Origin of the sequence: Desulfovibrio sp. MES5 (assembly GCF_002237645.1) — a bacterium.
Lineage (GTDB): Bacteria > Desulfobacterota > Desulfovibrionia > Desulfovibrionales > Desulfovibrionaceae > Desulfovibrio.
In genome coordinates, this window is the sequence record NZ_MJUZ01000050.1 from 1 (window position 1) to 114,411 (window position 114,411).

Annotated in this window: 91 protein-coding genes, 1 pseudogene and 1 riboswitch; of the genes and pseudogenes, 35 read left to right on the forward strand and 57 right to left on the reverse strand. The window is 55.3% G+C overall.

The annotated features are described in order from the left end of the window. Positions 1–908: 908 nt before the first annotated feature. Positions 909–1,091: riboswitch (cobalamin riboswitch) on the forward strand. 209 nt (positions 1,092–1,300) lie between these two features. The 3 genes from BCS36_RS12645 (at position 1,301) to nrdG (ending at position 4,456) form a co-directional block, all read left to right on the forward strand. Next, positions 1,301–3,556 carry an anaerobic ribonucleoside triphosphate reductase gene (locus BCS36_RS12645; RefSeq protein WP_291303235.1) on the forward strand — a complete coding sequence of 752 codons (2,256 nt, stop codon included), beginning with the start codon at positions 1,301–1,303 and terminating at the stop codon, positions 3,554–3,556. A gap of 206 nt (positions 3,557–3,762) precedes the next feature. Continuing rightward, positions 3,763–3,927 (forward strand): anaerobic ribonucleoside-triphosphate reductase, encoded by a 165-nt coding sequence (gene nrdD / locus BCS36_RS12650; RefSeq protein WP_246388002.1) that lies wholly within the window; start codon positions 3,763–3,765, stop codon positions 3,925–3,927. Further along, positions 3,920–4,456 carry an anaerobic ribonucleoside-triphosphate reductase activating protein gene (gene nrdG / locus BCS36_RS12655; RefSeq protein WP_291303236.1) on the forward strand — a complete coding sequence of 179 codons (537 nt, stop codon included), beginning with the start codon at positions 3,920–3,922 and terminating at the stop codon, positions 4,454–4,456. The genes nrdD and nrdG overlap by 8 nt, the downstream gene beginning before the upstream one ends. Before the next feature lie 219 nt (positions 4,457–4,675). Here nrdG and BCS36_RS12660 read toward each other — a convergent pair whose 3' ends face one another. The 7 genes from BCS36_RS12660 to BCS36_RS12690 form a co-directional block, all read right to left on the reverse strand. After that, positions 4,676–5,509, reverse strand: a complete 834-nt coding sequence (locus tag BCS36_RS12660) for a bacteriohemerythrin (RefSeq protein WP_291303237.1) — start codon at positions 5,507–5,509, stop codon at positions 4,676–4,678. 582 nt (positions 5,510–6,091) lie between these two features. Continuing rightward, a complete protein-coding gene (nifS, locus tag BCS36_RS12665; RefSeq protein WP_291303238.1) occupies positions 6,092–7,246 on the reverse strand; it encodes a cysteine desulfurase NifS in 1,155 nt (384 codons plus the stop codon). A 4-nt stretch (positions 7,247–7,250) separates the two neighbouring features. Beyond that, on the reverse strand, positions 7,251–8,087 hold the full coding sequence (nifU, locus tag BCS36_RS12670; protein ID WP_291303239.1) for a Fe-S cluster assembly protein NifU: 837 nt from the start codon (positions 8,085–8,087) through the stop codon (positions 7,251–7,253). Then, positions 8,071–8,514 carry an Rrf2 family transcriptional regulator gene (locus tag BCS36_RS12675; RefSeq protein WP_291303240.1) on the reverse strand — a complete coding sequence of 148 codons (444 nt, stop codon included), beginning with the start codon at positions 8,512–8,514 and terminating at the stop codon, positions 8,071–8,073. Before BCS36_RS12675 ends, nifU begins: the two co-directional genes overlap by 17 nt. Before the next feature lie 36 nt (positions 8,515–8,550). Continuing rightward, positions 8,551–9,492 (reverse strand): homoserine O-succinyltransferase, encoded by a 942-nt coding sequence (metA, locus tag BCS36_RS12680; protein WP_291303241.1) that lies wholly within the window; start codon positions 9,490–9,492, stop codon positions 8,551–8,553. A gap of 193 nt (positions 9,493–9,685) precedes the next feature. Further along, the gene (locus tag BCS36_RS12685) at positions 9,686–10,417 is read right to left on the reverse strand and encodes an ATP-binding protein (protein ID WP_291303242.1); all 732 of its coding nucleotides are present in this window, start codon (positions 10,415–10,417) and stop codon (positions 9,686–9,688) included. A gap of 3 nt (positions 10,418–10,420) precedes the next feature. Further along, positions 10,421–11,077 (reverse strand): HAD family hydrolase, encoded by a 657-nt coding sequence (locus BCS36_RS12690; RefSeq protein WP_291303243.1) that lies wholly within the window; start codon positions 11,075–11,077, stop codon positions 10,421–10,423. A 292-nt stretch (positions 11,078–11,369) separates the two neighbouring features. Here BCS36_RS12690 and BCS36_RS12695 point away from each other — a divergent pair, with 292 nt between their 5' ends. Next, positions 11,370–12,266: an ornithine carbamoyltransferase gene (locus tag BCS36_RS12695; RefSeq protein WP_291303244.1), complete on the forward strand. Its 897-nt coding sequence runs from the start codon at positions 11,370–11,372 to the stop codon at positions 12,264–12,266. 586 nt (positions 12,267–12,852) lie between these two features. On the opposite strand, the gene BCS36_RS12700 is transcribed toward BCS36_RS12695, so the two are convergent. From BCS36_RS12700 to BCS36_RS12765, 14 genes are all read right to left on the reverse strand, one after another. After that, positions 12,853–13,437 carry a serine/threonine protein kinase gene (locus tag BCS36_RS12700; protein ID WP_291303245.1) on the reverse strand — a complete coding sequence of 195 codons (585 nt, stop codon included), beginning with the start codon at positions 13,435–13,437 and terminating at the stop codon, positions 12,853–12,855. Beyond that, on the reverse strand, positions 13,419–14,201 hold the full coding sequence (gene queC / locus BCS36_RS12705; RefSeq protein WP_291303246.1) for a 7-cyano-7-deazaguanine synthase QueC: 783 nt from the start codon (positions 14,199–14,201) through the stop codon (positions 13,419–13,421). The genes BCS36_RS12700 and queC overlap by 19 nt, the downstream gene beginning before the upstream one ends. Beyond that, the gene (locus tag BCS36_RS12710; protein ID WP_291303247.1) at positions 14,198–15,250 is read right to left on the reverse strand and encodes a thermonuclease family protein; all 1,053 of its coding nucleotides are present in this window, start codon (positions 15,248–15,250) and stop codon (positions 14,198–14,200) included. Before BCS36_RS12710 ends, queC begins: the two co-directional genes overlap by 4 nt. A gap of 125 nt (positions 15,251–15,375) precedes the next feature. After that, a complete protein-coding gene (gene rpoD / locus BCS36_RS12715) occupies positions 15,376–17,145 on the reverse strand; it encodes an RNA polymerase sigma factor RpoD (RefSeq protein WP_179979344.1) in 1,770 nt (589 codons plus the stop codon). Continuing rightward, positions 17,132–18,874 (reverse strand): DNA primase, encoded by a 1,743-nt coding sequence (dnaG, locus tag BCS36_RS12720; RefSeq protein WP_291303248.1) that lies wholly within the window; start codon positions 18,872–18,874, stop codon positions 17,132–17,134. The genes rpoD and dnaG overlap by 14 nt, the downstream gene beginning before the upstream one ends. Before the next feature lie 331 nt (positions 18,875–19,205). Beyond that, positions 19,206–21,659: a Smr/MutS family protein gene (locus tag BCS36_RS12725; RefSeq protein WP_291303249.1), complete on the reverse strand. Its 2,454-nt coding sequence runs from the start codon at positions 21,657–21,659 to the stop codon at positions 19,206–19,208. Positions 21,660–21,934: 275 nt separating this feature from the next. Beyond that, positions 21,935–22,402 carry a GatB/YqeY domain-containing protein gene (locus BCS36_RS12730; RefSeq protein ID WP_291303250.1) on the reverse strand — a complete coding sequence of 156 codons (468 nt, stop codon included), beginning with the start codon at positions 22,400–22,402 and terminating at the stop codon, positions 21,935–21,937. Positions 22,403–22,510: 108 nt separating this feature from the next. Further along, positions 22,511–22,714: a 30S ribosomal protein S21 gene (gene rpsU / locus BCS36_RS12735; RefSeq protein WP_040368982.1), complete on the reverse strand. Its 204-nt coding sequence runs from the start codon at positions 22,712–22,714 to the stop codon at positions 22,511–22,513. Positions 22,715–23,070: 356 nt separating this feature from the next. Next, positions 23,071–23,343, reverse strand: coding sequence for an HU family DNA-binding protein (locus BCS36_RS12740; RefSeq protein WP_179981664.1), 273 nt, complete (start codon positions 23,341–23,343; stop codon positions 23,071–23,073). Positions 23,344–23,463: 120 nt separating this feature from the next. Further along, positions 23,464–24,303 carry a 16S rRNA (adenine(1518)-N(6)/adenine(1519)-N(6))-dimethyltransferase RsmA gene (gene rsmA, locus BCS36_RS12745; protein WP_291303251.1) on the reverse strand — a complete coding sequence of 280 codons (840 nt, stop codon included), beginning with the start codon at positions 24,301–24,303 and terminating at the stop codon, positions 23,464–23,466. A gap of 6 nt (positions 24,304–24,309) precedes the next feature. Next, positions 24,310–26,352 carry an elongation factor G gene (gene fusA, locus BCS36_RS12750; RefSeq protein ID WP_291303252.1) on the reverse strand — a complete coding sequence of 681 codons (2,043 nt, stop codon included), beginning with the start codon at positions 26,350–26,352 and terminating at the stop codon, positions 24,310–24,312. A 21-nt stretch (positions 26,353–26,373) separates the two neighbouring features. Next, entirely contained in the window at positions 26,374–27,324 is a 951-nt protein-coding gene (locus BCS36_RS12755; RefSeq protein WP_291303253.1) for a hypothetical protein, read from the reverse strand. Positions 27,325–27,340: 16 nt separating this feature from the next. Then, entirely contained in the window at positions 27,341–28,738 is a 1,398-nt protein-coding gene (gene argH / locus BCS36_RS12760) for an argininosuccinate lyase (RefSeq protein WP_291303318.1), read from the reverse strand. Between the two features lie 342 nt (positions 28,739–29,080). Further along, a complete protein-coding gene (locus BCS36_RS12765; protein WP_291303254.1) occupies positions 29,081–30,286 on the reverse strand; it encodes an argininosuccinate synthase in 1,206 nt (401 codons plus the stop codon). A gap of 207 nt (positions 30,287–30,493) precedes the next feature. On the opposite strand from BCS36_RS12765, the gene carB reads away from it, so the two are divergent. From carB to BCS36_RS12790, 5 genes are all read left to right on the forward strand, one after another. Then, positions 30,494–33,736, forward strand: a complete 3,243-nt coding sequence (gene carB, locus BCS36_RS12770) for a carbamoyl-phosphate synthase large subunit (protein ID WP_291303255.1) — start codon at positions 30,494–30,496, stop codon at positions 33,734–33,736. Between the two features lie 3 nt (positions 33,737–33,739). Further along, the gene (gene carA / locus BCS36_RS12775) at positions 33,740–34,870 is read left to right on the forward strand and encodes a glutamine-hydrolyzing carbamoyl-phosphate synthase small subunit (RefSeq protein WP_291303256.1); all 1,131 of its coding nucleotides are present in this window, start codon (positions 33,740–33,742) and stop codon (positions 34,868–34,870) included. Between the two features lie 145 nt (positions 34,871–35,015). Beyond that, positions 35,016–35,447 carry a hypothetical protein gene (locus tag BCS36_RS12780; protein ID WP_291303257.1) on the forward strand — a complete coding sequence of 144 codons (432 nt, stop codon included), beginning with the start codon at positions 35,016–35,018 and terminating at the stop codon, positions 35,445–35,447. Between the two features lie 47 nt (positions 35,448–35,494). Next, positions 35,495–35,737, forward strand: a complete 243-nt coding sequence (locus tag BCS36_RS12785) for a glycine zipper domain-containing protein (protein WP_291303258.1) — start codon at positions 35,495–35,497, stop codon at positions 35,735–35,737. Between the two features lie 283 nt (positions 35,738–36,020). Beyond that, on the forward strand, positions 36,021–36,803 hold the full coding sequence (locus BCS36_RS12790; protein ID WP_291303259.1) for a 4Fe-4S binding protein: 783 nt from the start codon (positions 36,021–36,023) through the stop codon (positions 36,801–36,803). A gap of 310 nt (positions 36,804–37,113) precedes the next feature. Here the strand turns inward: BCS36_RS12790 and BCS36_RS12795 are convergent, their stop codons facing one another. From BCS36_RS12795 to pyk, 3 genes are all read right to left on the reverse strand, one after another. Continuing rightward, positions 37,114–38,118 carry an Ldh family oxidoreductase gene (locus BCS36_RS12795; RefSeq protein ID WP_291303260.1) on the reverse strand — a complete coding sequence of 335 codons (1,005 nt, stop codon included), beginning with the start codon at positions 38,116–38,118 and terminating at the stop codon, positions 37,114–37,116. Positions 38,119–38,658: 540 nt separating this feature from the next. Further along, positions 38,659–39,702 (reverse strand): HD domain-containing phosphohydrolase, encoded by a 1,044-nt coding sequence (locus BCS36_RS12800; RefSeq protein WP_291303261.1) that lies wholly within the window; start codon positions 39,700–39,702, stop codon positions 38,659–38,661. 3 nt (positions 39,703–39,705) lie between these two features. Further along, a complete protein-coding gene (pyk, locus tag BCS36_RS12805) occupies positions 39,706–41,124 on the reverse strand; it encodes a pyruvate kinase (RefSeq protein WP_291303262.1) in 1,419 nt (472 codons plus the stop codon). A gap of 427 nt (positions 41,125–41,551) precedes the next feature. Between pyk and BCS36_RS12810 the strand changes: the two genes are divergently transcribed. The 16 genes from BCS36_RS12810 to BCS36_RS12885 all read left to right on the forward strand — a co-directional run bounded on the left by BCS36_RS12810 (position 41,552) and on the right by BCS36_RS12885 (position 59,939). Beyond that, entirely contained in the window at positions 41,552–41,998 is a 447-nt protein-coding gene (locus BCS36_RS12810; RefSeq protein WP_291303263.1) for a division/cell wall cluster transcriptional repressor MraZ, read from the forward strand. 7 nt (positions 41,999–42,005) lie between these two features. Beyond that, on the forward strand, positions 42,006–42,989 hold the full coding sequence (rsmH, locus tag BCS36_RS12815) for a 16S rRNA (cytosine(1402)-N(4))-methyltransferase RsmH (protein ID WP_291303264.1): 984 nt from the start codon (positions 42,006–42,008) through the stop codon (positions 42,987–42,989). Further along, positions 42,986–43,288, forward strand: a complete 303-nt coding sequence (locus tag BCS36_RS12820; protein WP_291303265.1) for a hypothetical protein — start codon at positions 42,986–42,988, stop codon at positions 43,286–43,288. Before rsmH ends, BCS36_RS12820 begins: the two co-directional genes overlap by 4 nt. Before the next feature lie 97 nt (positions 43,289–43,385). Beyond that, entirely contained in the window at positions 43,386–45,524 is a 2,139-nt protein-coding gene (locus BCS36_RS12825) for a penicillin-binding transpeptidase domain-containing protein (protein ID WP_291303266.1), read from the forward strand. A 126-nt stretch (positions 45,525–45,650) separates the two neighbouring features. After that, positions 45,651–47,105 carry a UDP-N-acetylmuramoyl-L-alanyl-D-glutamate--2,6-diaminopimelate ligase gene (locus BCS36_RS12830; RefSeq protein WP_291303267.1) on the forward strand — a complete coding sequence of 485 codons (1,455 nt, stop codon included), beginning with the start codon at positions 45,651–45,653 and terminating at the stop codon, positions 47,103–47,105. Beyond that, positions 47,096–48,562 (forward strand): UDP-N-acetylmuramoyl-tripeptide--D-alanyl-D-alanine ligase, encoded by a 1,467-nt coding sequence (gene murF / locus BCS36_RS12835; RefSeq protein ID WP_291303268.1) that lies wholly within the window; start codon positions 47,096–47,098, stop codon positions 48,560–48,562. Before BCS36_RS12830 ends, murF begins: the two co-directional genes overlap by 10 nt. A gap of 116 nt (positions 48,563–48,678) precedes the next feature. Then, positions 48,679–49,755 (forward strand): phospho-N-acetylmuramoyl-pentapeptide-transferase, encoded by a 1,077-nt coding sequence (gene mraY, locus BCS36_RS12840; protein ID WP_291303269.1) that lies wholly within the window; start codon positions 48,679–48,681, stop codon positions 49,753–49,755. Positions 49,756–49,766: 11 nt separating this feature from the next. Next, entirely contained in the window at positions 49,767–51,071 is a 1,305-nt protein-coding gene (murD, locus tag BCS36_RS12845; protein WP_291303270.1) for a UDP-N-acetylmuramoyl-L-alanine--D-glutamate ligase, read from the forward strand. Further along, positions 51,068–52,249, forward strand: a complete 1,182-nt coding sequence (gene ftsW / locus BCS36_RS12850) for a putative lipid II flippase FtsW (RefSeq protein ID WP_291303271.1) — start codon at positions 51,068–51,070, stop codon at positions 52,247–52,249. The genes murD and ftsW overlap by 4 nt, the downstream gene beginning before the upstream one ends. Further along, a complete protein-coding gene (gene murG, locus BCS36_RS12855; RefSeq protein ID WP_291303272.1) occupies positions 52,228–53,304 on the forward strand; it encodes an undecaprenyldiphospho-muramoylpentapeptide beta-N-acetylglucosaminyltransferase in 1,077 nt (358 codons plus the stop codon). Before ftsW ends, murG begins: the two co-directional genes overlap by 22 nt. 72 nt (positions 53,305–53,376) lie before the next feature. Further along, on the forward strand, positions 53,377–54,750 hold the full coding sequence (murC, locus tag BCS36_RS12860) for a UDP-N-acetylmuramate--L-alanine ligase (RefSeq protein ID WP_291303273.1): 1,374 nt from the start codon (positions 53,377–53,379) through the stop codon (positions 54,748–54,750). Continuing rightward, a complete protein-coding gene (murB, locus tag BCS36_RS12865) occupies positions 54,743–55,633 on the forward strand; it encodes a UDP-N-acetylmuramate dehydrogenase (protein WP_291303274.1) in 891 nt (296 codons plus the stop codon). The genes murC and murB overlap by 8 nt, the downstream gene beginning before the upstream one ends. Before the next feature lie 86 nt (positions 55,634–55,719). Beyond that, on the forward strand, positions 55,720–56,511 hold the full coding sequence (locus BCS36_RS12870; protein WP_291303275.1) for an FtsQ-type POTRA domain-containing protein: 792 nt from the start codon (positions 55,720–55,722) through the stop codon (positions 56,509–56,511). 48 nt (positions 56,512–56,559) lie between these two features. Next, a complete protein-coding gene (gene ftsA / locus BCS36_RS12875; protein WP_179981402.1) occupies positions 56,560–57,795 on the forward strand; it encodes a cell division protein FtsA in 1,236 nt (411 codons plus the stop codon). Positions 57,796–57,848: 53 nt separating this feature from the next. Continuing rightward, a complete protein-coding gene (ftsZ, locus tag BCS36_RS12880; RefSeq protein ID WP_291303276.1) occupies positions 57,849–59,177 on the forward strand; it encodes a cell division protein FtsZ in 1,329 nt (442 codons plus the stop codon). Between the two features lie 519 nt (positions 59,178–59,696). After that, a complete protein-coding gene (locus BCS36_RS12885) occupies positions 59,697–59,939 on the forward strand; it encodes a hypothetical protein (RefSeq protein WP_291303277.1) in 243 nt (80 codons plus the stop codon). A gap of 650 nt (positions 59,940–60,589) precedes the next feature. Here BCS36_RS12885 and BCS36_RS12890 read toward each other — a convergent pair. Continuing rightward, complete coding sequence (locus BCS36_RS12890; protein WP_291303278.1) at positions 60,590–61,783, reverse strand: GGDEF domain-containing protein; 1,194 nt, start codon at positions 61,781–61,783, stop codon at positions 60,590–60,592. A 728-nt stretch (positions 61,784–62,511) separates the two neighbouring features. On the opposite strand from BCS36_RS12890, the gene BCS36_RS12895 reads away from it, so the two are divergent. Together BCS36_RS12895 and BCS36_RS12900 are read left to right on the forward strand one after the other, a co-directional pair. After that, the gene (locus tag BCS36_RS12895; RefSeq protein WP_291303279.1) at positions 62,512–62,955 is read left to right on the forward strand and encodes a LexA family transcriptional regulator; all 444 of its coding nucleotides are present in this window, start codon (positions 62,512–62,514) and stop codon (positions 62,953–62,955) included. After that, positions 62,936–64,231, forward strand: coding sequence for a Y-family DNA polymerase (locus tag BCS36_RS12900; RefSeq protein ID WP_291303280.1), 1,296 nt, complete (start codon positions 62,936–62,938; stop codon positions 64,229–64,231). Before BCS36_RS12895 ends, BCS36_RS12900 begins: the two co-directional genes overlap by 20 nt. Before the next feature lie 431 nt (positions 64,232–64,662). Here the strand turns inward: BCS36_RS12900 and recJ are convergent, their stop codons facing one another. From recJ to BCS36_RS12935, 7 genes are all read right to left on the reverse strand, one after another. Continuing rightward, positions 64,663–66,396: a single-stranded-DNA-specific exonuclease RecJ gene (gene recJ / locus BCS36_RS12905; protein WP_291303281.1), complete on the reverse strand. Its 1,734-nt coding sequence runs from the start codon at positions 66,394–66,396 to the stop codon at positions 64,663–64,665. 26 nt (positions 66,397–66,422) lie between these two features. Continuing rightward, positions 66,423–67,271, reverse strand: a complete 849-nt coding sequence (locus BCS36_RS12910) for a lipopolysaccharide assembly protein LapB (protein WP_291303282.1) — start codon at positions 67,269–67,271, stop codon at positions 66,423–66,425. Between the two features lie 29 nt (positions 67,272–67,300). Next, on the reverse strand, positions 67,301–68,008 hold the full coding sequence (gene pyrF, locus BCS36_RS12915; protein WP_291303283.1) for an orotidine-5'-phosphate decarboxylase: 708 nt from the start codon (positions 68,006–68,008) through the stop codon (positions 67,301–67,303). Positions 68,009–68,101: 93 nt separating this feature from the next. Next, positions 68,102–68,710 carry a guanylate kinase gene (gmk, locus tag BCS36_RS12920; RefSeq protein WP_291303284.1) on the reverse strand — a complete coding sequence of 203 codons (609 nt, stop codon included), beginning with the start codon at positions 68,708–68,710 and terminating at the stop codon, positions 68,102–68,104. Next, a complete protein-coding gene (locus BCS36_RS12925) occupies positions 68,710–68,964 on the reverse strand; it encodes a DUF370 domain-containing protein (RefSeq protein WP_179981411.1) in 255 nt (84 codons plus the stop codon). The genes gmk and BCS36_RS12925 overlap by 1 nt, the downstream gene beginning before the upstream one ends. 3 nt (positions 68,965–68,967) lie before the next feature. Further along, positions 68,968–69,849 (reverse strand): YicC/YloC family endoribonuclease, encoded by an 882-nt coding sequence (locus BCS36_RS12930; protein ID WP_291303285.1) that lies wholly within the window; start codon positions 69,847–69,849, stop codon positions 68,968–68,970. A gap of 142 nt (positions 69,850–69,991) precedes the next feature. Further along, positions 69,992–70,246, reverse strand: coding sequence for an FmdB family zinc ribbon protein (locus BCS36_RS12935; protein WP_291303286.1), 255 nt, complete (start codon positions 70,244–70,246; stop codon positions 69,992–69,994). Positions 70,247–70,563: 317 nt separating this feature from the next. On the opposite strand from BCS36_RS12935, the gene BCS36_RS12940 reads away from it, so the two are divergent. The 3 genes from BCS36_RS12940 (at position 70,564) to BCS36_RS12950 (ending at position 73,959) form a co-directional block, all read left to right on the forward strand. After that, positions 70,564–71,145, forward strand: coding sequence for a DJ-1/PfpI family protein (locus BCS36_RS12940; protein ID WP_291303287.1), 582 nt, complete (start codon positions 70,564–70,566; stop codon positions 71,143–71,145). Positions 71,146–71,432: 287 nt separating this feature from the next. Continuing rightward, the gene (locus BCS36_RS12945) at positions 71,433–72,812 is read left to right on the forward strand and encodes an FAD-linked oxidase C-terminal domain-containing protein (RefSeq protein WP_291303288.1); all 1,380 of its coding nucleotides are present in this window, start codon (positions 71,433–71,435) and stop codon (positions 72,810–72,812) included. A 1-nt stretch (position 72,813) separates the two neighbouring features. Further along, complete coding sequence (locus tag BCS36_RS12950) at positions 72,814–73,959, forward strand: (Fe-S)-binding protein (RefSeq protein ID WP_291303289.1); 1,146 nt, start codon at positions 72,814–72,816, stop codon at positions 73,957–73,959. 141 nt (positions 73,960–74,100) lie between these two features. Here the strand turns inward: BCS36_RS12950 and gcvH are convergent, their stop codons facing one another. The 4 genes from gcvH to BCS36_RS12970 all read right to left on the reverse strand — a co-directional run bounded on the left by gcvH (position 74,101) and on the right by BCS36_RS12970 (position 78,145). Further along, positions 74,101–74,481 (reverse strand): glycine cleavage system protein GcvH, encoded by a 381-nt coding sequence (gcvH, locus tag BCS36_RS12955; protein WP_291303290.1) that lies wholly within the window; start codon positions 74,479–74,481, stop codon positions 74,101–74,103. A 10-nt stretch (positions 74,482–74,491) separates the two neighbouring features. Then, positions 74,492–75,877, reverse strand: a complete 1,386-nt coding sequence (locus BCS36_RS12960; protein ID WP_291303291.1) for an FAD-dependent oxidoreductase — start codon at positions 75,875–75,877, stop codon at positions 74,492–74,494. 12 nt (positions 75,878–75,889) lie between these two features. Continuing rightward, positions 75,890–76,714: a hypothetical protein gene (locus BCS36_RS12965; RefSeq protein WP_291303292.1), complete on the reverse strand. Its 825-nt coding sequence runs from the start codon at positions 76,712–76,714 to the stop codon at positions 75,890–75,892. Between the two features lie 96 nt (positions 76,715–76,810). Then, a complete protein-coding gene (locus tag BCS36_RS12970; RefSeq protein ID WP_291303293.1) occupies positions 76,811–78,145 on the reverse strand; it encodes an MFS transporter in 1,335 nt (444 codons plus the stop codon). Positions 78,146–78,482: 337 nt separating this feature from the next. Here BCS36_RS12970 and BCS36_RS12975 point away from each other — a divergent pair, with 337 nt between their 5' ends. Next, on the forward strand, positions 78,483–80,012 hold the full coding sequence (locus tag BCS36_RS12975) for an outer membrane homotrimeric porin (RefSeq protein ID WP_291303294.1): 1,530 nt from the start codon (positions 78,483–78,485) through the stop codon (positions 80,010–80,012). A 662-nt stretch (positions 80,013–80,674) separates the two neighbouring features. On the opposite strand, the gene BCS36_RS12980 is transcribed toward BCS36_RS12975, so the two are convergent. Then, on the reverse strand, positions 80,675–82,123 hold the full coding sequence (locus BCS36_RS12980) for an aryl-sulfate sulfotransferase (RefSeq protein ID WP_291303295.1): 1,449 nt from the start codon (positions 82,121–82,123) through the stop codon (positions 80,675–80,677). Between the two features lie 333 nt (positions 82,124–82,456). Between BCS36_RS12980 and BCS36_RS12985 the strand changes: the two genes are divergently transcribed. Then, positions 82,457–83,161 carry a Crp/Fnr family transcriptional regulator gene (locus tag BCS36_RS12985; protein ID WP_291303296.1) on the forward strand — a complete coding sequence of 235 codons (705 nt, stop codon included), beginning with the start codon at positions 82,457–82,459 and terminating at the stop codon, positions 83,159–83,161. A gap of 231 nt (positions 83,162–83,392) precedes the next feature. Here BCS36_RS12985 and BCS36_RS12990 read toward each other — a convergent pair whose 3' ends face one another. Then, positions 83,393–83,668: a hypothetical protein gene (locus BCS36_RS12990; protein ID WP_291303297.1), complete on the reverse strand. Its 276-nt coding sequence runs from the start codon at positions 83,666–83,668 to the stop codon at positions 83,393–83,395. 28 nt (positions 83,669–83,696) lie between these two features. Here BCS36_RS12990 and BCS36_RS12995 point away from each other — a divergent pair, with 28 nt between their 5' ends. Next, a complete protein-coding gene (locus tag BCS36_RS12995) occupies positions 83,697–84,800 on the forward strand; it encodes a linear amide C-N hydrolase (protein ID WP_291303298.1) in 1,104 nt (367 codons plus the stop codon). A 253-nt stretch (positions 84,801–85,053) separates the two neighbouring features. Here the strand turns inward: BCS36_RS12995 and BCS36_RS13000 are convergent, their stop codons facing one another. Beyond that, the gene (locus tag BCS36_RS13000; RefSeq protein ID WP_291303299.1) at positions 85,054–85,821 is read right to left on the reverse strand and encodes a DUF2333 family protein; all 768 of its coding nucleotides are present in this window, start codon (positions 85,819–85,821) and stop codon (positions 85,054–85,056) included. A gap of 1,000 nt (positions 85,822–86,821) precedes the next feature. Here BCS36_RS13000 and BCS36_RS13005 point away from each other — a divergent pair. Beyond that, complete coding sequence (locus BCS36_RS13005; protein WP_291303300.1) at positions 86,822–87,745, forward strand: diaminopimelate dehydrogenase; 924 nt, start codon at positions 86,822–86,824, stop codon at positions 87,743–87,745. A 135-nt stretch (positions 87,746–87,880) separates the two neighbouring features. Here BCS36_RS13005 and BCS36_RS13010 read toward each other — a convergent pair whose 3' ends face one another. The 15 genes from BCS36_RS13010 to BCS36_RS13080 form a co-directional block, all read right to left on the reverse strand. After that, positions 87,881–88,849, reverse strand: coding sequence for a nitroreductase family protein (locus BCS36_RS13010; RefSeq protein WP_291303301.1), 969 nt, complete (start codon positions 88,847–88,849; stop codon positions 87,881–87,883). 85 nt (positions 88,850–88,934) lie between these two features. Beyond that, positions 88,935–90,329, reverse strand: coding sequence for an NAD-dependent succinate-semialdehyde dehydrogenase (locus BCS36_RS13015; protein ID WP_291303302.1), 1,395 nt, complete (start codon positions 90,327–90,329; stop codon positions 88,935–88,937). A gap of 63 nt (positions 90,330–90,392) precedes the next feature. Beyond that, positions 90,393–91,550, reverse strand: coding sequence for an iron-containing alcohol dehydrogenase (locus BCS36_RS13020; RefSeq protein ID WP_291303303.1), 1,158 nt, complete (start codon positions 91,548–91,550; stop codon positions 90,393–90,395). A 109-nt stretch (positions 91,551–91,659) separates the two neighbouring features. Continuing rightward, positions 91,660–92,265 carry a TetR/AcrR family transcriptional regulator gene (locus BCS36_RS13025; protein ID WP_291303304.1) on the reverse strand — a complete coding sequence of 202 codons (606 nt, stop codon included), beginning with the start codon at positions 92,263–92,265 and terminating at the stop codon, positions 91,660–91,662. Between the two features lie 420 nt (positions 92,266–92,685). Beyond that, positions 92,686–93,762 carry a 4Fe-4S binding protein gene (locus tag BCS36_RS13030; RefSeq protein WP_291303305.1) on the reverse strand — a complete coding sequence of 359 codons (1,077 nt, stop codon included), beginning with the start codon at positions 93,760–93,762 and terminating at the stop codon, positions 92,686–92,688. 738 nt (positions 93,763–94,500) lie between these two features. Further along, complete coding sequence (drmC, locus tag BCS36_RS13035) at positions 94,501–95,280, reverse strand: DISARM system phospholipase D-like protein DrmC (protein ID WP_291303306.1); 780 nt, start codon at positions 95,278–95,280, stop codon at positions 94,501–94,503. Continuing rightward, complete coding sequence (drmB, locus tag BCS36_RS13040; RefSeq protein ID WP_291303307.1) at positions 95,273–97,120, reverse strand: DUF1998 domain-containing protein; 1,848 nt, start codon at positions 97,118–97,120, stop codon at positions 95,273–95,275. Before drmB ends, drmC begins: the two co-directional genes overlap by 8 nt. Further along, positions 97,117–100,983 carry a DISARM system helicase DrmA gene (gene drmA / locus BCS36_RS13045; protein ID WP_291303308.1) on the reverse strand — a complete coding sequence of 1,289 codons (3,867 nt, stop codon included), beginning with the start codon at positions 100,981–100,983 and terminating at the stop codon, positions 97,117–97,119. Before drmA ends, drmB begins: the two co-directional genes overlap by 4 nt. Before the next feature lie 65 nt (positions 100,984–101,048). Further along, positions 101,049–104,996, reverse strand: a complete 3,948-nt coding sequence (locus tag BCS36_RS13050; protein ID WP_291303309.1) for a type IIL restriction-modification enzyme MmeI — start codon at positions 104,994–104,996, stop codon at positions 101,049–101,051. Positions 104,997–105,002: 6 nt separating this feature from the next. Next, positions 105,003–108,173 carry a DISARM system SNF2-like helicase DrmD gene (gene drmD, locus BCS36_RS13055; RefSeq protein ID WP_291303310.1) on the reverse strand — a complete coding sequence of 1,057 codons (3,171 nt, stop codon included), beginning with the start codon at positions 108,171–108,173 and terminating at the stop codon, positions 105,003–105,005. Positions 108,174–108,199: 26 nt separating this feature from the next. Beyond that, entirely contained in the window at positions 108,200–109,258 is a 1,059-nt protein-coding gene (locus BCS36_RS13060) for a DNA cytosine methyltransferase (RefSeq protein ID WP_291303311.1), read from the reverse strand. 33 nt (positions 109,259–109,291) lie between these two features. Next, positions 109,292–109,504, reverse strand: coding sequence for a helix-turn-helix domain-containing protein (locus BCS36_RS13065; protein ID WP_291303312.1), 213 nt, complete (start codon positions 109,502–109,504; stop codon positions 109,292–109,294). A 127-nt stretch (positions 109,505–109,631) separates the two neighbouring features. Beyond that, entirely contained in the window at positions 109,632–109,952 is a 321-nt protein-coding gene (locus BCS36_RS13070; protein ID WP_291303319.1) for a thermonuclease family protein, read from the reverse strand. Continuing rightward, positions 109,877–110,035, reverse strand: coding sequence for a hypothetical protein (locus BCS36_RS13075; RefSeq protein WP_291303313.1), 159 nt, complete (start codon positions 110,033–110,035; stop codon positions 109,877–109,879). The genes BCS36_RS13070 and BCS36_RS13075 overlap by 76 nt, the downstream gene beginning before the upstream one ends. Then, entirely contained in the window at positions 110,032–110,205 is a 174-nt protein-coding gene (locus BCS36_RS13080; RefSeq protein WP_291303314.1) for a hypothetical protein, read from the reverse strand. The genes BCS36_RS13075 and BCS36_RS13080 overlap by 4 nt, the downstream gene beginning before the upstream one ends. Positions 110,206–110,261: 56 nt before the next feature. On the opposite strand from BCS36_RS13080, the pseudogene BCS36_RS13085 reads away from it, so the two are divergent. Then, a pseudogene (locus tag BCS36_RS13085) lies at positions 110,262–110,942 on the forward strand (IS1595 family transposase). A 132-nt stretch (positions 110,943–111,074) separates the two neighbouring features. On the opposite strand, the gene BCS36_RS13090 reads toward BCS36_RS13085, so the two are convergent. The 3 genes from BCS36_RS13090 to BCS36_RS13100 form a co-directional block, all read right to left on the reverse strand. Then, positions 111,075–111,452: a hypothetical protein gene (locus tag BCS36_RS13090; RefSeq protein ID WP_291303315.1), complete on the reverse strand. Its 378-nt coding sequence runs from the start codon at positions 111,450–111,452 to the stop codon at positions 111,075–111,077. After that, positions 111,427–113,403: a MobA/MobL family protein gene (locus BCS36_RS13095; RefSeq protein ID WP_291303316.1), complete on the reverse strand. Its 1,977-nt coding sequence runs from the start codon at positions 113,401–113,403 to the stop codon at positions 111,427–111,429. Before BCS36_RS13095 ends, BCS36_RS13090 begins: the two co-directional genes overlap by 26 nt. Before the next feature lie 308 nt (positions 113,404–113,711). Further along, positions 113,712–114,411 (reverse strand): hypothetical protein (locus tag BCS36_RS13100; RefSeq protein WP_291303317.1); only part of this gene is annotated, 700 nt, incomplete at its 5' end.

The following is a 114,411-nucleotide window of genomic DNA, read 5'->3' on the forward strand; positions in this document are numbered from 1 at the left end:
GGGAGGGACCCTTTTGCAAAAGGGTCCCTCCCCCACGCCCCCACCCCCTAAAACTCTTATTGTATGTTAGTAGGGCGAACCGGATTTTCTGATCTGAAAGGGGCAGAGGCAGCGTCTTTCTGGCATCACAGCTGACTTTATGAAGCTCGCTGTGGTATGAGATGTTCGCTGTCCGAGCAGAGGCGCGCGCCATGACCAGGGCATGCCCCTGTTTGCTTCAGAGCCACGGCCCTTTTTTGCGCAAAACGGGGGAGGGACGCCCGGACATGGGTTTTGGAGAGATACATGGGCCTTCTCATGCAAGGGCGGGCATGAGGCCACGTCCGGGGGGGCTCACCGGGGCTGGTCGTGGCAGGCATAAGGGCGTTCTCCTTCAGGGGGACGAGTGCCCTGCGGGCACGGAGCGGGAGAGGAGGGCAGGCCTCCTGGTACATCGGGAATGTCCTTGTTTGCATGGCCAGAGCATGATCTTTTTTATCTTTTAATTATATTCACTAAGCTGAATTTATTTAATATTTAGCTTCAAGATGTCGCTTCTTGGTAATATTTCTTAAAAAAATATGCCCCGGTAAAAATGGCAAATGGTGCGGTTTTCCAGAGGCCGATTCTGCAAAGCCGCAGTTGCCAAGGGTTTGATCAGTCTTGAAATCATCAGGGCAGTGCGCTAGATTGTAGCTCGCACCAAGGGAGTCATCAGCCAAATATATAAGGCTGCGGAACTTTCAATGGCGGTTCCGGCAGTGTAGTTTTCGGGCAGGGTATAGCTCGCGCCCAGTACTTTTTTGCGGCCTTTTTTTGGACTTGAGAGAACGCTTTGTAATAAAATTTATCATTAAAAACTGAACTGTTCCCACGAGACTAGGAAGTCTTTTTTGCTTACCCCGATTGACATGATGCAGTTCTTTTGAGATTTTCTAGACATTGAAAGCGCCCTATGGGCTTAATAGAGAATCCCGTGAAAAACGGGAGCGGACCCGCCGCCGTAAGCCGCACAAACGCCGCCTTTCTTCATGCGCCACTGGGGCAATGCCCTGGGAAGGCCGAAAGGCGGTCGGCAAGCCGGAAGACCTGCTTTCAACAATACTCAACGGCTGTCGGATATACCCCTCATACAGCCAGATACGGATTGTCGGCACGGGGCCTTTGCCGGCCAATCCTTTGCGGGAGCGACCTGTTCCCGGCTACAGGCTTGCCCCTGGGTTTACTTACCGCCCCATACGTTACCGGTGTCCCCTTCGTTTGTTTTGCGAACGAACTTTTTCACAGTTGTTTTTCACAGCTCTTATGGGAGTCTTTCTCCATGCCCGCCAGCATCACCAAGCGCGATGGCACGGCAGTGCCTTTTGATTCAGTCAAGATTCTCAACGCCATTACCAAGGCCAACCAGGCCGTTGGCGGTGAGGATATGTCCCCTACAGACCTTTTGTTTGTCACTGAAAAAGTGTGCAAAAAACTGGATGCCCGAGGCCTCAAGCACGTTGAGGAAATTCAGGATCTTGTTGAAGAAACGCTGATCCAGTACGACTACGCCAAGACCGCCAAGGCCTACATCCTGTACCGCGCCGAGCATACGAAAATCCGCAACGCGGAATCGTATCTCATGGATATCTATAAAAAACTTACGTATTCCCCGGCCATTCACGAAGACATCAAACGTGAAAACGCCAATATTGACGGCGATACCGCCATGGGCACCATGCTCAAGTACGGGTCCGAAGGTTCCAAGTACTTCATCGACAACTATATTCTGCCCAAGGATGCCTCGGCCGCGCATATCAATGGCGACATCCATATTCATGACAAAGATTTCTACATGCTCACGGAAACGTGCTGCCAGATAGATCTTATCCCGCTGTTTAAAAACGGTTTTTCCACAGGACACGGGTATTTGCGCGAACCCAACGCCATTGAAAGCTATTCGGCCCTGGCCTGCATAGCCATTCAGGCCAACCAGAATGAAATGCACGGCGGTCAGAGTGTGCCGCATTTCGACTTCGCCATGGCAGAAGGCGTCATCAAGACGTATCGGCAGGAATACAAAAGGGCCTTCATCTCTTTTGTGCGCATTGCCATGCGTATGGAAGCCCAGGAAGCTGCGGATTTTACTGAAAAATTGCTGGCCAGCGTTGACCTCTGCCCGCGCCTTGGCAATATGGAAGAATTTGGCCGCAAGCTTACTCAGGCTGCTTCTGCGGAACAGAAGGCCATGGTGGGCGATGCTCATGCCTATGCCGCCGATGAAGCCCTGAAATATACCGAGCGCCGCACCTATCAGGCCATGGAAGCTCTTATCCATAACCTGAACACAATGAACTCGCGTGCAGGGGCTCAGGTGCCCTTCAGTTCCATCAACTATGGCACTGACATCTCCGCCGAAGGGCGCATGGTGAGCAAGAATCTGCTCAAGGCCACCAAGGCTGGGCTCGGCAACGGGGAGACATCCATCTTTCCCGTGCAGATTTTCAAGGTAAAGTCCGGGGTCAATTACAACAAAGAAGATCCCAACTACGACCTTTTTCAATTGGCCATTGATGTTTCAGCCATGCGGCTGTTCCCGAATTTCAGTTTTCTGGATGCTCCGTTCAACCTGCAGTACTACACGCCGGGCGACTACAACACCGAAGTGGCCTATATGGGCTGCCGCACGCGGGTTCTCGGCAACGTGTATGACAAGGACAGGCAAGTGACCTGCGGACGCGGCAACCTGAGCTTTACCTCGATCAATCTTCCCCGGTTGGGCCTTGAGGCCAACGGCGACGTCAAAAAATTCTTTGCCCTGCTGGACGACAGAATTGATCTTGTTTTTCGCCAGCTTATGCACAGACTCAAAATTCAGAGCTCCAAAAAGGTGCGCAACTATCCCTTCCTCATGGGCGAGGGAATCTGGCTTGATTCCGAAAAGCTGGACTGGGACGACAGTATTGAAGAAGTCCTGAAGCACGGCACGCTCAGCATGGGTTTCATCGGCGTGGCTGAAGCCCTCATATCCCTGCTTGGCAAGCACCATGGCGAAAGTGAAGAATCCCAGAAGCTCGGCCTTGAGATCGTCGGCCATATGCGCAAGCGCTGCGATGAAGAGTCGGAAAAGGTCGGCCTGAACTTCTCGCTCATCGCCACCCCGGCGGAAAGCCTCAGCGGCCGCTTTGTCTCTCTGGATAAGGCCAAGTTCGGCAGCATTCCCGGCATTACGGACAAGGATTACTATACCAATTCCTTCCATGTGCCCGTGTACTGCCATATCAAGGCATTCAGAAAAATCGAGATTGAGGCCCCGTACCATGCGCTGACCAACGCGGGGCATATTACCTATGTGGAGCTTGATGGCGATACCTGCAAGAATCCAGAAGCCTTTGAAAGCATTATCCGCTTCATGCACGATCAGGGTGTAGGTTATGGATCGGTCAACCATCCGCTTGATCGTGACCCTCTGTGCGGATATGTGGGCGTCATCAATGACTGCTGCCCACGGTGCGGCCGCAAGGAAGGCGAGGGCGTCAGCCCCGAGCTTCTTGACGAGCTGCGCAAAAAGTATCCCCATATTCCCAAATGGAGCTAGGGCTATTCGCCCTGAAAGCTCCGGCGACTGCGCGTGTGAGCGTCCGCTACTGGAATTCCTTTGCCGGAGCGCGGTGGAAAAATTTTGAGAGCGCATGCTCTCAAAGCTGAAAAGTTCATGTTGTTTGCTGTTATGGCGGCCGCCCCGGCGGCCCGCCTGAACCTCATACTTATTATTTATTACGTGCAAGGAGAAAGTCTATGTTGATGAAATCGCGTTTGTTTGACGAAGTGAAGCCCGCGCAGAAGCTTGTGGGTCAGGGCATGACTTTTGAACGCACCCGCCGCATCACCGGCTATCTTGTGGGTACGCTGGACCGTTTTAACAATGCCAAACGGGCTGAGGAACGTGACAGGGTCAAGCATGCCTAATGATGCGTCTTTGCAGCCCATGCGCCTGTCCGGCATTGTGGAGGAATCCATAGTTGACGGGCCGGGGTTGCGATACGTTCTGTTTACCCAGGGTTGTCCGCACCGCTGCAAGGGGTGCCACAATCCGCAGACACACAGCTTTGAGGGCGGCTTTCTTTTTACAGTAGAAGAGGCGCTCAGGCAGTTTGACGAAAATCCCCTGCTAGCGGGGGTGACCCTTTCCGGAGGCGAACCATTTGCCCAGGCGGCCCCCTTGTGCTCAGTGGCACAGGGGGTGCGCGGCAAGGGCAAGACCGTGATTACCTACACGGGGTATACCTTTGAGGAATTGTGGCGGCGCGCTCAGGATGACGCCTGGACCGCACGCCTGCTGGATCTAACAGACCTCTTGATTGACGGCCCTTATATGGAAGAGCTGCGCGATCTGGAGCTGCTTTTCAGAGGAAGCGGCAATCAGCGTCTTTTGAGCAAAAAAGACCGTGAAAACATTGCGGCGGAGCTTGAAAGGTCGGAAGATCCTCCGCAGTAGCATAGTTTTTCGGTTTCATGTTTTGACCATGAATAAAGCCCGCCAATGGCGGGCTTTATTCATGGTTTTTTATGAGCAGTTTACCAATGAAATGCGTTAACTGCCTTACAAGGATTTTTCTGAAATACTTGCCGCGAAATTCGAGTTGGCCTTTTGCCTGGCATACGCGAGCATTTCAAGTGCTGAATGATCCAGATGAACCGGCAGGCGCGCCAATGTTCAGTTCTTGTCCTCTGTTGCGCTGTTGTCCCTTTTCAGCGTGATGCCGTGATGCTGCGCCACGTAAGGTGCAAAGGACACATCCATGCCCTGAATATGCTCAATGAGCCATGTTTTTAAAAATTCCAGCAGGGCTTGGTCCACATCAGCCTTGCCTTGCAGCAATGCTTCACGAAAGAGCACAAGTTTATTTTTAAATGCCTGATGCTCCTCAATATGTTCCTTGCTGCAAGGATAGTCGGAGTAGGCAAAGAAAATTTCTTCAGTAGTAAAGTGGGTAAAGGCGTAGCCAGCCAGTGAATCGAGAATTTCCAGAAGAAGGGCGGAATCACGGCCTTGCCGAAGGCCATTATGCAGCCTGTTTACGTATGAAAGCAGCAGCTTGTGTTGGCCGTCAATAACGGGCACCCCGGTGGAATAGCTGGGCGTCCATTGAAAGAACTCTTCTTCCTGCGCAGTTTTCGTCTGAATGGAGGCGGCAGGCGTATCACCAAGAAAGGCGTTCATCTGGGCCAGGTAGTTTTCGCAATATTCCAGCTCTGCCGCCACCTTGTCCAGCCATTGGGTGGTGAGCCCACCAAAAAAAGCCGTTTCCGCAAGTCCCGGGCAAATACCGGCAAGCTTGCGTTCCTGTTCTGCCTGATCGGCCGCCAGCACGCGCAGTTTGCGCGCGGCCTCGTGCAGGCTGTCCTTGGTCATGGCCTGACCTGACATGGCGAGGGTGTATTTTTCATGGCATTCGGCGGCATCCTGCCGCATTTTGTCCAGGTCACGCCGGGCGGACGCGAGCTCACGGGTATGAGCTTCGCCGTGTGCGGCCATAAGTTCGGCCATGTGGCATAAGGACCCACAATCAGAGGCATGCGGAAGGTGAAGCGTGCCGGGTTTCCTGAGGCTGCTGCAAATGTTTTTAAAAGGTTTGAGCAGGTCTCGGTAAAGAAGAAAAAGCCCGCCAAAGCCGCAGACAAGCCCAGCCATACCCGCGACAAATGACAGTGGCGGGGAGAGGAGCAGCCCCAGTACGCTGATGGCTGGCGAAGCAGCTAAAAGAATAAAGAAAGCGGGCATGCTCTATCCTTGAGTCATAGCGGTTTTTGGCTGCGGACGAACTTCCAGAAGGCCTTTCTGGCAATGGTTCAAAAAGCAGCCAGCCCCTAGCATAGCGGCCGGAATGCCCTGTTGTTCCAGGCTTGGGCTTTGGGACTGCCCGCCGTGACCGATGAAACCTCACTGGCCACGGCGGGGAGTGGAAAGAAACCGGCCGGACGAATCCGGCGGGTACAGTCTTGGCAGGTTACCATTGAGATTGTGCATTCTCAACGGTTTTGGCTCGCCTGTTACGGCGCTTGCCCGAGCCAACAAGTACGGCGGGCATCTTGCAATATAATCTACAGAGCAATTTCAGTGTAACGCGCTCTAGTTCTTGAATGGTGAAATGGCTCTGAGAGTTTCAATGACCTGCGGGAAATGCTCAATCACAAAATTAACATCGTCTTCAGTGGTGTAGCGCGACAGGGAGAGACGGATTGAGCCGTGCGCGTAGTTGAAGGGAACGCCCATGGCGCGAAGCACATGTGAAGGTTCCAGACTGCCGGACGTGCAGGCAGATCCGGAACTGGCACAGATGCCCAGCCTGTCGAGCATGAGCAGGATGGCCTCGCCCTCAACATTCTTGAAGGAAATGTTGGAGGTGTTGGGCAGGCGGTTTTCCACATCGCCATTGACCATGCAGTCGGGGATGCGCTCAAGAAGGCCTGCTTCCAGTTTGTCGCGCAGCATGGCCACCTGCACGCGCTCTTCCTGCATATGGTCCAGCGCCAGTTGCGCGGCAACGCCCATGCCCACGATGTAGGGCACGTTTTCCGTGCCGGCCCGGCGTCCCCTTTCCTGATGCCCGCCGCGCAGGAAGGGGCGGAAGCGCACGCCCTTGCGGATGTACAGGGCGCCTATGCCCTTGGGCGCGTGCAGCTTGTGCCCGGAAAGCGAGAGCATGTCTGCGGGCAGATGACTGAGGTCAATGGGGGTCTTGCCCACAGCCTGCACCGCGTCGGTATGAAAAAGTACGCCCTTTTCGCGGGCCATCTCGGCCATGCGCTGGATGGGGTAGATATTGCCCACTTCGTTGTTGGCAAACATGATGGACACAAGCGCCGTGTCTTCAGACAGGGCCTGTGCGTACTCGTTCATATCAAGTCTGCCCTTGTTGTCAACGGCAAGATAGGTGACGTGATAGCCGTGACGCTCCCAGTGCTGCATGACGTTGAGCACGGCAGGATGTTCCACGCGGGTGGTGATGAGGTGGCGTTTTTCAGGCTGGGTTTGAATGGCCGTCCAGATGGCGGAGTTGTCGCTTTCAGAGCCGCAGGAGGTGAACAGGATTTCGTCCGCGCTGGCTCCCAGAAGGTTGGCCAGGCTTTCCCGGGCGGCGTCCACGGCGTCGGCTACCTGCCCGCCAAAGGTGTGCATGCTGGAGGGATTGCCATAGAGGTCAGTAAGGTAGGGCAGCATGGCGTCCCGAACTTCGGGCGCCACCGCCGTAGTGGCATTGTTGTCCAGATAGATGGTTCTCATGGCCTTATGCCTCCTCAACCACTAGGTCGGGTTCCACATTTTCACGCAAAAGGCGCTGCACCAGGTCGCGGATGGTCACATCGCTGGAGCGGCATTGAGCGCAGCGTCCGCGCAGCGAGACCACCACGCGCATGCCGTCCACGTCCACCAGTTCAATGTCGCCGCCGTCGGCCGCAAGCAGAGGCTTGATTTCTTCTTCAATGGTCTTGAGCACCAGTTGCATGCGCTGCACATTGGTCATCCGCGGCTTGGGCTTCAATTCCACCAGGGGCTTCTGCTTGAGTTCGGCCGCGAGAATCTCGCCGATTTCATCCAGGCATTCGCCGCATGCGCCGCCAGCCTTGGTGTAGTTTGTAACCTCTTCAACGGTCTTGAGCCCGTTTTCGCGGATGGCGCGGATGATCTGGGCATCGGTCACGCCGAAACACTTACAGACAAGCTTGCCTTCTTCATGGGCGTGCGGCACAGGGGGTTCGCCCTTCCACTGCCGGATGGCGGCCTCCAGCGCTTCCTGCCCCATGACGGAGCAGTGCATCTTTTGCTTGGGCAACCCGCCAAGAGCATTGGCAATATCCTTATTGCTGATCTTGAGCGCATCTTCCACAGACATGCCCTTGATCATGTCAGTAAGTACGGAACTGGAGGCAATGGCGCTGGCGCAACCAAAGGTTTCAAAGGTTGCGTCCTCGATTATGCCCTGATCGTTGATCTTGAGATAGAGCTTGAGAGCGTCGCCGCAGGCCAGACTACCTACTTCGCCGATGGCGTTGGCCCCTTCCAGCGGGCCCACGTTGTGGGGGCGCAGAAAATGGTCATGTACGGCTTCAGTGTAATTCCACATAATTACCTCCCGACGCGGAGTGTTTCTCTGTGTCTATGATTTCTTGCAGCGTTCGCTGTTGCAAAAAGCTGCGGATGTGTGCGTCCAGGTCACTCCAGAAGCTGCGCGTGGAGCAGTGTTTTTCCCGTTGGCAGGGACGTCCCTTGCCCAGGCAGCGCACTGGAGATATTTCGCCTTCAAGGTGCTGAAAAACTTCTTCCATATTAATGTCAGCCGGAGCTTTGGCCAGGGCGTAGCCGCCGCCGGAACCGCGTACCGCCCGCAGTATGCCCATGGGGCGTAATGCCCGTACAATCTGCTCCAGGTAGCCCGAAGAAATGTTCTCCTCGCGGGCTACTTGCCCCAGTTGCAAAAGGTTGCCCTGGGGTTGGGCTGCCAGCCGCAAAAGAAAGCGCAGTCCGTAACGGGTTCTGGTAGAAAATCGCATAGGCTCCTCGTCTCCGGCAAGCGGGCGGTTTAGGTATCACATGAACCGCGATTCGCGGTTCTGGGCAATAGCTGTAAGGCTGAACGGAGTTTCCTGATACACGTAATAGTTGAGCCAGTTACAATAAAAAAGGTGCGCGTGAGCCCGCCAGTTCATGTGCGGCATGGCAGAAGCGTCGTCATTGGGGTAGTAGTGCTGCGGCACACCGGGGTTGAGGCCCCTGTCAACATCGCGGCGATACTCGGCGTCAAGTGTTCCACGATCATACTCCAGATGTCCGGTCATGAAAACTTGCGAGTGGTCCGTGCGTTCCGCAAGGGTGACTCCCGCTTCATCCGACTGGGCCAAAAGGCGCAGGCGTGGTTCTTCAAGGATGTTCTGCGCCCGCACTTCGGTATTGCGTGAATGCGGCGCGGTAAAGGTATCGTCAAATCCCCTGAAAAGACGGCAGCCCGGATGCAGTATGTCGTGGTTATAAATGCCTGAAAGTTTGCGCGGCAGATTGAACTTGGGGATGCCGTAAAAATGGTACAAGGCAGCCTGAGCCGCCCAGCAGATGTACAGGGTCGAATACACGTGGCTGGAGGCATAGTTCATGATGTCAAGCAGCTCATGCCAGTAGTCCACATCCTCAAAAGGCAGGTGTTCCACTGGCGCGCCGGTCACAATCATGCCGTCAAAGCTGCCATGTCGTATTTCGCTGAACGTTTTGTAAAAACGTTCGAGATGCTGGGCCGGGGTGTTCTTGGATTCGTGGGCCTCTGTGCGCAACAGTGTAATATTGACCTGAAGAGGCGAGTTGCTCAAAAGCCGCAGCATCTGCGTTTCTGTAGCAATCTTGGTGGGCATCAGATTGACGATGGCTATTTCCAGCGGGCGGATGTCCTGCGCCACGGCGCGGTCTTCGGTCATGACGAAGATGTTTTCGTTTTCGAGATCTGCGCAGGCGGGTAAATCCGCGGGAATCTTGATGGGCATGGCCTCTTCCTTGACCCTGAAGTTAATACGAAGGCAGTGATTTTCTTGCCGAGCCGTGTTCATGCCTAGCGTCGGGTCCCCGCTTTTTTGCTCTTGCGGGGACCCTGGCTAAAACATAGCGATTTGATATGTTTTGTCAAGACGCTATAAAGGCTATTTGTTTGTACAGACAGTAAGAGGGTCACTGTTCATGTTACACCGCAATTATATGGCACTCCACAGGAATATCGCTTTGCGCATCCTTCATGGCTTGCTGCACCAATCGCTCAAGCCCGCCACAGCAAGGTACGCTCATGCGCAACACCGTGAGCCTGGCTATCTGCCCAGACTTTATAATGGCCGTGAGTTTTTCCAGCAAGGCCGCGTTGTCTTCGAGTTTTGGGCAAGCAATGATGGGAATGCGGCCCGCTATCCAGTCCTTGTGCAGGCTAGGCAGGGCAAAACCGGCGCAGTGGGCGGCCAGCAGCACATGCGCGCCCTTGAGAAAGGCGGCAGTGGGCGGCACAAGGCGCAACTGTATGGGCCACGAGGGCAGGTCTGTGGCAAGGCCGGGATTGGCGGCCACAGCAGCGGGGCTTAACGGTTTGAGGGCCCGCGCCATACTTCCGGGGCAACCGCCGGTTTTATGCGGCATGTCGTGTGAAAGCCCGTGCTGGCCATGCCCGGCAGGCTTGCCTGCCAGCCCGTCGCGTTCAGCCTTGGCGGCAAGGGCCTCTTCTTCATCAAAATCTTCCGCCTCACGCTCAATAAGCTGTAAAGCGCCCTCGGGACAGTTCAGGCAGGCGCCCAGACCATCGCAGTAAGAGTCTTTTATAAGTTTGGCCTTGCCGTCAACAATAGCCAGCGCGCCCTCGGCGCAGTCAAGTATACACTGACCGCACCCGGTGCACTTTTCTTCATCAATCTGAATAATAAGACGTTTCATGCGTTATTCCTCTTCCGCCAGTGTCGGCAGTTGGGAAGGACTGTCAATAATATGATCGGCCCCGGCACGGCGCAGTTCTTCTGCGCCACGGAATCCCCAGGCCACGCCTACAGAAACCACGCTCGCGTTATGTGCGGTCAGCACATCCACATCGCTGTCGCCCACATACAGAGTTTGTGGGACAGAAATACGCATTGATTCCATCATGTCCAGAAGGGCACGGGGATGCGGTTTCAGGGGCGCGTCCTTTCGGGCGCCGCGAACCAAGGCAAAAGGAATGTCAGAAAAGTAGTGCTGTACGATTTCCAGAGTATGTTCTTCAGGCTTATTGGAAAGAACCGCCAGAGGGTGCCCGGCGGCCAGCAGCGTTTCCAAAGCTGCAATAACGCCGTCGTAGGGGCGGCTGTGCTCGCACATATGCTGTCCATAGTATTGGCGGGCTTCTTCTACCATCTGCGCCATGGCCTGTTCGTCAAGGCTGGCGTCTGCGGGCAGGGTGCTGCGCACAAGGTTGCCAAAGCCGTTTCCCACAAACTGTCTGTAGCTTGACAGTGGGTGAGGGGGGTAGCCATGTTTTTCAAGTATGGTGTTGCAGGCGGTACCTATGTCAGCAAGAGAATCGAGCAGGGTTCCGTCAAGGTCAAAGAAAAAGGCTTTCATCAAAACTCCCGTTGGTCCTTGGTAACAGTAGAAGCCCCACAATGGCGTTGTAAAAACATTGTAGCGGAAAAGCAGTACAAATCACAAGTCTGCACCCGTGCAAAAAAGCATCAAGGTGAATTTTAGACACAGGATTAACTGTTGGTCCCATATTGCCGGGCTGTTTTTTGTACAAAGGCTTTGCGTATTGTGTCAAATGGTTGCGCCGTGCTTCTGGACAGAGGCACGGCGCCTTGTTAGAGTCTTAGCACCAGGCTGAATTAACGTATGTGACCCTCGTCACGGAGGATTTATGGCACGACATATTTTAACTCTCAAGAATCTGGGCGAGAAGGCATCCTGGCTCCTTGTGCAACAGGCCATGGGCATGCCGGACGCAAAAACCCGTACCAATTTTATGAATGAACGTGTGGCAATGCTCATATTTGCCGACTATTCCCTGCCGGAGCGGCTTTGCGTTTCGGCTGCGGTGCGGCAAATGGGCGGGGCTGTGGTATATGAAGGCAACCGTACTGTCTGGCGGAGAGAACTGGCTGCCTTTCGTGAACAGCTTATGCCGATCTTCAGTTATTATGTGGATTGTCTCTACACGTATGGCTTGTCTGTAAGCTCCTGGAATCCGGACCGGCTTGCCTTGCGGTTTCCGATCATCAATGCGGGCAGCCCCGACGCGCACCCAGCGCACGCCCTAGCTGATATCGCCTGCATACTCCGCAATTCCAAAGACCTTCGCAATGTCACCTGCGCCTGGATAGGCTGCCTCAATGGCACCCTGCATTCCCTGGTGACGGCCACGGAGTGGTTCCACTTCAACTTGCGCATAGCCCTGCCGCCGCATGTGGACTCAACCTCCCTCAAAGAAGAAGCGGCGCGACTGGGAAGCAACATCGAATTTGTGGATACGCCCGAGGAAGCTGTTACAGGCGCAAATTATATCTCGGTCGGCTGCCGGGGCGGTCTTACCGCTGAAGAATATGATGACTGGAGCGTAAGCGAGGAACTGTTGGCCAAGGCAAAGCCCCACGCCAAGGTCATGCTTGGCGCAGCGCCAGCCGATGCCATCATGGTGAGCAGCAACATCATGCGTAACGGCAAAACGTCCATGCTGGCGCAACAGTCCGAATACCGGCTGCGCATGCACAAACGCATGCTGCACTGGGCATTTCTGGATAATGACGACGATGTCTAAAACTTGTGGACAAGCTGTTTTTCAGCGTGTGCATTCATGCAATTCAGATCATGCCAATTACGGCGCACAATCCCGCTCATAAGCAGCGGCGTCGTCGTGGCCTGCAAGACCCTGTGGGCAACGACTCAAGCCGCGTTTGACGCCTTGCCGGCGGGTTTTTGCTCGCGTGGCCGCCTGAATTTTTTGCGGCAGTTTTACTTCGAAAGGTTTTGCGGGGGAGGGACCTTATGCAAAAGGTCCCTCCCCCCACGCCCCACCCTAAAACCTTTATTGTATTCTATGGCGCTGCAAAGTGTTTTCGGGGCTGGAGCGAGGGTTCCGAAACGGAGTCTTAAGGCACTATATTTTTTAATGTTGTCATTCTGCCCAAATACGGTTTTTGGCAGAATTCACGTCACGTTACGGCGCGCCGCATTTTCGTGCAGCGGTAGAGCGTGTTGCCTTTGAAAAAGGTCATCACGCCAAAAAGTTATCTGCACAAAATGTTGGGAATCTGCATTTGCAATGTCGCAACGTTGCAATGCTGCAAGGCAAAAAAAGAACCGCCCGTTGGTACGGGCGGTTCTTTTTTTATGTGGCGAACGTGTCAGTCCGCCAGAATCTCGTATTGTTCCAGCTTGTCCCACACGGCGCTGATGAGCATGGCCATGATGGCCGCCAGGCGCGCCATGGACTGATTGTCCAGAGGCGTGGCCTCGCCGCGAATCCGGGCCGATTCCACAGCAAGGCGCTGGCAGAAAAGTTCAGGGCATTGTGACTGCTGCCCCTGGGCCAGCAACGGCATGTATTGGGCGAAGGGGCCATCCACAAAGGCTTCCAGCTCCGTGCCCGCGTCCTTTGTGTGTTTGCCGGACTCTTCAGGGTGGTCTGCGCTCTGGCCGGGCTGCTCAGCCTGATTTTGGCCAGCATGGTGCAAAAGGTTGCCTGTCTGGCGCAGGTAGCCCATAAGCACACTGTTGGGGGCGTACTGCATGAGGCCCGCCGTGACCACCGCATGAGTAAAGGCGCGCCACTCTGAACAAAAGCAGATAGCCCCCTGGCCATCAAGATAGCTGGACGGCAACTGGGCGCTGTGTGCAAGGCGAACCATGCCTTCCACATCCGTATTGATGGCAAAAAGAATGCAGGCCGCTTCAATGCCCTGCGCGGCATTCAACTGTTTTTTGGACATGTTTTTTCACTTTCGGTCTGGCGGGCGGCTACGTACTCGGCATGCCCCGCTGCCCGCAATCGGCAGGCCGGGCACTGGCCGCAGCCATAGCCCCAGGTGTGACGGTCGCCGCGCTGGCCCGCGTAGCATGTATGGCTTTCCTCAACAATCAGGTCCACCAGGGCGGAACCGCCCAGGTTGGACGCCAGGGTCCAGGCGTCTTTTTTGCTGCGCCACATGAGCGGCGTGTGCAAAACGTAGCTCGCGCCCATACCCGTGTTCAGGGCCACCTGCATGGCCTTGATGCTGTCATCGCGGCAATCGGGGTATCCGGAATAATCGCTCTGGCACACGCCGAGCACCATATGGCGTATGCCCAGGCCATAGGCCCAGGCGGCCGCGTGCAGAATAAAAATAAGGTTCCGGCCCGGCACAAAGGTGTTGGGCAGGCCGTCAGGGCCTTGCTCTTCAATGGGCGCTGATGACGTGAGAGCCGTATTGGCCAGCTGGCGAAAAAGGTCAATATCCAGCAGGCAATCGGGGCCTAGGCGCTGCTCCCATTGAGGTTTCAGCGCGGCCATCCCCTGTCGCAGGTTCTGGCGGCAGGCCAATTCCACGGAATGGCGCTGCCCGTAATCAAAGCCAAGGGTGCGGACCTTGCCGAAACGCTCCAAAGCCCAGGCCAGACAGGTGGCGGAATCCTGGCCGCCGGAAAAGATGACCAGAGCCGTCTGATCCGCCAGCGGCCCGTGGGCGGCGTCATTCTGCTCAAGCCATCCACTCATGGCGTCACCGGCCAGAAGGGGCAAACCCGCGCAGGGGCGTAACCAGCCATGAAGGCGTCCATCAGGTTGCCGAAATAGACACGGTTTCTTGGACGGATGCTCTGGGCTTCGGCACAGTCTGAGGGGAAGAAGCGCAGGGACTCCTTGTTGCCAAGATAGGTGTTTTTGGCCACAGGCTGCGAAAGCAAAAAGCCCCACATGCCGCGCCGTTCGGCAATGGCCTCATGCTGCAGGGTGCGCAGGCGTTCCTGCAATTGCGGGCTCAGGTCGCGGTGCGGATAAAAATAGGCCGCGCCGTTGCGCACCATGATTTCATTGAGGGATCTGCCGTCAGGCAGCATAACTTCGGCCAGGATGCGGCCATACAGGTCGCGGTGCTTGACGCCCGCCTGAAGGAGCTTCACCTGCTGGCCCTGGGCCAGCGCTGCAAGCTGGACCCTGGCTTCGCGCGCAAAAAGCTGACCCCTGCGGTCGCCCCGGGCCAGTTCTGGCGCGTCAATGCCCGCCAGACGCACGACGCGCCTGTCCGTGAGCTTGAGGGTGTCGCCGTCAAAACAGGTCGCCACAAAGCCAAGAGGCTGGGGCAGAGGAGGGGCCTCCGGGGCCGTGTTGGGGGCTACCTGAGGCGCAGGAGCTGCTTGAGTCGTGGGGGATGCCTGAGGCGTGGAGGCCGGGCTTGGGGCCGCCTGAGGAGTAGGGGCCGCTTCGCTGGCGGCGGGGACGGTGCTGTCCGGCACAGCAGCGGCAGCCGGTTCAGCGGGGGAAACTTCAGCTTCAGCGGTGTCCGTGAGTATTGCTGTGGCGTCACGGGGGCTGTCAGCCTTGCTCGGGATTGCGCTGGCAGCAGCGTCCGCGTTGTCCGGATTTGCGGCTGCGGGTGTGGGGGCGGCGGTCTGCTGTTGCGTCTGGGCCCAGGAACAGACAGCAGGTGAAAGGCTCAACAGGGGCAGGAGAGCCAGCAGACAAACAAGGCCAAAAAACCTGGGCGCACTGTACAGCCGCCCGAACCTGCGCAAAGCTGACACAATCACTATGGTATCCTGCTGCATATGTGAAAAAGTAGCGGAGCCATGCCGCCCTTTCAAAATTTTGAGTCCCGTAAAACCGGTTTCAGCTCTGGGCGGCCATAAAGCCGGGGCGGTCTGGCAGTATATGCCAGGCCGCCCCGCATGAATCAGTTTTCGTAGTACGAGCGCAGGGGCTGGCTGCGAACCGGGTGACGCAATTTGCGCAGAGCCTTGGCTTCGATCTGCCGGATGCGTTCACGGGTAACGTTAAAGAGCTTGCCCACTTCTTCAAGGGTATGGTCGCTCTTTTCAGCAATGCCGAAGCGTTTACGCAGCACCTGTTCCTCACGCGGGGTGAGGTCGGCCAGTACAGCGGCCAGCTGCTCGGACAGCTTGGTGTTGATGACTTCTTCAGCCGGGGCCACAGCCTTTTTGTCCTCAATGAAGTCGCCGAGGCTCGAATCTTCTTCATCGCCAATGGGCGTTTCGAGCGATATGGGTTCCTTGGCGATCTTGAGCACCTTTTTGACCTTTTCCACCGGATATTCCATACGCTCGGCAATTTCTTCCGGGGTGGGGTCGCGGCCCAGTTCCTGCACAAGGTAGCGCGACGTGCGAATGAGCTTGTTGATGGTCTCAATCATGTGCACGGGTATGCGTATGGTGCGGGCCTGGTCGGCGATGGCGCGGGTGATGGCCTGACGTATCCACCACGTGGCGTAGGTGGAGAACTTGTAGCCGCGCTGGTATTCAAACTTGTCCACAGCCTTCATGAGGCCGATGTTGCCTTCCTGGATGAGGTCAAGGAACTGAAGCCCACGGTTGGTGTACTTTTTGGCAATGGACACCACGAGGCGCAGGTTGGAGCGGATAAGCTCCTGCTTGGCGCGCATGGCGGCGGTGTTGCCGCGTTTGATGCGCCACAGCACTTCTTCAAGATCCGTCACGTTGTGGCAGCATTTTTCCTGAAGGCGGCTGAGAATTTCGATCTTGCCGATGATCATTTCCTTGAAGGAAAAAAGCTCGTCCACGCTGAGCTTGAGGTCGCGCGCAGCGTCAACGGGGTTCACCTCGCGCTTTTCAAGGCCGTCAAACATGGCCTGGATTTCTGCCTGGGTGCGGCCTGTGGAAAGAATGTAGGCCGAAAGGTCGCGCTGGCAGTTGTGCATCTGGCGCACGTAGTCTTCAACCGTTTCAATGATGCGGTCGATGAGGGTTTTTTCCAGCTTGATGTCGCGCAGGCGCGTGACGATTTCTTCCTTGAAGCAGATGATTTCTTTCTGCACGGCAGTGACGCGGCGGTCCATGCAGGCGCATGTATCCAGCTTTTTGTAAATTTTGCGTTTTTTCTTGAAGGTCTGCTTGATTTCGTCAAGCAGCAGAATAACGCGCGAGCGCTGGTTCATTTCGTCTTCGCTGGGGTCGTCCTCCTCAATGGTTTTGACCACATCTTTAAGTTTGATGCGGTTTTGGCGCAGGTCTTCGCCAACATTGATGAGTTCTTCAACCGCCACTGGAACTTCAACCAGGGCATAGAGCACGTCCTGCTCGCCCATTTCGATTTTTTTGGCGATAACCACTTCGCCGTCACGGTCCAGCAGGGGAACGGCGCCCATTTCGCGCAAGTACATGCGCACGGGGTCGGTGCTGCGCGACGAATAGTCGGCGGACTCTTCGTCTTCGGACAGATCCAGCGAACTGTCGGTAATTTCTTCATCCGATTCGGTGGCGGCAGCAGAAATCTTTTTGCCGTCCTTTTCCGAATCCACAATAACGATTTCCAGCTGTTCAAAGATGCCGATAATTTCTTCAAATTGCTCGGGCGTGCTCATTTCAACGGGCAGAGCCTTGTTGACCTCTTCAAAAGTCAAAAAGCCCGCGCCCTTGCCTTTCGCAATAAGCGATTGAATTTGCTGGATATCTTTAAGATTGCTCATGCCCTTTCTCCAAGGTTTCCTTAAGTGCGCGAAGATAGTCCAAATCAGCCTCAAAGTCACCTGTGCCGGTATTGGCTCTCAAGGCCGCGGATAGAGATGATTTTTGCGCTGAGGCGTAGTAATTGTTCAGATAATGCCGCAGTGATTCCAGTTCCCTGTCGCCGTTGTCACGCGGGGCGGCCTCCGGGCCGCAACATTTGCACCAGAAATTTTTTTCTCTCTGGTCCAGTTGATGAAAAACCGCTTCCGAGCCGTGCGTTTCGATCTTGTCCCACAGCTGGCGGGCCACGGGGGATTGCAGAACGAGGTCAGCCCCCATTTCCTGCATGTCCGTCAGCCGATGCGGGTAGCGCACGGCGTACATCATGACTTCACGATCGCGTATGTTCTGTCGCGCGCGCCCGGCTGAAGTCCCGCCAGTTTCGGCGCGCGTTTTGTCGGCCCGTGAACCGCGCGACTGGACAAGCCCCTCGCGCAGGTCGGTCTCTGAAAGTTGAAGATGATTGGCCAGCCGTGAAACGTAGGGGCTGACCAGTTCGGGAATCTCCACCTGACGCAGAAAATTTCGCGCCCATTCCACGGTTTCGCGCGGGGCAAGCGCCTTGAGCACATCGACGCAAAACCTGAGGCCGTCCGGGGCCTGGGCCTGCAGTTCCTCAAACGCTTCCGGGCCTGCGCCGCGCAGCAGGCTGTCGATGTCTTCTCCATCAGGCATCAATACAACCGAGCAGGACAGGCCGCGCGTAAGCAGCATTTCACACGAACGCAAGGCCGCCTTGCGCCCGGCGCGGTCGCCGTCAAAAAGCAGGGTCATCTGCGAAACAAAGCCAGAAAGCCGTTTGATCTGCTCCGGCGTCAGTGCCGTGCCAAGTACGCCCACGGCATTGTCGTAGCCGAACTGGTGCAGGGTCAGCACGTCCATATACCCTTCGGTCAGCAGCACCCGCCCCTTGGTGACCAGGCCCTTGCGGGCCTGCGCCAAACCGTAAAGATGCTCGCCTTTTTTATAAATGGGCGTGTCGGCGCTGTTTATGTACTTTGCTTCATCCTCGTCGCCGATGATGCGGCCGCCGAAGGCTATAATCTGGTTGGACAGGCTCTTGATGGGAAAAATGAGCCGTCCCCTGAAGCGGTCATAGGCCCGCCCGTTGCCGGACTGCCCCAGCAGCCCGGATTCAATCGCCATACGCCCGTCAAAACCCGCGCGCCGCAGGGCATCCGCCAGGGACTGCCATTCTCTCTTGGCCCAGCCAAGGCCAAAGCGCTGCACTATTTCCTGGCTCAGGCCGCGCTTGTCTATGTAGGCCCGGCATTCTTCGCCGTCAGGGCCGTTGAGGGTGGCGGCAAAGTGCCCGGCAGCCAGCTCATACATGCGCAGCATTTGCTGCCGCGAGGAGCGGCGTTCGCGTTCTTCGCCCTGCTGGCGGGCGCTATTGGGGCCGCGTTCAATGGTTATGCCGGCCTCAGCGGCCAGCTGTTCAAGTGTTTCCTTAAAATCAAGGCCATTAATGCGGCTGTAAAAATCAAAGATGTCGCCCGAGGCGTGGCACCCGAAACAGTAAAACAATCCCTGGTCTTCGTTGACGGAAAAGGAAGGCTTGGTTTCCTGGTGAAAGGGGCAGGGCGCTACCCAACGTGGGCCGTTGCGCCTGAGCTCCACATAGCGGCGCACAATGTCCACAATATTCATGCGCTCCTTGATGGCGCGTATGGCGTCCTTGGACTGCATTGCAGATTCTTTTCCTTGGCGAGAGAGCAGTGTGCGCGTGTTTCGGCACTGTTGTCGTCAGCGGCGACAGCCTGTTACGCAAAAATCCTGTTCTCTGGCAGTAACAAAACGTGTTTCGTCAGAATGCTGCCCGGCTGCTTCCAACGCAAGCTTTTGCACCCATACTCTGTTCAGCGCGCCATTATCCGAGCGTTTTTGCCTTGAAATGCACGGGCGGCTGCGTGAGCCGACGCCCCGCCCTGAAAGCGTAAACGCCCCATGTTTATGTGGCCAAGCGCCATAACGGGCGCGTCATAAACGTCGCAAATGCCACTTCTAACGGTATTCCGCACTAGCGCAGGGTTACAATGGTCATGCCGTCGCCCCCCTGATCTTCGGGGGCGAGATTGAAATTCTCCACTGCCGGAAAGGCCCGCAAAAACTCGTGAACCTGTCGGCGCAAGGCTCCCGTGCCGCGCCCGTGCACAACTTCCACTTCCCTGAAGCCCGCCAGCAGCGCCTTATCCATGAAGCGCTCCAGTTCCGCAAGCGCTACATCGGCACGAAGGCCCCGCATGTCAAGACGTAGAGACGCTCCATCAGCCGCTCCGGCAGGTCGGGCTGATCCGCCGCTTTCAGAAGCAACGGGCTGGCGCGGCGCGCTGTCCAGAATGGAAGAGGGCTTGCCGGAAGGACTTTGAACAGCCTGACGCCCCGGTATGCGCAGGGCTTTCATGTCGGCCCATAGGTTCACGCCGTTCATGTCCAGACGCACGCGGTTGCGGCGTTCGTCCACATCGGTGACTACGCCGCGCTTGTTGAAAATGGTGTGCAACACTTGCTGGCCCACAACAAAATGCTCCGGGCTGGGCAATACAGACTGGCTTTGCGTGACTTCGCTTTCCGTTGCCAGCGACGCCCGCAACCGGGACATCTCTTTCAGGGCCTGCTTGTGCGTCGCGCGGCCTTCTTTCCAGGCGCGCATAAGCTCGGTGGCCTTGGCGCGCACCTCGTCATGCAGGCGCAGGCGCTCTTTTTCCATCTTTTCGCGCTCAAGCTTTGTGGCCGTGCGCGCCTTGTCCTGCTCCTGACGGAGGAGAACAAGCTCTTCTTCACGCTGGGCGGCAAGATCATTCAGGCGGCCAAGCAAGGTTGTGGCGTCCTGGCCGTCTTGCAGCAAATAGTGCTCAGCCCTGCGCACGATACTCTCCGGCAGGCCGTGTTCGCGCGCCACATCCAGAGCCTGGCTGGCTCCAACCTGGTCATAAGCCAGTTTGAACAAAGGCTTTTTACTCTGAGGATCAAAGAGCATTGAAGCCGCCCTGGCTCCTTCTCTGGTGAGGGCGTAGCTCTTGAGCGCGGGAAAATGTGTGGCCGCCAGAACAAAGGTATGTTTGTCCAGCAATTCGTCAAGTACCGCCTGGGCCAAAGCTGCGCCCTGGGCCGGATCCGTTCCTGCGCCAAACTCGTCCAGCAGCACAATGCCGCTGTCGTCAAGATGCTTCCAGGCTTTGGCCAGGTGTTCTATCTGGGCCGTAAAGGTGGACACATTGTCTGCAAGACTCTGTTCGTCGCCGATGAAGGCGTCCATGCGGCTGAACCACGGCAAATGTGAACCAGCCCCCACAGGCACGGGCAGTCCGCTCAGCGTCATGGCAGCAATAAGGCCGAGGGTTTTCAGGCAGACGGTCTTGCCGCCCGCGTTGCCGCCGGTAATGACCAGGGCGCGCTCGCCGGGGCGCAGAATGATGTCCAGCGGACGCACGGAAGCCGCAGCCGAGGCTGCGCCTTTTGAACCCTGTCCAGCGGCGCTGTTGTTGGCCGCTTTTGCCCTGTTGAGCATAAGCAGGGGATGCCGGGCCTCAAGCAGCTGTATGCCCTCGGCCACGGGGGTAAGAGGCAGGCAGCGCCCGTCCAGCAATGCGGCCAGACGGCGTTTGGCCTGCAACAGGTCAAGATGGGCAAGAAGTTCCAGCGCCGCCTGAGCTCCCGGCAGTTCGGCTTCCAGCAGGCTGCGCAGGTAGAGCAGCACCTTGCGCTCTTCTTCGCGCTCCTCGCGCTTGAGTTCCTGAAGGCGGTTATTGATCTCCACCAGGAACATCGGCTCGAAATAGCAGGTTTCGCCGGTCTGCGACCAGTCGTGGATGATGCCCTGCATGCGGCCCTTGAAGTTGGCCTTGAGGGGCAGCACGTAGCGGTCTGACGAAAGGGTCATGAACTCGTCCTGCAGGTAGGCCAGCATGTTGTACTGCAGGGCAAAATCCTTGACCTTGCGCATGCAGTTCTGGTGCAGGCGACGCAGTTCGCCGCGCAAACGATAGAGTTCGGGCGAGCTTTCGTCCTTCAGAAGGCCATCGTCAGAAATGCAGCGCAAAAGGGCGGCTGTAAGCTGCACCGGCAAGGGAGCGCCGTCGGCCATGGCAAGGAGGTGCGGCCACTGTCGCGGCGCATCGGGCACGGCAATGGAGGCGTGGGCGTCGCGCGCCAGGCGCAGCACTTCCCGCAGCGCCCAGAAGGCGTCCACGTCGGGCTGAAATGCGTGGGCACGCGAAGTTTGCGCCGCATGCAGAAAGCCCGATACGTCGGGAAAGGCGTTAAGCGTAAAGACCGCGCCGCCAGAGGCAGGACGCGAGGACCAGTCCGCGGCTTCCTCATAAACGCGTGCGGCAAGGTTCACATCCTCTGCCGTGTCCAGCGGGGTCAGGTTCAGGGCACGTTCACGTCCGACGCCTGAAATGCACAGCGAAGAGAGATGGCTGGTAATATGATTGAATTCAAGGGCCAGAAGCGTGCGGGTGTGGATCATGCTGATGCCTCAAAAGCGATGGTGCGGCGAACCGCAGAAAAAAGGGCGCACGAAATGTCAGGCATTGCAGCCCGGATAGTCTGGAGGGCGCTTCTTCGCCAGGCACACAGTCTTTCCATTTGCGAGGCAACTCCCGGCTGGACGGTATATCTGGCCATGGCGATTGACGCTGGAATGCTGCGGCATGCCCACCTGCGGGAATGCGGCTTGAAAATGGAGCGCGACCGCGTACGCCGAAGGATGTCGCAAAAATATCCTTCGGCAGCGCGGACTGGTCAGGACTGCAGGCGTTTTTTGACGGTCTCGGACAGAACCTTGCCGTCCACCTGGCCTTTGTGCCCGGCCATGATGGCGGAAATAACCCGGCCCATATCCTTGGGGGACGTTGCGCCAAGTTCGGCCACCGTGGACTCGATGAGAGCCTGCAGTTCTTCCTGGCTGAGGGCCTTGGGCAGGTATTCTTTGAGAATGACCAGCTCAGCCGCCTCTTTGTCCGCCAGGTCGGGGCGCTGCGCCGCAGTGTACTGTTCAATGGAGTCCTGGCGCTGCTTGCCTTCCTTGACGATGACGTCAAGCATTTCTTCATCGGAAAGGCTGCCGCCGGGCCGCCGCATGTCCACCAGGCGGTTTTTGACCGCCGTCTTCAGCAGGCGCAGCACAGTGAGCCGCACGCTGTCTTTAGCTTTGTAGGCCTGAATGTAGTCTTTTTCGATCTGCTCAAAAAGCGTGGTGGTGACGGTCATAACAGTAGTGGGGGTGGAGTGTGGAGTAATGCAGAAAATGCGGGAAACCCCAAGGGGCTTCCCGCATGACTGGCCGGATGAAGGCCCCGGGCGCATATGCGCAGCCGGTTAAGCCATGTTCATCTTCCTGATTTTTTTCATCAGCCGCTTCCGGGCGGCGGCCTTTTTCTTTTTGCGCATAACGCTGGGCTTTTCGTAGTGCTGGCGTTTTTTCATTTCTGAAAGAACACCGGCCTTTTCTACCTGCTTCTTAAAGCGACGCAGCGCGATGTCAAAGTTATAATCGTCTTCGTTAAGAAAAACTCCGGGCAAGAAAATCACCCCCTTCGGCGGCAGGGCTGGCTCTTGGCAGCCCCAAAAATAACCGTCAACGGTCTTACCCGTACACGGACAGCGACAGAGTCGCCAAATGAGTGGGTTATATAGCTCGCATACTATAAAAGGGCAAGCCTTTTTTCACTGAAACAGGATGGGCAGAAGGCGGGCTGCGCCAATGCAGCGCAGCGGCGAGGAGCTAAAAACCCAAGACAACATGCATGTCTTCGGCTCCCAGTCGCCTCCGGCATACATGTTATCTGAGTTTTTTCGGTTTTGCCCGGCATCGGCAAAAGCCGTGGCGGGCCTGTGCGGTTTTGGCCGCTATGCCCTGAGGCATAGCGGCAGGAAGATCAGTTCAAAGAGTCTTTGAGCATCTTGCCGGGGCGAAATTTGAGAATTTTGCACGCTGGAATGGTAAGCGTATCACCGGTACGGGGGTTGCGGCCCTGCCGGGCTTTGCGATGTTCTACCGCAAAGGTGCCAAAGCCAGTAAGAGTGAGTTTGGATTCCTTGACAAGAGCGTCTTCAACGGAAGCGAGAAAAGCATTGAGGGCCCGCTCAGCAGCGGCCTTGGTCAGATTGGCCTTGGCAGCGATTTTTTCAACCAGATCAGCCTTAGTCATCAGCATGTCCTCCTGAAAAGTTCCCCGGCATTGTTTTCAAGCGGCCTTTTGCAGGGCCACTTGCCTGAAATACGCTAATGTCGCACAACGCAGCAAGATTATGGATAGACTGAAAACTTTTTATGCCATGTTGTCAAGCTGTGACGCCCAAAAAGCGGAAATACGCTGAAAATCGTGATGAGAAAGCACTTCTGGACGTAAATTTGGCGCAATTTGGGTACTTTCGAATGCTTTTTCAAGACCATGTTGAGCCGCTCGGCGAAATATGCCGCCGAGTTGCTTGCGTCTTTGCTGAAAACAGATGCGCAACAGTCGGGACAAGAGCGCGGGATGCGCAGGGCGCTCGCAGAGGGGCAGGGGGGTGAAGCTCAAGACCGCCGAGTCCACCTTTGGTGGAGGACTGAAGGCCCCCGGGCCCACCACAAATTCCATACGCGGGCGCGAATAGCTCTGCACCCAGACAGAAAGCGCCCCGTAATGACCGGTGTCCGGCTGCGCCGCAAGACGCTGGCCCACTTCTTTCTGCACCATAAACGCCGCCATCTGCCAGCCTTCAGACAGGGATACGATGTCCCATATAAGCGGGGAGGCCACATTGTAGGGCAGGTTGCCTATGACCTTCCACGGCTCCTGCACGCTGATGCGCCGCCAGTCAAACCGCAGGGCATCGGCAAGCACCGCCTGCGTGTTCGCGCCGCCAAGGCGCTGGCGCTCGGCGGCCCAGTGGCGGTCTTTTTCGATCAGTAGCAGCCGGGCATGCGGGGCAGCCTCAATGGCGCGGGTCAGCGCACCGGGGCCAGGGCCGATTTCAACGATGCGGTCCTGGGCGCACGGGGCGATAAGGGCCGCAATGCGGTGGCAGATATCTTCACGGCGCAGAAAATGCTGGCCAAGGCTTTTCTTGGCGCGGGGGGCATGCCCCTTGCCGCCGGTTTCTGTAGTGTGGTGGGTCACGGGCATACGGCCTCAGGGCAGATCAAAGCGGTCAAAGGTCAATACCAGCCCGGCCCGGCCCTGTGTGGCTGAGCGAAGGGAGGTGGAAAAGCCGAACAGGCGACGCAGCGGGGCGGTGCCGCTCAGAATTTTGCGTGTTCCGTTATCTTCAAGATTTTCAACCTTGCCGCCGCAGGTGTTGAACATGCTGATTGACGAGCCCAGAAAATCTTCAGGAACAACTATCTCCACGCGCATGACAGGCTCCATCACAACAGGTGAAGCTGCGGCCAAAGCCTCGCGCAGGGCCTGGCCTGCCGCCATGCGACAGCCGGGCAGGGTGGTCAGGCCTTCGCGCCGTTCTACGCTGGTGAGGACAACTTCCACATCTTCTACGGGGTAGCCTGTGAGTTCGCCGCTCTGCATGGCGTCGCGCACGCCTTCAAGCGCCGCGTCAAGATATATCTGGGGCAGCAGTTTGCGGGCCTCGGCAGGGTCGGCAGGCAGAAAATCGCCCACAGTCACGAGGTTGCCGCTGCCGCGCGGGCGGGGCGACACACGAAGCGCAACCGCTCCCTGGTGATGCTCTTTGCCCAATTCGCGGTCAAAAACCACACTGGCGTCGGCGGACTTGCGTATGGTTTCGCGCAAAACCACCTGGGGGTTTCCAGCACGGGGGCTGATGCCGTATTCACGCCGCATGCGCTCCAGCAGCACATCCAGGTGCAGTTCGCCCATGCCGGAAACCATGCGCGCGCCCGTATCGTCATCCAATTGCGCCCTGAGCGTCGGGTCTTCCTCAACATAGCGGGCGAGCGCTTCGTCAAGAATCTTGCCCTCATCGGCATTGCGCGGCTCAAGGGCAAGCGTGATGACCGGCGCGTTGGCCTCAATGCTTTCGAGCGTTAAAGGCCGCTCGCGCGCGGTATAGGTTTCTCCCGTATGGGCAGACCGTAACCCAACGGCGACCACGATTTCACCCGCTCCAGCTTCTTCAAGCTGCTCGCGCCTGTCTGCGTGGGGCCGATAAAGGCGGCCCAGGCGGTCGTCCTTGTTCAGCGTGGCATTGCGTAAATTGTCCCCTTCATGAACACGCCCAGCATACATGCGTATAAAGGAGTGCTTGCGGTTTTCTTCAAGCAGGACTTTGAAAACCAGGGCAACGGCCGGGGCGTCGGGATCAGGGGTGACGATAATCTCTTCTCCCTGAGGATCCACACCCACAGGCGCGGGCACGTCCAGAGGCGAGGGCAGCCATCGGCAAACGGCGTCCAGCACGGGCTGCACGCCCGCGTTGCGCAGGGCTGAGCCGCAGAGAACAGGAGTGATGCGACGCGCCAGGGTGGCCCGCCGAAGAGCCGCATGGATGTCATTGATGCTGAATGCGCCTTCAAGGTAGGGCTCAAGAAAGTCTTCATCAGCTTCGGCCAGTTTTTCCAGCAGCAGTTCACGCCAGGGGTCTGCCAGAGCGGCCTGTTCCGCCGTGAAGGGCGCGCGGCCTATGGTCTGGCCCTGATCGTTTTCATCAAACGTCAGGCATTCTTCATGAATAAGGTCAAGAACAGCGCTGAAATCCTCGCCCTGTCCAAGGGGGGCAGTAACGGCCACGGCGTTGGCCTGAAGCCGCTGGCGCATGGCTTCAAGAACTGATTCAAAGTTCGCCCCAAGCCTGTCCATCTTGTTGATGAAGGCTATCTTGGGCACGCCGAAGTCTTCCGATTGCCGCCACACGGTTTCAGACTGCGGCTCCACGCCGCCCACGGCGCAAAAAACGCCCACGGCTCCGTCCAGCACGCGCAGGGAGCGCTCGACTTCAATGGTGAAGTCCACGTGGCCGGGAGTATCTATAAGATTGATGGTGTGGTCGTTCCACTGGCAGGTGGTGCAGGCCGACATGATGGTAATGCCGCGCTCCTGTTCTTCGGGCATGTAATCCATAGTGGCGGCGCCGTCGTGTACTTCGCCCATCCGGTGAATCTTGCGGCTGTAGAAAAGCATGCGCTCGGACAGTGTGGTCTTGCCAGCGTCAATATGGGCAATGATGCCGATGTTGCGGATGCGGTTGATGTGGGGCATGACGGCTCCAGAGCACAGGGTTTATGGCAGCATGCCAAAGGTCAGGCAACGCACGCGGAAAAAATCCGGCGTCAGGCCGGGGTGCAGCCAAAAGCCCTCGCAGCCCGGCGTCAGGGTCAGGCCTGGGGCACTGGCGGAAAAGGCTTTGCCATGTAGCAAATCTGCCTGCTCCTGGTCGCCGGAAGCCAGATAAAGGGCGTCCGGCAGTTGCGCATCCCGCGCAAACGGCATGTCCGTGCCGCGCGGGCCGCCACTGGGCATCTGGGCCGTGATGCTTGTGGCCATGCCCAGGGCTTCTGCCTGGGCAAAATACAATGCCTCAAGATCAATGCGGCTGCCATCGTCCGCAAGGCTCTTACCGTCGTCGGAATTATCGGCTTCCACCAGGCCAAGTTTTGGTGGACGATATTCCTGCCAGCAGGGCAGGCCCATGCTCTGGGCCAGTTCCACGGTGGGGGCCAGTTCGCCCGCGTGCAGCAGCACCAGCCGCCCTGGTCCCGGGCGGCTTTCTTCAAGCAGTTTGTGAAGCCCGGGGGCATTCAGCACAAAGACGTCTTCAATACCGCTGAGTTCCAGACTGACCATGGCTGCGCGGTGGGGCTGGCCGCCCACACAGACGGCCCCTATCAGTGGAACCCCGGCCAAAATGGCCGGAATGCAGGCGGCCGCCAGCCTGGCGGCCGCCGCGTAGGCAGGGGTAAAGGCAATTATGGCCCACGGGGCGGCATGGCTTTCGCTACGCCGCCAGAAACCCAGATGCCCGTCACTGCGCATGTCCCGCAATTGGCCGGGATCAGAGCCAAAGTGCATATGGGCCAGGGCAAGCCCTGTCTTGATGGCCGCCCGCCATTGCGGTGGGGTGCCCTCATAGGCCTGGGCCGCAAGGCTGTCATTGAGGCGCGCTTCTTCAACCCACTGGGGCCAGGAAGCGCCTTGTGCGACTTCAGGATTCTGGTCCGTGAAAAAAGGCATGGCGGTCTGTCCCGGTTTATATGTTGCCGTCCATGCCGGCAAGCCAAGTCCTGAGTTGGGCCACCTGCGCGGCAACGGACTGCGGGCCCGTGCCGCCGGGGGTTTCGCGCCGACGAACGGCGGCCGCATAGTCCAGTATGGCGTACACGTCTTCCTCTATACGTGGCTCAAGCGCCTGCATTTCAGCCAGGGTGAGGTCTTCAAGCCCCTTGCCCTGGCTTTCGGCCGCTGCCACGCACTGCCCGGTGACGTGATGGGCCTCGCGGAAGGGCAGGCCCTTGCCAACCAGATAGTCGGCCAATTCCGTGGCGTTAAGAAAACCGGCCTTGCAGGCTTCGCGCATGCGGTCAGTGCGAAATCTCAGTTCTTCCATCATGCCCGCCATGAGGCGCAGTGAGGCTTCCACCGTGTTGTCGGCGTCAAGAAAGCCTTCCTTGTCTTCCTGCATATCGCGGTTGTAGGCCAGAGGCAGGCCTTTCATGATGGTGAGCAGGCCCATGAGCGAACCGTAGACGCGCCCTGTCTTGCCGCGCATAAGTTCGGCCACGTCGGGGTTCTTTTTTTGCGGCATGATAGAGGAGCCGGTGGCGTAGCTGTCTGGCAGGCGTACAAAGCCAAAGGCCGGGTTGGCCCACAGGATAATTTCTTCACACAGGCGTGAAAGGTGCATCATGATGGCGGACCCGCAGAAAAGCGCTTCAAGCACAAAGTCCCTGTCGGAAACCGCGTCCATAGAGTTGTTGTAAATTCCGGAAAATCCTACGTCTTCCGCCACACTCAGCGGATCAAGAGGATAGGTCGTGCCCGCCAGGGCAGCCGCGCCCAGAGGGGATATGCGAACCCGGTCAAGGCAGTTGTTCAGGCGCATGACATCACGCCTGAACATCCACGCATAGGCCAGCAGGTAGTGCGCAAGACTTACGGGCTGTGCGGGCTGCAGGTGGGTACAGCCGGGCAGGATGTCGGAAGTGTGCTCCGTGGCGCGCTGCACCAGCACGGAGCACAGGCCTGCGGCGCGCTGTCGCCATATTTCAAGCCTGTCCGCCACAAAGAGGCGAAAGCTTAATCCTACCTGATCATTGCGGCTGCGGCCAGTGTGCAGTTTTTTGCCCACGTTGCCCATAATTTCTGTAAGGCGCGCCTCAATGTTCATGTGCACGTCTTCCAGTTCCGGTTTCCAGATAAAGTTGCCGGAGTGGATTTCTTCGCGCACGCGGTCAAGCCCTTCAACCAGTAACTGGGCTTCACCGGGCGGGATAATGCCCTGACGACCCAGCATGCGCGCATGGGCTTGCGAGGCGCGGATATCCTGAGCATACAGCGCCCTGTCGTAAGATTGGGAGTCCGTATACTGGGCCACGGCTTCTTTGGGGCCTTCGGCAAAACGCCCGCCCCAGCTCTGGTTGGTTTTCATGGCAGTGTCCATTGCTTTTTAAAGTAATGATTCGGGGGCAGGGGCGCTTCATAAAAAACGCCTCTGCCCCCGAAGTTCCAGTACGCTTGAGCGGTACAGAGTGGAGCCGTGCTCCACTGCGGGAGGCTTTGCCGAACAGGCTGGTCCGGGGGACCGCCGCCTGCCCGGCGGAGGCTTTTGCAGGCCAGCCGGGGCTAGAGCATTGTACCTTTGAAAAAATTGCATGCTCTGGTGCTGCACGAGCGCGCAGCGCGCCGTAACCTGGCGTGAATTCTGCCGAAAAATAACATTTTCCGGCAGAATGACAAATTGAAATGCAAAGCCTTTCGGCGATAATCTGGTCTAGTCCTTCAGCTTGCTTTTAACAGCCGAGTGCAGGCGCAGGCGCAGGCTGTTGAGGCGGATGAAGCCCGCAGCATCCTTGTGGTCATAGTCGCCGCCCTCAAAGGTGGCCAGGTCTTCGGAAAAAAGCGAGTTGGGAGAAGTGCGGGCCAAGGGCCAGACGCCGCCTTTATACAGCTTGGCGCGCACAGTGCCGGTGACGGTTTCCTGCGACTTGTCCATAAATGCCTGCATGGCTTCGCGTTCGGGCGAGTACCAGAAGCCGTTGTACACGCACTGGGAATAGCGCACGGCCAGCATGTCGCGAATGCCGAGCAGCTCGCGGTCAAGGCAGATGCCCTCAAGGTCGCGGTGCAGCTTGAAGAGCAGGGTGCCAGCGGGATTTTCATACACGCCGCGGCACTTCATGCCGACAAAACGGTTTTCCACCATGTCATCGCGGCCAATGCCGTTGCGCCCGGCGATTTCGGCCAGGGTGCTGATGATGGCGGCGGGCGAAAGGGCCTTGCCGTTGACGGCAACGGGGTTGCCGCGCTCAAAGTCCACGCTGACGATTTCCGGCGTGTCCGGGGCAAGTTCCACGGGCACGCAACGCTCGTGGCAGGATTCGTGCGGCTCGCTGCCGGGGTCTTCAAGCTCGCTGCCTTCAAAGCTTGTGTGCAGCATGTTGGCGTCCATGCTGTAGCGCTTCGCGGCGCTGGAAATGGGGATGCCGTGCTTTTCGGCAAAAGCGGTGAGCGCTGTGCGGGACATGAGTTCCCATTCGCGCCAGGGCGCGATAACCTTGATCTCGGGGGCCAGAGCGGCGGCGGCGAGTTCAAAGCGCACCTGATCGTTGCCCTTGCCGGTGGCGCCGTGCGAAATGGCGTCAGCGCCTTCCTTGCGGGCTATATCCACCAGGGCCTTGGCAATGAGGGGCCGGGCAATGGAAGTGCCGAGCAGGTAGCGGCCTTCGTAGATGGCCGCGCCACGCATCATGGGAAATACGAAGTCTTTGGCCATCTCTTCGCGCAGGTCAAGCACATATGCCTTGGAGGCACCGGTTTTGAGCGCTTTTTCTTCCACACCCGAAAGGTCTTCAGGCTGGCCGAGGTTGGCGGTGACGGCTATGACCTCACACTTGTACGTCTCGATAAGCCATTTCAGGATGACGGATGTATCAAGCCCGCCGGAGTAGGCGAGAACAACTTTTTTGATGTCTTGCATTATCAATGCCCCCTTGTGTATTCAGGACCAGAAGTATTGCGTAAATCTGGATGGTGCGCAAGGGCTTAATGGCGAGAACCCAGTTTGCCTGGTCAGAGAAAATGTTGACCTTATCCAGAAGTGCATGTATTATTCTTTAGTTTGAGCAAACGGTGGCCCTCAGAGCCGCCCCTTTCGTACCGATCTCCAAAGCCGCAGGAATGTCCAATGCCTAAGCGTACGGATTTACACAAGATTCTTGTCATTGGCGCGGGACCCATCATCATAGGCCAGGGCTGCGAGTTTGACTACTCCGGCTCACAGGCCGTCAAAGCCCTCAAAGAAGAAGGCTACGAAGTGGTGCTGGTCAACTCCAATCCCGCCACCATCATGACCGACCCACAACTGGCGGACGCCACGTATGTGGAACCCATCGAACTCGACACCCTGACTGCCATTATCCGCAAGGAACGCCCGGATGCGCTGTTGCCGACCCTTGGCGGGCAGACGGCATTGAACGCCGCTCTTGGGCTTGCCAAGGGCGGCGTTTTGGCGGAGTACGGCGTTGAACTCATAGGCGCACGGGCCGAGGTTATCGAGAAAGCCGAAAGCCGCGAGCTTTTCCGTGAAGCCATGGAGCGCATCGGCCTCAAGATGCCCGCCAGCGGCATTGCCCGCAACCTTGACGAAGTGCGCCAGCTTGGCAACGTGCTGCCCTTCCCGCTGATTGTGCGCCCGGCCTTTACTCTTGGCGGTACTGGCGGCGGCGTGGCCTACAATCTTGCCGACCTTGAAGAGGTGGCAAGCAACGGTCTGGCCGCGAGCCCCACTACCGAGGTCATGATAGAGCAGAGCGTGCTCGGCTGGAAAGAAATTGAAATGGAAGTGATGCGCGACACCAAGGATAACTGCGTCATCATCTGCTCCATTGAAAACCTTGATCCCATGGGCGTGCACACGGGCGACTCCATAACCGTGGCTCCGGTGCAGACGCTTACGGACTCCGAATACCAGCAGATCCGTGATTACTCCATTGCCATCATGCGCGAAATCGGCGTTGAAACCGGCGGCAGTAACGTGCAGTTCGGCATCAATCCCGCCAATGGCGAAGTTGTGGTTATTGAAATGAATCCGCGCGTGTCGCGTTCTTCAGCGCTGGCCTCCAAGGCGACGGGTTTTCCCATTGCCAAGATTGCGGCCAAACTGGCGGTTGGCTACACGCTGGACGAGCTGCGCAACGATATCACGCGTGAGACCGTCGCCAGCTTTGAGCCTGCCATCGACTATTGCGTGGTGAAAATTCCGCGCTTTACCTTTGAAAAGTTCCCCGGAGCCAAGGACGAGCTGACCACCTCCATGAAGAGCGTGGGCGAAGCCATGAGCATTGGCCGCACCTTTAAAGAAGCCCTGCAAAAGGGTTTGCGGTCAATGGAAATCGGGGCTACGGGCCTTGGTTTTAACTTCAACGCCGAGCTGCCCGCCCGCGAAGACATCCTCGAATCTCTGCAGCGCCCCAATTCACGCCGCATTTTTGCGCTGCGTCAGGCCTTGCTCGCAGGCATCACGGAAGAAGAAATCTTTGCCGTGTCCGCCATTGATCCCTGGTTTGTGCGCCAGTTGCAGGACATTGTGGAGATGGAGCAGCGCATCCGCAACTTTGGCATGGCCAATGACATGACCGCCAGCAACGCCGACCTTACGGTGATTCTGCGCGAAGCCAAGGAATACGGCTTTTCCGACAGGCAGCTTGCCGAAATGTGGAAGCGCCCCGAAGCGGACATTCGCCGCTTGCGTCAGGAAATGAACATCCAGCCGACATACTATCTGGTCGACACCTGCGCTGGCGAGTTTGAAGCCTATACTCCCTATTTTTACTCGACCTATGAAAAAGGCGAAGAGCTCAAGGTTGAAAACCGCCGCAAGGTGCTTATCCTTGGTGGTGGCCCCAACCGCATCGGTCAGGGCATCGAGTTTGACTACTGCTGCTGCCACGCCTCCTTCGCCCTGCGCGATGCCGGAGTCATGGCCATCATGGCCAACTCCAACCCTGAAACTGTCTCTACGGACTACGACACTTCAGACCGTCTTTACTTTGAACCGCTGACGTTCGAAGACGTCATGAACATTGTGGAAAAAGAAAAGCCCGAAGGCGTCATCGTGCAGTTCGGCGGACAGACTCCGCTGAACCTGGCCGTGCCGCTCATGCGCGCCGGAGTGCCGATTCTCGGAACCAGCCCCGATGCCATTGACCGTGCTGAAGACCGTGAGCGCTTCCAGGCGCTCATCCAGAAGCTGGGCCTGCTGCAACCGCCCAACGGCACGGCCATGAGCCTTGAAGACGCCCTGGAAGTGGCCGAGCGCATCACCTATCCCGTGGTTGTGCGGCCAAGCTACGTGCTCGGCGGCCGCGCCATGGCCGTGGTGTATGACGCCTCGGAACTGACAGCGTATTTTCACGCCCAGGTGCCCGAAAAGCCGGAGCATCCCATCCTTGTCGACAAATTCCTCGAACATGCGGTGGAAGTGGACGTGGACGCCCTGTCCGACGGCAAGGACGTGTATGTGGCAGGCATTATGGAGCATATCGAAGAAGCTGGCATCCACTCCGGCGATTCGGCCTGCGTGCTGCCTTCCTATTCGCTGTCCTACGACCATGTGGCGCTTATCGCTTCCCAGGCCGAGGCGCTGGCCCGCGAACTCAAGGTTGTGGGCCTCATGAATATCCAGTTCGCCATCAAGGGCGACGATATCTATATCCTTGAAGTCAACCCGCGCGCCTCGCGTACTGCGCCTTTCGTGTCCAAGGCCACAGGGGTTCCCCTGCCGTATCTGGCCACACAGGTCATGTTGGGCAAGACCCTGGACGAACTGGACCCCTGGAGCATGCGCAAGGGCGGCTTTACCTGCGTGAAGGAAGCGGTCATGCCCTTCCAGCGCTTCCCCGGAGTGGACGTGATACTCGGCCCTGAAATGCACTCCACCGGCGAAGTTATGGGCATGGGTTCCAACTTTGGCGAAGCCTTCCTTAAAAGTCAGCTCGGTGCAGGTCAGGTGTTGCCGCAGGGGGGTAAACTTTTCCTCTCCGTCAATGACCGCGACAAGCCTTTCCTGCCAGAGGTTGCTGAAAAGTTTGCCAATTTGGGCTTTGATCTGCTGGCCACCAAGGGCACTGCGGCCGTACTGCGCGACCACGGGCTCAAGGTTGAAGAAGTGCGCAAGGTCTATGAAGGACGTCCCAACATTGTGGACCTGCTCATCAATCACGAGGTGGCCCTGGTCGTGAATACGGCTTCGGGCAAGCATACGGCCAAGGACTCCAAGGCCATCCGCCATGCGGCCCTGAACTACAAGGTGCCGTACTGCACCACCATTGCTGCGGCCCGCGCCACTGCCACAGCCATAGGCTCGCGGCGGGACGAAATCCATGTGGAAAGTTTGCAGGAATACTATGCGCGGGACGCGCAGGGGTAAGCTATGAAAGCATTACTGGTGCTGGAAGATGGATTTACGCTGGAAGGCAAGTCCTTTACCGGCGAATTTGAAACCGGCGGCGAGGTTATCTTCACCACCGGCATGACCGGATATCAGGAGGTTCTTACAGATCCCTCCTACTACGGGCAGATGGTCTGCATGACCTATCCCCTCATAGGCAACTACGGCACCAGCCGTGAAGATATGGAATCCGCAGGCGTGCATTGCTCGGCCCTGCTGGTCAAGGAGTGCTGCAAAAAGCCCTCCAACTGGCGCTCCACAATGTCTTTGCCTGCCTTTCTGAAGCGCTACGAAACGCCTGGCATGGAAGGGCTTGATACTCGTGCCCTGACCCTGCATTTGCGCATCAACGGGGCCATGCGCGGCATCATTTCCACAAAGGAAATGGACCCGCGCGTGCTTCAGGAACGCGCCAGGGCTCTGCCCCCCATGAAGGGGCGCAACCTTGCGCCCTTTGTGGCGGCCCAGAAGCCCTATGCCTGGTATGACAACGCTGTGCAGGAGGCTCCTTTGGCCGAAGACGGCAGCTATGCCTGGCGTGGAACGGGGCTGCCCCTGCTGGTTTATGACTATGGCATCAAGTGGAATATCTTGCGTCGCCTCTGTGAAGCGGGTTTTGAGCCCCTGGCAGTGCCGCCCAGTTTCAGCGCAGCTCAGGCCAAGGCCAGCGGCGCGAGGGGGGCGTTTTTGTCCAACGGCCCCGGCGACCCGGCCACGTTGACCAATGAAATAGCCCTGGTACGTGAGCTTATCGGTTTGTTCCCGGTTACAGGCATCTGCCTTGGCCACCAGCTTATCGGGCATGCGCTCGGCGGCACTACCGACAAGCTCAAGTTCGGCCATCACGGCTGCAACCATCCGGTCAAGGACCTGACCACGGGCCGTATCGAAATTTCTTCGCAGAACCACGGGTTCCACGTTGTTCTTGACGGCGTGGAGGATGTGGAGGCTACCCACATCAACCTTAACGACAACACGCTCGAAGGCTTGCGCCACAAGACGCTGCCTGTCATGAGCCTGCAGTATCACCCTGAAGCCGCCGCCGGACCTCATGACGGCGAATATCTGTTTAACCGGTTCCGACAGGTCATCGGCGAATCCGTCGGAGCCTGATAAGGCGGAAAAGACTTGATATGGAAGTCTTCTTGTGGCTAGACTAGGAGCAAGCACTGATAGCGATTAGCGCTTTTGATCTATTGGTATGAGTGTTCCTCCGGCGGCTAATACCGTCTGTTCTGTAAACTGCAAGGAGCTTCGAGTGAAAAAGTCAGTTTTGAGCCTTGGGCTGGTTCTGGCTCTGGTTCTGGCCTGCGCTCCCGTTCGTGCGGCTGAAACAGCCGCCAGCGCTGTGCCTCATAATAATCCCGTTGAACAGCTTACAGGCGTCGTGTGGCAAAAAACGACAGAAACCGATAAGGCTGCTTTTCTGCTTGGGGTGGAATCGGCCATTACAGTGGAATACTTCGTTAACAGCAAGATAACGGAAAAAGCTGCCAAAACGGGCAAAAAACCGACGAGTACCCTGTCGCCCTTTGAAAAGGGTTGGATGAAGGCATTTAATAACGTCAACCGCGCAGAAATCATCAAGCAGGTGGATGCTTGGTATGCTGCCAACCCCGACAAGCTTGACCGCCCGGTTATGGGTGTTATCTGGTATGAACTGATCACCCCGCGTCTTGCCGCGAAATAGGGCCAATGCCTTTTGAAGCGATGACAGGACTTTTCAGGAGAATTGCCATGAAAAAAGTTTTAATTATAGGTCTGCTGGCCGCGATGCTTGCCAGTGGCGTTGGTTGCACCAATATGAACAAGACCCAGCAGGGTGTTGCCAGCGGCGCGGCTCTTGGCGCTCTTGGCGGCGCAGGTATTGCCGCCATTTCAGGCGGCGCGGCCGGATGGGGCGCTCTTGCCGGCGCTGGCGTAGGCGCTCTGGCTGGCGGTATTGTGGGTCATGAACAGAGCAAGGGCAACAGCTGGTAAAACAGTAGCGTCCTGAGCTTTTCGCAACACTTTAAAAGGGCCGGAGAGTATATTCCGGCCCTTTTGCCATGGGCGGGCCAGAACGGACTGCCCGTGTGAACATGTTTCCGCTTGCCCTTGAGAATATATATTCCAAAGGCAGAAGACGCCCGCTCGGGTATTTACATGCGCAAAGGCACTGGTGCCGGTCTTCACGGCGGGCGCTTGCTTATGCAGCCGCCAGAGCAGGATATGAACATGAATTACCCCATATTCGCTGTCATGCAACCCAAGAGAGGCTCACATGAGCGGTATACTGCACGCTGTTTTTTTCAGCCCCACGCACAGCAGCAAAAAACTTGCTCTGGCCGTGGCTTGGCCCTTGGCGCAAGCCCTTGGCAAGGAACTTTGCGAGCATGACCTGACATACCCGCCAGGGCGTGCAAAAAAATTGCGCTGTGGCCCGGATGATGTGCTGCTTCTGGCTTTCCCGGTGTATGGCGGGCGTGTGCCCCGGCTGCTTGACGGCTTTTTGTCTGCACTTGACGGCGGGAGAGCGCGGGCCGCAGTTCTGGCCGTATACGGCAACCGCCACTACGACGACGCCCTGCTGGAAGCTGTAGATACACTGCAAAAACACAACTGCGATGTTGTCGCAGCGTCGGCCTTTATCGCGGAACACTGCCTGACGTCAGCCATCGGCGCGGGCAGACCCGACGCGCGGGATATGGAACTCGCCGGGGAATTCGCCCGTCATACGGCCCAGGCCATACTTTCAGGCCATGCCGGCCCGGTGGCCGTTCCGGGCAAACATCCGTACAAGGAACTGCCGCCTGCTGCGGACATCCGTCCGAAAACTTCAGAGGCATGTACCCAATGCATGCTCTGCGCAAGCCAGTGCCCTGTGCAGGTCATCAGTGAAGACGATGCCACTGTCGTGGCTCAGGGCTGCATACGTTGTTGCGCCTGCGTGAAGGTATGCCCGGAGCAGGCCAAATTTTTCGACCAGGAGCCCGTGTTGAAGATCATCGCCATGCTGGAAGAAAAATGCAGGGACAGGAGAGAACCGGAAATTTTTACGATGTAGCCCAGGTTGTTGAAATGCTTTGTGGGGGAGGGACCCTTTTGCAAAAGGGTCCCTCCCCCACGCCCCCCCACCTAAAACTCTTAATGTATTTTAGTATGGTACAAAGAGTTTTCTGAACTGAAGAGGGGGCAAGAGACAGAGCCTTTCCGTCATCACAGCATCGCAATGTTTATATGCTCTGGATCAGAATAACTTTGGAATGCTTCACATTTCACAGTGATAAATCTGTCGGGTATACGACTTTCGGAAGAACCAACGCCGTGTGGCGGCGCGTTTGCGGTCGCCAAAAAGGTTTCGCGTTGCGATTGCCTTATTTTTTGCAGAGGCCATAAAGCTGTTCAAGCAGCGGATCTGGCAAATCAATTATTTCTTTTGCCCGCGCGGCCGCCTCCAGCGACAGCCTCCTGTCGCCGGGCAGGCGCACGCCATCCTGTTCGGCGATAATACGCAGCAGGGCGTCAATGCGATCAGTAAAGCCGTCTCCCGCCGTGGCCACCGGATCCATTACCAAAAAGCTTTGCCCGATGCGCGGGGAAGGCCCTTCGGGCGCAAACAGCGAGCTTGCTTCGACCGCCAAAGCTGCACCCGGCAAAACAGCAGCCATGATTTCCACCATCAACGCCAGCGCATAGCCCTTGGGGCCGCCAAAAGGCAGCAGCGAGCCAGCAAAAGCCTTGGCCGCATCGCGTGTGGGTTTGCCCTCGGCGTCTACAGCCACGCCTTCAGGGAGGAGTTCTCCTTTCTCGGCCGCTTGCAAAACCTTGCCGCGCGCCATGACCCCCATGGATATGTCAATAACCAGAGGCGGCGCATTTTTCCTGGGGCATCCCATGGCCATAGGATTGGTGCCAAAAACGGCTTTGCTGCCCCCATAAGGCGCGAGAGCGGCGGGGCTGTTGGCAAACGCCATGGCCAGAAGCCCCTGTTCCGCAAGATCTCCGACAGGAAGGCCCAGCACTCCCGCGTGGTGTGAATTCTTTATTGCCAGCAGCGCCACGCCGTTTTCTCTGGCTGCCTGGGCCGTCAGGGGCAGGCTGTCAGCCATGGCCCGAAAGGCAAAGCCGCACCGGGCATCCGTAAGCACTGCGCCCGGTCTTGGACGCGACATCTGCGGCTTTGCAAAACCGTCTATCTTGCCTACGACTGCCTGGCCTGCATAATAGGGAATCCGTGAAAAGCCGTGCGAGGGAATCCCTTGCATCTCCGCCCGGAGCAGGGCGTCAATGGTCACGGCAGCGTTTTCAGGACTGACCTTGTGCCTCATGAGGGCACGCTGGCCCAGGTCGCGTGCTTCATCCAATGAAATGGAGCCCATATTTCCACCTGTAAAAGTTGGGTCGTTATCGCCATATGGGTAAAGGCATCTTTGCCTCATTTGCATCAGAACAAATTATCTTCGGAGCGTTTTCCAGTGTTACAGCGCCCGTGTTGCCGCTTGCCAGCGCAGAGACCCTGTGCCTCCACGGCGAACGCTTGTTCGTGGAGCCGTCAGAGCAGTTTCAAAAGGAAATGGCCTTCAAGCCAAGCAGGCAGATATCAGTTAATGTTATGAACAGGAAGCCCGTAGGACACGGATCGTACAACAGGGCTTTGGGCAGAAACGTGAAAGACCGCGCCTTGAGCGCGGTCTTCTGTCATGCTGCCCTGCAAGGTGACGGGATGGAGCAGATAAGCTTTGCGGTAGGTGACGCATGGAAGCCGCTGTTTCTAACATCGCTCCCAATCAGAAACCCCTTAACGCTATACGCAGACATAACAAGAATTTTGGGGGGTGGGGGCGTGGGGGAGAGACCCTTTTGCAAAAGGGTCTCTCCCCCACAAATTATTCCCCACAAAGCATTTCAAAGATAATGCTCTAAAGCTGGGTGTCCACGCCCTGATCCATATCCACCATCTGGCCAATATTGCCGGAAGCAAAACCCGAGAGGAGCAGGTTTGAAAGCTCCCCGTCGTACCGGGCGTCGCCAGCCAGCTCTTTGGCGGCTGTTAGAGGCTCTTTGGCTTCGCTGTAAGGCCTGTGACTGATCATGGCTGAAAAGGAATCCGCAATGGCTGTGATGCGTCCCACCCGGCTGATCTGATTCCCCTTCAGATGCTGGGGGTATCCAGAGCCGTCCATGCGTTCATGGTGTTCATAGCAGGCCCGCACCAGCTCTTCAAAACTTACATCCATTTTGTGCATGAGTTTGATGCCCACAAGCGGGTGAGGTAAAATTTTTTCCCGCTCTTCGGGCTTGAGCGGCCCGGGCTTGTTGATCAGAAAGGCAGGAACCTTACTCATACCCACATCATGCAGCAAAAGGGCGAGCGCCATGCGGTCAAGGTCTTTGCGTCTGTATTCTCCGCCAATCTGCATCCACAGCCAGAGCCCGACGCTCATGGTGTTTATGGCATGGCGGGCAGGCTGATGCTTGTGGAACAGCCTCCGCATGAACGTGTTGATACGGTGCTTGTCTGTCCACAGGTATTCCGTGATTACCATGACGTCACGGTACAGAGGCTCAAAAAGGGCCTTTATGGGCTGGCTGTCGAATTCGGTATAACGAAGAAACAGTGCACGGATGCAGATATCAGCGATTTCGGCTTCTTTGAGATTTTTGTCCTGCAAAACAAGGTCGAGCTGTTTGACGATGTGGCGCGAATAGATGTGGTGGTCTGAGCGCGCCACAAAAAGATCGCCCTTGTCGCAAAGACGGGCCACCTCTTCAACCTGTTCGTTGGTCAGGCGCGTTTCTTTTTTGCAATACGGCGCCAGCACCATGATGTCTTCACGAAAGCTGAAAAGGTCCACCGGGGGGCGGTATTTGGGAAAGCTCGAAAGAATTTCGCCGCTTATCTGATAATACTCCTCATTGATGTTCTGGGGAACCTCTTTTGCTGTCCGTGCGCTTTCGGCCATGGTCTACTTCCAGTAGATTTTGACGAGGTTGGTACCCCTTGGGGTGGAGGAGGATCCCTTGACCTGACCGGCGGTGATGACAACGCAGTCATCCGGTTCAAAATCATCGCTGTTATGGATGAAGTGCTCTGCACGGATAAGATGGCTCTCTTCATCCTGCGGCCGGGCCACAAAGGCGGGCTTGACGCCCCAGACAAAGTTCAGGGCCTTGACTGTCACCGGGTCGGGCGTGAGGGCGTAAATCTGCTGCGGAGGACGCCTGGCAGAGACCTGCCGGGCAGAACTGCCGGAAAGACTGTGCGAAACAATGGCCTTGGCCTTGGCCTTGTCTGCCAGCAGGCAGGCAGAATAGGCCAGAAACTCGGGAATTCCCTTGTCGGCATCAGGCTCTTCAAGTCTGTGGTTGATCAGAAGCAGCTTTTCGGCCTCGTCGGTTATGCGCCGCATGTAGCGAACTGTTTCAACAGGAAAGTTCCCCATGGCGGTTTCTTCCGAGAGCATCACGCAGTCGGCTCCGTCCAGCACGGCGTTGGCCACGTCAGTGGTTTCAGCGCGGGTAGGGGCGGGGCTGTTCACCATGGAAAGCAGCATTTGCGTGGCCACGATAACGGGCTTGGACGCCTTGTTGCAGGCGCTGATGATGCGTTTTTGCAGGGCGGGCAGCAGGGGCAGCGGGCATTCAACGCCAAGGTCGCCGCGCGCCACCATGACTACGTCCGTTTCAGCCAGAATTTCGGCCAGATTGTCCACGGCGCTCTGGCGTTCCAGCTTGACCACAACGGGCAGCTTCTGCCCGGCGGCGGCTATGAGCTCCTTGGCTTCGCGCACATCGTCAGCCGTCTGTACATACGAAATGGCTACCGCATCCACGCCAAGCTTGAGGCCGTCCGCAAGGTCTTTTTTGTCCTTGTCGGTCAGGGCGCGTACCTTGGTGGCCTTGCCGGGCAGTGCCAGACCCTTGCGGGACGTGACGATGCCAGCGTTGTCGGCTTCAAGCAGCACAAGGCCGTCAGGGCGACGCTCTTGCACGATGAACTGAAGTCCGCCGTCGGCCAGCACAAGGCGGTCGCCGGGGTCAAGGCTTTCCAGAATGACCTGATGGTCAAAGGGCAGGTAGGGCATTTCATCCGTACGGCTGGCGCTTGGGCCCAGCAGAAGGCGCATGCCCTTGTCTACATCAATTGTCCCTTCAGGCACTGTACCAAGGCGGATTTTCGGGCCGGAAAGGTCTTGCATGATGGTGATGGGACGCCCGAGGGTACGCTCCACCTCACGTATATTTTGTATGATGGTGACGAAATCCGCTGCCGAACCGTGCGAGAAGTTGAGGCGAAAAACACTGACGCCAGCTTCAGCGAGCTCATGCAATTTTTCTTTACTGTTTGAAGCGGGGCCTATGGTTGCGACAATTTTTGTTCTCATGGTGTGTCCTTACTTTAAATGCCAGAAGGTGCTGGTTCGGCGCATGGGCGCAGAATGAAGAATATTATAAAACCAGCACCATAAATCATCCTGATTTTACCACATATTGTCAAGGCATCCAGTCTTCCGCGCTAATGGAGTGCGTGATGGAGTGCATGATGGGGCGCCTGCCCGGCACAGCGGTGTATGAAAGATTATTTTTTTAAAAATTCGTCCGCTGGAACCTCATGCCCATTTTGCGTGGGAAAAACCACTTTTTACCACCGAACCCTCCGGGTTGAAAAAGCTTTTTTCCTGCCCCTGATAATCCCAAAAATTGGCTCCAGACATAAATAATACACTTTTATCCCAGTTAGCTTGACACCCCCATTGCCTTGGGGCATAAGTGGGAAAAAGTGGTAATTATAAGTAATAAAGTGGTAAAAAAGTGCAAAAGCTCTTCACAAAAAGCCTCTCCCGCAGCCTCGACCCCAAGGGTCGTCTTATGCTGCCGCCGGAATACCGGGACGGGCTTTGCGCTGAAGGGGGAACGGGCGCTTTCTGGCTTACCGCTTACTATGGCCGTCTTGTGGCCTATCTGCCTGAAGACTGGGAAAAAATCACAGAACAGCTGAGCAGTATTCCCATGCCTTCTCCCCGCCTTTCGCACTTTAAAACCAAGGTTATGGGTCTCGCGCAGGAAATGCTGCCCGACGCTCAGGGCCGGGTGCGCATTCCGCAATCCCTCATGCGTGAAGCTGGCCTTCAGAAGGACGTCATGCTGGTGGGTATGCTCAGTAAGTTTGAAATTTGGGATCAGACCCGCTTTGACGCCCTGGAGCTTGAAGACGTCTCTGACGAGCTTGCAGCCAGCGGTGTGACAATCAGCCTCTAGGTTTATCATGATGCAGACCATGCACGATAATGCGGAACAGGCGCCTCATGTTCCTGTCCTGCCTGTGGAAACGCTGGCCGCGCTCGAACCGCGCGCCGGGGGGCGTTATCTTGACGGCACCCTGGGAATGGGCGGACATGCCAGCGCCGTGCTGTCGTCAGCCCCTGACATAGAATTGTGCGGCCTTGACCGCGATGAAGACGCCCTGAATTTTGCAACGCAGCGCTTGGCCGCCTTTGGCCCCAGGGCGCATTTGTTCCATTGCCGGTACAGCGACTTTGCCGCCGCTCTGGGCGAGCTCGGCTGGAGCAAGGTGGATGGGGCCCTGCTGGATATCGGCGTTTCCTCTTTTCAGCTGGATGAAGCCGGGCGCGGATTCAGTTTTTACGGCGATGGGCCGCTGGATATGCGTATGGACCAGGGGTCGGGTCAGCCGTCGGCCTGGCATTGGGTAAACCGCGAAAGCTTCGACAAACTCAAAGATTGCATTGCGACCCTTGGCGAAGAGCCGCAGGCGGGGCGTATCGCCCGCGCCATTGTGGATGCCAGGCAAAAAGACCCCATAGACACCACGGCGCAGCTGGCCGCCCTTGTGGAAAGGGCCTATCCCGCAGCCTGGCGGGCCAAGGCCCGCCGCCATCCGGCCACGCGCACCTTTCAGGCTTTGCGCATGGCCGTCAATGACGAACTTGGCGAACTGCAACGCTTTCTTGATCAGATTTTGGCCTATTTGCCGATCGGTGGGCGTCTGGCCATCATTACGTTCCACTCGCTTGAAGACCGCATGGTGAAGCAGGCCATGCGCCATTGGGCAGAGGGCTGCCGCTGTGCAAGGCATATCCCGCGCTGCGTGTGCGGGCACCAGCCTGAAGTGCGCATTCTGCATAAAAAACCCGTCCAGGCCGGGCCGGACGAACTGGCCGTCAATCCCCGCGCCAGCAGCGCCAAGCTGCGGGCCGTGGAAAAAATAGCCGAGGCGTCAGGCTCGTGAAGCGTAACGTCTCGGCAAAGCCTGTTGGGGGCAGAGGGTGGCTGTTGTTTCTTGTGCTTGGTCTGCTGGCCTGTATGGTCATGGGGCTGGTGCTTGTCTGGAGCAACATTGAGCGTATGGACACCACCTATTTTATCAATATCGCGCAGAACACCATGCGTGAACGCCGCGCGCTGCGCGCCAAGCTTGAAGTTGAACGGGAACGCCTGCTTTCGCCCTATGAGCTTCGCCGCAGGGCAGAAGAGTTTTCAATGCGCGAACCCAAACCCGGCCAGATCCGCCGCATGGACGCGCAATAGCCGCATACGCCGGACCCGCGACCGTAACCGGAATGTCCGTCAGGACAGCCCGAACCACACCGTTTTGTGATAACCCGAAAGTCATTTGGGATAAGCCATGTTCAAATTCTCTTCCCGCAAGGGCAATAGGCACACGGATGCCCCAAGAACAGAAAAAAAAGCCCGTCCCGCCAATCGCGCACGGGTCAATGTTTCTGAGGGCAAGGCGCGTTTTGCCTGGGCGGAAAAGGTAGATTGGGGCCGCGTACGCATCAGGCTTGTCGTGGTCATTTTTTGTCTGCTGTGGACTGGCCTGTGGGGCCGCGCCTGGTATCTTCAGATGATTGAGGGGCCACGTCTGGCCGAACGCGCACGGCGGCAGCATATGGCCTCTGAACTGGTCACCGGACGCCGTGGCATGATCCTCGACCGCAACGGACAGGTTCTTGCCCGCAGTATCGAAGCGCGTTCCGTGTATGCGCGTCCGCAAGAAATTGAAGACTTTCAGGTCATGGCCAATACTCTTGGCCCCATCCTGGGTATTGAGCCGAAAAAGCTTTATGACGATCTTTCGCAGACCAAACGCCGCTTTGTCTGGATAAAGCGCAAGGTGGACGACTACACCGCCGAGGCGGTGCACAAGACCAATCTTGCAGGCATCGGTCTGTCAAAAGAATACGACCGCGTGTACCCCTTCAAGCACATGGCCGGACAGGTGCTTGGCTTTGTCGGTCTGGACGACAAAGGGCTTGAAGGCATCGAGCGCTCTATGGAGTCCCGCCTGGGCTGCATCCCCACCAGGCAGATCGTGCAGCGTGACGCCATGGGCCGCCGTTTTTACCTGCATGAAGAAGGGCAGAGCGAGCCGCGCGGTCAGGACCTTACCCTGACCATTGATGTGCAGATGCAGTTTATAGTCGAAGAAGCCGTTGCCCGTGCAGTAAAAGAGTATGACGCGCGCTGGGGCGGAGCCATCGTGGTGGACGTGCCCTCTGGCGAAATAATGGCCTGGGCGCAGTATCCTTTCTTTAATCCCAACACCTACAAGGACGCCAGTCCGCTTGTCTACCGCAATCGCATGGCGGCTGACGCGCTGGAGCCTGGCTCCACGTTCAAGCCCTTTGTCATGGCCACAGCCATTCAGGAAAAAAAGATCACTGCCAATACAACCATTGATTGCGAAAGCGGCAGGTGGGAAACAAAGAATTTCACTATCCGCGACACGTCGCGGCAGGGCGTGCTGCCCGCCAGCAAGGTGCTGCGCTATTCGTCAAACATTGGTATGGCGAAAATCGGGCTCATGATCGGCGTGCCCACGTTCCACAAATATTTGCAGGCGCTTGGCTTTGGCCAGCGCACCAGCGTGCCCGTGGCCGACAGCCGGGGCATTTTGCGCATCCCGCGTGACTGGAGCGAAGTGGACATCATGTCCACGTCCTTTGGGCAGAGTATCTCGGTCACGGGCCTGCAAATGGCTCAGGCCTACCTTACCCTGCTGAATAATGGCGTGTACAAGCAGCTGACGCTTACGCGCGACGAAAATAATGTGGAAGAAGCGCACACGAGGGTCTTTTCGCAATCCACCGCGCGTGAAGTCATGCGCATGATGCGCGACGTGGTGGAAGAAAACGACGGCACAGGCAAGCGCGCCCGCATTGAAGGCATTGAAGTGGCGGGCAAGACCGGCACGGCGCAGAAGGCCGACCATCGCGCCGGAACTTACGGCAGCAAGCGCCTCGCTTCCTTTGTCGGCTTCTTCCCTGCGGACAAGCCCAAATACCTTATCCTTGTCATGGTGGACGAACCCACGCGCAACCAGTACGGCGGCGTGGTGGCGGCCCCCGTGTTCAAGGAAATAGCCAGCCGGACCCTGACCTTTACGGGCATCATGAGCGATTCCAAGGTCGCCAAGACCGAAGAAAGCCCCACAGCCGCTCCTGTTTCGGGACGCAGGCGCGGGCTCAAGCTGGCCAGCCTCGATGTTCCCTACGTGGCCGACGCCATCAAAAAGGAAGATGCGCCCGCTCAGGATCAGGGCATGCGATTGCCCGGCCATCTGGCCAAGGCTGGCAGCCGTGTGCCTGATGTTATGGGCAAGTCTGTGCGCAACGCTGTGGAGCTGTTTGCCAGGGCCGGGGTAGTGCCTGAACTCAAGGGATCGGGCAGCCGTGTTGTCAAGCAGACGCCAGCCCCTGGTTCGGTCTGGCCCGATGAAGACAACAAGGTGGAATACATCCTGTGGCTTTCGGAAAGATAGCAAACCAGCTGTAATAAATTTCGGCGGGTATGGCATTGTACGCGCAGTTGTGGAGCTGATTGGTCGCCTGCCCGCTGAAACTTTGGCCGATTAAAAATAGAATTCGGCAACTCAAAGAGGTTACTTATGAATCGGGAATTTGCGGCCCTTTTGGATGAGTGCGGGCGCGGCGGCATTGAAGTGCGCGCTGATTCACGTCAGGTCGGTTCTGGCGATATCTTTGTGGCCGTGCCCGGCGTCAAGGAAGACGGGGCCCGCTTTATTCCCGCCGCAGTGGAGGCTGGAGCCAAAGTTGTTGTCTGCGCGGCCAGAAGCGAAGAGGCCGCAGCGGCGGCCAGCGCCGGTTGCAGGGTCGTCTATCACGCTGATCCGCGTGAAGCCCTCTGGCGTCTGGCGCAAGCCCGCTGGCATACTGACACCTTGCCCATCCGCATCGTTGGTGTTACAGGCACCAACGGTAAAACGACCTGCACCTATCTGCTGGAGCGTCTTTTTGCCCAGGCCGGGCACAAGCTCGGCGTGATGGGTACAGTGAGTTACCGCTGGCCGGGGCACAATGAGGCCGCCCCCCTGACCACCCCTGACGCTTTGAGCGTACACGCCATGCTGGCGGCCATGGCCAAAGACGGCGTAGATGTGGCGGTTATGGAAGTATCCTCGCATGCCATCGATCAGCAGCGCGTGTGCGGCGTGCCATTTTCCGGCGCGGCGTTCACCAATCTGACCCAGGATCACCTTGACTATCATCAGGGGATGGAAAGCTACTTCCAGGCCAAGGCGCGGCTTTTTCTTGAATTGCCCCGCGCTGACAAAGCCATGGCCGTGAACGCCGACGATGCCTGGGGCCGACGCCTGCTGGAACTGTGCCCTACGGCCCTTTCCTTCGGGCTGCAAAAAGGAGCGCCCAACAGGCGGCACCTGTGGGGTGAACTGCTGTCTTCCACGACAGAAGGCTGCCATTTGCGTATGAGTCTTGAGGATATGCGCTGGGATCTGCGGTCTCCGCTGGTGGGCGCGTTTAATGCGTCCAATCTGCTTGCCGTTCAGGCTGTGGCGCTGGAAATGGGTATTGACCCCGAAGCCTTCAAGGCTCTGGAAAGCTTTACCGGAGTGAGCGGCAGGCTGGAACGAGTGGATAACCCCCAGGGCCTCAGCGTCTTTGTGGACTACGCCCATACCCCCGATGCGCTTGAGAACGTGCTCAAGGCATTGCGCGAAGCCGGGTTCAAACGCATTGTCACCGTCTTTGGCTGTGGAGGAAACCGCGACCGCACCAAGCGCCCCATAATGGGAGAAGCCGTGGCCCGCTGGTCGGATGTGGCCGTGCTGACCTCGGACAATCCCCGCTTTGAAGATCCGGAGGCCATCCTCAAGGATGTGCTGCCCGGCCTTGCCACGGCCAAGGAAGTGGTGGTCGAGGTTGACCGCCGCGAGGCCACGTCCAAAGCCCTTTCGATGCTTGGCAAAAATGACGCTCTGCTTATTGCCGGCAAGGGGCATGAGGACTATCAGATCATCCAGGGCGTAAAGCACCACTACAGCGATCAGGAGGTGGTGCGGGAGATACTTCGGTGCGCCTGACAATACAAGAAGTGGCGTCCTGCCTGGGCTTGCCCCGGTTTTCAGGACCCGAGGAGCATATTGTCCTGACTTCTGTCGCCACTGACAGCAGGGCGGTTGTGCCGGGTTCCCTCTTTGTATGTGTTTCGGGCTGCCGGGTGGACGGACACGATTTTGCCGCCAAAGCGGTCGAGCAGGGGGCCGGAGCCGTATTGGCCTCGTGCCCTTTGCCCCATGTAGCGGCGCCTGTTTTTGTCGTGCCTGACACGGTAAAGGCGCTGGGCTGTCTGGCCGCGTTGTGGCGCGACCGCACAAAGGCCCGCGTTGTGGGCGTGACTGGCACTGCGGGCAAGACAACCGTCAAGGAAACCTTGGCCCGCATACTGTCCCTCGCGGGAAAAACCGCGCGCAATGCCATGAACAACAATAACCAGATTGGCATGCCCCGGTCCGTTCTGAATACGGACGGTGATGAAGATTTCTGGGTTATGGAAGCAGGCATCAGCCAGCCCGGGGATATGGACGACCTGGGCGCGGTGCTGCGGCCTGACCTTGCGCTCGTCCTCAATGCGGGCGCGGCCCATACCGAGGGCCTGGGCGAAAAGGGCGTGGCCTGGCACAAGGCCCGGCTGCTCAGTTATCTTGCCAAAGGCGGCAAGGGGCTGGTCAGTGCGGACTATCCCGATCTGGCGCGTGAGGCGCGCGCAACCGGCGCAGACATCCGCTTTTTCAGCGCCGCCGGGCAGGATGCCGCGTTTCGCGCGTCCTATCTGGGGGCAGCCCCGGTCGCGGTTGGCGAGGGTGCTGTTAGCGAGGATGGGACTGGCAAGGATGTGTCCTTGGCCGCATCGCGCGGCAAATACCACCTCTGGCTTGACGGTACGGAGCTCGACGTTATCGCTCCCTTCAGAGGGGAGTATGGGGCTGAAAATGTGGCGGCTGTGGCTGCTGCCGCGCATATGCTTGGCGTTGACGCCAGCATCATCGCGCAGGGACTGGCTGATGCCAAGATGCCGGCGCAGCGGTTCAATCAGGTTCAGGCCGGGTCATGGCTGCTCATTGACGATACGTACAATGCCAACCCTCTTTCCATGCGGCGCATGCTTGAAGCCGCCGCAGAGCAGGCGGGTTCCCGCCCCTTTGTGGCCGTGCTGGGCGCCATGCTGGAACTTGGCGAGCAGGCCGCCTTGGAGCATGAGGAACTGGGCAGGCACCTGGCGAGGCTGAACCCCGCCGCCGTTATATGGAAAGGCTCCCATGCGGAAGACGTGCGCAAGGGGCTCGACATGGCCGGCTATGCTGGCATCTGGCAGCCCGTGGCTGATGCCGATGATTTTGCGAAAGTGTGGCGCGCCGTGCAGAGCCAGGGGCTTGAAGCCAGCGCCAGTACCAGCGGCGGCGTGGCTTTGTTCAAGGGCTCACGCAGCAACAAGCTTGAAACGCTCATGGCTGTTCTGACCAACGGCTGCGAGCAGTAGTTTTTTCTGGCGGCGTAAGGTTCGCCAGACCGACAAGGATGGCGGATTGCAACAGGGGCCGTCCCTGCCGCTGACAGTAACGGTCGTAGTGTGGCCAAACGAACGGATTCACATGCATGTTTTATAATTTCCTTTCTCCCCTCGCCTCTGAATGGACATTTTTTAATGTCTTTCGCTACATTACCTTCCGTTCTATGGCCGCGCTCATGACGGCGTTGCTTGTTTCCATCATTCTTGGTCCGCGGTTTATCGGCTGGCTCCGCCACCTGAAGTGCGGCCAGTATATTCATGAAGATGTGGCCGCGCACGCCTGCAAGGCGGGAACACCCACCATGGGCGGCCTGCTTATGCTGTTCAGCCTGACCGTGAGCCTGCTTTTGTGGGCTGACCTGACAAATATCTATATCTGGCAGGCGTTCTTTGTGTTCGCCGGTTTTGGGGCCGTGGGATTTTGGGACGACATGACCAAACTGCGCCACCACAAAAACCGGGGCATTTCCGGCAAGGCCAAAATGGCCGGGCAGCTTGGCATTGCCAGCGTGGCCATGCTGCTGCTTTTTGTGAACCCCGATTACAGCAGCAAGCTCACCATTCCTTTTTTTAAGGAAGTGACCTTTGACCTTGGCTGGTTTTACCTGCCTTTTGGGGTTTTTGTCATGGTGGCCGCCTCAAATGCCGTCAATCTTACCGACGGGCTGGACGGCCTCGCCATCGGGCCTGCCATTGTCGCCTGCATCGTTTTTTCCATCTTTATCTATATTACGGGTAATGCCCGATTTGCAGGTTATCTGCTGGTTCCCTATATGCCCGGCGTTGGTGAAGTGACCATTTTTTGCGCCGCGCTTGTGGGAGCCGGGCTGGGTTTTCTCTGGTTTAATGCCTATCCCGCTCAGGTGTTCATGGGGGATGTGGGCTCGCTTTCCATCGGCGGCGTGCTCGGCTATCTGGCGCTGCTGTGCAAGCAGGAACTTGTGCTCGCCGTTGTGGGCGGCCTTTTTGTGGCCGAGACCCTGTCAGTCATTGTGCAGGTAGGGTATTTTCGCTGGACTGGCGGCAAGCGCTTTTTTCGTATGGCGCCCCTGCACCATCACTTTGAACTCAAGGGCGTTCCTGAATCCAAGATCATTATCCGCTTCTGGATAACATCAATACTGCTGGGCCTCATGGCGCTCTCAGTCCTGAAGCTGCGTTGAGGAGAACTGCTATGGCATTGGAAAAAATGCGCGGTAGACGCATCAGCGTTGGCGAAACGGCTGTGGTGATCGGCGCGGGACGTTCCGGCCTTGCGGCTGCACGTCTTTTGAACCGTGAGGGCGCTCGCGTACGCCTTTTGGACAGCAATGCCCAGGCCTTTTCCGGTCGTGAAGACCTGGCCCGCGAGCTGGGGCAGCTGGGCATTGTTATTGATCTGGGGCCGCACAGTGCTGCGCAGTTTGAAAACGCCGCCTTTGTAGTGCCGAGCCCCGGCATGCCCGTGGCCCGCCTTGACGGTCTGGTGGACGTGGAACACACGGAAATTCTGGCCGAAATGGAACTGGCCTGGCGCTATCTGGACAATGAACCCGTTCTGGCCATTACCGGCACCAGCGGCAAGACAACGACAGCCTCGCTTGCGGCGGCCATGCTGCATGAGCAGGGATATTCCGTTTTTCTTGGCGGCAACATAGGCACGCCTTTGTCCGAGTACATATTGTCGGGCCGCAGGGCTGACGTTCTGGTGCTGGAAATTTCGAGCTTCCAGTTGCAGACCTGCACTACTTTTTGCCCGAGGGTGGGCATATTGCTCAATATTACGCCCAATCACCTGGATTATCACAAAGATATGGAAGAATACACGGAAGCCAAGTTCCGTCTGTTCCGCTGTCAGGATGAGGGCGATCTGGCCGTGCTTGGCGAGAACCTGAAGGATCAGGCCGCCCGGCACAATCTCAAGGCCCGCCAGGTGTACGTCAAGGCTACGGAGCGTTTTGCCGGGAGCAGCCTCATGGGCCTGCACAACCGCATCAATGAAGAAGCCGCCTGGCAGGCATGCCGTTTCTTCGGCGTCAGTGAAGAAAACGCGGCACGAGCCGTGGCCCGTTTTGCGCCGTTACCGCACCGCCTTGAACGTGTGCGTGAACTTAATGGCGTTCTTTATGTCAACGATTCCAAATGCACTACGGTTTCTTCGATGAAGGTAGCCCTTGAAGCGTTTGACCGCCCGGTACGTCTTTTGTGCGGCGGCAAATTCAAGGGGGGCGATCTGGAAGCGCTGGCGGATCTGGTAAAAGCGCGCGTCGTCGAGATAGCGTTGTTTGGCGCCAGTCGGGAATATTTTGAAAAAGCCTGGCAGGGCATTGTGCCCATGACCTGGCATGCGACGCTTGAACCGGCCATAAAGCATCTTGCGGCCGGGGCACAGGCGGGCGACGTGATTCTTATGGCTCCGGCAACCTCAAGTTTTGACCTTTACGCCAACTATGAAGAGCGCGGCAAGGATTTCAAACGGATAGTGGGCAGGTTGGCATGAAAAACGTCTTTAAAGCCAAGGCAAAGCCCGGCAAAGCGCACAGCGCCATGGCCCGGGCAACCGAAAGAGGGCCCTTTGCGCCCTTTGACTGGTGGCTGTTCACCATCATGCTTATCATTCTGGCTATCGGCCTTGTCATGGTGCTTTCGGCCAGTGGCATTGTGGCGGAGCAGGTAAACGGCGACAAATACTTTTTCTTCAAGCGTCAGGTGCTTTTTGCGCTGCTGGGCGGCGCCGTGTTATGGGGTGCGGCCCTGATGCCACGCGAGTGGCTCTACAAATTGCAGTACCCCGCGCTGTTTCTGGCTCTTTTGCTGCTGCTTGTGACGCTTTCGCCCCTGGCCCCTGCCATCAACGGCGCAAAACGTTGGATTCCTCTGGGCCCCGTGAACATCCAGCCGATGGAATTCGTCAAGGTGGCTCTAGCCCTTTACCTCGCGTATTTCATGAGTTCCAAGCAGGACATCATCAAAACCTTCAGTCGTGGCGTCATACCGCCTTTCGCAGTGACGGCGCTGTTCTGTTTTCTCCTGCTGTTGCAGCCGGACTTCGGCAGCGCCGTCGTTTTGGCCAGCATCCTGTTCTTTATGTGCGTGGCCGGGGGAACCAGATTTGTCTATCTCTTTTTCTCCATAGCCCTGGCCTGCGCGGGCGCCATGGCCCTGGCCATTTCGTCTCCCTATCGTCTTCGTCGTCTGCTGGCTTTTCTTGATCCGTTCGAGGATGCCCACAATACGGGTTACCAGCTCGTGCAGTCTCTGCTGGCCATCGGTTCGGGCAGTTTTTTTGGCGTTGGCGTCGGCGCAAGCAAGCAGAAGATGTTCTATCTGCCTGAAGCGCACAACGACTTCATTATGGCTGTTCTGGCTGAAGAAATGGGTTTTGTGGGCATGAGCGTGGTCATGATACTCTTTGGCCTTTTGTTCTGGCGCTGCTACAAGATCATACAGGGGCAGCGCAATCTGCGTGACCGCTTCACCGCCTTTGGCATTACCACCATTCTCGCCATGGGCGCGGTCATGAACCTCGCCGTGGTTATGGGGGTTGCGCCGCCCAAGGGCGTGCCCATGCCGCTCATGAGTTACGGCGGCAGTAACCTGCTGGCTACCATGCTCTGCGTGGGTCTGCTTATGAACTTTTCACGGACGGCGGACACATGGACATCAACATCCTCCTGACCACGGGCGGCACTGGCGGTCATATTTTTCCGGCTCTGGCGGTGGCTGAAGAAGTGCGGCGGCGGCATCCCCAGGCCAAACTGCTTTTCGTGGGCTCCCTGTATGGGCCGGAAACGCGTCTGGTTCGCATGGCGGGCATACCCTTTGAAGGGCTGCCTGTGCGCGGCGTTCTGGGACGCGGCCTGCGCTCGGTGGAAGCCGGTTTTCGTATGACCTGGTCAGTTGGTAAGGCTCTGGGCATTGTGCAGCGCTTTAATCCAGACGTTGTGGCCGGGTTCGGCAGTTATGCGGCCTTTGCCCCCATGCTTGCCGCACGTCTGCTTGGCGTGCCAACCATGCTGCATGAACAGAACGCCATAGCCGGGGCCAGCAACCGTGTGCTGGCAAAGCTGGCGCGGCGCATCTGCCTTTCACTGCCGGATACCGAGGGCTTTGATCCCGCCAAGTGTGTGCTTACGGGCAATCCCGTGCGCGCCGGAGTGAATGAAGCCGGGCGGCTGCCGCGAGCCAGAGGGGCCAGGCGTCTACTGGTTATGGGCGGCTCGCAGGGGGCGCACTCTCTCAACATGTTTATAATCGAGCATCTTACCGCTTTGCGCGAAGCCGGGGTGGACATTCGCCACCAGACCGGCAGCGCGGATGAAACCTTTGTGCGGGCTGCCTATACGGCGGCAGGCTATGATCCTTCCTGCGTGTCGGCCTTTATTGACGACATGGCGGCGGCCTACGCCTGGGCCGATGTGGCCTTGTGCCGCTCCGGGGCCACGACTGTGGCGGAACTGTGCGCCGCAGGCCTGCCTTCTGTGCTGGTGCCTTTTCCATACGCCATACACGACCACCAGACCCGCAATGCCGAAGTGCTGGCCAAAACAGGAGCAGCCATTCTGGTGCCGGAATCGCGCATGATTGAAGACGGGCTGGAGCAGACCCTTATCCGCCTGCTGAATGACGGCGGCGAGCGCACGCGCATGTCTTCGGCAGCCCTGGCATCAGCCTGGCCTGATGCTGCCGCGCGCGTGGCTACCGTTCTGGAAGAAATAGCTCGTCCCCGGTAACTGCCGGAGAGGGATAGGTTTTATAAAAGACTGTTTTCGTTGTATTATCTAGACTTTCTTTAAAGGTGCCACATGAACAGCAAGATTCGTCACATACATATGGTGGGCATCGGCGGTGCAGGCATGAGCGGTATTGCCGAGGTTCTGCTTAATCTCAAGTACGAAATATCCGGTTCGGATATGAGCGACTCCGCCGTGGTGCGCCACCTGCGCAAGCTTGGCGCGCGTATAGCCATCGGCCATGCCGCTGAAAACGTGGGGGATGTGCAGGTATTGGTCAAATCCACAGCCATCAGTGATGATAATCCCGAACTGGTTGAAGCGCGCAAGCGCAATATCGCCATCATTCCCCGTGCTGAAATGCTGGCCGAGCTTATGCGCCTGCGGCAGGGCATAGCCATTGCAGGCACCCACGGCAAAACAACGACCACTTCGCTCACAGCCTCCATTTTTGACACAGCCGGGCTTGATCCCACCGTCATTATTGGCGGTCGGCTCAATGTCTATGGCGCGAACGCGCATCTCGGCCACGGTGAATACCTCATTGCCGAAGCCGATGAGTCTGACGGCTCCTTTCTCTGCTTGTTGCCAATCATCAATGTTGTCACCAATGTGGATGAAGATCATCTGGACCACTATAAAAACCGCGAGGCCATTGACAGCGCCTTTGTGCAGTTCATGAACAATGTGCCCTTTTACGGGCTGAATATTGTTTGTGGCGATGACCCCGGCGTTCTGGCCCTGTTGCCCAGGGTCAAGCGCCCTGTGCTCACGTACGGATTCGCCGAGGACAACGCGCTTCGGGCCATCCCGCTGGAAAGCGGGCGCATCAATCGCTTTGAGGTCTTGCTGCACGACAAGCCCTTGGGCGAGGTCAGTCTGCCGCAACCGGGACGCCATAATATTCTTAATGCTCTTGCCTCCATTGGCGCTGCCATGGAGGTGGGCATTCCTTTTGCCAAATGCGCGGAAGGCCTGGCGGGATTCAAGGGAGTGGGGCGGCGGTTCGAGTTCAAGGGCGAAAAAGAGGGCATTACCGTGGTGGACGATTACGGGCACCACCCGGCGGAAATTGCCGCGACCCTGGCCACCGCACGACAGGTCTTTGCGGGCAGGCGTATTGTGGCGGCATTTCAGCCCCACAGGTTCAGCCGCACCGAGGCCCATTTTGGCGAGTTTTGCAAAGTTTTTGATGCCGTTGACCAACTGCTGCTGACCGAAATCTACGCAGCCTCTGAAAAGCCCATTCCCGGCGTTTCCGGGCAAAGTCTGGCGCAGGGCATACGGCAGGTTTCCGATACCCCTGTGGAGTATTTTCAGAATCTGGATCAACTCATGCTGGCCTTGCCCAAGATTTTGCGCAAAGGGGATGTTCTGCTCACATTGGGGGCAGGCAGCATCACCAGGCTGGGCCCGGCCTGGCTGGAAGGACGAGATCATGCGTGAAATAGCTTCGCCGCTGCTGTCCCAGCGTACGACGCTGCGTCTGGGCGGTACAGCTATAGCAGAGCTGATTCTTGAAAACCCGGCAGACGTGGCGGGGTTGCCGGATCGTCTGCGCGCTCTTGGCGGCGCTCCCGTAATTATGGGCGCGGGCAGCAACATTCTGGCTCAGGACGGCGATTTGCCGCTGGTGCTGGTGCGCCCGAACTTTACGCGGGGGCCTGAAGTGGTCGGAGAAAGCGCGGGCAAGGTCTTTGTGCGGGCTGGCGCTGCTGTGCCCCTGCCAAGACTTTTGCGGTTTTGCGCAACGCACGGTCTTGCCGGGCTTGAAGGCCTGGTCGGCATACCCGGTACTGTTGGCGGCGCAGTGGCCATGAATGCGGGGTCTTTTGGCGTTGAAACGTGCAGAAAGATTGAAAATATTCACATAGCTAGCAATGGTGAAGTGCGTGTTGTTGTTGCGCAAGCACTGCAATACTCGTATCGCAGCCTGTGCATTGATGATAAAAAGAATGATTTTATCGTCTTGGAAGCCACATTTGGCTTGACCAGAACTGCAAGGGATGGCATCTCTAATTGCATGCGTCACAACTTTTTTGAGAAAAAGTCTAAACAACCTGTGACGGCCTGGAGCGCTGGCTGCGTATTCAAAAACCCCTCCCCGGAAATGCCTGCTGGCAAACTTCTGGATCAAGCGGGATTCAAAGGTAAAAAAATGGGCGGCATGGCTTTTTCAACCCTGCACGCCAACTTCATGATCAATGAGGGCAAGGGCAGCGCGACTGCGGCTCTGGCTCTTATGCAGGAGGCCAAAGAGGCTGTGCTGGAAAGGTTCGGCATTGCGCTGGAACCGGAAGTCAGGATAATCCCATGCCTCTTTCCCTGAAAAAAAACGCCCGTAAGGCCCGTAACTCGTATACAAGAACAAGCAATGTATCGGGCAGAAAGGGGCAGAGAACCGCAAAGCTGCGCATGCCAGCGTTTTTGGCAGCATGCTTTGGCAGGATCAGGGCCCTCAGTGGCCTGAAAAGTCTTGCAGCCATTGCGGTGTTGTTAGTGGGCATGGGGCTGGTGCTCGCCGGGGTGTGTTTTACATCCCTGTGGCTTTACAACAAGGCCATCACCAGTGACTTTTTTACAACCCGGCACATAGATGTGGCAGGTAATGTCCGCCTCTCCCGCGATATGGTTTTGCAATATGGCGGCCTTCAGGAAGGCGACAACAGCCTGGCCGTAAGCATAGCCAAAGTGGAACACAACCTGAGGCAGACCCCCTGGGTGGAAGAGGTCTCGGTAAAGCGCCTTCTGCCTGACAGGTTTGTGATAAAGTTGAAGGAGCGCATGCCCTCCTTCTGGGTGCACAAGGACGGCGTCCTTTATTACGCCAATGAACGCGGGGTGGTCATCGCCCCGGTAGAAAGCAAAAATTTTCTGTCGCTTCCCACCTTGCGGGTAGAATCGGGGGCTGAAGACGCCATCCCCTTTCTGGCCCGCCTGATGAAGGACATACAGAGCGGGGTGCTGCCTGTCGAGGCTGGAGCCATAGCTTCCATCACCCTGAGCCCCGGACGGGGCATTGAAGTGTATCTTGAAGACAGGGAAATGCGCCTCTCCATCGCTACCGATGATTGGGAGGGCAACCTGGCCCGGCTGGGAGTCACCCTTGGAGATCTGGCCCGAAGACACGAACTGCGTAATGTGCGCGAGGTGCGGGCCGTAAATGGCAACGTATGGGTTTTGCTTAATCAGGCTGTATCAAACTGATATGGAATGGTTGTTGCGCGTGAAGAACAGGCGTCTTAGGAGAATGGCATGAATAAGTCCGAGCTCATCGTTGGTCTCGACATCGGCACCACAAAGATTTGCGCTGTGGTGGGTGAACTTACGGAGTCGGGCCTTGTTGATGTGGTGGGCATCGGCACCAGCGTTTCCACCGGCCTGCGTAAGGGCGTGGTGGTCAATATCGAGCAGACCGTACAGTCCATCCGCAAGGCGGTTGAAGACGCCGAACTGATGGCAGGCTGCGAAATCCACTCTGTCTATGTGGGGATTGCAGGCAGCCATATAATGGGCATCAACAGCCACGGCGTTATTGCCGTCAAGGGCGGCGAAGTGGCCCAGCGCGACGTAGAGCGCGCCCTGGACGCCGCGCGCGCCGTGGCCATTCCCGCTGACCGCGAGGTCATCCATATTCTGCCGCAGGAATATATCGTCGATAACCAGCGCGGCATTGCCGACCCTCTCGGCATGGCTGGCGTGCGGCTTGAGGTGAAGGTGCACATTGTCACCGGAGCCGTGTCTTCGGCGCAGAACATCGTGCGCTCCTGCCACCGCAGTCAGCTTGAAGTTTCTGATATCGCCCTTGAATCGCTGGCTTCGGCCAAGGCCGTGCTCACAGAAGAAGAGCGCGAAATTGGCGTGGCCCTTGTGGACCTTGGCGGCGGCACCACTGATATTGCCGTTTTTGCCAATGACGCCATAAAGCACACGGCGGTGCTTGCCCTAGGCGGTCAGAACCTTTCCAACGACATTGCCTTTGGTTTGCGTACCCCCATCGCCTCGGCCGAAAAAATCAAGCTCAAATACGGTTGCGCCCTGGCTGATCTGGTGCGCCACGACGAATTTATCGAGGTGCCCAGCGTGGGCGGCCGCGAGCCGCGCCGCCTTTCGCGTCAGGTACTTGCTGAAATCTGCGAGCCGCGTATGGAAGAAATCCTCTTCCTTGTGGATCAAACCCTTGTACGCTCCGGCTACAAGGACATGATCGGCGCTGGCGTCGTGCTTACTGGCGGCACCGCCCTGATGGAAGGCTGCCAGGAACTGGGTGAGCAAATTTTCAATCTGCCTACGCGTATTGGATACCCCCGGAACGTGGGCGGCCTCAAAGACGTTGTAAACAGCCCCAAGTTTTCTACAGCTGTGGGTCTGCTGCGCTATGGGGCTGAAAAAGAACTTTCCGGACAAAAGAAGTTTACCACCAGAAGTGAGAGCGGCGTCTTTGATGGCGTTTTGGCTCGCATGAAAAAGTGGTTTGCTGATATTTCGTAAACAAAGCAACCTCAAGCGGGCACTTTGAGGATAGTTTAAACAGGAGAGGAACCATGTCTCAATCAATCGTCGATGATATCGACACCTCGTTGGCAAGTAACGCTAAAATCAAGGTCATCGGGGTTGGCGGCGGCGGCGGCAACGCGGTACAGAATATGATTGCCTCTGGCTTGCGCGGCGTGCAGTTTGTCTGCGCCAATACGGATGTGCAGGCTCTGGCCAAAAACGGCGCGTCCGTAAAAGTGCAGATGGGCGAAAAGCTCACCAAGGGCCTTGGCGCTGGGGCCAATCCTTCGGTGGGTCGTGAAGCCGCTGTGGAAAGCGTCAACGCTATCCGCGAAGCCATCGGCGATGCAGATATGGTGTTTGTTACCGCTGGCATGGGCGGCGGCACCGGAACTGGCGCAGCTCCTGTTGTGGCGCAGGCTGCAAAGGAAATGGGCGCGCTTACCGTGGGCGTGGTGACCAAGCCTTTCAGTTTTGAAGGCGCAAAGCGCAAGCGTGCTGCCGAGGCCGGCCTTGAAGAGTTCAAGCAGCATGTGGACTGCCTTATCACCATTCCCAATGACCGTCTGCTTGCCTTTGCTCCCAAAAAAGCTCCCTTTGCGGAAATGCTGCAGAAAGCCAATGACGTGCTGTACTATGCCGTGAAGGGCATTTCTGACGTGATTGTGGGTGACGGCCTCATCAATCTTGACTTTGCCGACGTGCGCACCACCATGGGTGAAGCTGGCCTGGCCCTTATGGGCACTGGCATTGCCTCGGGTGAAAACCGCGCTCGTGAGGCTGCCCAGCGCGCCATTATGAGCCCGCTGCTGGAAGACGTCTCTCTGGAAAGCGCCAAGGCCGTTCTTTACAACATCACTGCGCCTGACGACATCACCGCTGAAGAAATTGCCGAGATCGGCGACATCATCGGCGACGCAACTCCTGAGGATTCCAACATCATCTTTGGTGTTGTTTTTGATGACAATATTGGTGATGAAATTCGCCTGACCGTCATTGCCACGGGTATTGAAGCTCCTCAGGCTATCCAGAGTGCCCAGCCCCAGGCTGCCGCCACTGTGACCAACTTCCGCAAGCCTGGCCCCGATGCTGTTATGGCCGAACCGCGCCGCATGGGTCGCATGGTTCCGCAGTCCGGCATGGTGCAGGGCAATATGGATGAGCATGAAATGGGCGAAAGCCGCCTGCCGCGCACCTCGCGCCGCTCTGAAGTGGAGCGCTGGTACGATGAAAACAGCAGCCGTCCGCCGTATCTGCTCAAGCGTGAAACCATGAGCCAGGGCCGCCATCGTACGCACAACCCCGGCCAGGAAGATTTCACCTACGATGAGGACGATTTCGAAATTCCGACCTTTATTCGCACCCAGGCCGATTAGGCTCAGGCCGGGAAGCGTATAGAAAAATTTTCAGGGCTTGCCTCTTCGGCCCTGAAATGCCCGCCGGGAGGCCCATTGGGGGCCTCCCAGTGCGGGGCGTTATGCTCCGCTGATGTCCGTGAATCCAAAGGATTCGCGGCTTTTTTGTTTTTAAGAAAGCCGCTGGATTCCGTGTGGTTCCAATCACGTGGGTAGCCACGCCGCGTGCGCCAGCCCCGCCTGGGTCGCGGAATAAAGAATGGCAGCGCGGCGACAGCACGCTGTTCTCGAGGCTGCTGCCGAAACCGAAGAGGTTTGAAGACCTGAGGCTGCCCAATTTGTCTTGCTCTAGAGTTTTTTGGCTTTGAAAAAGTTTACATGTCCAACGCTGCACAAGAGTGTTGCACACCACAACTATGATGTGGCGGCAAAAGAGCGCCGCGCAGAGATTCCACAACGTAAAAGTTTATTTTAAAGAATATTATATATGCAATATATTGTTATTGTTCTGCTGTATTGCCAAAATATGCCAATAGACAAATGCCCTTTGACGGCGGCATTTTCATTAGCTACTGTTTGCTTATGGAAAAAGAAAATTCTCTAATTGTCATTCGTCCCTGCATCAAGTGCGGCAAACTTTCAACAACAATTGAAACTTCGCGCCCGCTTGGCCGTACCCGTGACCTTTATCGCATCGTTTGTGAGTGTGGCAATGGCCCCTTACGCTGGTCGCTCAGCGAGCCTGCGGCCATCCGGTTGTGGAATTCTCATGACGCCTCTTGAAGCGGGTTCTGGCGCTTTTGAGGCTGTGGCGGCCGAGCTTTCCGTAAACCTTGCTGTCTTTCACTGTCGCCATTGTGCTGTCATTTCATCGTACAGCGTGCGCATGGTCAGTAGAGCAGGCTGTTGTTTGCGATTGTACCCCAGCGGTTAGGTTAGCCTGCCAGGGCGGATAAGCGCGCGATAGGTCGCGCCTGCATTGGCCTTCACGGCAGGTGGCAGTTCACACGGATGACAGTGTTCCCCAAGGGGACCACACAAGCCTGCTCCTGGCAATGGGGGCGGGCTTTCTACTGCCTGTCTCGGAAAGAAGCTCCTGAACTCGGAGTTTAACTGGCGCGAGCGGCGCGCAGGATCACGCCGTGTAGCGGCGGCCGCATTGTATCGCAGGCAAGCAGACTGGCTGTGAATCCGCAGTGACAGTGGTCAGACCTGTTTGTCCTGGGGTTACGTAGCGCGCCGTTTGCCGCCAGCAGAGAATGCTTGCGCATCTACGGGGGGTAGGGCAGATGGCTGCGCTGATTTTCAGCATGGCAGCGTACGGTTCGGATTGCGGCGAAACGTTGGCTGGACTTTGTGTGCAGCGTATGGATCTTCTATATGCAATACTGCAACGGAAAGGAGACAAGAGGGCAAGAAAGCAAAAAGTCGTGCTACATTTGTCCACGTAGTATCTGTTGGGATTTGAATTTTTCCTTGTACAGGTACATGTTTGCATCGGCACGGTTGAGAGCGGAATGCACAGTGTCATCCACACTTGGGTCAAAAACGGCCATGCCATAGGAAAAAGTCAATTGAAAACCCTTGATGGTTATCTTTTCTGCCATGGAACAAAGTTTGAGCATCTGTTGTTCAAGCGACTCGATGGTAATATCGCGTAATAGTGTGGTGAACTCGTCACCACCAATGCGGTATGTTTTGCCCAAATCCATAAATTGATTGCGCAGCAGGTGGGCAAGCACGCGGATGTGAGCGTCCCCGGCTGCGTGCCCGGAACGGTCATTAATGGTCTTGAGTCTGTTCAGGTCACAAACGAGTATCACCAGTCCCTCTGCATCGCCAGCAGACATGTGGCGAAGATCCAATTCAAATGCGTTTCTGTTGTATACGCCGGTCAGCAGGTCTGTATAGGCCAGTTTGCGATATAGTGGAGCGGAGATTTTCTTCAGCAGCCATGCGGTCACAGCAGTTACCAATATGGCCACGCCAAAGGAAAATGCGAGACATATCAGCGCGGTGCGCCGTGTATTATTTACAAAAGACTGCACGTCAAACTCGATCACCAGTGCGCCTATGGTGTTGCCATCCTGTTTGATAGGCTCGCAGGCGGGTATGATTATCCCCCATGACGTGTCCATAGCCTTTTCGCCGCGCATCGACTGCCCATCAAGACAACGCGCCACAATGGGGATAATTTCTCCTTCAATGGGCGCGCCAATGGGGCGAAAATCTTCCGAGTCGGGCGAGAGGCCGTCAACAACGTATATGGGTTCGCCCCCGGCATCTCGTTTTACTGTATACAGATAACGCACATTGGTGGTTTTACGAAGGCCTTCAAGAACTATCTGGGTTCTTTTGTATATCTCGGAATCAGCGTCGCCTGGGGTATTAAGATGGGTGATGCTCTGTGGGGGAATGCGGCTTAACAGCATGGAAAATATGGCATCGGACCGACCTAAAAGCCTGTCGTCAAGATCGTAAAACAAAGAACGGTAAAAAATGAAAACAGTAACCAGGGCTGTGAGGAACGTAGAGCCTATAACAAGCAGTAAAATTTTCCTTTCAGTCCCGGGTATCGGCTTTTCTGCGATTAACTTGTGTATGTTAGTTGCATTTTCTGTCGGCATGTGAGTGGTCCCTACGATGTGACATATTGGGATAGTCAGCGACTATAGTATGGGCTGTTCTGGTTTTAATATTTATTGTTGAGTATTGGTGTGTTTGTAATAATGCGCAACGCTATTTTCGTGAAATAATGAATTTATATGGCAATAAATACATTGTGCAGATTTTGTTGTATGCTGTTGTTTTGTATGTCAGTGTAAACAGTATGGTTATATTAATGGTTATTGTTTGTAAACATCATGGATGCAGAACGGATTTGCCATGTGTACTGCCTGCATTTTATTCATTAGGCATGTTATTTATTAGCATTTTTATAATATAAGTCTACCCTGCGCTTTTGGTAGGGCAAATCATCCAGGAAAACTCTTTGGTCTGCCTGCCCGTAAAACAGATTTTTAAAGGCGAAATGCTCTGGATTTTTTCATTATTCCATACAGGGCAGCCCCAAGGGCATCCCCCGGTTTGGCAGTGTACGCCCGCTGCTTCCATCATAACGAGCCGTGCCGACTGTTTGCAGGGCAAACGCAGTGACGGGGTTGGTGCAGTTCGTGGGACGTGCGTTTTTCAAGGGCAGTCTTCATCTGCGTTGTCGCAGGCAGGTGTCCCCCCATTCGTTCGCGCGTTGCCGACAGGCTGTGCCTTTCTGGCAGTCAAACTTGAAGAACTGGCCATCGGCTGACCCGTTGTGGTTGCTCTTGCCCTTGCCCGGTCGGCACGCTATTTTGCGTGCATGAAGATTTCACCTGCGCATCTGGAAATTCTTGGCGTGGCCGACAGCCCCACAGAAAGGGAAGGTCTGCCCCTGTACCTTTCACCGGTAGAAGCCGGATTTCCCTCGCCTGCTGACGACTTTCTTGATCGCCGTCTTGATCTGCACAAATTTCTGGTTCGCAATGAGAGCGCCACGTTTTTTTTGCGGGCACATGGTGAATCCATGATCAATGCGGGCATCCACGATGGCGACCTTCTGGTGGTGGACCGTTCGGAATCCGCCGGTCACAATCGTATTGTCATCGCTGCGGTGGACGGCGAATTGACCGTCAAGCGGCTCATCCGACGCCGTAACAAGGTGCTGCTTGCGCCGGAAAATCCAGACTATCCTGAAATTGACATAACAGAGCATGAGTATGTTCATATATGGGGAGTGGTGACCTATGTCGTCCACAAACTGTAGCCAGCCCTTATGGGCGCTTGTGGACTGCAACAATTTCTATGCCTCATGCGAAAAATTGTTCCGTCCCGATCTGGCGGCCAGGCCGGTAGTGGTTCTTTCCAACAACGACGGCTGTATAGTTGCGCGTTCTGCTGAGGCCAAGGCTCTGGGTATTCCCATGGGCGAGCCGGAGTTCAAGGCCCGGCCGCTGCTCCAGCGACATAATGTGGAAGTTTTTTCCTCCAATTATGCCTTGTACGGGGATATTTCAGCCCGTGTCATGGCCACGCTTGAGCAGCTTTGCCCCCATGTAGAGCAGTATTCCATTGATGAAGCTTTTGTGCATCTTGAGGGGCCCATGGCCGCCAATGCCAGCGACATTGCCGAACAACTGCGGCAGACAGTGCGCCAATGGACGGGCATGACGGTGTCTGTGGGGGTTGCGCCCACGCGGACGCTGGCGAAGGTTGCCAACCATCTGGCAAAAAAATCTTCTGGCGTCTATGTATGGAATTCTGCTTTGCCCGAGGCTGAAGCAGTATTGCGCGCATTTCCCGTGTGCGAGGTGTGGGGCATCGGCTGGAGGCAGAGTAAAAAGCTGCTTGAAATTGGCGTGACATCGGCATGGGGGTTACGGGAGGCCAATGATGTGTGGCTGCGTAAGTTTTTAACCATTTCAGGTTGGAAAACGGCCATGGAACTGCGGGGGATCCCGTGCATCAACGAGGCAGACGGCCCGGTCCCACGCCGCACCCTGGTGTCGTCCCGTTCATTTGGCAAAAAGGTTTATGATCTGGCTTCTCTGGAGCAGGCCGTAGGAACCTTTACGGTTCGGGCCGCTGAGCGTTTGCGCCGTCAGGAACTTGTGGCAGGCGGCATTGCCGTGCATATACGTACCTCCCGGCATGGCAGCCGACCGTCCTTCGATGTAACCGCGCAGCAGCCCTTTTTTCCGCCCACGGCGGATACGGTCACCATGCTGCAGGCCGCCAGAAAAACACTGGGCGCCATGTACAAAAAAGGGCCCGCCTATGCCAAGGCCGGCATCATGCTCTACGATCTGTGCCCCGTGGATTGCCAGCAGGGCAACCTGTTCGCTGATATGACGCCGGGCAAGGATGCGCGTAGTGACGCCCTGATGTCGGCTTTGGACACTATTAACGGCAAATTCGGGAGGGGATCTGTCCGGTTTGGCGCTGAAGGGCCCAAAGAGGCCAAATGGCATTTGCGGTGCAAGAACTGCTCACCGTGCGTGACGACCAACTGGGAAGAACTGGCAACAGCTTTTTGCCGTTAGCAAAAGCGATTACAGCCAGGATGTTTTGCTAGGCTAACGTCGTTTGCAAATGCTTTGTGGGGGAGGGACCCTTTTGCAAAAGGGTCCCTCCCCACGCCCCCACCCCCTAAAACTCCTATCGTATTTTGCTATATAACTAGGGCTGCGTGCAGACGTCCGCTGAGCAGGCCCAACTCGCGGCTTATCCGTGTGGTTAAATGCTGTAACGGGCGTGGCGTAAGCGTTGAGAATCTACATTCTCAGCGTTTATTTTCTCTGACATGTGCATGTTGAAGCTACAGGGGGCGGCATTATTGTGCCGATTATTGCGTGATGTCGCAGGCATGCCCTGATCCCTGACGTGCACTGCCGTCCTGCTGCAAAGAAAGAAAAGCCGCCCTTGCGGCAGGCGGCAATAGGTATGGAAGCGCTAGCGGTTGATCGCAGAGCTGTTAGGCTGGTTGCCAGTCCTTGATGCCCACGTCCACCGATGTGATGCCGTTGTACGTATCAAGGCGGGGGGTATAGGCCACGCGAATGCGCTTGCCCGTGATGCCCGGCGGCAGGGCCTGCCCCATGCGCCATGCCTTGGCCGTGAGTATAAGGCCGCTGTGTTCGTCCTGAAGACGCAGGCGCACATGTTCGCCGCCTCGGCCCAGGGGGGAGCGATCCTTGACCAGCAAGGGCGGTGAGGCGAAGACAGGTTCGGCATTGCCGGGGCCAAAGGGCTGCAGCATTTCAAGCTCTTTAAGAAAGCTCTGGTTGCTGGCCTGGGAAAAATCCAGCTGACATTCCAGCGTCAGGCTTGGGCTCAGCGGGCTCGTGCCAAGACTTTGCGCCACCACAGCCTCAAACGCGTTACGGAAGCGGCCCAGGTTTTCCGGCAACAGGCGCACGCCCGCCGCCAGCCTGTGCCCGCCATATCCCAGGAGCGTTTCGGCAGTCTGGTTCAGCCCGGCATGCAGATCAAATTCTCGCACCGAGCGCCCTGAACCCTTGAGGCTGCCCTGATCGTGACAGAGTATGATGGTTGGCCTGTAAAATTCTTCCACAATGCGCGAGGCCACAATGCCCACAATGCCGGGATGCCAGTCCTGACCATACAGCACAAGGCTGGCCAACGGTTCGCGGGAAAGCATGTCCAGCGCCTGAACTCGGGCTTCATTATGTATTTCGCTTTCCGCGTTCTTGCGTTCCGTATTGAGCCCGTCAAGCTGTTGGGCCAGCGGCAGGGCTGAAGAAAAATCTTTTTGCCTCAAAAGGTGCAGGGCCAGTTCGCCGCTGCCGATGCGACCGGCGGCGTTTATGCGGGGCACCAGCTGAAAGCTGACCTGCCCGCTGGTAAGCCTGGTTTTGGCATCCATGCCGCTGGCAACCTTAAGGGCGGCAATGCCTGGCCGTGCGGCTGTGGCCAGATGCGCGAGGCCCGCGTGTACAAGAATGCGGTTTTCGCCCGTCAGCGGCATAACGTCGGCAAGAGTTCCCAGCGCCACAAGGTCAAGGCAGTGATCCATTTTGTGGCGTCGACCCGTGTGCTGGGCAAGAGCCGCGTTGACGGCCCCCATGAGGTAGAAGGCCACGCCCACTCCGGCCAGGTGCGGGCAGGGCAGAGTGTCGGCAGGGCAGAGTCGGGGGTTGCAGATGGCGTGGGCCTGGGGCAGTTGTTCCTGGGGCAGGTGGTGGTCGGAGACCACTACCGTCATGCCCAGTTGACGGGCGCGCTGTACGGCTTCGCCATCGGCAATGCCGCAATCCACGGTGAGCAGTATGCCGCAGCCCTGTTCCGCCAGAGCTTCCACCTGGGCGACATTGAGGCCGTAGCCTTCGCTGCGGCGATCAGGAATATGCCAGCATGCTTCCAGGCCATGACTTTCCAGCACATCCAGCACCAGGGTTGCGGCAGTGATGCCGTCAACGTCATAGTCTCCCCATACCACAAGTTTCTTGCCCGCCAGCAGCTCCTGCGCCAGCAGTTGGGCAGCCTCGGGAATCTGGGGCCATTTGTGAGGCGGCGTCAGAGAGCCTGGCCGTGCGTCAAGAAAGGCATTGATGGTGTTCTTGTGGGTAAACCCGCGCCGCCAAAGGATTTCCAGCAGCAAGGGCGAGATGGAAAGGTCTTCAGCCCACGCTGGAGGCGGGGAATCAGGGACGCCTTCAGGAAGCGTACGGAAAAGCCAGTTTTTCACAGAACCTCGGAGGCCGCGGGCCGGTTTCAGGATGCGGTGTTCGCGCTCTTGGCCGCAGCCTGCAAGGCGGAACGGACGCTGTCTATCCTGTCGGCGGGAACAAGTTTATTTTGTATGAGCCATGCAAGAAATTTGAGCGAGGTGTCATGCCGTGGAGAAATTTCAAGCGCCTTGAGCAGATGATCCACGCATCCGTTGATGTCCTTGGTCTCCAGCAGCACCCGCGCCATGTTCATATAGAGGTTTTCGTCATTTTGGGTAAGTTCGAGCGCGCGCCTGTAATATTCCAGCGACTGTTCCAGCATCTTGTTCTTGCGCAGGCTGATGCCAAACTCGTTGAAAAGGTGCTTGTGTTCAGACTCAAAAGCGCCGTCCAGCTTTACAAGGCGCTCAAAAATGTCCTGCGCCCTGTCGGCATCTCCACGCTCAAGATATGTAAGGCCAATGCCGAAATTGGCGCGTACGTTGTCCTCATCTATTTTGAGGGCGCGGGAATATTCGAATTCGGCTGCAAAATTTTCGCCTTTTTCCCTGCGCTCATCACCTTGTTCAATAGCGCGCTGCATTTCCTGCATTTTAGGATAGACCGAGTTGAGGTAAAACTCCGGTTCGGGCGCAAACTTGGCGATGAGTTCGTCCATGGTGATTTTGCGCTTGGGGCCGCTTGGCACGTAGTTGGTGTTGAGCGGCTGGCACTCAATGACATTGCCGTGCTGCTCAATGAACCAGAAGCTTTTTTGTACAGTTTTGCGGGTCGTGGTGCCAGTGCCGACCCGGCGGACCTCCTGCGTGGAGAACACGCCGCGCACATCGGTTTTATGCCCCGCCGCATGGCCCGCACCCGATGAGGGTGACGCCTGTGTATTTTTTGTCATTTCCTGGCCAGACATCTGAATCCCCGTTGCTATGCGGCAGACGTCATGTCTGCCAGAATCTGTTCCGCTGCCGCACGCGGGTCTGAAGCGGCGATGATGGGCCTGCCCACCACCAGATAGTTGGCCCCCGCCGCCACGGCCTGAGCCGGAGTCATAGTGCGGCGCTGGTCGTCCGCCACCGAGCCGGACGGCCGGATGCCAGGGCACAGGCAGCTGAAGCCGGGGCAGGCCGCCTTGATGCCGGCAACTTCGTGCCCGGAGCAGACCACGCCGTCCAGTCCCCAAGACTGTGCGCCCCTGGCAAGAGCGAGGGCGAAGTCAGACGTGTTTTCGCGTATGCCCGGCATTTCACCCTGAGCAAAGCTTGTCAGCACCGTGACGCCAAAGAGCAGCGGTTTTTTGCCTGAGAGGCTTGCGGCGGCCTCGCAGGCGGCGCGGCACATGCGCTCGCCGCCCTGACAGTGCAGAGTGAGCATGTCCACGCCTACCCCTGAGGCGGATTTGACGGCCTGGGCCACCGTGTTGGGGATGTCATAAAATTTAAGATCCAGAAAAACCTTGTAGCCCATGGCGACCAGCTCTTCCAGAAAGGCAGGCCCGGCATAGGTGAACATCTCCATGCCTATCTTGCACCAGGGGACGGTGCCCTTGAGCGTGCGGGCGATGGCGAGGGCATCGGCTTTGCGGGGCACATCCAGGGCGACCACCAGTTGCGGACTGGAAAGTGTGTTTGTCATCAGCGCATTTCCAATGATTTCTCTTTACATAAAGGCCCGTGCGCACGCCAGTGCCACGGGTTCATCACTACTGCAACCGCCGCCGTATCCGGATCAGCGGTTCAGCAGACAGTCCGGCAGATCGGGGTTGCGGCAAGGGGCAAGGCCTGCGGCCACAAAGACGGCGCGCAGGGCGTCGTATGCCGCGTCCAGTTCGTCGTTGACCACCATGGCATCATACCAGCGGGATTCACAAATTTCTTGCCGTGCATTGGTCAGGCGCCGCTCGATAGTAGCCTCGTCATCCAGCCCCCGGTTGCGCAGGCGGCGTTCCAGTTCTTCCATGCTTGGGGGAAGAATGAATACAAACACCGCCTCAGCCAGGGAGAGCTTCATCTGGGCCGCGCCCTGCACATCAATGTCAAAAAGCACGTCCTGCCCGTTTTGCAGGCTGTTTTTCACAGGCGCGAGGGGCGTGCCGTAAAGGTTGCCATGCACCTCGGCCCATTCGGCAAAATAGCCCTGTGCGCGGCGCTGCTCGAATTCTTCACGGCTGAGAAATATATAGTCCTTGCCATCCACTTCACCCTGTCGCGGTTGACGTGTGGTGCACGAAACAGAATAGCCGAATTGGGGGAATTCCTGCATGAGGCGTTGGACCAATGTCGTCTTTCCGGCCCCTGAGGGCGCGCTTATAACCAGGGCAATGCCTTTTCGGGGCATCAGATTCCTTCCTCTTGCGCAAAACGTTGACTGATAGTTTCAGGCTGTATGGACGACAGAATGACGTGATTGGAATCCGTCACCAGGATTGAGCGTGTTTTGCGCCCCTGCGTTGCGTCAATAAGACGCCCCTGAGTTCGTGCGTCTTCACGCAAGCGCTTCATGGGCGAAGACGCCGGACTGACGATGCTCACAACCCGGCCAGCCAGCACGTAGTTGCCAAAGCCAATATTGATTAACCGTTCACGAGACATGGCTTATTCCAGGTTTTGAACCTGCTCGCGGCATTTTTCCAACTCATTTTTAAAGTCCACCACTAGGCGCGAAAGCTGCACGTCCGGCAATTTGTTGCCGCAGGTGTTTATTTCGCGGAAGCATTCCTGGAGCGTAAAGTCCAGGCGTCGCCCCGCATCACCGCTAGACTGCAAAAGATCGTGCAGGCGTTCCAGGTGGGTAGTAAGGCGGGTAAGCTCTTCACTTACATCCAGACGGTCGGCAAGAACCACAATTTCTTGCAGAAAACGGCTTTCTTCAAGTTCCTGGCCGTTTTGTGCCAGAGCCTCGCTGAGGCGCTCGTGCAGGATGGCGGCGCGTTCTTCCTTGATGGCCGGTGCGCGTTCGGCAATAAGCCCCGTCCATTCTTCCATGCGCAGGATACGCGAATGCATGTCTGTGGCGAGGGCGCGCCCTTCAGTGGCGCGGGCCTCGTTCCAGTCTTCCAGGGCGAGCGCCAGGCCTTCTTCAAGGCTGGTGGTCAGCTCTTCATCCATTTCTTCGCCGTTGTCGCCCCACAAAGCAGATATCTGCATGAGGGCGTTGTAGTCAGGCGTAAAATCTTCGTTTCGGGCCTGGGCAAGCGCATGCAGGCTGTCCAGAATGGCGTTGGCCTGGTTGGCGTCAAAGCGCATGGCAGGGGCGTCGCCGGGGGCGTATTGCAGTATGAGGCTGATATCCACCCGACCGCGCGAGGCAAAGCGCCGGACAACCTTTTCAAGGCGTGGTTCAAGACTGCGCACAGCAAGGGGAAGACGCCACTTGAGGTCAAGATGGCGGCTGTTGACGCTTTTAATTTCCCATTGCTGGATCGTGTGGGTATTTTCAACAAGGCAGCGGCCAAAGCCGGTCATGCTGCGTAGCATAGGTTCCTTCCCTGGTAAGAGTATCTCTGCGAGTGTAGAGCAAGCCCCTTATGAATGCAAGAAAGCCCTTGTCGCAGGGAGCGCAAGGGCTGAAATATTTGAGGTAATCGGCTGGAATCGTCAGCCATATTCCCATATCCCGTCAGGACTGGCCGCCCCCGCTTGTTCCGCAGCCGCCGGAAGGGCAGCCGCCTGCGGCGCAAGGGGGTTTGGTCTTGCTCATGGGGCGCACCGGGCCGGGCTTGAAGGGAAAAGCGCCGGTCTTGAGCGGGCTTGGAACACTCATTTGCCGTTGGGTGGCTGCACCGCACTTGGGGCAGGCCGGGGCTTCATCGCCAAAGACCAGCTCTTCAAATACATTGCCGCAACCAATGCAGGTAAAGTCAAACATGGGCATACTGAATCTCCTGAAATGCGCTGACTATGCAGGATTTATGGCGGTTTGTCCGCATCTGTGCAGTTCTGCCGCTGATGCTGGGCACGCTGTCTGGAAATTGGGCCAGCCGAGCTGTCGGGCCGACTGTGCCGACCGTGCGAATTGGGCCAATTGGGCCAATAGAGCCAACAGGGCTATGCGCGCCTGGGGGCTTGCCCACAGGCTATCTCTGCTTATATAAATACATATACGCGTAAAGCAAGGGCGGCATCATGCCGCCCGGCAAGCGCAAACCGGCCCCTGGCTGTTGATCGGCCCGGAGCCGCAGGAGGAAAATTATGAAAAAAATTCTGGTACTGGCCGGTGATTATGTTGAAGACTATGAAGTAATGGTGCCTTTCCAGATGCTGCTTATGCTTGGCTATGACGTGCATGCCGTCTGCCCCGGCAAAAAGCCCGGTGATGTCGTGCGGACCGCCATACATGATTTTGAGGGTGATCAGACATATTCTGAAAAACGCGGCCATAATTTTTCCATCAACTATGACTTTGACAAGGTAAATACCGCCGATTACGTGGGACTGGTCATTCCTGGCGGGCGCGCCCCCGAATATCTGCGTCTAAACCCGCGTATTCTTGAAATTGTGCGCGAGTTTGACGCTGCCAAAAAGCCCATTGCCGCAGTTTGCCACGGCCCGCAGATACTGGTTTCTGCCGGGGTGCTGAAAAACCGCACCTGCACGGCGTATCCCGCCGTGAAGCCTGATGTCGTTGACGCTGGCGCCAAGTGGGGCGAATTAAACGAAACCCTTACCAATGCGGTTGTGGATGGTCATATTGTCACCGCTCCGGCCTGGCCTGCCCATCCCGCCTGGATTGCGGCCTTTGCCAAGCTGCTTGGCGCCAAGATCAGCATTTAACTGCATAATCTGACTGCACAAGCCTGATCATAATCTTTGCGATTGACGGCCCATAAAGCAAGCGCCCCGTGAATCCATCACCGGGCGCTTGCTGGTCTGTAACAGGCGGTCATAAAACTGCTCATGAAGGTTTTTGCGGGGGAGTGTTGGCCCGCTGTCGCGTCCTTGCCATTGGCCGCCCGCAACGGCGCTTTGTCAAACAGCCTTGCGGCAAGGCGAAAACAAAAGTGAAGCGCTGCTGTTCCGACGCATCACCACCACTTGAAATCTGGAAATCTGGAGACGTCATGTCTGGGGAATATATCACTGCGCTCACTCCTGAGCACAAGAAATTTCTTGTGGATCTGTTCGGGGACGGGGTCGCTTTTGATCCGGAAGTGCTGCGGGTTTACGCCTCTGACGCCAGCCTGAAGGTTGGCGCTGTCCTGGCCATGGTGCGCCCTGTAGGCGTTGAGCAGGTGTGCGAATTCATGCGCTGGGCCGAAGCTGAAAATGTTGCGGTTCACCCCCGTGGTCGTGGAACCAGCCTGTCTGGCGGGTGCGTGCCCACGGTTCCCGGCATTGTCGTCTCCATGCTCGGGATGGACAGAATTCTGGACATTTCCGCCGAAGATTTTGTGGCTGTCATTGAGCCTGGCGTCAACACGGCCCGATTTCAGGCGGAATGCGAAAAGCTGGGGCTGTTTTATCCGCCGGATCCCGCCAGCGGCAAAGCCACCAGCGTGGGCGGCAATGTGGCCACCTGCGCGGGCGGCCTGCGCGCCGTGAAGTACGGCGTCACCAGAGACTACGTAATCGGCGTTGAAGCCGTGCTGCCGGGGGGCAAACTGCTCAAGTTCGGCGGGCGTTCGCACAAGGATGTTATCGGCCTTGATATGGGCCGCCTGTTTGTGGGCAGCGAAGGAACGCTTGGCATAATCACCAAGCTCATTTTGAAGCTTATTCCCAAGCCCGAAGCCTCGGCCTCGGTGCTTGTGGGCTACCCCTCGCTGGATGCGGCCCTTGCCTCCATGAGCAAGGTGTTTGCCGCTGGCATTCTGCCTTGCGCCGTTGAGTTCATGAATGAGACGGTGCTGGAAATCCTTGGCAAAACCGGCGACGTGCCCTGGCCGCAAGCGGTCAAATCCCTGCTGCTTTTTCAGGTTGATGGAAGCAGGGGTACTGTCCCTTTAGAAAACGCCCGTCTTTCACAGCAGTTGAACGACGCGCTGTGGCGCATGGAGGGCGTGGGCAAGGAAGAAGAGGACAACATATGGGCCTACCGCCGCAGGGTATCGGCAGCATCCTATGTGCTTGGGCCGGACCGCATCGGCGGCGACATGGCTGTGCCCCGGGGTTCTCTTCTCAAGGCAGTGCGGCGGTTTGAAGAAATCGCGGCTTCCAACGGAAAGCGGCTCATTGCCTTTGGTCATGCAGGTGACGGCAATATTCATGCGAATCTGCACTATGACGCCTCGGACCCTGATGATACGCGTCGCACAGAGAAAACCCATCATGAACTGGATGCGGCCGCGCTTGAGTTCGGCGGCAGTCTTTCCGGCGAACACGGGGCGGGATTTCTCAAAGACGTGAGTAAGCAGCTTGGCAAGGAGGAACACTCCCTGATGCGTGGCGTCCGTCGGATTTTTGATCCCAGGGGGATACTCAACCCCGGCAAGGGCTATTGAGATGAAAAGAGGTTGCACCCAATGCGGTGAATGCCTGAACGTCTGTCCGGTCTACGACCTATTCAGGCGTGAAGAATACGCGCCAAAGGGCAAGCGTTTGCTCATGGAGCCGCTGGACGCCGAATACGGCAGCGGGGCAGGGGAGGCGCTTTCCTGGCGCACCATACGGGAACTTTCGCGCTTGTGTGCGGGCTGCGGCCGCTGCCAGCGTGCCTGTGCGCGCAAGCTTTCCACCGCCGATCTTCTGGCGGACGCCCGCGCGCGAAACCCTCACTGGTCGCAAGCCCTCTGGGAACTCTGGATACAAAGGCTCGGCCCCCTCTGGCCCATGGCGGGCAAAATTGCCATGCTCGCTCCTGACGCCATCATCCCCGGCAGTCTGCATTCTTTGCTCGGAACCGCCCGGGCGCTGGTCGCCCTGCCGCCCTGTGATCCCTGGATGTTGCTGCAGCCCGAAGAGAGCGTTCATGGAACGCCCGTGGTTCTGTTCAGCGGCTGTACCGCCAACAATGTCAGGTCACGCTGGACGGAAAAGGCGGAAACGCTGCTGCGGGCCTGGGGCTATGACGTTCTTGATGCGTCAGGCTTCACGTGTTGCGGTGGAACCCTGCACCATGCCGGGCAGTACAAAGCGCAGAAAAGCGCGCGCGATCAGAATGTAGAAGTCTGGCGCTCGCTTGGTCGTCCGCTGGTGGCCAGTTTTTGCGCCTCGTGCAAGCACAGCCTTGAGGAATACGCCGCAACTTTGCCCGAAGATGAAGGCAGGGAATGGAAGGAAAAATGCCAGGGGCTGTCTGCCCTGCTGATCAGACCGCGAGTCCGGGCCACAGGGCATGCCCCGGCGGCGGTGGCTTATCACCAGCCCTGCCACTGGAATGCGGCAGATCCTGACCAGCCCCTGCTCAAGCTCGGTCTGCCTGACCTGAAGAAGGGCGCTGGCCTGTGCTGCGGCATGGGGGGCATCCTCAAGATGAGCAACCCTGGCCTTTCAATGGACATGGCCCGAAGGTGCTTTGAGGGCTTTGCTCCTGAAGCGCGAGTGGTCATTACCGGATGCAGCGGCTGCGTCATGCAGCTTGCCTCTGCCGCTCCCGAAGGGGTGGAAGTGCGCCATTGGCTGGATATTGTGGATGCAAAAAACGCGTAAACGGGCATGAACAGGTTGAATCGCGCGGGCCGCGCGTGCTGCGTCAGTTCGGGCTAGGCCTGCGTAAAGCAGGCTGAGAGTGGAACAGGCGGTAAGCCCCGGCCCGGTTTTTTGCCGGGGCTTACCGCTGTGAAACTGTTTTTACGCCTTGACCATGGCAGCGTAGTCGCTGCCGCTTATGCAGGCGCTTTCATCGTAAGAAGAAGCGGTGACGCGCACCAGCCAGCCCTGACCGTAGGCATCGTCGTTCAGCAGCTCCGGCGTATCGGCAAGCGCGCTGTTGGCTTCTGCCACGGTGCCAGAGATCGGCATGATGGCATCGCTGGTAACCTTGACGGATTCAATGGAAGCGCAGGATTGCCCCTGTTCAAAATGGGCTCCTTTTTCAGGCAGATCCACAAATATTACGCTGCCAAGCTGCTCCTGGGCATAGTCCGTGATGCCGATGAGCCATGAACCGTCGTCCTGCTTTTGCGCCCACAAATGGTCAGCGTGGTACAGTCTGTCTTCAGGAAAGTGCATAGTCTTCTCCTTATGCGCCAGTAGCGGAAGATTTTGGCGCCCGTATGGCCGCTGGGATAATTTCATCCAGAGTGGGGTGAGCGAACATGATTTCGTCCAGCCTGGATTCTGTATACGCATCCTTTATGAGCAACTGGGCCACCGTCACCAGATGCGACACTCCGTGCCCGACAGCGGCGATGCCAGCTATGTGGCCTTCATGCCATACCACTTTGACAAATCCTGCGGTTCCGCCGCTCGCCTGTGCTATGGGGTTCGCCGTCAGGGGAGCCTGAGAAGTTTCCACCGTTTTGCCCTGACGGAGCAGCGCGTCCGCGGTCAGGCCAACACGCATGATTTCCGTGCCGCCGTAAACGCAGGAGGGGACAGGCCCTGGCTCATAATCGCTCTGGGTTTCGCCCAGAATATGTCTGGTCACATAGGCGGCCTGATGTTCCGCCGCATGCGCCAGAAGGGTAAGGCCGTTGATGTCGCCTATGGCGTACAGGTCAGGGCCGCTTTGCAGCTTGGCGTCCACCTGCACATAGCCACGCGCCGTGAGGCTGCCGCCTGCACTCTCCACACCGAGGCCAGCGCTGTTGGGCTTGCGCCCTACGGCCACCAGCGCCTTGGTTGCCGTGATGACTGTGCCATCCTCAAGTTCCAGCCGCGCCTTGCCGTCAGCAGAGCTCAGGCTCTTGGCCTTGGCGCCTTCATGGCAGATAATGCCCTTCTTGGTCAGAGCACGAAGCATTTCTTTTGCTATGTCTGCGTCTTCCGTAGGCGCTATGTGCGCGGCGGCTTCCACTATGGTCACCGTACTGCCCATGGATGAAAAAAAGTCCGCCATTTCAAGACCAATGGCTCCCGCGCCCACGACGATCAGACTTTCGGGGATCGCGGCGATGCGTAAAAGATCGGTGCTGTCCAGAACATTCTGGTGGTCGGGCGTAAGACCCGGAAATGCCGCAGATGAGGTCCCGCAGGCGAGAATTATCTTTGTTCCGGCCAGTGAAACAGGCCCCTGGGCAGTGGCGACCTGCACCTGCGTCTGCCCTTCTTTTTGCCCTGTGCAAACGCCACGACCTTCAAAAAGATCTATGCCAAGAGCGGCCAGACTTTTTGCAAGAGTCTGGCTTGTGCCCTTGGTAAAGCGCGTGACGCGGTTTTGCAGGGCTGTAAAGTCCACCTGTATGCTGCCTTTGGCAATGCGCACACGTTCCTGGGCATGCAAAAGACCTTGCGGTGCCGTGGCCCCAAGCAGCATTTTTGTGGGGATGCAGCCAGCGTTAAGGCAGGTGCCGCCCCAGTGGCTGTCCTCAATCAGCGCGACCTTTTTGCCCGCCTGAGCCAGGATGCGGGCCGCAGTGGTTCCCCCCGGGCCGCCTCCTATTACGATGACATCATATGTCTGCACGAAATCATCCTCCTATTTTGCAACGTCAGCTTTGAACAGCAGCTGGCGTGAAGCGGAGCGGTATACAAGCAGGGTTTGTTCCGGCAGAGGCTCCAACCCATGCATATCCCAGGCCATATCCGGCGTTACTGCGGCAATGACGTAGGGCAGGGTGGGCGTATTGCTGGCCTCAAAGACCATCTTGGCGGCGGCGACGGCCTCGGCCCTGTCCGGCCATGCCCACGTTCCGTCCTCGCCCGGCTGCGGCACCGCGAAAAAGCGTATGATTCCATCGGGCGTAGAACGCACAAGCTCGATGGTTTCCGCAAGCGCTTCCTTGGACGGCGCGCCGCCAAAAATGCGTTCCATTGCGGCGCTTCCGCCCACGACGTTAAGAATGACGTGCACGTCCTTGATGGCCAGGAGTTTCCGCAGCAGATCGGGCTTGCGTCCGTCCACCTGCAGCCATACCTGAAGACCGCCCTTTGCCAGCCGGTCAACAAGGGTGAGCATATTTTCTTCTTGCCCGTCGGGGCATTGGGACGGGTAGATTCCCGCGATCTTGCCGTGAAGCATGTCGCTTCTGGTCACGCAGCTCTCAAGAACGCGTCCGGAAAGCAGGTAGGCCAGTATTTCGCCAGAGCCCTGCTTGATAACCTCTCCGTCATCAAAAAGCGGAAACTCCACACCTTCGGGGTTGCGGTAAATGGCCTTGCGGTTGGTGCGGTAAAAGGTGTTGAAGGTCTGCGCATCGGCCTTGAAATCAACGGTGCCATAGTCCAGCCCGCGTTCGGCAAGAAAACTTTTGACAATCTTGCAGCGTATACAGTCAGGCGCTGTGTAAAGGGTGATGCTCATGGCGCTCTCCTTGAAATTACGTAAGCCGGGCAGGCAGACAGTCTTGGCCTATCTGTCCCGCCCGGCAAGCAGAAAAAAGGTTTGTGGCCGGTATGGTCAGGCGATGTCTTCCAGAGACTTGCCGCCGGTGGGCGCGCCCCACAGGGCAAGCACAATGGCGGGCACTACGCAGAGTGCGCTGAATATATAGAATACGCCGTCAAAGCTGTATGCAGCGTACACTACAGGAATGAGAGGTTGTGAAAAAGCTACCGCAAGACGGCCTATGGAAGAATGAAAGCCGGTAGCCGTGTTGCGCAGGTGCGTGGGGTAGGATTCTGCCGTGTACGAAAAAATGGTGAATGCCAGGCCCATGGCAAAGGCCGTAAGCAGCGCGCCCACGCCAACAACGACCCAGTAGGAACTGACATTGCCGAATATGGGCGCCAGCACCGACATGACAACCAGCATGATGACCAGGGGTATCTTACGCCCGCCCATATCGGTAAAGGCGCTGGAAGCGAAAAGGCCCAGAGGCACGCCGATTGAAATGAGCGTGGTGGCCATCAGGCATTCTTCAAGGGTAAAGCCGTGCGCTTTGAGCAGCGTGGCCGTCCAGTTTGTAACCACAAAGGTGGCGGGGTTGGTGCAGAGCACCAGCACAAGAATGACCAGCGTGCGTTTAACGTATTTCTGGCTGATCATGCCCAGCAGCACTTCACGCAGTGGCGGTTTGTGGGTGGAGCCTTTGCTGGCAGCCTCTGAAAGATCAATATTCATGTGCGTCAGGTCAAGCATGACCTCTTCCGCTTCCTTGATGCGGCCACGGCTCACCAGCCAGCGGGGGGATTCGTCCAGGTACTTCCAGGCAATAAACAGGGCAATGTAACCCATGCCGCCAAGATAGAAAATGTAGCGCCACGCTTCTTCATGCAGAGGGATGATGGCCCTGCAGAGCATGCCGATGACGGGCACGGCGCAAAAACCAACCCCTGCCACAAGGTTTTGCCATTTTCCCCGGCTTTCAGCCGGGGCCATTTCAGCGATATAGGCTTGTGAACAAACCATGAGGCAAAAGACGCCAAATCCTGTCAGTGCGCGCGAGGCCACAAAGACATGGAAGTCGTCCGTCAGGCCGTTGATGATGGACGCTGTGGAAAACAGGGTAATGGCAATAAGAAATGTTTTACGACGGCCAATAAGGTCGGATATGAATCCGCCTACAAAACCGCCGCATGTCATGGCCGCGAAATACCAGAAGGTGACCGTGCCGATATCGCGCATGGTCAGCCCCCAGTGTTGCATCAGGGCCGGGGCTATGAAACCGAAGTTCCAGTTGTCCATCTGTTCGCAAAAATACGCCACCATAATAATGAAAAAGACGGCTTTATGGCGACCAGTGACTTGTAGTCCGTCGAAGTAGTTATTGCTGATTCTCTCTTGGCCTGGCATGGATTTTTCCTTTTGGCGCTAGGAGTTGAGCGTGATTGTTTTTACTGTGTTGAAACTGCCGACTTCAACGGGAGCAGGAGGTTGTACTTTTAATAACGGGACGAGCGTTTTTTGTTGTAGACTGCGCTACGTTTTTACAAGTTTTTTCAGATATCACGGCGTACCAGAAGGTTATGCTTATTCAAGTCAGATCGTTAGACATATTTTATGTGAAAAAAAGAGTTATTTGAAAAAAGTGTCGCTGAGACTACAAATTCGCGCAAAAGAACACGTCATTGTCCTGTGCAGGAAGCGGGAGGTGCAGGAGGTCGCACCTATTTTCACAGGAGGAGTTACGATGACTTTGGGCAAAAAGTTGTTTTGCTTGCTTTTTTGCGGCGTATCCATACTGCTTCCCATTCGGGGTAACGCCGTGGACTTTAAGGTAAAGGGAGCCTTTGACGTCAGTTTTCAAACATCCAATGTCATGCCACTGGGAGTGGGCAGTAATGACACGTTTCAGGCATTGCAGCGCCTGCGTACGCAGTTTGACGCTGTTGCCAGCGAGAATCTTTCAGGCAGCCTGCTTATCACTGTCGGCACAAACGGCCAGTCCTGGGGCTCGGCCAAGGACGGAGCGGCTCTGGGGAGTGACGGCAACAATATAATAGGCGTTCGTGCCGCCTACATTGACTGGGTTGTGCCCAAAACTGAAGCCAAGGTTCGCATGGGCATTCAGCCCCTTATGCTGCCTGGTTTCGTCACTGACTGGAGCGCCGTATATGGGCAGCTCACAGCGGGAGTCACTGTCAGCACTCCTATATATGCGAATAACGGGGTAAGCACGGGGGCCACTTTTTTCTGGGGACGTCCGTATAATGACAACTCCCAGAACACGCAAAACGGCCGTCTTGAAGCAAACTACCTGGACAATCTGGATGTTTTCGCCCTCGTTCTGCCAATCAAGGCCGAGGGGCTGAAGATTTCACCCTGGGGCATGTACGCCCTTATTGGGGAAAACAGCCTTCGTGGCATAAACGACAACACTTCACAGCGTGAACCTGCCATCTATGCTCCGCGCGGCGGACTTATGCCCATACTTGGCAGCGGCATGAACTATTACCAGACGTTTGAGAAAAATTACCGCAATGCCAACAATACCTGGGGTAACGGCTGGTGGGGCGGTATGACGATCAACCTGACCCAGTGGGAGCCGTGGGATATTGCCGTTGAAGGCACGTATGGCCGCGTGGATATGGGTGAACTCAAGGATTACACCCAGTTTGATCCCAAGGGACGGGGCAAAACCTTTCAGCTGGTGCGTCAGGGCTGGTATGCGGCCATGCGTGCGGACTACAAGTTCAGCTGGGGTACGCCCGGAGTGCTGGCCTGGTATGGCGGCGGCGATGATGACAACCCTTATAACGGTTCAGAGCGCCTGCCTGTTTTCAACACGCCGTGGCCCGTAACGCCGTTGGGCTTTGGCGGAGGCTTTTTTGACCTGGATACCTGGAAGGTGCTTGGGCACAACCCCAGCGGCATGATGGGCGTTGTAGGCAGCATTAAGGACGTGAGCTTCATTGATGACCTGAAGCACACGCTCAAGTTTGCCTATTTTCACGGCACCAACAGCTCGGAAATGCCAAAGAAAGCCAACATGACCTCGTATCCTACGCGCGCGGACGGGCCGATGGCCTACCTCACCACTACTGACCATGCGTGGGAAACAAGCCTCTCCAGTACCTACACTGTCTCTGAAAACCTTCAGATCAACCTTGAAGGCGCCTATGTCAAACTGTATCTCGATCCTGACACGTGGCACGGTGTAGAAGATTCACAGTACGAGGACAACTGGCGGGTATCCTTGACTTTCCGCTATACGTTCTAATTTCTATTCAGCCTTGATACAACGGCCCTGAGCGGAAAACTGCCGCTCAGGGCCGTTATGCGTTTTTAGTCGCGCTATCAACTCCGTATACCTGTCACATGCAGTTCGCACAGAGGTTGGCGTTCGGGGGGGGGCGGGGCATTAATGCTTTGGAATGCCCGGCAACAGGAGGGAAAGGGCAGCCATGAAGGTCTGGACGCCACCGCAGCGAGCCTGCAGTGACCTGCGGACAAAGCCGCCATAGTTTGTTGGTTGCAAAAGCTGGCCGCCATGGCTGGACCAGCCGTAAATTTTGCGAGTGCACATTTCAGTGGTGATCTGATGAGCCCTCATGCCAAGCATACAATATGCCACAGGATAAAGTCCACACCCTGCGCGGCTGAATTAGAGCAACCTGAAATGCTTCACATTTCACTTTGTCATTCTGCTGAAAAATGTGCTCTTCGACGGAATTCATGCTGCATTGCGCCGCGCTGCGCTCTCGTGCAGCATTGGAGCTTTTGACTTATTTGAAAGGAAAAATGCTCTAAACCATACGGTGAAATAGGGCAGCATCAGGTTACAAAATTTTATCTAATATTTCTGGTATGCTAAAAAAAATGAGACCCCGGCGGCAGATCCGGGGTCTCATGGCATTCGGAGGAGGGGTTTATGGAATCAGGCTATTCGGTTGCGGCCACGCAGTGACCAGCGCCGCTGTAGTAACCGATGGTGCCATCCACCTTGACGGTGGACATGGCGCCAAAGGGGGCAGCCCCAGGAACGCGGAATTCCTTAACCGTCAAAGGTTCAATGGCTTTTTCTTCGGGAACTTCGGCCTGCGGCACCCACGAATAGGGCAGGCGGTACGCGCGGTACACCCAGTTCATGGGCAGGCTGATGTGTCCCTTGTAAGGGCAAATATATTCCCACACGAGTTCATGTTCAGCGGTCACTTCAAACACGCGACCGTCAGAGCCTTCGCAGATGAGCGTGTTGCCATTGGGCAGACGCTGTGCGGAGCTGATGAAGGGGCTGTAGAAACGGTAGGCGTCGAGGGGGACAAGGAAGCCCGCTTCATGCGGCGTATACTGCCACACGATTTTCATGGCCACGGGGTCAATTTCAAGCACACGCGAGTAGTCGCGCTGCGCGGCCTTGACGCCATGGGGCGCGCCAGGGTTGGGGTTGCCGTATCCGCCCCATCCGCCGTTGTCATACACAAGAATGTTGCCTTCGCCCGGCAGACCGCGGGGGATCATGTGAGCGTGATGTTGGCCGATAATCCAGCCAATGGCTTTTTCTTCAGGCGTACGGTCATAGTCCGGGCCGAGCTGCCACACGATCTTTCCTGTCTTTTTGTCCAGAATCAAGATAATGTTGGTTTCACGACCGTCAATGATGATGTTGTCCGGATGGAAACGGGCGTCGCCTGCGTCGAACCACTTGTTGGGTCCCAGCGTGGACATGGAGTTGACGTGCATCCAATCGCCCACACCCGGCGCGTTTTCCATGATGGTTCCGCCACGGAAGTTGGGGTCGCGGCACATGGCGTTGCGGGCGGCCTCGCCAAAGCCCATTTCTTCCGCATGGTCGGCGCAGTTCCATTCCCAAACGATGTCGCCGTCCCAGGTTACTTCATAAATGACGTCATCCACCAGCATCTTGTCGCTGATATAGGGATTGACGGTATTTTTGTGGCAAAGGACAAGCGTATTGCCTGAGTCAATTTTGGGTTCCTGCCCAGGAGCGTAGTACCCCGTGGAGCTGCCTTCCCGCTGGAAATCATGATGCTGACGGGCCATCCAGCGGCCTTCCATGCCTGGGTCTTCGATGAACTCGGCCCTGTCGAACTTCCAAACAATGTTGCCGTCCCAGTCTACCTGGACAAGGTCAAGCTGGTCTTGCAGCCCATGCTTGGGGTGGCGGGTGCCTGTGCTGCCCATGAGCATTCCACCCGGGAACATTTTATTGGGGAAGCCATGCAGATCCTTCCACATGCGGATTTCGTGCCCGTTCATGCCGATCAGCAGTGCGCCGTTGTCGGGAGCCTGCAGAATGGTAAAGCCGCTCCATGCCTTTTCCGGTTTGTAAACTGTGACCCCAGTGGGATAAATAGTCGGGTGACCCATGAAGACCTCCAAACGTGCGGGTTATTTTTTGCACAATAGGGTTGATTGTCAGTAGTTCTCTCAACCTATCCGTACGATAACCGCATGATAGCTCTGGCTGACAGTGAAAATTGTAGTTCATGCAACATTATTCACAAAAAAAGGGCGCTAGGATTATTTCATCAATTAGCACCTGCCTCAGGCCACTGCCGTTGTGGCCCTTTTCAGTATACCCCGGCAACGGTATATTCTTTCCCATTAACATTCTGTGTGATGGAAGCAGTGCTGCTTTTTTTGTTATGGATTCAATCCTGGACTATTCAGTTGGTCTAACCTCTTGATCGGGAGGGACTAATGTCTTTCATCGAATTGATCAACCACAATGACTGCTGGGGGAAGGTTGTCAAAGATAAGGCCCGTAAATGGGAAAAAGGCTGGAGGTTTAGCGATGACGCGCCAACAATGTACTATGTTCTCAGCGGCAGAGTACGCCTGATGGCCCTGGATGCCTGCGGCAATGAAAAAACCCTGTGGTATCTCAGCAAGGGGTGCTGTTTTAATGAAACCATAATGTTTGGCGCAGGCTCCGTCGAGTCCCATTCTTCAACGCGACGAATAAGATTTTACCACGAGTGCACAAAAAATTGCTATTTGCACGTATTCTCGCAACGGGACGTAGAGGAACTGGGTAAGAAAAATCCCGAGCTATTACTTAATCTTTGCCAAAGCTATGCAAAAAAGGTCGGTTTGCTGGCCGAGTCTCTTGTGTCGCTCAGCCTTGAATCGCCCTTGACCAGAGTATGCAAGTATATGGCTTCACGCATTGTGCCGGGATCATCGCCACTTCGCGCCCGGCGCGATATTTCTTACCGTGAAATGGCAGATCTGTTGGGCATGCACCGCACTTCAATCCATAAGGTCATGCGGCAGTGGCAGGCCGAAGGCGTATGGGATTTTGAAAGAAACAGTTCTGAAGTGATTATTTTGCAGCCAGATATTTTTTTTGAAGAAGCGAGCATGTGTCAGGAGGATACGCCGCAGCGTCACGAAGGCAGATAGCTTATGGAAAATAAAGACGTCATGACCTTGTATGTCAATACATTGCTCATTCCTTCCTGGTCGCAACGCCGGAGGGTTTTTCATAGGTAATAGAGGACGCGATGCGCGAGACTGGCACAACCAGCTGTGCAGCCATCTGTTATTTTCTTCGAGCGGGTGTACGTATGCGCGTATTCCCGCTCTTACTTTGTCGTTCGCATACTGCGTGCCGCCTGGACGCGGCTTAAAGTATCAAGGCGTATCGCCGATGACGGCTAAAGCATCGCCTCTGGCAATCCCGCCTGCCTGGGGTTGCCAAGTGTTCGCTCCCTGCTGTCTGCCACATTTTGTCTGGCCGAAGGGCGTGCCGTAGAACAGGATATTACGTTTGACGATAAAGGTTTTTATTTTTAGTTTTGAGGCAGTTTGTTGCAGCAATCGTTTTGTGCACTGACCCTGTGCCTTTTTTATAGTGCGGCGACGTTTGACTTGCAGCTGAGACTGCCGATGTCGTCCTGCTTTATTCAATCACCAACACCTGCTCACAGGAGCGCCTATGATCCATAATATAAAGGTATTAAGGTGGGTTTCGTCCGCGATCAGCTTGCTTCTGGTCGCGGCAGTTGCGTGCGAACCGGTGCTGGCCTGCACCAGGACGCTGTACGTTTCTGCCGACGGCAATACCGTCATCACAGGCCGGAATATGGACTGGAAGGAAGACATGGGCACCAACCTGTGGGCTTTTCCGGCAGGGATGAATAAAGATGGAGCAGCGGGGAGCCGATCTGTACGCTGGGTGTCTAAGTACGGAAGTATCACTGCCGCCGGGTATGACGCGGGCACGACGGATGGAATGAATGAAAAGGGGCTTGTAACCAGCATCCTGTATCTGGCGGAGTCAGACTATGGGCAGGTTGATCCCGAAAAACCTGTCATTTCCATAGCGACCTGGGCTCAGTATGTTCTGGACAACTTTGCTACCGTTGCGGAAACAGTAGACGCGCTCAAGAATGAACCCTTTCGGATAGCGGCCCCCAAACTGCCCAATGGGGCCGCAAGCACCATGCATCTGGCAATTTCGGATGTTACAGGCGACTCGGCCATTTTTGAGTATATCAAGGGCAAACTGGTCATACACCACGGTAAGGGCTATACCGTGATGACCAACTCGCCGAGCTATGATCAGCAGCTTGCCTTGAACGCTTATTGGAAGGAGATAGGAGGGCTGGTTTTTTTGCCGGGAACCAACCGTGCGGCTGACCGTTTTGCCCGTGCCTCATTTTTTCTTGATGCCATCCCCAAGGCTATGGACAAAAACTACATTGATGCTGTTCCCGGAAAAATCTTCAATAATCAGGCCATTGCCAGCATGCTCAGCTTGCAGCGCGCGGTCAGCGTACCGCTTGGCATTACCACCCCTGGCCAGCCCAACATTTCTTCGACCATCTGGCGCTCCATCGCCGACCAGAAAAATTTGACCTATTATTTTGACTCTGCCACCAGCCCCAATACCTTCTGGGTTTCTATGGACAAGCTGGATCTGAAGCCAGGAGCTCCCGTAAAGAAGCTGACCCTCCAGAACGGGGCAATCTTCTCCGGGGAAGCTTCGGGGTACTTCAAGGAAACAGCGCCTTTTGCCTTTCTTCCCGCCGGGCAATAATGACGGCGTCCTTTCTGCTACAGCTCAATCCTGAATTGACGCATGCGGACATGCCGAACGAGAGTTCCCTAAATGCAGAATCCAGCCATCAAAGATGGCTGGATTCTGTTGAAAACATAAATAACGCGCAGTGCATCATCTGATTTGCACTGTCATGCTCTACTGTCACGTTAGCGACGTGTCCTATGGCAGAAAGTAAAAGCTGCGGAGAATCTTTGTGCAAAATTCTCCGCAGCTTTTTTGCGTCACAATATTACATGCGAATGCTGTTGCGGATATCTTCCAGGCGAGCTTTGGCAAACAGAAGGTACGATAAAACCAGCTCGCCGGAGTTGAAGGAAGATGTAATGTACAGAGGGTCGTAGTCACAGATGCGGGTCAAGTAAGACATGGCGGAGGCCATGTTTTCTTCGTTGTTTTTGGCCCGTATTTCGGGGTACAGCGTATACAGGGTGTGGATAAAGTCGCGCAGAACCAGCACAATGCCCTGCACTTCATAAATACGGTTATCCAACGTATAGAACGACATATCCTGTGCGTTCTGCAACAGTCCCAAAGCATAGCCCAGCATGTTTTCGCCGGTTACGGCGACAAAAGAAGCATACAGGTCATCCGAGCGGCAGTTGAACACGCCAGTGCCATTGTCCAGCGATTTTTTGTAATCCTCCAGCAATTTGAAGCCCTTTTTGTAGGAACCTTCGGCGGAAGGGAGCATGAAGCTGCGCGGATCAATGGCAAAACTGTTGATGCGCGCCTTGTACAAAAACTCGCTCTCGCGGTCACTGCTGCCCAGCTTGGCTATCTGGCTGGAGTAGAGGTCAAGGAGAAACCGGGTCGCGTGGTATACGCCATACTGGCGGTAGGCGCGATTGTCCATTACGAATCGGTTAAAAATGATGTCGTTTAGGCTCCAGCCAAAGGTGGAATTCAGTTCGCGACGCATCTGGTAGGTGATGGAATCCAGCAGGATTTTTCCTTTCTCGATTTCCGGCAGTTTGTCCGCCTCGGCGGGTATGGGCATCGGATCCGGAAATGTTGTGGCGTCAATGGCTGAATAGGCGCGTTGCAAACCCCAGCACAGAAACAAGATGCCTAATAAAATAGACGCTTGAACAGCCAGAGTTTTTACGACAACCTGAAATTTTAATATCGGCGGCAATGATGGCAGTTTCATAATGCTAATCCTCTAAAACGGTCTTTGTAGGCTCTAAATTTAACCAGCTAATCATTTTGTCAATGTACAGGTGAATCGGCAAATGGGGAAGGCCAGATTTTTGCCACTCTCGGATATTATTATAGTATAATTTATCAACTGAACAATTATAGTTCATTATTATATAGCTAAAAACATGGTTACATGTTATTCTTGTTACGATGTTTGTTTGCATGTATAAGGCGGTAATAATTTTTGACTTGCAATAAATTTATGCCGTAAAAAAACATATTACAAGTACATATTATGTGATGCTAGTTTCTTGCGGCAATGCCATATTGGGCAGATACTTCCGTGCCTGTGCCAGTGATTCCCTATCTGGCTGCGCAGTGTTTGATGTCTGCCAGCCAGACTGTACGTATGCGTATTTCGGCAATCCGCGTTGCAGCTATTGTCAAAATTGTTTGAAATACTACGCAGTGGCTGGACTTCTGCTATTCGCCGCATGCAAAATCCAGTAAACCGACAAGGTCTCGCTGAGGTGAAAAAGCAATGGACACGCACCCGGTTTTGGCCGACAATTCTTGAGGTCTGCTGTCATGTTGACGACACGTATTTAAAGCCTTTTCGCACGATTCTCGCTTTGGAGAGGCCCGTTTTCCGTCCCGGACGACAGATATGAAAAGATAGCCCATAAGGGAACTTACGCCAGTAGGTTCCCTTTCTCGTCTGAACGTCAATGGGCATGGCTGCATTGCCCCGTAGTCAGTTACGGCATGGCAATCTGTTTCGATCGCGCGCCTGAACCTGAGATTTATCGGGGTGTGCACCATATGCCACAAGAAAGCAAACATCATGGGAGGAACACATGGATCCAATTAAAGTTGCTGTGCATGGCCTGGGCAATATAGGTAAGGGCGTCATAGACTGCCTGCTCAGCGCCCGGGATTTTGACTGCCTGGGCGTGGTGCGGCGTGCCTCTTCGCTGGGTACTCAGGCCTTTTCGCTGCGGGGGCTGCCGGACTATGCCTCCATTGACGCGCTTATGGCGGTCAAGGGCAAGCCCGATGTTACCGTTATTTGCGGCCCTTCACGCAATGTTCCGGCGGATGTCCGCCATTACCTGGAAAAGGGCATCAATACCGTGGACAGTTTTGATATCCATTCAGAAATTCCTCAGCTGGTTGCAGATCTGGATCAGGCAGCCAAGGCGTCCGGCCGGACGTGCATAACCGCAGCAGGGTGGGACCCAGGGACGGACTCGGTTCTGCGCGCGCTTTTTGAAGCAATGACCCCAGTGGGAACGACCTTTACCAACTTCGGGCGCGGCCGCTCCATGGGGCATTCCGTAGCGGCGCGGTCTATTGCCGGGGTAGAAAATGCCTGCTCCATCACGATTCCTGTCGGCGGCGGCAAACATTCACGGCTGGTATACGTCCTTCCCGCTGCCGGGGCTTCTTTTGCGGACATCAAGCAAAGAATCGCCGCTGACCCCTATTTCAGCAGCGACCCCCTGGATGTTCGCGAAGTGGGCAGCCAGGAAGAACTGGATTCTGTGGCCGACAATTCTCACGGCGTGCTTATGGAGCGCATTGGCGCTTCTGGGAGTACTTCCAACCAGCGTTTGAGTTTTGACATGCGCATAGACAACCCCGCCCTGACGGCGCAAGTGCTGGTATCCTGCGCCAGGGCCACCACGCGCCTTGCTCCCGGTTGCCATACGCTGATTGATGTGCCACCGGTGGCCTTGCTTCCTGGTGACCGTATGAAGCATATTGCCAGACTGGTTTAGAGCATTTTACCTTTGAGTGAAGTATTTCAAAGTTAATCTGATCCAGCGGGGCTTGGGGATTGTAACCAAGCGCTAAAAACAAGAGCGGCAAGATGTGTTATATCTTGCCGCTCTTTTCATTATTGAGCCGCAACATCACCGAATGGTGAGGTTTATTTTCTTTCTGGGGGGCAGGGCATGTGGCAGCAGTTTGGGGATGCCGAAAAACTGCGCACCCACAATCACCTCATGGCCTTCTACACCGAGAAATTTTTCAAGGGGGGCGTACCTAGCGCCTATAAAGGTCAAGTATCCCGCCCAGCAGCAGCCAACGCCATGGGTCAGGGCATGCATTTCAAAATGGGTAAGGGCCACAGCTCCGTCTTCCCTTCCCCAAGGCCAGTCTTTGGGGGCCACGGCAATCATCAACTGGGGCGCGTTCCGAAAATAGACATCCGTGCCTGAGCGCCATGCCGCGACAGTGGAGCGAAGATGAACATCATCAGGGGCCAGGGCTTCCATTCCCTGGGCTACAAGATCACCAGCCTTTTTGAGATGTTCACGGGAGTTGATCAATATCCATCGTAATGGCTGCGTATTTGCTGCGCTGGGCGCATAGCGCACTCCTTCCATAATCGCATCAACTGTGGATTGGGGGACGGGTTCTTTGCGATATTGGCGTATAGAGCGTCGGCTCAGCAAAAAAGCCGTGAGCTGCTCCTCAGGTGGTTTTTTCGAGAAATCCGGAGTAGGCGTATCCGCAGCGATCCCCTCTAACGAACAGGCCCCATGCGGGCAGAAGGCAATACACTGACCGCAGGAAATGCACCTCGCAGCCCCTTCTGGAGTGTTTTTTGGGAATTTGTCATCGTTCAGGCACAACGCGGCAACAGGGCAAACGCTTGCGCAAATGCCATCCTTTTTACAGCGGTTGGTGTCTACTAGAAAAGCGGGCATGTCATTTTCCTTTAAATAATGTGGTGTTTTTATTGGCGTTATACAAAATATCCTGCATGTTTTTTCAGTCATAGAGCTGATGATCAAAGGGCGAAAGATGTACGCATGCGGAAAACCCAAAGGCAAAAGGCCACGCTCCATGTCCCCTTGCTGGCCGATATAGAACACTCTGGTTTTCGGATTCGCTCTGTCGGCAGATATGGGGACTGTCTACAGGAAGCTTATTGGAGACAGCCGTTACGGGCGTTAGGGCCTATAAAAATGCCGCATCTATATCAACGATGCAAATCAGCTTTTGGTTGACGAACTCCTTGATGCCAAGGTCCGTCAGTTCCCGCCCATAACCGGAGCGGCGGATGCCTCCGAAAGGCAGATCCGCTTTCGGAGCTGTTGGATGGTTGACAAACACCTTGCCGGTGGAAATGCGCCCGGCAACTTCAGCGCCATGCAGAGGGTCGGCCGTAAACACCGAACCACCCAACCCGTATGGCGAATCATTGGCGATTTGAATCGCTTCCTCTTCGTTTTTTGCACGAAAAATCATGGTGACCGGGCCGAAAAACTCCCAATAATAGGCCGGATTATCCGGAGTCAGATTGCTGAGAATGGTCGGCTGCAGAAAAGCGCCGCGCGACGGAACCTTGGGCCCCACCTCGGTGGCGGTTGCGCGGTGAGCCACGGCCTCACGGATCTTGGCCCGGATGTCATCAGCCGCCGCTTGCGAGGACAATGGCGCCAGCGTCGTGGACGGATCAAGTGGATCGCCCGCTTTCAGCCGCGCCACGCCTTCAATGTAACGGTTTAGAAAGGCATCGTACACCTCATCCAGCACAATCATCCGCTTGGAAGAAACGCATACCTGGCCAGCGTTCCAGTGACGCCCGAATACGGCCCAGTCCACAGTTTTGTCGAGTTCCGCATCAGCAAGCACCACAAAGGCGTCAGAGCCGCCAAGCTCCATTGTGGTTTTTTTCAAGGCTTTGCCAGCCTGAGCCGCGATTACCGCCCCGGCCCCTTCAGAGCCGGTCAGAGCCACACCGTGGACTCGCGGGTCGTTGATAATCTTTTCAACTTGCTGCCGCGTGGCGAAAAGATTCTGGAAAGCCCCGGCGGGCAGGCCAGCGTCGCGCATCAATTGATCAAAGGCGGCGGCGCATTGCGGCACATTCGAGGCATGCTTCAGCAGCATGGTGTTCCCTGCGGCCAGTTGCGGAGCTAGAATGCGAGTGACCTGGTAGAAGGGGAAGTTCCAGGGTTCAATGGCCAGAATGATGCCGAGCGGTTCGTACACCATTGTGGCCTTGCCTTCTGAAGGGTGCGCGACGCTCAACGCTTCCGGCACTAACAGCGTTTCTATATGATTCGCGTAATATTCAAAGATACCGGCGGATATTTCCACTTCGGCCCGCGCTTCAGCGGTGATTTTTCCCATTTCCAGCGTCAGCAGGTGGGCATAATCGGTGGCCCGCTCGCGCAGCAGATCCGCCGCACGTTGCAAAGTGACCTTGCGTGTGGAAAAGGGGGTGTCTTTCCATAATAGAAAGGCATTGTGGGCGTCATCGAGCGCTTGATCCACCTCGCTGTCAGTCGCTTCAGGAAAACTTTTCAACACTTCACCGGTGTAGGGATTGGTTGTAGCGTAAGCCATGATTTACTCTAATATTGTTGGATATTGTGTGCCACAGTTGATGAATACTCAGAGCAAGAAGGATTAAAGGCTGGCTTCCAGTATACGCTGGCTGATCTCAGGGGTGATTTCGCTCTTTTCGCCAAGCGCCGTCATATCGTGCGCTGCAAGCTGCCCGACAATGGCGTCAACATCCTGCTGGCCAAGGCCGTATGCAGACAGAGTGGTCGGCAAGCCGAGGCCTTCAAAAAACGTCCGTGTCTTTGCGATGGCGGCGTCAATCCTTTCTTCTTCATTTCCGTTGGTGATGCCCCATACACGGGCGGCGTATTGCAGCAGTTTTTCACGTTTTTCCGCTCTACGGACCTGCAAATTGGCTGGAAGCACAATGGCCAGGGTACGCGCGTGATCAATGCCGTAACGGGCGGTCAGTTCATGACCGATCATGTGGGTTGACCAGTCCTGGGGAACGCCCGCCCCGATCAGTCCGTTGAGCGCCAGCGTCGCCGTCCACATCAGGTTGGCGCGGATGTCGTAGTCCTGTTTGTCAGACATGAGCTTCGGACCGATCTCAATCAGGATTTGCAGCAGCCCTTCGGAAAACCTGTCCTGAACAAGGGCGTCGGCCGGATAGGTCAGATACTGTTCGACAACATGCACAAAGGCATCAACAACGCCGTTGGCAATTTGTTTTTCAGGTAGGGTAAAGGTCTTGGTCGGATCAAGTATGGAAAACTGCGGGAAGACATGGGGGCTCATGAAGGGCAGTTTGGTATGCGTTGCGCTGCGGGTTATCACCGCCCCGTTATTCATTTCCGACCCGGTCGCCGGCAAGGTCAGCACGCTGGCGAAGGGCAGAGCCTGGGTCACGTTGGAGCCGTGCGTTTCCATAATAGACCAGGGGTCTCCTTCAAAGCAGGCGGCTGCGGCAATGAATTTTGTGCCGTCAATAACCGAGCCGCCCCCGACGGCGATCAGGAAGTCATTTTTTTCTCGCTTGATCAGCTCAACGGCTAGCATCAACGTTTCAAAGGACGGGTTGGGCTCTATGCCGCCAAACTCCTGAACGTTACGATGTCCAAGGGCTGCGCGCACCTCGTCCAGTGTGCCGTTTTTGCGTGCGCTTTCCCCTCCGTACAGGACGAGCACGCGCGCCTCAGCAGGGACAAGCGCATCCAACTGCGCGATGGTGTTTTTGCCGAACACGATACGGGTGGGGTTGTAAAAAGTGAAATCGTTCATGGTAGGCTCCATTTTTTGTTGGCAGTTTGAGTTGTTTGATATTAGACCGGTCGACTATAGTGTGGAAATAAATTTGCTCCAGACAATGCTATGTCTCACAATAATCTTCTTATTTGGGCAAAGAAAGATTGAGAATACGGCGAGTTGCAACCATCGCGGTTTTCAGCGGTTCGCCATTTCTGGTAATTTTTTCAAGAAGACTCGCCCCAATCCACAGCTGGTACAGAGTCTCGGCCAGGAAAAGGGCATCTCCCTCAACAACCAGTGAGCCATCAGCGCGCGCTTCATCTATTGCTTTGGCCAGGCGCTGCATAATTCTTGCGGTGCCAATCCGCAAGGCATTACGCATGGCTTCGGACAAATCCGCAACTTCGGCCCCAAGTTTGACCGCCAGACATTTACCCTGATGGTCGCATCCCGCTTGGGTTCCGAGCCATTTTTCCCAGTAGGCTATCAGGCGCTCCGCGCCGCTTTGGCCCGGCTTTTCCAGCAGCACAGTGATTTCTGCCATGTAGTCAGCGAAATACTGTTCAAGCAGGGCTTCACCAAAGGCATCCTTGGATTTGAAGTAATAGTAGAAGGAGCCCTTGGGCACACCAGCTGCGGTCAGGATTTCGGTCAGGCCAACGGCTGAAAAGCCCTTTCCGCTCATGATGGCCTGTCCGGTTTCGAGAATATGGCGCCGAACTTCGGCAGCTGGTGTTATCGTCTTCATGAGTCACATATAGTTCATAGTAGACCGGTTGTCTAGTAAGTGAGTAATTATTATTTTGGACTGTACCATCTTCCTTCCGTTCTGGGGCAGAACTTGCTCGTGAATTTTACGGTGAAAGCCTATGGTTACGTATGGTCATCCCAGTTTAGCTTTATACAAGAAAAAGGAGATGGTTACAGTTTTTCTTAGTTCAGGGTAAATTTAAGGATAGCCGCTGGACAATAGTGATTGTTATTTCAGATAGTAAAATAAAACCCGTATGTCTAACTGCTTACGCATTCTATATCCGGGAAAATATCGATGACCTCTTGGATGCCCCGTATTTGGCTGAATTCGGCAACTGTCCAGAGTCGCTGAAATTAAATCTGCACCACCCGCTATGCGGGTGGTGCAGATTTAATTTCAACCTTGAATGTAAATTTATCCGCCAAACTGGATCATGTGGAATCGCCGCAGCATGGCCGGAGGGATTTCAGATGTCCAGTGCCCGGTGCTTACAGCCCACAAGTACGCGGCAAAAAGCACAACCAGGCAGCCGGCGGCAACAGTCCAGAAGGGTATACGCCTGTTCATCGCAGAAAGATGGAGGCAGCCTTTTTGCGGGCAGGCTTCTATACAGGCGGTGCAACCAAGACATTCCGGCGAATTGATGCGCGCCTTTTGGTGCACGGCAATGGCCGAGGGGCAGGCGCGCTGGCAGCGGCGGCAGCTTGTGCAGGCATCCGCATTGCGGCGCACTGCCACCGGGCTCGCCAGCGCAAGAATACCCAAAAACGCCCCATATGGGCAGAGATAACGGCACCATGCATTGCGAACCACCAACGAGGCGACCACAATCACGCCCACCACAATGAACGTGGTGGTTGAGGCCCGCAAAAAGAAAAACAGCATGCTTGAATCGGCCACCATGTTGAATGGCGCGCCCATAAAGGAGTCGATTTCATCCACGCTCATAACAAGCAGGCTAAAATAGCACAATAATGCCAGCGGAATATACTTGATGGCCTGAAGGGCCAGCTCAAGCTTGCGCGACGGATTGCGGTTCAGGCCAAGACGCTCGCCCACGCGGCCCAGCAAGTTAGAGGCAAGCCCTACAGGGCAAATGTAGCCGCAAAACCCCTTGCGGAACAGTAGGGCCATGAGGGCAATGGCTAAAAAGAGTGTCAGTCCTGCGGGGTGCACCGCGTCCCACATGCCGGTTTCAAACAGGCGACGGGCGGCCATGAGTTCGCTTATGGGCAGAAAACCCTCCACAGAGGGCGGCTTGGGGGTGAACGCCTGGCTTTTTCCCATGGTCCACTGCACGTAGAGGTAAAAATTCCAGCCCACCCAGGTGAGAAAAATGGCGAACGCGCCCTGTATGCCGCGCCGCAGCAGGGGGGGGGTGAGGTGGCGTTTTTCAGGAGCGGGGACAAGAACAGATACTTCTGATGAGGGAGTATGTGCTTGCGCTGCGGACTTTGCGATCTCGTGCGCGGAATCGGTTGTCTGGCTCATTTGGAGCTTCCTTTCAGACTGTTTAAATAAACAACTGCGCACTGGTTGTGCCACCATTGGCAGTGGCTGTCCATGCCTGGCATCACATGAATGTGATGCTCCTTACCATCTCCCTGTCCCCGTCATTTGAAATAATGGGAGGCATCACCACCAGATATGCCAAAATACAACTTCATTTCTGGCCGCAATTCATATTCGGGCATCATTTTGTGGGCTTCAGTCGCGTGACTGTACTACCCAAAAGGGGATGCTTACAGGGCAGAGTGGGGCGAATTTGCCCACAACGAAAAAAGCTCTCACGATTTCTCGTAAGAGCTTGATTTTCTGTTGGCGTCCCCAAGGGGATTTGAACCCCTGTCGACGGCGTGAAAGGACAGCCTCTGAAATTGTTAATTCAATTATTTAGCAATGTTAGAGTGCATCCAGATACATCAAAAGACATCCGCATACACCCCGAACTAACCCCCTCCCTAACCCCCACACACGGCGCACCGTGGTCTATCAAAAAGAGTCGCCTTATCTCCTGTCTGGCGATTTGCCGCCACAGTGGCGGGGGAATCCCCGTCGACCGGCTACCGTACATCAGACGTCTGAGTATAATACGCCCTGCGACTTGCCGATTATGACGCCTTGCCACATACAGCGGCTCTGGCGGTAAATGAGAAATGCCTGTATCCACAAATATCTCAAAAGTTTTTCACGCAGGCAACACCAATAGACGCAATCTTAGAATCTTAGCTATACCTGCTCTATGATTTTAGTGGAAATTAAGGCTTCCAGGTGCTGGTGAAGTTCGATCGGCAAATTGCCACCTTTGACCAAAACACCAAGCTCCATGTTTCGTTCCATAGCCGCAGCAGTCAAGTTCGCACTGGTGATAAAAGCCAACTCTTCATCTGCCACAGCACATTTCGCATGAACAGCACCAGATATCCCGTATGAGCCCGTGCCTTTTTTACCAGAAATCCATGTGTAAATGCAGACTGAAGGAAGAGCTTTTTTCATTGCACTGATTGAATCATGATTGGATACTCTGCCACCATGCATACTTGATGCTTCTAAAAGTATATTAATATGAACTTGTCGGCCAATTGCATTCTTAAGCGCTGCTATAATGGAGGCAACGTCATATGCTACAAAACTGACAAGAAATAATCTACGTTTTGCATAGTTAATCACTTCACAAAGCACCTGCTCAGTATGCCTTACTGGAATTTGCCCTGTAGAAGGCCCTGTCCAAACCATTTCAACAGCGCCACGACTCTCACGAAGTGTGGCTGTAGCAGAAGCACCCCTAAGTGCCGCTGCCACATCGCACGGAGCAGTACCCTTACTGTTATTCCACGCTTGATCAAACCGACCTATTAAATCTTTGTCTGCATTTGGGCCAAAACTTGATTTTAGCAGAGCAAATTGTTCCACTGACCCAAGCGTATTTATTTTATTTGCAATGACTGCTATCCGGTCTGGGTGCAGCTCTAAACCAAGTTCTGCAATCACAGCTAGAAGATCATCCATTGTCTCCCCCAGCTGCATTAAAAAAAGCTGCATCTTCGACTTCAAACGTACGAATAAGCAATGCTCTATCCAGATAGCGATTGCCACGCTCGCAAGATGTTTCTGCAACAAACGTGCACGCATGGCATGACGCCGCATGCAGGGAGCGATCAACACCAGGATCATGTTTTGAGCAAAGTGGGTCTGAAGAGCAAACCGTCGCTCTCCCCAAGGCCTGTTCGATCAATCTGCCAAGGCTCTCAGGTTTGCCGAGTTCAACAAGCCCTCCGAGAGTTCCATCAGAATCGGCCGCCGCTGTATAAAGGAGTATTCCTGCCATAGGAGCACCGCTCCCGCTTGTGGCATAAATGCGTTCGCGAATGCTTGCGGCGTTGTAACCACACTCAAGGGCAAGCTCCCGAATAAGAAGGTGGGCAAAAGTATGCAACATGGCGTACCGGATCCCAGGATATCCTTCGTCTGGATTTAGGCCTCGAGCGTTCCGCCATCCGCGATGCCCAGCTTCCAGCATGCGACTTCTAGCTTGAACGGAATCTTTGTTTTCCCATGTGACCAAAGCGGCTTCATTAAATCTGATAAAAATTCCTTCTCCATGCACTTCGCTTGCGGGCACCCAATCGGGCCTAGTCCTAGACAATGAAGCCATCGGCGGGCGCTCGTCCGAGTCTGCGGATTCCTCTGGAGCTTCAACGCGGGTATAGCCAATTAAGGCGTTTACCTCGCGGAGTCGTTCTAGGAGCACCACGTCTGCTAATTGAGAACGGTAGAGTTCCGGTACCTCGACCTTGCTGCTGAGAAAATGCGGCCACTCCGTTGGGGGGGTATCCGAAGTCAAAACATTCCATTCAGGCTCTTTAATATCACCTTCTGAAACGACTGCCGTGTTTGTTCTGCCAGCCTTTCTGTCTTCAATGGCCCTCCAGACATCTTGGGGATCCCACTTGTCGATACCCGGCAGGCTGCCACTCTTTATCAGTGTTTTTATTATTGCCTTTACTTCATCCACGGACTCGGCATCAGAAAAATACGTCCAGCCGTCCGAAAGCAACTGCTCAAGCTGATTTTTCTCCAAGGGGATAGCTAGAACGGATAGCGTAATGGGAAACCAGCCATTGGTTGCCCCTAAAAGAATGGTTCGGGGCTCCTCAGGGCATTCTTCATAACTATTGAGGTGCGGATGCCTTCCCCTACACGCAGGAAGATTATCTTTCGCGTCTTTACCAAAGGCGTGAACCAACGAGCGGGCGGCATTGCACGTATCACATTTAACCCAAAGGTTTTCCGTCTGAAGTGATGCTCCTCTTTCAAAAAAGCGCAATGTCCCCTTGCACTCAGACGGCCCGCCATGCACGAACCAATGCCATGGGAAATCATCTAGGTGCCCATTTCGGCAGGCAAGCAAAAAACGGGCAGGAACAGCATCCGAGTTTTTTCCTTTTTCGCAATCTGAATGGACAAAATGGGTTTGCTCTGGACGATAGGGATTTGCTTTTATGTCAAATAGCCCCGAATCATACTCCGCAAGCAAGCCACATTTGACACATCTGAGCCAGCGCGGGAAAGGACGAACCGGAACCCCGATTTTGCCTTCCGCAGACAATGGATCAACAGTATCTTCCCTGATAAACGGCGGAATACGTAAGCGCTGCACTTGTGGCCCAAGAATGCGCTGAACAGCGGCAAGGAGGCGCGCTTCTTCCACGGGCGGGCAATATTCTGTGATCCAACGATCCAAGCCCATTGTCACTACGGACAGGTTCGGTAGGTCTATCAATGCGCCAGGGCCATACGTCCAAAGCAACTGGCTGGGACGTACCTGACCAACAACATACGAACTCATATGCCACCTCCGTTGCCTTGAGGCTTCGGCTTCCATGACGGAGGCTCTGTTGAATATTTTGCTGCATCCATAATTAGCTGAACGCCAGGTTCAACCTCTCGCATCGAAAGGGGCACAGTAAATTCATCCCATGCGGAAGCTCCAGGCCTTTTTAGAAGGGGGGCAAGATCTCCTTGCCTACGTTCAGTTTCGTAGCCCAACCTGCGCCCTGCCTTGATAGCCTCTTTAACCCAGCGGTCTATCCTATCGGCGGTCATTCCTTCCGCAAGTATACGCGCGGCTTTGTCTTTGACCTTCCAGGCGCGCTCGGCGATTGCTTTACGTGTTTGCAGTGCTTCCGCTTTGCCTGAGTTATCAAGGGACTGAGCGCCTGGGTTGGGGGTCAAACAGTCGTTTTCCAGCCGCAGCAGGCTCACCATGGTGCCGGTCAGGCCGCGATCCAGCGCTCGAGGCGCGAAGGGAGTAACAGACTGCGCTTCAACATGCTTATAAAAAGTTGCGTGATAGTGCTCAAAAGTTTCGTAATGGGACAAATCGCGTGGCCTTGACCACGTCAACACCGTGCAGACCAAGCCAGGGAAAGAACGCCCAACCCGACTGGTTGCCTGGATATATTCCGCCGTATTTTTAGGCTGGCCATTGACCACCATCAAGCCGAGACGGTTGACGTCAACGCCGACAGACAGCATGTTTGTCGCCAGCACAATGTCGATGGCCCGAGTCTCTCCCTTTGCCCATGTTTGCTTATATTTAATTTCTAGCTGGTCCAACTTTTTGGGGATATCTTTGTTTGAGACTCGCGACGTAAGCTCATCGACGTTGCGCACCGAGCGCTGCTTTAGCCCTGGCCGTTTCACGTCACTCATTTGGACACGATACGCACGCGTCTGCACATCGTCTTCAGCCAAGCGACGCATACCACCAAGTTCGCGGAGCGAATTGAAATAACCGACAAGGGTCATATACGGATCGGCGGCTTCGCCGAAATACTCAAACAGCGCTTGCGCGGCAGTCAGTAAGGCGACATAAACCCGGATCAAAACCGCAGGGCGAGAACTGCCTGGCGAGCAGATTCCCATATAAAGCCGACCTGGTTTGTTTTCGACGGAACGCTGAACAGAAAAAAAGTTATCCTCCACATCAAGCCCATGGGGCGGAAATACGGAAACCTTTCTGAGGAAAACGTTGTTGACTTGTTCATCCGCCTTGCGGACAGTGGCTGTGGAGGCGATAACTTTGGGCCGTACAGCTTTACCGTTCAGCGTCCAGGTGGAGAGTTCATCCACAGCCGTTTCATACAAGCCCACCATGGTTCCTAATGGCCCGCTAATCAGGTGAAATTCGTCCTGTATGATCAAGTCCGGCGGACGAATCGGCAGTATATCTTGCACCTTTACTGCGGGCAGGTTCCCCTTGGCGTTATGCGTTCCGCCACATTCAGCTTCAGGCCAAATCAGGCCATGCCGTGGGCACTCTTTGTTCACCTTGCCGAAAAGTGTACGGACTTGCCCTCGCCATGCCATCATTGCAAACTTATCCACGGTAGCAATGAGCATAGAGGGTGGTCTGTGATAGATCTCGTCGTCTACCACCAACACCGGCAGCCCTGTGCTGGACTTGGCCCGGCTGAAATCGCAACGCCCATATTTATCGCCGCAGTAGATGGATGTTCTGCCTACTTCTCTATCCACCTGAATATCGCGACCGGGCGCTATTTCAGAGCCGCACCAGGGGCAAGTGGTTAACTGGGCGGGAGTTGAGCCGGTTCCGTACTTGCCATCACGTTCTTTTTCGATTGCGACGTGACTTTCTTCCGTGCTGTTCGGCGTAACCCGCTGGCCAACCCAGAGGCCAATAGTAAAGGGTTCTGTGCCCCAAATAGCTGGCTCATCGCGCCGCAGCACTTCCATGGCGCAGATAAGCGCGGTGGCACGCTGAAACTGCTGCAATGTCAAAAGGCGCAGGGTATAGCGCATGATAACCGCAAGTCCGCGACTACCATCCAAGCCCCCCATGCTCCCCTGGAGACGCCGAATGCCCATGGTGAAAGCGGCTACACCCAAATAGGCTTCTGTCTTACCACCGCCCGTGGGGAACCACAGCAGGTCGGCAAATGCTTCCAGTGGTTGGGTACGGTCTTTGTGGGCCGGGTTGGCCAAAGCAGGAATGGAAAGTAAGATGAAGGCCAGCTGGAAAGGCCGCCATGACCTGTTTTTCCTCACATTGAAGGTTGAAATATCGTTTGTGTCGCCGCGGCGTTTGGCGAGCGTGTACGTGGTGCGGATGCGCTGGGAGGCCATTACTTTGTTCGCAAACCGAAATGCCGTCAAAGCCTGTTCATTGGTTGCGAGAGTATGAATCCCTTCTTGCAGCCGTTCCAAAATAAGTGAGCAGCGCTCCATGGCTTCCGTCGCCGAATTATCGTACCCAACGAGTGTTTGGCCAATGCGGCTTCGTTCTTCGGCAATCCAAGCGGCGTAATCGTCCGTCAGGATATTCAGGCCTGCGACTAATTCATCTTGGCTAAGTGCCGCAAGCTGTTCCATATCCAGCAAGCCTTCTTCAATCATGCGGCGCATGGCGGGCCGATCGCCGGGTTCCATGCCCGGTGTTTCCGTGACCTGGACTTCGTACTCCGGAAGAACCGCCGTCTTGATTTCTGTCGCCCGTTCAGGATCGGCTTCAGATACAACGGCATGCACAGAAACGCCGTGGCCGACGGCAAATTCTACCCGCTCCCGATAAATCATCTCCAACGCGGCTCGTTCTTCATCAAATTCATCAGCCCTCAACAAAGGACGCCGACGAAAGATTGCCTCCCCATCAACATCACGCACCAATAGTTCCGGCTGGAATATCCAGGCTTGATCTTGGTTTTGCTTGGGCAACTCTTGCGCATTAACCAGAAAGAGACTCACAAGCCTGTCACCGTTTTCCAGAGGCTCGCTGACCGAGCCTTGAATGAAAACGGAGGGGCAGTCGGAATCAATTAATATGGGGCCTATGGTATTTTTATGCAGTGAAACAACGGTGGAACCACCTGAAGGGAATCGCTTCCAGCAGCGCCGAGTTTTGCCGGTTTTCTCATCTTCCTGCTCGCTCTGCGTGCGTTCGTAGCGGCCCCAGGAAACAACAAGTTGAAAATTCTCAAGGTCGCCATCAACACAGAAGGTAAATCCTAAAGATGAAGGCACCAAAGATTGGTTGTCGGCAGCGCTGATTTCTCTTTCTTCGTCATCGTCAGAATCAGCCGCCGGAATTTTATCGCGGGGAATATGATCGTCATTCACATATGGGCGAAGATCTGGAGGGGTCTCTCCATCGGGAGTCTCTTCTTCAGCAAAAGGCGCAGGGGCAGAAAACTCTGTTGCAGGCGACATTGGAGCCAGCTTGCCAACAAGGTAGCGATCGCGGACGCTCATGCCGACAATTTCTTCGTATGGGCCGCCAGCTGGGCCATACAAATCATTAACAACGGCAACTTGAAGTAGTTTCCTGACGTATGCTTGTTCTTCGGGCAGTTGTCCAGAAATCACTGGTATGGCATCTAGGGCAAGGCCATAATGAAGTTGCAAAGCGGATTCAAGGGTCGAATACTCAACCCTATGTAACTGTAATTGTGAATTTTGAATGGAGATAGAAAGATCGGTGAGCGTTTTTTGTTGGGGCATTGTGTGTATTTTATCAAAAAATAGAATAGCTTCATTAAAATGCTTTTGGATTCGATAAATACGCGCACAAGACATTACAATGAAATTCAATGGGGAGCAGATCAGCAGAAAATCTCCATCGCAGATAGTTGCATATTCATTTAATGCAATTTTCGCATAAAAACCATGGTGGCAGTCATATGTGTCAGACATGACAATCCATACATTGGGAGCACCACCTTGGCATGCATTGTTTTTATGCTCAGAATTTTGCATTTTTATTCTTCCTCATAGTACACGCGGTTAAGCTCAATGAGACGGCGGTTGGCTTCTGACAAAGAAGATGGTAATAGCGTATACGTCGATACTTCTTTGTCATTCTTAGCGATTGAACGAACAAAATCATATTCACATTTTATATCATCCCATCCGTAGGCACTGCAAAAGCTTCTATCAATTTTTGCCAATAGAGCCCGTAAGTGTAAAATAATATCTGTAGATATTTTATTATCGCTAAAATGATTGATTATTTGCGTTAAACCAATGCCATCATATTTAGCTGTTGAAACAAGAAGATCGTTGAATTCCTTGGCGGCATTTATGCCGTTCGCATCAAGCCGTATCTTTGGAAGAGGGAATTTATTAACAGCTTCTTGTATAGATAATGTCAGCCTGCCTTCAAGCCGTCCTCCAGAAAAATTTTCAAGCCACAATCTGAAGAAACTACTCAAACATATTGTATGCATGTCTTCACGCAAAAACTCAATTAAGAGGACTTTATTGGTGTAAATCCACCCAGACGGAGCAAGCATACAAATTGGGTACTTTGTGACTTTAGAATACGCAATAAAATGTTCCTGCTTGCGCAATCTACTAATTTGAGCCGCACGAGTATTCCAAAATTGCCACCAACGGTCGTAAAGCCCCTTATAGCTCTTTAATGCTTCAGGAGTGCGCGTTGGTTGTACAACTTTAACCAGGAATCTATGAGCAACAGGCCATTTTTGAGCTATTTCTTCCAGGCTGCGGTCCGCAATATCTAGCGCCCAACGCTCAATACGAGTCAGAGCTGAACTGGTGATGTCATCACCAGTAATATAAGGGCGCAGTAAAGAGTTTTTTTCTGACTTCAACTGGTCAAACCAGGGACTCTGGGACGTTATTACAAACGCCAGCCCCTTGCTGTTATTTACACCTTCAAAGCTAAAGACGGCATTTTTAAGTTCTTTCACTTTCCAAGTATTTAATTCTTCAGGCTCAAGCCGTTCGCCAATCCGCGAACACTCTTTCCCATTCGCGAGTTTTAGCCCTCGCCAATTACCCTTGATAAAAAATATCATTGCAATAATGACAGCCGCCTTGCCAGGCCAGGCCAGGCTTTTTACGGAGCAATATATATTTCCGAGAGCTACAATCCGAGCAAGCCCAACAGACAACGCGCTGCCCTCTGAAATATTATTGGTGGCCAGCATTCCATATGTGCCGCCATCCCGGAGCAACTGAACCACCCGGCGATGAAATACCACGCTGAGATCAATTTTCCCTGGAGGCTCCAACAGCACCATCTGCACGATCTGCTGTAATGAATCCCCATGGATTTTTTTCCACAGTCTGTTGCCCAAAAATGGGGGATTGCCAATGACAGCGTTGAATCCACCAGATTCAAATACTTCTGGAAACTCCAGAGGCCAATGGAGAGAAGGCTTAGCCCAACTGGCATGCGGTATAATGCCGTGCGTGTGGGAGTTGGCTTCAGCTTTGGAGCCATCTGCTATATAAGTACTGATTGTGGCAGCTAGAGCATTCAGTCTGGAATCAATATTTCGACTTTTCCCGTTGCTTTTCAGCACTTCTCCAAGCATGGCATTAGCAATATTTTCCGCCTGTAGAAGCAGCTTTCTTGCTTTTTGATCCAACCGGCTCATAGTCTCTACATCATGGATGTCCCGAATTTGAATGGCGCGAAGTTCTTTGCGCAGCTCTATCGCGTCCTGAACGGCGTTCTTTATTTTCTGTCCAAAAAGGCGAATCTGGTATTGCCCGGAATCAGGCGTCATTGTTAGGTAAATGAGCTGGTCGAGCCTATGAATGCCGAGCAAACTATCACCGGGGCGAAAATTGTGATCCAAAAAACCAAATGGCCGCCCTTTGGCCAAAGTAACAAGCCAGATAGAAAGTTTGGCCAGTTCAACCGCTAATGGGTTGATGTCCACCCCATACAGGCAACGTTCGGCAACAAGACGCTTCGCTATCGTCAGGCGCTCGTCATTTAACAAGGACATCGGCTCTGCGCCATCAAGGCTGTCGCATATTTCGCCGTCGATAGTAATTTTTTTGCCGTTCTCCTCCGCGTGCAGCCACGCTTCAACCAGCCGCTCGCCCAAATAACGACAAGCCTGCACGAGGAAGGCTCCAGAACCCATAGCCGGATCACAGACCTTAAGATCAAGGATTTCTTGCGGCGATTTCAGCACCCATTCTTCCCGAGGCTTGCCGTCTGACGGTCCGCTGTACACAATTGGTTCTAGCGTTGTGCTTACAATGCTTTCAGTAAGTGATTTTGGAGTATAATGGGTGCCGGTTTCGCGTCTATCCGCGCCCAGCGTAACCATGAAGGAATTCGCACGGTAAATAATGGGATCTTCCCAGGCATCGGTTCGCAGCAAATTTGTGAATGGCTGTATCCGTTCGGCCAGTTCCATATCACTGCCGCACACGCCTATGACTTTGCTGAAAAGATACTCATCCGCCAATTTTTCCAAATCTTTTTTGATCGCGGATACGCTTCTCCCGGTTATTTCCCGGATACGCTTCACCAGATCAGCCGCGCCATCCATGCGCACAGACTCAAGTTCAGCCAGAGTAATGTTGGGATCCTTAGCGCTTTGCGTGCCCTGCAAGCCCAGCGTGACCTTGGGCACACGTGCCACGGTATGTTCCAGTAAGCCTTCGTATACATGGCCTATTTGCTCGACGTCCAAAGCCCGATAGGAAAGCAGCAAGGCTCCTGTGGACTGCTCAAGGATTTGCAATGAATTCAGTAGAAGCAGAACAGTGCGGTTGTCTATGGGCAAGGGAGAAGCCGGAACATCACGCCAACGTGTTCCTTTAGCGCGACCTTCCAGAAACGGAAAGCGATCTGGATCAAATAGGGAGCCACCCAAAGCTGGGAGCCGCAGGTTTTCGTGCTCAATGCCTCCGTACACTCCCCTAAAAATGGCCAATAACCGAGCCCAGGCATCATGCCTCCGCTCAAGTATTTCCGGCGTCTCTCCGCTGAGTTGCCCGCGTAACGTCGATACCGCATAGCATTGATCATAAAGCGGATCGCCTGACAGCAGCAGCCCACGTTCTTCAGCGCACAGGATAAAAACCAGGCGCATCATGACGGTCAACCCTGCTTCATAGAGTTCTGCCGGTGGCACATCTCGCAGCAACTCGCGGTTACGATCTTCATCCGCCTTATCAAGGCACTGGATAAGCACTTCCACTGCTCGGCGCACCTGAGAGCCAAGGGTATCTGTGACTTCTTCCTGGTGCTTGAGAGACTCCTCCAGCAACGCCTCCAAGGTTGTTTCCGCCGGGCCGAAGCAGCGTCGGACGCCCAGCAGAGAGCGAAACGCCTTCAGGGTGAGGGGCTCTTGAAACCATAAACGGGCATACCACGAAGCATGGCCAGAGGTGGAACCTTCCGGAGCATTAACCAGCATCCAACGCTCGCCGTTGCTTAGTAAGCCCAAACGCACACCATGCGCCCTGCAAAGAAGCGTCATGCGTTCAAGTAGTGACGCTGGCCATCCATCATTTTGCCCACTGGACTCAAGATTGGTGTCGGGAGGGAAAATTGCAATGAAGAGGCGAGGCTTTTCATCACCTGGGGCATGAATAAGCCAGTCGGGGGAAAATATCCCTGTATTCTCCTGAGATGATACGCTGGGTAATTCCTCTACCCAGTCAGCAGCGGAGACCAAAGATTCGCTATCGTATTCCAGTAAGTCCGTAAGCACCAGGCGGATCCATGCTTGGTGCAACTGGGGCAGAAGCGGATCCTCTTCGTTTACGGCATCGCGCCATTCTTCATAGGCTGCTCTCAACTCTCGTCGCCTTGGGGTTTCGACAGCATCCAGGCCTTGCGGGAAGGTGCTTTCCAAAACAGAAGCCGCTAAAAATGGGCCAGAAATCTCAATAAGCGAGCGCCATTCCAGGTGTTGTGCTGTGTTGCGCATGGCGTTTTACACCTTTCCGGCTTGGGATTGTGGGATAAGAAAAACGACTGCCACAGGGAAAGTCCGGTCTACCGGGTCAGCATAATGCTTTTGTATAGCCGCTTTTTCCTTCTCCCGTTCTTCGGGGATACGGGCCAGCCTGGATCTAAGCGCCTGGCTGTCTTTTTTGATTTGATTACGTTCTTCCGGCGACAAGCCGGGAAGATAAAGTTGTCTTGTTGCTTGTTCTTCCTGCAATTCTCTGCGGATAGAGCGTTCAAGGTCGCTGAGGATGCTCATCACATCCTCCACCTCGCCCCCCATCCGCCGAATGAGCGTATTGCTCAGGTATTGCAGGCGATCCCTTGAACGTGCTTCCACAGCCGCCATCACCGCGTCTTCATGTCTTTCAAATCTGTCCTTCATGGCATCGAAAAGAGCCTGCCCAGGCTTAAAAGGGCGGGCCTGATTCATGAGGGAATCCAGTTTTCCGACTTGAGTGATTCGGCTGAAAGCATTGTGCTTCAGCTCTCCACCCGCAAGCGTGAGTTCTTCATGTAGACGGTGGTGACTGCTTCCGGTAATCACCAGGCGTGACCAAATAGCCACGGCAGGGCCGCCCAGCTCATTATCAGGCACCGCCCGAAAGGCTACTCGATGCAGTTGCTTGATGTCATCCAACTTCCATATTTCCTCGCGCAGCAGGCGGAGGCTCATCTGAACCAAGGGATGGTTAAGGTGAACCAAAACAATGTCATCCCTGCCTTTGGCCACATCATGGTCAAAGGTGATGGGCCGACGAATCTTGGTATGCGGATGCTCCAGGCCTTCCACGGTTCTTTTCCATGAGCCTGTTAGGATCGGCATGTCAAACACGGAACCATCAGGAACGCCAGAAAGCATTGCTGGTTTGAGCGCCGGTTTTTCGGCGAGATCTAAAGCGACGTTGACGGCGCGGGCAATATGTTGGGGAGAAAGATGGAAGTCGTTTTTTGCCTCCATAAGCTTGCTGTGCAATCGAGCTATGCGTTCCTGCAAGCGCTTTTCCGCCGCTATGAATTTTTTGGCTTGGTCAGCTTTGGCTTCCGCCGCTGTGGTGTCCATCTGGCTGCGCTTGCCGAGCATGGCCTCTTCAATCTGCTTTGCTATGACCGGGCCAACGCTTCCAAGGTCTTCGCGGATCTTGCCGATTTTGAGGACAGCACGCATCAAGTATTCGTGATCACCCCTGATGTCTCCAGGCTTAGTGGCCACGTCTTTTTGAGAAAATCCTTTCCCTACAGGGTGCCAAATAAAGACACTACTCTCTTTCTGCCCATGCCGGTCAATCCGCCCGTTACGTTGTTCCATCACGTTTGGATTCCAGGGTATCTCAATATGAATCAGATAATTACAATGATTCTGCAAGTCGATGCCTTCTGAAGCGGCATCCGTAGCCAACAGAATCCGTACAGGCGAATCTTTGGGCGAAGCCTGAAAAGCGGCCTTTACCATTTCTCTTTCTTGCGTATCCATTCCGCCATGCAGAGACATCAAACGGTCGCCAGCATATCCATTGGCGGCCAATATTTGATTAAGCCACGCATGTGTGGCGCGGTATTCCGTAAACAGTATGACGCGCTTATCATTCCACTGGCCATTGCTTTTGAGGTGGTTCTCCAGCCAGGCCAAAAGGCTTTTTGCTTTGGAGTCCGCGCGATTTTTGCTTGTCTCCGCCCAAGCCGTAAGCTGATCCAGCATCTGGCGTTCACTTGCTGAAAGCGACGGAGTGAGTTCGCCAATAACCTCCACTGCCTCGTCAAAGGACTCCTCCACCAACCCATCGTCGGAATACTCTTCTTCAGTCTTCAAGATGGCTTTACGCAGGATACGTTCATCCATAGCGTCCCTGTCGCGGGCTGGCTTAGGTTTTTTCAGTGTTTCATAATGCTTGGCCAGCGTGAGCGCGAAAGCAAGGGGAGACGAAAAAAGCCGTTTTTTCAAAAGCATATTGACGAAGTCGGTTCCATACTCGAAACGCGTCCCCTTGACGCTAATGGAGCGTTCGGCGGTATACGCCCTTAACAACTCGTGGATTTTCTTTTCTTCTTCAGAATATTCGACCTCAAGCGCTTCTAACTTTCGCTCTGGAAACAGTGGATTGCCGTCGGCATCTTTGATGTCGCTCTTAAGGCGACGCACCATAACTCGTTGTAGCTGTTTCTCGTCCGGCATAACCGTTCGTGCGAAACGTTGATCATCCAACAATTCCAAAAGGGAAGTGAACGACTCTTGATAGCCATTGTGCGGGGTTGCACTCAAAAAGAGGTGATGCGTGAAATGCGGAGCCAGAATCCTGATTAGGCGGGTACGCTGGCTTTCCAGCGCATACTTGGTGGCTGCGGCAGGCGCGATATTGTGCGCTTCGTCCACGACCAAAATATCAAATTTTCGTGGATAAGTGACGTGATGCGGCAACGTGTCCTTTAGGAGTCTGAGGCCCTCGCCACTTTTCATCCAGTCCATGGAGGCAATAAGGCGCGGATATGAAGTCCACGGGTTTATGTGGATTCCGCGCTGCCTGCGTAGCTTCTTGACATATTCGGTATCAACGATGTGAAATTCCAGACCGAATTTTTCCTGCATTTCGGTCTGCCATTTGACTTGCAGGCTTGCGGGGCAGACGACAAAAACGGTTCTGGCCCTGTGCCGGACGAGCAACTCTTGAATAACCAAACCGGCTTCAATTGTTTTCCCCAGCCCGACATCGTCTGCGATCAGAAGATTGGCCCTGGCCATATCAATAGCTCGAACCAAAGGGTCAAGCTGGTAATCCTCTATAGCGATTCCGCTGCGGAAAGGGGCTTGTAGGAAGGAACGATCCGCGTTGGTGATGGCTCCCCAGTTGACGGCGTCAAGAAAGGCCTCCAAGTGATCAGGATCGTCCCATCCCGTAATTGACGGAAGACCTGCCTTTTCCAAAACCTTGGCCCCTGGTTCCAGTTGCCAAATAACTTGAATCTCTTCGCCTAGCGAATCTTCATCAAGAGAGGATAGGCTGACAAGGTGTTGTGCGCCATTTGTGGGGGAAGGCAAAGAGCCGCTCGAAACTTCTGAAACAACCCATTGGCGGCGACGAATTTCGACAAGTTGGCCTGGCTCAGGAATGCTACTGAATCCAACGGTATCACTTCGCGCGCCTGAGCTTGTTATGGCCATAACCCGTGGCTCCCTGTCCTTTACATTTAGTTTTGGAACGTACTCGCAACATGCGAAAGTAAGCTTCTACCGATAACTTCTCCCAAAGTGACGGGAACAGCGTTTCCAATCAGTCTTCCAATAGACTTTTGGTGGATAACTCCATCATGAGGCACAAACGCGTAATCAAGCGGGAAACTCTGCAAAATTGCGCCCTCGCGCAAAGATATAGCCCGATTTTGTTCCGGATGCCCAAATCTTCCATTACCAAAACCAAAAAATTGCGTCGTCATGGTTGGTGCCGGAGCATCCCACTCCATGCGCCCATAAACGCCAGGATAAGTCTTGCCCGACTCTTTCTTATGGCAGTCGGCGACCAAGTCTTCAGGCCAGTCTCGCCATGTACCGCCGGGCCGGGAGGCCTTGATACGTTTCAAGTTGGTCGCGGAGAGCGAGGAGCTTTGGTGTAAACGGTCTAACGGGTGACTTGTACCGGCTTCAAGAGACGGAAGCGATCCGATGGCTTCTTTTACCGTCATCACGCCCCCCCCAAATTCGGCAGGAGAAATCAGCGAGAGGTCTCCGCCTAACTTGGATGCGAGAAGAACAAGACGGTTGCGGTGTTGGGGAACACCATATTTAGAGCAATCAACAACCTGGTATGAGACTGCGTAGCCATTATTTTCCAGGCTCGTAAGAAATTCGCTAAATACATTTTGCTCAATTAAACGCGGCACATTTTCCATCGTTACCAGCTCAGGCTGAATAGCATCAACGAGTCGCGAGAACTGACGCAAAAGCCACCAGCGTTTGTCAGATTCTTTCGCCTTCTGATTATATAAAGAAAATGTTTGGCATGGAGCACAACCTGCAAGCAGGCGAATGCCACTCCTCTTTTTATAAAATTTACTGACATCAGAAGAAGCTAATGCCTCAACGTCTTTTAATAAAAATTTGGCTTTATTATTCGTCGTATATGGATATTCGCATGCGGGATCAATATCTACGCCAAGAAGAACATTAATACCTGCCTTCAAGAGCCCATGGGTAAGCCCTCCCGCGCCACAAAATAAATCAACGGCATAGATTTGCCGTTTTTTCTTCATATTGCTTTTGTCTTGATGTTTTGAACCCATTCTTCAAAACCTATCTTTCTTTTTGTGAGACTCAATAAGTGTCCCACCGGATTCAACCCATGCATCAACTTGGCTTTTTTTAAATTTCCAAAGGCGTCCCATACGGTGGGCTGGCATGGCATGTCTATTTATCCATTTGTAAACGGTGTCATTGCTGACCCCAAGATGTTTACAAATCTCAGAAATTGACAACCAACGGTCTTCAGCGTCCGGCATCACTCAGTTCCTTGATTTTTGGCTGAGGTTATGGCGCATATTATTATTGCATATCATAGACAGCCGAAAAAAGCAATTTGCAAATGATATAAGCCGATATTTACCGATATGAACCGATTTAAAAAGATCATCTTTTTTGTCTCCTCCACCCCCAGGGGGGAATCGGCGTTTCATCCCGCCATAGCCCGCGCTTTTCTCTTTGGGCAGCTTCTTCCAGCTCTTCCCACTCCCGACAGAACGCCTGTTTGCAGTAGCGTGGCCAGACCCAGGCCAGGCCTTCGGACACAAGCCGTTCTTGCAGACTTGCGCCATCCGGCAGAATGACGACGCCCACAGTGCGGCCATAGCGGTCATTCCCAAATTCCTGCACGTCTACGATTTTTCCGTAACAGAGGCGGCTTGTCGTTTGAGATGCGCGGTTGCTCCAGGCTTGCTTCTTTTCGGGCAGTCTATGCCGTGCAGGTGGATTTTTATCGGCTGGCGCTCATCGCGCAGGACTGTGATGGTGTCGCCGTCGCTCAGGCCGATCACCTTGCTCGGCCTGGCGTTGGCTGTGCTGAATAAAGAACCAACTGACTATCGGCCTCTTCCATACGCAACTGGCGGTCTGCCGCCTGTTCCGCAACAGCGTCGGACGTGCCAGTTGTAGGTAGCGAGGCCATGTAGCGGTCAATCTTGCGGCGGCTAGACAGTATCGTCAAATTATAAAAAGGGTCTTGCCTAGTTGAGCCATTCATGATTGGCTTCAAAGCTAGGTATGCCAATGAAAAACAAGTATGCAATTCGTTCAAAAATTTCTGAGGCCAAAATCCGGCAAATCGTGAGACTGTTTGCCGTTGACCTGGATGCCTTGCAAGTTGCGTAAATCGCAGGTGTTAACCGAAATACCGCAAACAGGTATTTGGCTGCATTTCGCGAACGCATTGCCCATTTTTGCGAGGCAGAATCTCCTGTAAAGGGAGAAGTTGAGGTTGACGAAAGCTACTTCGGCGCTCGCCGAGTTAGGGGCCTTCGAGGCCGTGGAGCCAGAGGAAAAACTATTGTTTTTGGCCTGTTCAAACGAAATGGTCGAGTCTACACAGAGGTTGTCCCCGACTGCTCAAAGGCTACGCTCCAGGGCATAATTCGTGGTCGGGTAGAGCTCGAAAGTATTATCTACTCTGACGGTTGGCGCGGCTACGATGGCCTTGTCGACTTGGGGTATCAGAAGCACTTCAGAGTGCAACATGGCAACAATGAATTTGCCAATAAACACTCACATATTAATGGCATTGAAAGCTTCTGGGCCTTCGCAAAAACGCGTCTCGTGCGCTTTAGAGGGTTGGCAAAACACACATTTTACTTTCATTTGAAAGAATGCGAATTCCGATTTAACCATAGAAACGAGGACCTTTACAAACTCGTCCTCAAAATGCTCAGGGAAAAACCTCTCTGCTAGGCATGACCCTATAAAAATAGAGTAGTCTTTTAAGCGATGTCCTGCTTGTTAAAATGAAGCTTCCCAACTAATTGATTTATATTAACTTTGATCGGCGCAGATCACAGGCCAAGCCCAGCTTTGCCGGGGGTATTATGAATCTACCTCCAAACTCGGCGCTTCAGCATCCAGTCGGGCAAAACCTGTAAGGGCGCGGCTCAGGTTCCTGTCCCTGAGAAATTTGTGAGCTGTAGATATAATCCGTTCTCTCAGCTCAGGGGCGGCGTTCCTGTATCGGGCTTCAACCATGATGCCCCAGGCAATAAGTTGCCCATCACGTTCTTTGCGGGCCTCTTTATTCAGGGCTGCTTCTTTTTGAGCCAGCTTCTCTTTTTGGCGTTGCAGAAGGGCCTTTCTTTCCTCAAGAGTTTTGCGAGGAGGCATGGAAGCTGTGGGGCTGTTGCAATCCGTTTGATTATCCTTGTTCATAAATAATATTTTATAGTTATGGTGTGAAGTTGCTGTGTACATTATCGATAGCAGTGTCTTCAGTATTGTCTGGCGCATCCTCTGCGGAGTCCGGCTCAAATGGTTCCGGGGCGTCAAGATTTACCCGAATCACGCCATTACTCTCTATCCATCGGCGCGGTTGGGGCTCCGCAGAATTTATGCTACATATGCCGGAGCTGCGCGGGGGATTGGGCTCAGGAATCCTTGGTGTATTAATGGGGGTTACCGTACTTCTCTGGGCAAGCCATTGCGCTATGAATTGGGCATCAATGCTGTCTGTGACCATGTAAATTTCATTAATCGTGCGCTTGCATACAGCAGAGAAATTGATGCAGGATATTTTGAGTAGTTTTAGGCGTATTTCCTTCAGGTAATCCTGAATATACTGTGCATTTCTGCAATCAACAGCCGCCAGAATTTCCTGTTGGATATCCTGACTGACCGCAATGATATTCTTGGCCTTTTCGTCAATAGTAATGAGGCGCGCTGAAGGTGACGGGGTGGAGAATAACAGCGCCTGATGGATGGCCTGCGCGTTAACCCTGCCCACGACATTGAAGATTTCTCTAGTAATATGATCATGTTCCATCATGCATTCAATACAACGTGCCTTGAGACGCTGGAAGCGGTGCTGTCGAATACCATTTTCAAGACAGCGCAAGTTGGCTACCTCAACAAGAAGATGGATATTTTCGTGAATTTCCCTGGAAATGCTGATGCAACAGTGAGCCAGCGCTTCTAGGGGCGCTACTCGCTCGTTTCGGTTTGCGTGGGTAGCAGAAGCCGAACGGCCGTCTTCAACAACGCGTGGTCTTGTTCCAGAACTTCTTTCAAGACAGCACAAGTTTGCTGCCTCAACCAGCACATGGATATCATCGTGAATTTCCCTGAAAGTGCTGACGCATCTGCGTGCCAGCGCTTCCATAATTGCTACTCGCTTGGTTTGTCTTGTGCGGGCAAAAGGAGTCGAACGTCCGTCTTCAGTTGGGCGTGGTCTTGCTCCAGCGCTTCCAGGCGTGCCACCACCGTCTGTATAGAATGGGATGGCGGTATTTCCCCCTTTCCCATTTTCTGGAGTTGAGCTTTTACTTCCACCAGTTCCTTGTGTACCAAATCCATAACCACCAAAGCCTGGCCCCAATCGTTGCTGGCCTCCTCCTGTACTAATTTCCTCAGATAGCTCGCTATCTGAGGCTCCATGTTTTTGAGTTCCCTCTGTACATTCTCTGCCACTTCCATTTTCCAAACGCCTGACATTTTCAATCTCCTGCTGCAGTTGTAAAATTTCAGAATTATTTTTCTGAATTTCCTGGTTGAGTGTGCCGCGCTCTGTTTCCAAACCTCGGCGAACCATTGTTGTTGCCGCAGAACCCACATGGATTTGCGGCAATGCATCAATTCCCTGATCTTTAAAAGAACGGTGATCTATTATTTCTCCGTAAAACTGGAGAAACTCGTTGCAGAAATCCGCCCATTTTTCGCGAATACGCAAAAGATGCGTCTTTCGCGTTTTTAGATCGTCAAGCTCACGGGTTTTTGCGCCCAACGTCCCCTCCTGCGAATAGCGGCGAGTCGTAAACATGGCGTGCAAGTGCGGATTTTCCTGTGGGTCGTTTTTGTCTTTTCTGTGCATGCAACAGTCCACCGCAACCTGATATTCCTGAGCAAGCCAGTGGCAAAACTGTGCCGCAAGCTTGAACCGCTCCTCCTTGGTCAGCTCTACAGGAATGGCCATATCCATTTCACGGGCCAAGGTTGAGTTTTTCCGCGTTTCGGTTTTTTCGGCCATCAGCCATAAGTCCTGCCTGTCAATAGGCGGTCTACCTTCAGGCACAAAAACCTGTCGCGCCACCACCCCTTGCTTGCGCCGAAAATCGAACACACGACCATCAGCAGCCGTCAGACGAGAAGCAGCCCTGTAAGCAGCGGCAGCTACCGCGCTTCTGCCGTCTGCACGGCTGATGGTCTGCATGTGAAGATGATAAATCGCCACAGCCTACCCCCGACAGCCGTTGTGCATTTCGCATCGCGGGGTCGAGGGGCGCAGCCCCCGCGCACGCAAACCGCGAAGCGTGTTTGCATAAGTGCGCCCTTCGGGGATCTTCGTCAGCAAAGAAAATTTTGGGACATAAAAAAGCACTGTACGCCCTCCATTTGGCAAGAGCGTACAGGCGCTGTTCTGCTATTGCACCTCTTTATGGCGTAAAGAGTAGTGTGCAAAAAAGATGAGGCCCACAGGCGCATGCTTCTGTGGGCCTCATTTGAGAAACGAAGGTATATTTATATGAGTTTCAGGCGAAAAGACTTTTCTGGATCAAGGAGCTTTTTATGCGTTTGCTTGCGCTGTATGCCAGCAGCCTTCTGAAGGATGATTTCGGCATAATCGACGATGCCTTTCCATCCATCGCGACCGCCTTTTAGGGTCTCATTTTTAATGGCCTTGTCAATTCTCACAACGCCATCAAGCTCTTCGGGAAGAGTGAAGGATGACATTGCCAGCCATAAATGGGCCACGGGCTTGAAGGGTGCCCAGTAGTTTTTGATCAGATTGTCGGCTGAAGGGCAGGAAAGCTCTTTACGTTCTTCAAAAGGCATCTTTATAAGCGTCTGGTTTAGACTTTCCGCTACTGATTCCAGAGTAGCTTCTGTTTGCAAGGCACCCATAAGAATATTCCCGGCCAACATTCCCTGCCACGCTCGCGACTGTAATGAACCATCACCACTATTAGGGAAAGAAGCTTGCGTGAGTATATCGCAATATGTGGAGTGAGTACCAAAGGTCTCTTCAATTATAGCCTTCATGATCTCCAGGTAAGTTTTTGAGTTTTGCTGTTCCAGTTCCTTGAGCGCCGTTTTTATGGCGAGCGCCTGATAGCGTATTCTGTGCCCATGCTCGCTTGCACGGGGGAAAACCATGTGGCTATAGATGAAAGAGCCGCAAATTATGTCAATGCCGTTCCCATAATCATTCTCGTAGCAG

Excerpts from the sequence above, each read along its gene's own strand:
- BCS36_RS12645 (WP_291303235.1), top strand. The coding sequence starts at position 1,301 with ATGCCCGCCAGCATCACCAAGCGCGATGGCACGGCAGTGCCTTTTGAT.
- nrdD (WP_246388002.1), top strand. The coding sequence starts at position 3,763 with ATGAAATCGCGTTTGTTTGACGAAGTGAAGCCCGCGCAGAAGCTTGTG.
- nrdG (WP_291303236.1), top strand. The coding sequence starts at position 3,920 with ATGCCTAATGATGCGTCTTTGCAGCCCATGCGCCTGTCCGGCATTGTG.
- BCS36_RS12660 (WP_291303237.1), bottom strand. The coding sequence starts at position 5,509 with ATGGCCGAACTTATGGCCGCACACGGCGAAGCTCATACCCGTGAGCTC.
- nifS (WP_291303238.1), bottom strand. The coding sequence starts at position 7,246 with ATGAGAACCATCTATCTGGACAACAATGCCACTACGGCGGTGGCGCCC.
- nifU (WP_291303239.1), bottom strand. The coding sequence starts at position 8,087 with ATGTGGAATTACACTGAAGCCGTACATGACCATTTTCTGCGCCCCCAC.
- BCS36_RS12675 (WP_291303240.1), bottom strand. The coding sequence starts at position 8,514 with ATGCGATTTTCTACCAGAACCCGTTACGGACTGCGCTTTCTTTTGCGG.
- metA (WP_291303241.1), bottom strand. The coding sequence starts at position 9,492 with ATGCCCATCAAGATTCCCGCGGATTTACCCGCCTGCGCAGATCTCGAA.
- BCS36_RS12685 (WP_291303242.1), bottom strand. The coding sequence starts at position 10,417 with ATGAAACGTCTTATTATTCAGATTGATGAAGAAAAGTGCACCGGGTGC.
- BCS36_RS12690 (WP_291303243.1), bottom strand. The coding sequence starts at position 11,077 with ATGAAAGCCTTTTTCTTTGACCTTGACGGAACCCTGCTCGATTCTCTT.
- BCS36_RS12695 (WP_291303244.1), top strand. The coding sequence starts at position 11,370 with ATGGCACGACATATTTTAACTCTCAAGAATCTGGGCGAGAAGGCATCC.
- BCS36_RS12700 (WP_291303245.1), bottom strand. The coding sequence starts at position 13,437 with ATGTCCAAAAAACAGTTGAATGCCGCGCAGGGCATTGAAGCGGCCTGC.
- queC (WP_291303246.1), bottom strand. The coding sequence starts at position 14,201 with ATGAGTGGATGGCTTGAGCAGAATGACGCCGCCCACGGGCCGCTGGCG.
- BCS36_RS12710 (WP_291303247.1), bottom strand. The coding sequence starts at position 15,250 with ATGCAGCAGGATACCATAGTGATTGTGTCAGCTTTGCGCAGGTTCGGG.
- rpoD (WP_179979344.1), bottom strand. The coding sequence starts at position 17,145 with ATGAGCAATCTTAAAGATATCCAGCAAATTCAATCGCTTATTGCGAAA.
- dnaG (WP_291303248.1), bottom strand. The coding sequence starts at position 18,874 with ATGCAGTCCAAGGACGCCATACGCGCCATCAAGGAGCGCATGAATATT.
- BCS36_RS12725 (WP_291303249.1), bottom strand. The coding sequence starts at position 21,659 with ATGATCCACACCCGCACGCTTCTGGCCCTTGAATTCAATCATATTACC.
- BCS36_RS12730 (WP_291303250.1), bottom strand. The coding sequence starts at position 22,402 with ATGACCGTCACCACCACGCTTTTTGAGCAGATCGAAAAAGACTACATT.
- BCS36_RS12740 (WP_179981664.1), bottom strand. The coding sequence starts at position 23,343 with ATGACTAAGGCTGATCTGGTTGAAAAAATCGCTGCCAAGGCCAATCTG.
- rsmA (WP_291303251.1), bottom strand. The coding sequence starts at position 24,303 with ATGCCCGTGACCCACCACACTACAGAAACCGGCGGCAAGGGGCATGCC.
- fusA (WP_291303252.1), bottom strand. The coding sequence starts at position 26,352 with ATGCCCCACATCAACCGCATCCGCAACATCGGCATCATTGCCCATATT.
- BCS36_RS12755 (WP_291303253.1), bottom strand. The coding sequence starts at position 27,324 with ATGCCTTTTTTCACGGACCAGAATCCTGAAGTCGCACAAGGCGCTTCC.
- argH (WP_291303318.1), bottom strand. The coding sequence starts at position 28,738 with ATGAAAACCAACCAGAGCTGGGGCGGGCGTTTTGCCGAAGGCCCCAAA.
- BCS36_RS12765 (WP_291303254.1), bottom strand. The coding sequence starts at position 30,286 with ATGCAAGACATCAAAAAAGTTGTTCTCGCCTACTCCGGCGGGCTTGAT.
- carB (WP_291303255.1), top strand. The coding sequence starts at position 30,494 with ATGCCTAAGCGTACGGATTTACACAAGATTCTTGTCATTGGCGCGGGA.
- carA (WP_291303256.1), top strand. The coding sequence starts at position 33,740 with ATGAAAGCATTACTGGTGCTGGAAGATGGATTTACGCTGGAAGGCAAG.
- BCS36_RS12785 (WP_291303258.1), top strand. The coding sequence starts at position 35,495 with ATGAAAAAAGTTTTAATTATAGGTCTGCTGGCCGCGATGCTTGCCAGT.
- BCS36_RS12790 (WP_291303259.1), top strand. The coding sequence starts at position 36,021 with ATGAGCGGTATACTGCACGCTGTTTTTTTCAGCCCCACGCACAGCAGC.
- BCS36_RS12795 (WP_291303260.1), bottom strand. The coding sequence starts at position 38,118 with ATGGGCTCCATTTCATTGGATGAAGCACGCGACCTGGGCCAGCGTGCC.
- BCS36_RS12800 (WP_291303261.1), bottom strand. The coding sequence starts at position 39,702 with ATGGCCGAAAGCGCACGGACAGCAAAAGAGGTTCCCCAGAACATCAAT.
- pyk (WP_291303262.1), bottom strand. The coding sequence starts at position 41,124 with ATGAGAACAAAAATTGTCGCAACCATAGGCCCCGCTTCAAACAGTAAA.
- rsmH (WP_291303264.1), top strand. The coding sequence starts at position 42,006 with ATGATGCAGACCATGCACGATAATGCGGAACAGGCGCCTCATGTTCCT.
- BCS36_RS12825 (WP_291303266.1), top strand. The coding sequence starts at position 43,386 with ATGTTCAAATTCTCTTCCCGCAAGGGCAATAGGCACACGGATGCCCCA.
- BCS36_RS12830 (WP_291303267.1), top strand. The coding sequence starts at position 45,651 with ATGAATCGGGAATTTGCGGCCCTTTTGGATGAGTGCGGGCGCGGCGGC.
- mraY (WP_291303269.1), top strand. The coding sequence starts at position 48,679 with ATGTTTTATAATTTCCTTTCTCCCCTCGCCTCTGAATGGACATTTTTT.
- murD (WP_291303270.1), top strand. The coding sequence starts at position 49,767 with ATGGCATTGGAAAAAATGCGCGGTAGACGCATCAGCGTTGGCGAAACG.
- ftsW (WP_291303271.1), top strand. The coding sequence starts at position 51,068 with ATGAAAAACGTCTTTAAAGCCAAGGCAAAGCCCGGCAAAGCGCACAGC.
- murG (WP_291303272.1), top strand. The coding sequence starts at position 52,228 with ATGGACATCAACATCCTCCTGACCACGGGCGGCACTGGCGGTCATATT.
- murC (WP_291303273.1), top strand. The coding sequence starts at position 53,377 with ATGAACAGCAAGATTCGTCACATACATATGGTGGGCATCGGCGGTGCA.
- murB (WP_291303274.1), top strand. The coding sequence starts at position 54,743 with ATGCGTGAAATAGCTTCGCCGCTGCTGTCCCAGCGTACGACGCTGCGT.
- BCS36_RS12870 (WP_291303275.1), top strand. The coding sequence starts at position 55,720 with ATGCCAGCGTTTTTGGCAGCATGCTTTGGCAGGATCAGGGCCCTCAGT.
- ftsA (WP_179981402.1), top strand. The coding sequence starts at position 56,560 with ATGAATAAGTCCGAGCTCATCGTTGGTCTCGACATCGGCACCACAAAG.
- ftsZ (WP_291303276.1), top strand. The coding sequence starts at position 57,849 with ATGTCTCAATCAATCGTCGATGATATCGACACCTCGTTGGCAAGTAAC.
- BCS36_RS12885 (WP_291303277.1), top strand. The coding sequence starts at position 59,697 with ATGCCCTTTGACGGCGGCATTTTCATTAGCTACTGTTTGCTTATGGAA.
- BCS36_RS12890 (WP_291303278.1), bottom strand. The coding sequence starts at position 61,783 with ATGCCGACAGAAAATGCAACTAACATACACAAGTTAATCGCAGAAAAG.
- BCS36_RS12895 (WP_291303279.1), top strand. The coding sequence starts at position 62,512 with ATGAAGATTTCACCTGCGCATCTGGAAATTCTTGGCGTGGCCGACAGC.
- BCS36_RS12900 (WP_291303280.1), top strand. The coding sequence starts at position 62,936 with ATGTCGTCCACAAACTGTAGCCAGCCCTTATGGGCGCTTGTGGACTGC.
- BCS36_RS12910 (WP_291303282.1), bottom strand. The coding sequence starts at position 67,271 with ATGACAAAAAATACACAGGCGTCACCCTCATCGGGTGCGGGCCATGCG.
- pyrF (WP_291303283.1), bottom strand. The coding sequence starts at position 68,008 with ATGACAAACACACTTTCCAGTCCGCAACTGGTGGTCGCCCTGGATGTG.
- gmk (WP_291303284.1), bottom strand. The coding sequence starts at position 68,710 with ATGCCCCGAAAAGGCATTGCCCTGGTTATAAGCGCGCCCTCAGGGGCC.
- BCS36_RS12925 (WP_179981411.1), bottom strand. The coding sequence starts at position 68,964 with ATGTCTCGTGAACGGTTAATCAATATTGGCTTTGGCAACTACGTGCTG.
- BCS36_RS12930 (WP_291303285.1), bottom strand. The coding sequence starts at position 69,849 with ATGCTACGCAGCATGACCGGCTTTGGCCGCTGCCTTGTTGAAAATACC.
- BCS36_RS12935 (WP_291303286.1), bottom strand. The coding sequence starts at position 70,246 with ATGCCCATGTTTGACTTTACCTGCATTGGTTGCGGCAATGTATTTGAA.
- BCS36_RS12940 (WP_291303287.1), top strand. The coding sequence starts at position 70,564 with ATGAAAAAAATTCTGGTACTGGCCGGTGATTATGTTGAAGACTATGAA.
- BCS36_RS12945 (WP_291303288.1), top strand. The coding sequence starts at position 71,433 with ATGTCTGGGGAATATATCACTGCGCTCACTCCTGAGCACAAGAAATTT.
- BCS36_RS12950 (WP_291303289.1), top strand. The coding sequence starts at position 72,814 with ATGAAAAGAGGTTGCACCCAATGCGGTGAATGCCTGAACGTCTGTCCG.
- gcvH (WP_291303290.1), bottom strand. The coding sequence starts at position 74,481 with ATGCACTTTCCTGAAGACAGACTGTACCACGCTGACCATTTGTGGGCG.
- BCS36_RS12965 (WP_291303292.1), bottom strand. The coding sequence starts at position 76,714 with ATGAGCATCACCCTTTACACAGCGCCTGACTGTATACGCTGCAAGATT.
- BCS36_RS12970 (WP_291303293.1), bottom strand. The coding sequence starts at position 78,145 with ATGCCAGGCCAAGAGAGAATCAGCAATAACTACTTCGACGGACTACAA.
- BCS36_RS12975 (WP_291303294.1), top strand. The coding sequence starts at position 78,483 with ATGACTTTGGGCAAAAAGTTGTTTTGCTTGCTTTTTTGCGGCGTATCC.
- BCS36_RS12980 (WP_291303295.1), bottom strand. The coding sequence starts at position 82,123 with ATGGGTCACCCGACTATTTATCCCACTGGGGTCACAGTTTACAAACCG.
- BCS36_RS12985 (WP_291303296.1), top strand. The coding sequence starts at position 82,457 with ATGTCTTTCATCGAATTGATCAACCACAATGACTGCTGGGGGAAGGTT.
- BCS36_RS12995 (WP_291303298.1), top strand. The coding sequence starts at position 83,697 with ATGATCCATAATATAAAGGTATTAAGGTGGGTTTCGTCCGCGATCAGC.
- BCS36_RS13000 (WP_291303299.1), bottom strand. The coding sequence starts at position 85,821 with ATGCCCATACCCGCCGAGGCGGACAAACTGCCGGAAATCGAGAAAGGA.
- BCS36_RS13005 (WP_291303300.1), top strand. The coding sequence starts at position 86,822 with ATGGATCCAATTAAAGTTGCTGTGCATGGCCTGGGCAATATAGGTAAG.
- BCS36_RS13015 (WP_291303302.1), bottom strand. The coding sequence starts at position 90,329 with ATGGCTTACGCTACAACCAATCCCTACACCGGTGAAGTGTTGAAAAGT.
- BCS36_RS13020 (WP_291303303.1), bottom strand. The coding sequence starts at position 91,550 with ATGAACGATTTCACTTTTTACAACCCCACCCGTATCGTGTTCGGCAAA.
- BCS36_RS13025 (WP_291303304.1), bottom strand. The coding sequence starts at position 92,265 with ATGAAGACGATAACACCAGCTGCCGAAGTTCGGCGCCATATTCTCGAA.
- BCS36_RS13030 (WP_291303305.1), bottom strand. The coding sequence starts at position 93,762 with ATGAGCCAGACAACCGATTCCGCGCACGAGATCGCAAAGTCCGCAGCG.
- drmC (WP_291303306.1), bottom strand. The coding sequence starts at position 95,280 with ATGGATGATCTTCTAGCTGTGATTGCAGAACTTGGTTTAGAGCTGCAC.
- drmB (WP_291303307.1), bottom strand. The coding sequence starts at position 97,120 with ATGAGTTCGTATGTTGTTGGTCAGGTACGTCCCAGCCAGTTGCTTTGG.
- drmA (WP_291303308.1), bottom strand. The coding sequence starts at position 100,983 with ATGTCTGACACATATGACTGCCACCATGGTTTTTATGCGAAAATTGCA.
- BCS36_RS13050 (WP_291303309.1), bottom strand. The coding sequence starts at position 104,996 with ATGCGCAACACAGCACAACACCTGGAATGGCGCTCGCTTATTGAGATT.
- drmD (WP_291303310.1), bottom strand. The coding sequence starts at position 108,173 with ATGGCCATAACAAGCTCAGGCGCGCGAAGTGATACCGTTGGATTCAGT.
- BCS36_RS13060 (WP_291303311.1), bottom strand. The coding sequence starts at position 109,258 with ATGAAGAAAAAACGGCAAATCTATGCCGTTGATTTATTTTGTGGCGCG.
- BCS36_RS13065 (WP_291303312.1), bottom strand. The coding sequence starts at position 109,504 with ATGCCGGACGCTGAAGACCGTTGGTTGTCAATTTCTGAGATTTGTAAA.
- BCS36_RS13090 (WP_291303315.1), bottom strand. The coding sequence starts at position 111,452 with ATGTACACAGCAACTTCACACCATAACTATAAAATATTATTTATGAAC.
- BCS36_RS13095 (WP_291303316.1), bottom strand. The coding sequence starts at position 113,403 with ATGCAGACCATCAGCCGTGCAGACGGCAGAAGCGCGGTAGCTGCCGCT.